The 111319-nt window shown below is 69.1% G+C and carries 108 protein-coding genes, 1 tRNA gene and 2 pseudogenes (2 of these 111 running past the window's edge); 63 read left to right on the top strand and 48 right to left on the bottom strand.

Annotation, left to right across the window (positions count from 1 at the left end; translation table 11 throughout):
- The 5 genes from serB to mtnA form a co-directional block, all read left to right on the top strand.
- On the top strand, positions 1–537 hold the 3' portion of the coding sequence (gene serB / locus MNOD_RS31660) for a phosphoserine phosphatase SerB (RefSeq protein WP_015933037.1). It extends 360 nt beyond the left edge of the window; 537 of the gene's 897 nt are visible here — the last part of the coding sequence; its start codon lies beyond the left edge, outside the window; its stop codon occupies positions 535–537.
- Entirely contained in the window at positions 538–1206 is a 669-nt protein-coding gene (locus MNOD_RS31655; RefSeq protein ID WP_015933036.1) for a DNA-3-methyladenine glycosylase I, read from the top strand.
- Positions 1203–1826, top strand: coding sequence for an HD domain-containing protein (locus MNOD_RS31650; protein WP_015933035.1), 624 nt, complete (start codon positions 1203–1205; stop codon positions 1824–1826). The genes MNOD_RS31655 and MNOD_RS31650 overlap by 4 nt, the downstream gene beginning before the upstream one ends.
- Positions 1827–1832: 6 nt before the next feature.
- Positions 1833–2345 (top strand): tyrosine phosphatase family protein, encoded by a 513-nt coding sequence (locus MNOD_RS31645; protein ID WP_015933034.1) that lies wholly within the window; start codon positions 1833–1835, stop codon positions 2343–2345.
- Between the two features lie 83 nt (positions 2346–2428).
- On the top strand, positions 2429–3523 hold the full coding sequence (gene mtnA, locus MNOD_RS31640) for an S-methyl-5-thioribose-1-phosphate isomerase (protein WP_015933033.1): 1095 nt from the start codon (positions 2429–2431) through the stop codon (positions 3521–3523).
- Between the two features lie 10 nt (positions 3524–3533).
- Here the strand turns inward: mtnA and MNOD_RS31635 are convergent, their stop codons facing one another.
- Both MNOD_RS31635 and MNOD_RS31630 read right to left on the bottom strand, forming a co-directional pair.
- Positions 3534–4805 (bottom strand): DUF5666 domain-containing protein, encoded by a 1272-nt coding sequence (locus tag MNOD_RS31635; protein ID WP_015933032.1) that lies wholly within the window; start codon positions 4803–4805, stop codon positions 3534–3536.
- 11 nt (positions 4806–4816) lie between these two features.
- Positions 4817–5659, bottom strand: coding sequence for a DUF6502 family protein (locus tag MNOD_RS31630; RefSeq protein ID WP_015933031.1), 843 nt, complete (start codon positions 5657–5659; stop codon positions 4817–4819).
- 134 nt (positions 5660–5793) lie between these two features.
- Here MNOD_RS31630 and MNOD_RS31625 point away from each other — a divergent pair, with 134 nt between their 5' ends.
- The 3 genes from MNOD_RS31625 to MNOD_RS31615 all read left to right on the top strand — a co-directional run bounded on the left by MNOD_RS31625 (position 5794) and on the right by MNOD_RS31615 (position 7112).
- Positions 5794–5940, top strand: coding sequence for a hypothetical protein (locus tag MNOD_RS31625; RefSeq protein ID WP_157091605.1), 147 nt, complete (start codon positions 5794–5796; stop codon positions 5938–5940).
- Positions 5941–5957: 17 nt separating this feature from the next.
- Positions 5958–6161 carry a hypothetical protein gene (locus MNOD_RS31620; RefSeq protein ID WP_015933029.1) on the top strand — a complete coding sequence of 68 codons (204 nt, stop codon included), beginning with the start codon at positions 5958–5960 and terminating at the stop codon, positions 6159–6161.
- A 213-nt stretch (positions 6162–6374) separates the two neighbouring features.
- On the top strand, positions 6375–7112 hold the full coding sequence (locus tag MNOD_RS31615) for an outer membrane protein (protein WP_043752619.1): 738 nt from the start codon (positions 6375–6377) through the stop codon (positions 7110–7112).
- A gap of 89 nt (positions 7113–7201) precedes the next feature.
- Here MNOD_RS31615 and MNOD_RS31610 read toward each other — a convergent pair whose 3' ends face one another.
- On the bottom strand, positions 7202–7573 hold the full coding sequence (locus MNOD_RS31610) for a hypothetical protein (RefSeq protein WP_015933027.1): 372 nt from the start codon (positions 7571–7573) through the stop codon (positions 7202–7204).
- A gap of 468 nt (positions 7574–8041) precedes the next feature.
- On the bottom strand, positions 8042–8749 hold the full coding sequence (locus MNOD_RS31605; protein ID WP_015933026.1) for a cell wall hydrolase: 708 nt from the start codon (positions 8747–8749) through the stop codon (positions 8042–8044).
- 359 nt (positions 8750–9108) lie between these two features.
- On the opposite strand from MNOD_RS31605, the gene MNOD_RS31600 reads away from it, so the two are divergent.
- From MNOD_RS31600 to MNOD_RS31585, 4 genes are all read left to right on the top strand, one after another.
- Positions 9109–9579 (top strand): hypothetical protein, encoded by a 471-nt coding sequence (locus MNOD_RS31600; protein WP_015933025.1) that lies wholly within the window; start codon positions 9109–9111, stop codon positions 9577–9579.
- On the top strand, positions 9576–10436 hold the full coding sequence (locus tag MNOD_RS31595; RefSeq protein WP_015933024.1) for a class I SAM-dependent methyltransferase: 861 nt from the start codon (positions 9576–9578) through the stop codon (positions 10434–10436). The genes MNOD_RS31600 and MNOD_RS31595 overlap by 4 nt, the downstream gene beginning before the upstream one ends.
- A gap of 552 nt (positions 10437–10988) precedes the next feature.
- Complete coding sequence (locus MNOD_RS31590) at positions 10989–11561, top strand: LysE family transporter (protein ID WP_015933023.1); 573 nt, start codon at positions 10989–10991, stop codon at positions 11559–11561.
- A gap of 3 nt (positions 11562–11564) precedes the next feature.
- A complete protein-coding gene (locus MNOD_RS31585; protein WP_015933022.1) occupies positions 11565–12449 on the top strand; it encodes a dihydrodipicolinate synthase family protein in 885 nt (294 codons plus the stop codon).
- A gap of 142 nt (positions 12450–12591) precedes the next feature.
- On the opposite strand, the gene MNOD_RS31580 is transcribed toward MNOD_RS31585, so the two are convergent.
- Positions 12592–13089 (bottom strand): peptide deformylase, encoded by a 498-nt coding sequence (locus tag MNOD_RS31580; RefSeq protein WP_015933021.1) that lies wholly within the window; start codon positions 13087–13089, stop codon positions 12592–12594.
- Between the two features lie 82 nt (positions 13090–13171).
- Positions 13172–13342: a hypothetical protein gene (locus MNOD_RS48390; protein ID WP_015933020.1), complete on the bottom strand. Its 171-nt coding sequence runs from the start codon at positions 13340–13342 to the stop codon at positions 13172–13174.
- Positions 13343–13463: 121 nt separating this feature from the next.
- Here MNOD_RS48390 and MNOD_RS31575 point away from each other — a divergent pair, with 121 nt between their 5' ends.
- Positions 13464–14639: a glycosyltransferase family 61 protein gene (locus MNOD_RS31575; protein WP_015933019.1), complete on the top strand. Its 1176-nt coding sequence runs from the start codon at positions 13464–13466 to the stop codon at positions 14637–14639.
- Positions 14640–14716: 77 nt separating this feature from the next.
- Here MNOD_RS31575 and MNOD_RS31570 read toward each other — a convergent pair whose 3' ends face one another.
- Both MNOD_RS31570 and panE read right to left on the bottom strand, forming a co-directional pair.
- Positions 14717–15232 (bottom strand): hypothetical protein, encoded by a 516-nt coding sequence (locus tag MNOD_RS31570; RefSeq protein ID WP_015933018.1) that lies wholly within the window; start codon positions 15230–15232, stop codon positions 14717–14719.
- A 129-nt stretch (positions 15233–15361) separates the two neighbouring features.
- Entirely contained in the window at positions 15362–16300 is a 939-nt protein-coding gene (gene panE / locus MNOD_RS31565) for a 2-dehydropantoate 2-reductase (protein ID WP_015933017.1), read from the bottom strand.
- Between the two features lie 137 nt (positions 16301–16437).
- Here panE and MNOD_RS31560 point away from each other — a divergent pair, with 137 nt between their 5' ends.
- Positions 16438–17754 (top strand): chloride channel protein, encoded by a 1317-nt coding sequence (locus tag MNOD_RS31560; RefSeq protein WP_015933016.1) that lies wholly within the window; start codon positions 16438–16440, stop codon positions 17752–17754.
- A gap of 42 nt (positions 17755–17796) precedes the next feature.
- Positions 17797–17870: transfer RNA gene (locus tag MNOD_RS31555), tRNA-Gly, on the top strand.
- 89 nt (positions 17871–17959) lie between these two features.
- On the opposite strand, the gene MNOD_RS31550 is transcribed toward MNOD_RS31555, so the two are convergent.
- The 3 genes from MNOD_RS31550 to MNOD_RS31540 are packed head-to-tail and all read right to left on the bottom strand — an operon-like array spanning position 17960 to position 19860.
- Complete coding sequence (locus MNOD_RS31550) at positions 17960–19183, bottom strand: site-specific integrase (RefSeq protein WP_015933015.1); 1224 nt, start codon at positions 19181–19183, stop codon at positions 17960–17962.
- Positions 19173–19427: a hypothetical protein gene (locus tag MNOD_RS31545; RefSeq protein WP_015933014.1), complete on the bottom strand. Its 255-nt coding sequence runs from the start codon at positions 19425–19427 to the stop codon at positions 19173–19175. The genes MNOD_RS31550 and MNOD_RS31545 overlap by 11 nt, the downstream gene beginning before the upstream one ends.
- Before the next feature lie 19 nt (positions 19428–19446).
- Positions 19447–19860, bottom strand: a complete 414-nt coding sequence (locus MNOD_RS31540; RefSeq protein WP_341874477.1) for a hypothetical protein — start codon at positions 19858–19860, stop codon at positions 19447–19449.
- Between the two features lie 285 nt (positions 19861–20145).
- On the opposite strand from MNOD_RS31540, the gene MNOD_RS49495 reads away from it, so the two are divergent.
- From MNOD_RS49495 to nusG, 6 genes are all read left to right on the top strand, one after another.
- Complete coding sequence (locus tag MNOD_RS49495) at positions 20146–20835, top strand: hypothetical protein (protein ID WP_244424600.1); 690 nt, start codon at positions 20146–20148, stop codon at positions 20833–20835.
- Positions 20832–21086, top strand: a complete 255-nt coding sequence (locus MNOD_RS31525; protein ID WP_015933010.1) for a hypothetical protein — start codon at positions 20832–20834, stop codon at positions 21084–21086. Before MNOD_RS49495 ends, MNOD_RS31525 begins: the two co-directional genes overlap by 4 nt.
- Before the next feature lie 57 nt (positions 21087–21143).
- On the top strand, positions 21144–21749 hold the full coding sequence (locus tag MNOD_RS41910) for a bifunctional DNA primase/polymerase (protein ID WP_015933009.1): 606 nt from the start codon (positions 21144–21146) through the stop codon (positions 21747–21749).
- Between the two features lie 504 nt (positions 21750–22253).
- Positions 22254–23327, top strand: a complete 1074-nt coding sequence (locus MNOD_RS31515; protein WP_244424599.1) for a virulence-associated E family protein — start codon at positions 22254–22256, stop codon at positions 23325–23327.
- Between the two features lie 139 nt (positions 23328–23466).
- Positions 23467–23715 carry a hypothetical protein gene (locus MNOD_RS31510; protein WP_015933008.1) on the top strand — a complete coding sequence of 83 codons (249 nt, stop codon included), beginning with the start codon at positions 23467–23469 and terminating at the stop codon, positions 23713–23715.
- A gap of 93 nt (positions 23716–23808) precedes the next feature.
- Entirely contained in the window at positions 23809–24324 is a 516-nt protein-coding gene (gene nusG, locus MNOD_RS31505) for a transcription termination/antitermination protein NusG (RefSeq protein ID WP_015933007.1), read from the top strand.
- 127 nt (positions 24325–24451) lie between these two features.
- Here nusG and MNOD_RS31500 read toward each other — a convergent pair whose 3' ends face one another.
- A complete protein-coding gene (locus tag MNOD_RS31500; RefSeq protein WP_015933006.1) occupies positions 24452–24868 on the bottom strand; it encodes a type II toxin-antitoxin system HicB family antitoxin in 417 nt (138 codons plus the stop codon).
- Positions 24868–25056, bottom strand: coding sequence for a type II toxin-antitoxin system HicA family toxin (locus MNOD_RS31495; RefSeq protein ID WP_015933005.1), 189 nt, complete (start codon positions 25054–25056; stop codon positions 24868–24870). The genes MNOD_RS31500 and MNOD_RS31495 overlap by 1 nt, the downstream gene beginning before the upstream one ends.
- Before the next feature lie 256 nt (positions 25057–25312).
- Here MNOD_RS31495 and MNOD_RS31490 point away from each other — a divergent pair, with 256 nt between their 5' ends.
- The 11 genes and pseudogenes from MNOD_RS31490 (at position 25313) to MNOD_RS31435 (ending at position 34110) form a co-directional block, all read left to right on the top strand.
- Complete coding sequence (locus MNOD_RS31490; protein ID WP_015933003.1) at positions 25313–25594, top strand: hypothetical protein; 282 nt, start codon at positions 25313–25315, stop codon at positions 25592–25594.
- Between the two features lie 144 nt (positions 25595–25738).
- A complete protein-coding gene (locus MNOD_RS31485; RefSeq protein WP_015933002.1) occupies positions 25739–26383 on the top strand; it encodes a hypothetical protein in 645 nt (214 codons plus the stop codon).
- Entirely contained in the window at positions 26280–27419 is a 1140-nt protein-coding gene (locus MNOD_RS31480; protein WP_244424598.1) for a phage head-tail joining protein, read from the top strand. The genes MNOD_RS31485 and MNOD_RS31480 overlap by 104 nt, the downstream gene beginning before the upstream one ends.
- Before the next feature lie 67 nt (positions 27420–27486).
- Positions 27487–29022, top strand: coding sequence for a phage portal protein (locus MNOD_RS31470; RefSeq protein WP_015933000.1), 1536 nt, complete (start codon positions 27487–27489; stop codon positions 29020–29022).
- A pseudogene (locus MNOD_RS50380) lies at positions 29019–29795 on the top strand (S49 family peptidase); the annotation flags it as partial. The gene MNOD_RS31470 and the pseudogene MNOD_RS50380, both read left to right, overlap by 4 nt.
- A gap of 97 nt (positions 29796–29892) precedes the next feature.
- Positions 29893–30474, top strand: a pseudogene (locus MNOD_RS50375) (major capsid protein); the annotation flags it as partial.
- Positions 30475–30593: 119 nt separating this feature from the next.
- On the top strand, positions 30594–30710 hold the full coding sequence (locus MNOD_RS50930; protein WP_482805317.1) for a major capsid protein: 117 nt from the start codon (positions 30594–30596) through the stop codon (positions 30708–30710).
- Positions 30711–30721: 11 nt separating this feature from the next.
- Positions 30722–31024 carry a hypothetical protein gene (locus tag MNOD_RS31450; protein WP_015932999.1) on the top strand — a complete coding sequence of 101 codons (303 nt, stop codon included), beginning with the start codon at positions 30722–30724 and terminating at the stop codon, positions 31022–31024.
- A complete protein-coding gene (locus tag MNOD_RS31445; RefSeq protein ID WP_015932998.1) occupies positions 31021–31377 on the top strand; it encodes a head-tail joining protein in 357 nt (118 codons plus the stop codon). The genes MNOD_RS31450 and MNOD_RS31445 overlap by 4 nt, the downstream gene beginning before the upstream one ends.
- A gap of 1337 nt (positions 31378–32714) precedes the next feature.
- Positions 32715–33149, top strand: coding sequence for a hypothetical protein (locus tag MNOD_RS31440; RefSeq protein ID WP_015932997.1), 435 nt, complete (start codon positions 32715–32717; stop codon positions 33147–33149).
- A gap of 19 nt (positions 33150–33168) precedes the next feature.
- The gene (locus MNOD_RS31435; RefSeq protein ID WP_015932996.1) at positions 33169–34110 is read left to right on the top strand and encodes a phage tail tube protein; all 942 of its coding nucleotides are present in this window, start codon (positions 33169–33171) and stop codon (positions 34108–34110) included.
- 87 nt (positions 34111–34197) lie between these two features.
- On the opposite strand, the gene MNOD_RS31430 is transcribed toward MNOD_RS31435, so the two are convergent.
- Positions 34198–34446: a hypothetical protein gene (locus MNOD_RS31430; RefSeq protein WP_015932995.1), complete on the bottom strand. Its 249-nt coding sequence runs from the start codon at positions 34444–34446 to the stop codon at positions 34198–34200.
- Positions 34447–34651: 205 nt separating this feature from the next.
- Positions 34652–35281, bottom strand: coding sequence for a phytanoyl-CoA dioxygenase family protein (locus MNOD_RS49485; protein WP_244424826.1), 630 nt, complete (start codon positions 35279–35281; stop codon positions 34652–34654).
- A gap of 877 nt (positions 35282–36158) precedes the next feature.
- Here MNOD_RS49485 and MNOD_RS31420 point away from each other — a divergent pair.
- The 10 genes from MNOD_RS31420 (at position 36159) to ampH (ending at position 45339) form a co-directional block, all read left to right on the top strand.
- Positions 36159–36590 (top strand): hypothetical protein, encoded by a 432-nt coding sequence (locus MNOD_RS31420; RefSeq protein ID WP_244424596.1) that lies wholly within the window; start codon positions 36159–36161, stop codon positions 36588–36590.
- 53 nt (positions 36591–36643) lie between these two features.
- The gene (locus tag MNOD_RS31415; protein WP_015932993.1) at positions 36644–36841 is read left to right on the top strand and encodes a DUF7697 family protein; all 198 of its coding nucleotides are present in this window, start codon (positions 36644–36646) and stop codon (positions 36839–36841) included.
- 458 nt (positions 36842–37299) lie between these two features.
- Positions 37300–38301, top strand: coding sequence for a phage tail length tape measure family protein (locus tag MNOD_RS49480; RefSeq protein ID WP_043749777.1), 1002 nt, complete (start codon positions 37300–37302; stop codon positions 38299–38301).
- Entirely contained in the window at positions 38238–40652 is a 2415-nt protein-coding gene (locus MNOD_RS31400) for a host specificity factor TipJ family phage tail protein (protein ID WP_050783440.1), read from the top strand. Before MNOD_RS49480 ends, MNOD_RS31400 begins: the two co-directional genes overlap by 64 nt.
- On the top strand, positions 40643–41200 hold the full coding sequence (locus tag MNOD_RS31395) for a hypothetical protein (RefSeq protein WP_210161789.1): 558 nt from the start codon (positions 40643–40645) through the stop codon (positions 41198–41200). The genes MNOD_RS31400 and MNOD_RS31395 overlap by 10 nt, the downstream gene beginning before the upstream one ends.
- 283 nt (positions 41201–41483) lie before the next feature.
- Entirely contained in the window at positions 41484–42107 is a 624-nt protein-coding gene (locus MNOD_RS41900; protein WP_157091603.1) for a hypothetical protein, read from the top strand.
- An 84-nt stretch (positions 42108–42191) separates the two neighbouring features.
- A complete protein-coding gene (locus MNOD_RS41895) occupies positions 42192–42929 on the top strand; it encodes a sialate O-acetylesterase (protein ID WP_015932989.1) in 738 nt (245 codons plus the stop codon).
- Between the two features lie 597 nt (positions 42930–43526).
- Complete coding sequence (locus MNOD_RS31385; RefSeq protein WP_043749772.1) at positions 43527–43829, top strand: hypothetical protein; 303 nt, start codon at positions 43527–43529, stop codon at positions 43827–43829.
- Entirely contained in the window at positions 43826–44137 is a 312-nt protein-coding gene (locus tag MNOD_RS31380) for a hypothetical protein (protein WP_015932987.1), read from the top strand. Before MNOD_RS31385 ends, MNOD_RS31380 begins: the two co-directional genes overlap by 4 nt.
- Positions 44138–44229: 92 nt before the next feature.
- Positions 44230–45339, top strand: a complete 1110-nt coding sequence (gene ampH / locus MNOD_RS31375; RefSeq protein ID WP_015932986.1) for a D-alanyl-D-alanine-carboxypeptidase/endopeptidase AmpH — start codon at positions 44230–44232, stop codon at positions 45337–45339.
- Between the two features lie 361 nt (positions 45340–45700).
- On the opposite strand, the gene MNOD_RS31370 is transcribed toward ampH, so the two are convergent.
- Together MNOD_RS31370 and MNOD_RS41890 are read right to left on the bottom strand one after the other, a co-directional pair.
- Positions 45701–46144 (bottom strand): hypothetical protein, encoded by a 444-nt coding sequence (locus MNOD_RS31370; RefSeq protein ID WP_015932985.1) that lies wholly within the window; start codon positions 46142–46144, stop codon positions 45701–45703.
- A 437-nt stretch (positions 46145–46581) separates the two neighbouring features.
- Entirely contained in the window at positions 46582–48801 is a 2220-nt protein-coding gene (locus MNOD_RS41890; RefSeq protein ID WP_015932984.1) for a sensor histidine kinase, read from the bottom strand.
- Between the two features lie 175 nt (positions 48802–48976).
- On the opposite strand from MNOD_RS41890, the gene MNOD_RS31360 reads away from it, so the two are divergent.
- Complete coding sequence (locus MNOD_RS31360; protein ID WP_015932983.1) at positions 48977–51394, top strand: AI-2E family transporter; 2418 nt, start codon at positions 48977–48979, stop codon at positions 51392–51394.
- A gap of 452 nt (positions 51395–51846) precedes the next feature.
- On the opposite strand, the gene MNOD_RS48385 is transcribed toward MNOD_RS31360, so the two are convergent.
- Entirely contained in the window at positions 51847–52023 is a 177-nt protein-coding gene (locus MNOD_RS48385) for a hypothetical protein (protein ID WP_198157559.1), read from the bottom strand.
- 459 nt (positions 52024–52482) lie between these two features.
- Between MNOD_RS48385 and MNOD_RS44420 the strand changes: the two genes are divergently transcribed.
- The 3 genes from MNOD_RS44420 to MNOD_RS31345 all read left to right on the top strand — a co-directional run bounded on the left by MNOD_RS44420 (position 52483) and on the right by MNOD_RS31345 (position 54530).
- Entirely contained in the window at positions 52483–52950 is a 468-nt protein-coding gene (locus MNOD_RS44420) for an NUDIX hydrolase (protein WP_015932981.1), read from the top strand.
- A gap of 332 nt (positions 52951–53282) precedes the next feature.
- Positions 53283–53510, top strand: coding sequence for a hypothetical protein (locus MNOD_RS31350; RefSeq protein ID WP_015932980.1), 228 nt, complete (start codon positions 53283–53285; stop codon positions 53508–53510).
- A gap of 681 nt (positions 53511–54191) precedes the next feature.
- The gene (locus tag MNOD_RS31345; protein ID WP_015932979.1) at positions 54192–54530 is read left to right on the top strand and encodes a hypothetical protein; all 339 of its coding nucleotides are present in this window, start codon (positions 54192–54194) and stop codon (positions 54528–54530) included.
- 733 nt (positions 54531–55263) lie between these two features.
- Here the strand turns inward: MNOD_RS31345 and MNOD_RS47310 are convergent.
- A complete protein-coding gene (locus tag MNOD_RS47310; RefSeq protein ID WP_157091602.1) occupies positions 55264–55635 on the bottom strand; it encodes a hypothetical protein in 372 nt (123 codons plus the stop codon).
- A 206-nt stretch (positions 55636–55841) separates the two neighbouring features.
- Here MNOD_RS47310 and MNOD_RS31340 point away from each other — a divergent pair, with 206 nt between their 5' ends.
- Positions 55842–56129, top strand: a complete 288-nt coding sequence (locus tag MNOD_RS31340; protein WP_015932976.1) for a DUF1330 domain-containing protein — start codon at positions 55842–55844, stop codon at positions 56127–56129.
- Between the two features lie 713 nt (positions 56130–56842).
- Here the strand turns inward: MNOD_RS31340 and MNOD_RS31335 are convergent.
- Together MNOD_RS31335 and MNOD_RS31330 are read right to left on the bottom strand one after the other, a co-directional pair.
- Positions 56843–58225, bottom strand: coding sequence for an IS1182-like element ISMno9 family transposase (locus MNOD_RS31335; protein WP_012631264.1), 1383 nt, complete (start codon positions 58223–58225; stop codon positions 56843–56845).
- A gap of 219 nt (positions 58226–58444) precedes the next feature.
- On the bottom strand, positions 58445–58849 hold the full coding sequence (locus tag MNOD_RS31330) for a winged helix-turn-helix transcriptional regulator (RefSeq protein ID WP_015932975.1): 405 nt from the start codon (positions 58847–58849) through the stop codon (positions 58445–58447).
- Positions 58850–58937: 88 nt separating this feature from the next.
- Between MNOD_RS31330 and MNOD_RS31325 the strand changes: the two genes are divergently transcribed.
- The 5 genes from MNOD_RS31325 (at position 58938) to MNOD_RS31305 (ending at position 61803) form a co-directional block, all read left to right on the top strand.
- Positions 58938–59555, top strand: a complete 618-nt coding sequence (locus MNOD_RS31325; RefSeq protein WP_015932974.1) for an FMN-dependent NADH-azoreductase — start codon at positions 58938–58940, stop codon at positions 59553–59555.
- A 42-nt stretch (positions 59556–59597) separates the two neighbouring features.
- Positions 59598–59999: a DoxX family protein gene (locus tag MNOD_RS31320; protein ID WP_015932973.1), complete on the top strand. Its 402-nt coding sequence runs from the start codon at positions 59598–59600 to the stop codon at positions 59997–59999.
- Positions 60000–60085: 86 nt separating this feature from the next.
- Positions 60086–60409 carry a hypothetical protein gene (locus MNOD_RS49475; protein WP_015932972.1) on the top strand — a complete coding sequence of 108 codons (324 nt, stop codon included), beginning with the start codon at positions 60086–60088 and terminating at the stop codon, positions 60407–60409.
- Complete coding sequence (locus MNOD_RS49470) at positions 60298–60618, top strand: TlpA disulfide reductase family protein (protein WP_244424825.1); 321 nt, start codon at positions 60298–60300, stop codon at positions 60616–60618. The genes MNOD_RS49475 and MNOD_RS49470 overlap by 112 nt, the downstream gene beginning before the upstream one ends.
- 150 nt (positions 60619–60768) lie before the next feature.
- Positions 60769–61803 carry an Atu2307/SP_0267 family LLM class monooxygenase gene (locus MNOD_RS31305; protein WP_015932970.1) on the top strand — a complete coding sequence of 345 codons (1035 nt, stop codon included), beginning with the start codon at positions 60769–60771 and terminating at the stop codon, positions 61801–61803.
- Positions 61804–62026: 223 nt separating this feature from the next.
- Here MNOD_RS31305 and MNOD_RS31300 read toward each other — a convergent pair whose 3' ends face one another.
- The 5 genes from MNOD_RS31300 to MNOD_RS47305 form a co-directional block, all read right to left on the bottom strand.
- Positions 62027–62224, bottom strand: a complete 198-nt coding sequence (locus tag MNOD_RS31300) for a hypothetical protein (RefSeq protein WP_015932969.1) — start codon at positions 62222–62224, stop codon at positions 62027–62029.
- A gap of 69 nt (positions 62225–62293) precedes the next feature.
- A complete protein-coding gene (locus MNOD_RS31295; protein WP_015932968.1) occupies positions 62294–63145 on the bottom strand; it encodes a CopD family protein in 852 nt (283 codons plus the stop codon).
- A 3-nt stretch (positions 63146–63148) separates the two neighbouring features.
- The gene (copC, locus tag MNOD_RS31290) at positions 63149–63508 is read right to left on the bottom strand and encodes a copper homeostasis periplasmic binding protein CopC (protein WP_015932967.1); all 360 of its coding nucleotides are present in this window, start codon (positions 63506–63508) and stop codon (positions 63149–63151) included.
- Between the two features lie 11 nt (positions 63509–63519).
- Positions 63520–64461: a hypothetical protein gene (locus MNOD_RS31285; protein WP_015932966.1), complete on the bottom strand. Its 942-nt coding sequence runs from the start codon at positions 64459–64461 to the stop codon at positions 63520–63522.
- A gap of 43 nt (positions 64462–64504) precedes the next feature.
- Entirely contained in the window at positions 64505–64900 is a 396-nt protein-coding gene (locus MNOD_RS47305; RefSeq protein ID WP_157091601.1) for a hypothetical protein, read from the bottom strand.
- An 842-nt stretch (positions 64901–65742) separates the two neighbouring features.
- Between MNOD_RS47305 and MNOD_RS49465 the strand changes: the two genes are divergently transcribed.
- Entirely contained in the window at positions 65743–66030 is a 288-nt protein-coding gene (locus MNOD_RS49465) for a hypothetical protein (RefSeq protein WP_015932965.1), read from the top strand.
- Between the two features lie 419 nt (positions 66031–66449).
- Here MNOD_RS49465 and MNOD_RS44400 read toward each other — a convergent pair whose 3' ends face one another.
- The 5 genes from MNOD_RS44400 to MNOD_RS31250 form a co-directional block, all read right to left on the bottom strand.
- Positions 66450–66647 (bottom strand): hypothetical protein, encoded by a 198-nt coding sequence (locus MNOD_RS44400; RefSeq protein ID WP_015932964.1) that lies wholly within the window; start codon positions 66645–66647, stop codon positions 66450–66452.
- A gap of 723 nt (positions 66648–67370) precedes the next feature.
- Complete coding sequence (rhmD, locus tag MNOD_RS31265; RefSeq protein ID WP_015932963.1) at positions 67371–68555, bottom strand: L-rhamnonate dehydratase; 1185 nt, start codon at positions 68553–68555, stop codon at positions 67371–67373.
- Between the two features lie 105 nt (positions 68556–68660).
- Positions 68661–69407, bottom strand: a complete 747-nt coding sequence (locus MNOD_RS31260) for an SDR family NAD(P)-dependent oxidoreductase (protein ID WP_015929521.1) — start codon at positions 69405–69407, stop codon at positions 68661–68663.
- A gap of 4 nt (positions 69408–69411) precedes the next feature.
- Positions 69412–70272: a 2,4-didehydro-3-deoxy-L-rhamnonate hydrolase gene (locus tag MNOD_RS31255; RefSeq protein ID WP_015932962.1), complete on the bottom strand. Its 861-nt coding sequence runs from the start codon at positions 70270–70272 to the stop codon at positions 69412–69414.
- A 159-nt stretch (positions 70273–70431) separates the two neighbouring features.
- Positions 70432–71751, bottom strand: a complete 1320-nt coding sequence (locus MNOD_RS31250) for an MFS transporter (RefSeq protein WP_015932961.1) — start codon at positions 71749–71751, stop codon at positions 70432–70434.
- A gap of 111 nt (positions 71752–71862) precedes the next feature.
- Between MNOD_RS31250 and MNOD_RS31245 the strand changes: the two genes are divergently transcribed.
- Positions 71863–72660, top strand: a complete 798-nt coding sequence (locus MNOD_RS31245; protein WP_043749756.1) for an IclR family transcriptional regulator — start codon at positions 71863–71865, stop codon at positions 72658–72660.
- A gap of 15 nt (positions 72661–72675) precedes the next feature.
- On the opposite strand, the gene MNOD_RS31240 is transcribed toward MNOD_RS31245, so the two are convergent.
- The 3 genes from MNOD_RS31240 to MNOD_RS44395 form a co-directional block, all read right to left on the bottom strand.
- Positions 72676–73728, bottom strand: a complete 1053-nt coding sequence (locus MNOD_RS31240; RefSeq protein ID WP_015932959.1) for an acyltransferase family protein — start codon at positions 73726–73728, stop codon at positions 72676–72678.
- A 55-nt stretch (positions 73729–73783) separates the two neighbouring features.
- Positions 73784–74821 carry an acyltransferase family protein gene (locus tag MNOD_RS41885; RefSeq protein WP_015932958.1) on the bottom strand — a complete coding sequence of 346 codons (1038 nt, stop codon included), beginning with the start codon at positions 74819–74821 and terminating at the stop codon, positions 73784–73786.
- A gap of 392 nt (positions 74822–75213) precedes the next feature.
- Positions 75214–76446, bottom strand: a complete 1233-nt coding sequence (locus tag MNOD_RS44395; RefSeq protein WP_198157558.1) for a GNAT family N-acetyltransferase — start codon at positions 76444–76446, stop codon at positions 75214–75216.
- Between the two features lie 253 nt (positions 76447–76699).
- Between MNOD_RS44395 and MNOD_RS31225 the strand changes: the two genes are divergently transcribed.
- The 4 genes from MNOD_RS31225 to MNOD_RS31210 all read left to right on the top strand — a co-directional run bounded on the left by MNOD_RS31225 (position 76700) and on the right by MNOD_RS31210 (position 82144).
- Complete coding sequence (locus tag MNOD_RS31225; RefSeq protein WP_015932956.1) at positions 76700–77848, top strand: FAD-dependent oxidoreductase; 1149 nt, start codon at positions 76700–76702, stop codon at positions 77846–77848.
- An 840-nt stretch (positions 77849–78688) separates the two neighbouring features.
- Positions 78689–80671 (top strand): hybrid sensor histidine kinase/response regulator, encoded by a 1983-nt coding sequence (locus MNOD_RS31220; protein WP_015932954.1) that lies wholly within the window; start codon positions 78689–78691, stop codon positions 80669–80671.
- Positions 80672–81117: 446 nt separating this feature from the next.
- Positions 81118–81309 (top strand): hypothetical protein, encoded by a 192-nt coding sequence (locus tag MNOD_RS31215; RefSeq protein WP_015932953.1) that lies wholly within the window; start codon positions 81118–81120, stop codon positions 81307–81309.
- 271 nt (positions 81310–81580) lie between these two features.
- Positions 81581–82144, top strand: a complete 564-nt coding sequence (locus tag MNOD_RS31210; protein WP_015932952.1) for a CYTH domain-containing protein — start codon at positions 81581–81583, stop codon at positions 82142–82144.
- A 132-nt stretch (positions 82145–82276) separates the two neighbouring features.
- On the opposite strand, the gene rpsA is transcribed toward MNOD_RS31210, so the two are convergent.
- From rpsA to MNOD_RS31165, 9 genes are all read right to left on the bottom strand, one after another.
- A complete protein-coding gene (gene rpsA, locus MNOD_RS31205; RefSeq protein WP_015932951.1) occupies positions 82277–83986 on the bottom strand; it encodes a 30S ribosomal protein S1 in 1710 nt (569 codons plus the stop codon).
- A 309-nt stretch (positions 83987–84295) separates the two neighbouring features.
- Complete coding sequence (locus MNOD_RS31200; protein WP_015932950.1) at positions 84296–85015, bottom strand: DUF1013 domain-containing protein; 720 nt, start codon at positions 85013–85015, stop codon at positions 84296–84298.
- Positions 85016–85296: 281 nt separating this feature from the next.
- Positions 85297–86241, bottom strand: coding sequence for a ribose-phosphate pyrophosphokinase (locus MNOD_RS31195; RefSeq protein ID WP_015932949.1), 945 nt, complete (start codon positions 86239–86241; stop codon positions 85297–85299).
- Positions 86242–86360: 119 nt separating this feature from the next.
- Positions 86361–86609 carry a DUF4170 domain-containing protein gene (locus MNOD_RS31190; RefSeq protein WP_015932948.1) on the bottom strand — a complete coding sequence of 83 codons (249 nt, stop codon included), beginning with the start codon at positions 86607–86609 and terminating at the stop codon, positions 86361–86363.
- A gap of 257 nt (positions 86610–86866) precedes the next feature.
- A complete protein-coding gene (locus MNOD_RS31185) occupies positions 86867–87268 on the bottom strand; it encodes a hypothetical protein (protein ID WP_015932947.1) in 402 nt (133 codons plus the stop codon).
- Positions 87269–87650: 382 nt separating this feature from the next.
- Entirely contained in the window at positions 87651–89966 is a 2316-nt protein-coding gene (locus MNOD_RS31180) for a xanthine dehydrogenase family protein molybdopterin-binding subunit (protein ID WP_015932946.1), read from the bottom strand.
- Complete coding sequence (locus MNOD_RS31175) at positions 89963–90442, bottom strand: (2Fe-2S)-binding protein (RefSeq protein WP_015932945.1); 480 nt, start codon at positions 90440–90442, stop codon at positions 89963–89965. Before MNOD_RS31175 ends, MNOD_RS31180 begins: the two co-directional genes overlap by 4 nt.
- A gap of 409 nt (positions 90443–90851) precedes the next feature.
- On the bottom strand, positions 90852–92366 hold the full coding sequence (gene xseA / locus MNOD_RS31170) for an exodeoxyribonuclease VII large subunit (protein WP_043749749.1): 1515 nt from the start codon (positions 92364–92366) through the stop codon (positions 90852–90854).
- 127 nt (positions 92367–92493) lie between these two features.
- A complete protein-coding gene (locus MNOD_RS31165; RefSeq protein WP_015932943.1) occupies positions 92494–101361 on the bottom strand; it encodes an apolipoprotein A-IV repeat region-like domain-containing protein in 8868 nt (2955 codons plus the stop codon).
- Positions 101362–101688: 327 nt separating this feature from the next.
- Here MNOD_RS31165 and MNOD_RS31160 point away from each other — a divergent pair, with 327 nt between their 5' ends.
- Entirely contained in the window at positions 101689–102015 is a 327-nt protein-coding gene (locus tag MNOD_RS31160; protein ID WP_043749746.1) for an Hpt domain-containing protein, read from the top strand.
- A gap of 165 nt (positions 102016–102180) precedes the next feature.
- The gene (locus MNOD_RS31155; protein ID WP_015932941.1) at positions 102181–102501 is read left to right on the top strand and encodes a 2Fe-2S iron-sulfur cluster-binding protein; all 321 of its coding nucleotides are present in this window, start codon (positions 102181–102183) and stop codon (positions 102499–102501) included.
- Positions 102502–102626: 125 nt separating this feature from the next.
- Here MNOD_RS31155 and MNOD_RS31150 read toward each other — a convergent pair whose 3' ends face one another.
- Genes MNOD_RS31150 through hemF form a run of 3 tightly spaced genes read right to left on the bottom strand, consistent with a single transcriptional unit; the run spans position 102627 to position 105644 of the window.
- Positions 102627–103802, bottom strand: a complete 1176-nt coding sequence (locus MNOD_RS31150) for a vWA domain-containing protein (RefSeq protein ID WP_015932940.1) — start codon at positions 103800–103802, stop codon at positions 102627–102629.
- Positions 103803–103833: 31 nt separating this feature from the next.
- The gene (locus MNOD_RS31145; RefSeq protein ID WP_015932939.1) at positions 103834–104742 is read right to left on the bottom strand and encodes a DMT family transporter; all 909 of its coding nucleotides are present in this window, start codon (positions 104740–104742) and stop codon (positions 103834–103836) included.
- Between the two features lie 2 nt (positions 104743–104744).
- A complete protein-coding gene (hemF, locus tag MNOD_RS31140; RefSeq protein WP_015932938.1) occupies positions 104745–105644 on the bottom strand; it encodes an oxygen-dependent coproporphyrinogen oxidase in 900 nt (299 codons plus the stop codon).
- Between the two features lie 177 nt (positions 105645–105821).
- Between hemF and purD the strand changes: the two genes are divergently transcribed.
- The 3 genes from purD (at position 105822) to MNOD_RS31125 (ending at position 109269) form a co-directional block, all read left to right on the top strand.
- Positions 105822–107093: a phosphoribosylamine--glycine ligase gene (gene purD / locus MNOD_RS31135; RefSeq protein WP_015932937.1), complete on the top strand. Its 1272-nt coding sequence runs from the start codon at positions 105822–105824 to the stop codon at positions 107091–107093.
- 152 nt (positions 107094–107245) lie between these two features.
- Positions 107246–108151 (top strand): alpha/beta fold hydrolase, encoded by a 906-nt coding sequence (locus MNOD_RS31130; protein WP_015932936.1) that lies wholly within the window; start codon positions 107246–107248, stop codon positions 108149–108151.
- 257 nt (positions 108152–108408) lie between these two features.
- The gene (locus MNOD_RS31125; RefSeq protein WP_015932935.1) at positions 108409–109269 is read left to right on the top strand and encodes a GNAT family N-acetyltransferase; all 861 of its coding nucleotides are present in this window, start codon (positions 108409–108411) and stop codon (positions 109267–109269) included.
- Positions 109270–109459: 190 nt separating this feature from the next.
- Here MNOD_RS31125 and MNOD_RS31120 read toward each other — a convergent pair whose 3' ends face one another.
- A complete protein-coding gene (locus MNOD_RS31120) occupies positions 109460–110299 on the bottom strand; it encodes a transglutaminase-like domain-containing protein (protein ID WP_043749743.1) in 840 nt (279 codons plus the stop codon).
- Positions 110300–110407: 108 nt separating this feature from the next.
- Positions 110408–111319, bottom strand: partial view of an Nramp family divalent metal transporter gene (locus MNOD_RS31115; protein WP_015932933.1) — the 3' portion only. It continues 423 nt past the right edge of the window; the window shows 912 of its 1335 coding nt (coding positions 424–1335); its start codon lies off the right edge, out of view — the gene reads right to left on this strand; its stop codon occupies positions 110408–110410.

Below are 111319 nucleotides of genomic sequence, written 5' to 3'. Positions count from 1 at the left end.
ATGCGCGGCGAGATCGCCTTCGAGCCGGCCCTGCGCGAGCGCGTGGCGCTCCTGAGGGGCCTGGCCGTCGAGGCCATCGCCGAGGTGATCGCGGCGCGCATCACCCCCACGCCCGGGGGGCGCACCCTGGTGCGGACCATGCGGGCGCACGGGGCCTACACGGTCCTGGTCTCCGGCGGGTTCACCCTGTTCACCGGCCCGGTCGCCGCACGGCTCGGCTTCGATGAGCACCGGGCGAACCGCCTCGTCATCACGGAGGGGCGCCTCGTCGGCACCGTCGAGGAACCGGTGGTCGGGCGCGACGCCAAGCGCGCGGCCCTGGTCGAGCTGCGCAGCCGGCTCGGCCTGTCGGCGGCGGAGACGCTGGCGGTGGGCGACGGCGCCAACGACCTCGCCATGCTGGGGGAGGCCGGCCTCGGCGTCGCCTTCCGGGCGAAGCCCGCGGTGGCGGAGGCCGCCCATGCCCGGGTGGAGCACGGGGACCTCACCGCCCTCCTCTACCTGCAGGGCTTCTCCGCCGCCGAGTTCGTGGACTGAATGACGGACGGACTGATCACCCACCCGGACGGGCGGGCCCGCTGCTGGTGGCCGGGCACCGACCCGCTCTACGTTGCCTATCACGACACGGAATGGGGCGTGCCGGAGCACGACGACCGGGCGCTCTTCGAGAAGCTGATCCTCGACGGGTTCCAGGCCGGGCTGTCCTGGATCACCATCCTGCGCCGCCGCGACGCCTTCCGGCGGGCCTTCGCGGGCTTCGATCCGCAGGCCATCGCCCGCTTCGGCGATCGAGAGGTCGAGGCGCTGATGCGGGATGCCGGCATCATCCGCAACCGCGCCAAGATCACCGGCACCATCCGCAGCGCCCGGGCCTATCTCACTATCCAGGAGCGCGGCCCCGGCTTCTCGGCCTTCCTGTGGGATTTCGTGGACGGGCGGCCCGTCCAGGGCACGGCGCGCGACCGCCGCGGGATCGCGACCGAGACCGCCGTCTCGCGCCGGATGTCGAAGGCGCTCAAGGCCGAAGGCTTCGGCTTCTGCGGCCCCACCATCGTGCATGCCTTCATGCAGGCGGTCGGCATGGTCAACGACCATCTGGTCGGCTGCTGCCGCCACGAAACCTGCGCCGCCCTGCCGGGCCCCGGCGGCCTCGGGATCCCGGCCGGAGGCCCGGGACCCGACAGGGCCCCCGGGGGCCCCGCATGACGGCCGCTCCCCGGGCTTGGCAGCGGATGCTGTCGGGCCGCCGCCTCGACCTCCTCGATCCCTCGCCGGTCGACGTGGAGATCGAGGACATCGCCCATGGGCTCGCCCGCGTGGCGCGCTGGAACGGCCAGACGGCCGGGCCGCACGTCTTCTCGGTCGCCCAGCACGCACTCCTCGTCGAGGCCCTGGGCGTCGGCCTCCTGCCGCAGGCGGGGCCGGCCGAACGCCTCGACCTCCTGCTGCACGACGCACCCGAATACGTGATCGGCGACATCATCTCCCCCTTCAAGGCGGCGATCGGCCATTCCTACAAGGTGGTGGAGCAGCGGCTGCTCGCGGCGATCCGCCTGCGCTTCGGTCTCCCCCCGGAGCCCGCCCCGGCGATGCAGCGCCTGATCAAGCGCGCCGACAAGCTCGCGGCCTTCCTCGAAGCCACGCGGCTCGCGGGCTTCTCGCGCGAGGAGGCGCTCAAGGTCTTCGGCCGGCCGGAACCCGTGCGGGTGCCGGTCGACGCCCTTCTCGACCCCTGGCCGACCGGGCAGGCGCAGGCGCGCTTCCTCGACCGCTTCCAGGCGCTCGTCGCCGAGCGCCACCCTGTGCCGGCCCTCTCCGGGAGCTGACCGATCATGCCGAAGCTCTACGTCTGCTCCCTGTCGCACCTACCCGAGACCGTCGCGGCCTGCGGCGCGAGCCACGTGGTCACGCTCATCAATGTCGGCACGCCCGTGGTGCGGCCGGCATCGATCGCGCCGGACAACCACCTGTTCATCGGCGTCAGCGACATCACCGCGCCGATGGTCGATCATGTCCTGCCGGAACGCACCCATGTGGAGCAGCTGATCGCCTTCGTGCGCGCCTGGGGGCGGGCGCAGCCCCTGGTGCTGCACTGCTATGCCGGCATCAGCCGCTCGACGGCGGCGGCCTATATCGCGGTCTGCGCGCTCAGGCCCGAGCGCGACGAGGCGGAGCTGGCGCAAGCGCTCCGCGCCGCCTCCCCTTCCGCCACGCCCAATGCGCGCCTCGTCGCGGTCGCGGACGAGATCCTGGGCCGGGACGGCCGCATGATCGCCGCCATCGCGGCGATCGGGCGCGGCGCCGACGCCTACGAGGGCACCCCCTTCAGCCTCGCCATCGACTGACCGCGATGCGTCGGATGTCCGGGACGGAGAAAGGGGCCGGGGAAAGGTGTCCACTTCTCCTGGACATCCTCTAAGATGGGCGCATGAAGATCGACGGCCGCCCCTATCGCACCATCTTTCCCGAGCCGGGCGGCGACGCCGTCTGCGTGATCGACCAGACCCGGCTCCCCTTCGCCTTCGAGATCCGCCGCCTCACCACCGCCGAGGAGGCCGCCGAGGCCATCCGCACCATGGTGGTGCGCGGAGCGCCCCTCATCGGCGTCACGGCGGCCTACGGGCTCGCGCTCGGCCTGCGCCGGGACCCCTCCGATGCGGGGCTGGAGCGCATCGCCGCCATGCTCGCCGCGACGCGGCCCACTGCCGTCAACCTGCGCTGGGCGCTGGAGCGGCTGAGCGGAATCCTGCGGCCGCTCCCGCCGGACACACGGGCCCCCCAAGCCTTCGCGGAAGCCGGCCGGATCGCCGAGGAGGACGTGGCGAACTGCCGTGCCATCGGCGAGCACGGCGCACGCCTCATCGCGCAGACCGCCGCCAAGGGCCGGCGGGTGAATGTGCTCACCCACTGCAATGCGGGCTGGCTCGCCACGGTCGACTGGGGGACGGCGCTGGCGCCGATCTACGTGGCGCATGATGCGGGGGTGCCCGTCCATGTCTTCGTGGACGAGACGCGGCCCCGCAACCAGGGCGCGGCACTCACCGCCTTCGAGCTCAACGCCCACGGCGTGCCGCACACGGTCGTCGCCGACAATGCGGGCGGGCACCTGATGCAGCACGGGGGCGTGGACCTCTGCATCGTCGGGTCCGACCGCACCACGTCGACGGGCGACGTCTGCAACAAGATCGGCACCTACCTGAAGGCGCTCGCGGCCTTCGACAACGGCGTGCCCTTCTACGCCGCGCTGCCCGTCTCCACGATCGACTGGACCCTGACCGACGGCGTCGCCGGAATTCCGATCGAGGAGCGGGACGGCCGCGAGGTGACCCACCTCACCGGCCGCACGGAGGACGGGGGCTTCGCCACGATCCAGGTGGTCTCGCCCGGAAGCCCGGTGGCGAATCCCGCCTTCGACGTGACGCCCGCGCGCCTCGTGACCGGCCTCATCACGGAACGCGGCGTCGCCGAGGCCACCGAAGAGGGCCTGCTGCGGCTCTACCCGGAGCGCCGGAAAGCGGCCTGAGGCCCGGCCCTCAGCGGCGCCCGCCGAAGCCTCCGCCGCCGGGCGGCCCGAAGCCGCCCGGGCCCCCGGGTGCGCCGAAGCCACCGGGCGGAGCGAAGCCGCCGGGTCCCGCCCCACCCGGCGCCGTGAAGCCGCCCGGCGGGGCGAGCCCCCCGGGCCTGCCTGGGCCGCCATGCGGCGCGAAGCCGCCCGCATCCCCGGGCATCCGGCGATCGAGCGGGACGCCGCCCCGGCCGAGGCCGCCGGGACTGCCCGGCTGGGCCGGCCCCTCGACACCGCGGCCACCCGGCCCGCGCCCGCCCGGCGCGTCGACGCCGCCCCGCCCGACGGGGTCGGCGGCGCCCGGCCCGCTCCGGCCACTCTCCGCCGGATCCCGGCGCAGGCGCAGGGACTCGACGGTCAGGCGGCCTTCCCGGCCGACCGCGGCATCGATCACGGCGAGGCCGCCGGAGCGCGGCAGCGCGGCAGCGCTGCCCGCCACCTCAAGGCCCGAGCCGAGGCGCAGGCGCCCGCCGTCGCGGGCCACGAAGGCTTCGATCGAGACGCGGCCCACCTCGGGCCCGAAGGGCCGGCCGGCCTCACGGCTCTCCGCGATGGCGAGACGCCGCCCGGCCACCTCGCCCTCGACCACGGCCCGGCGCCCGACGAGCGCGGGATCCAGGCCCGGCAGCGGCAGGGTGCCGATGCGCGGCGTGCCGCCGGGGGCCCGCCGCACCGGCCCGGCGACGAGGGCGGGACGGTCGCCCGCCGGATCGATCCGGCTCGCCGCGATGACGCCGTCCGGCCGGCGCAGGCCGCTCACCGCCACCCGCTCGCCGAGGCGCCAGCGGCGCGGCTCCGCGGCGCCCCGCGTGGCGACGGTCTGGCCCAGCACCGTGAGGCGGTCGCGCCCGACCGCCGTCACCGGCCCGACCACCTCGTGGAGGACGTCGATGCGCGCGGTGGACAGGCCGGATTCGTCCGCACGCGCCACGACCTGCACGACATGACCGAGCTTCAGCTCCACGACGCCGGCGGGCCGGCCGTCGATGGCCACGGCAACGTCCGGCGGATAGGCGATGCGCAGGCCGTTGACCACGATGCTGCCGAAGGCCCGGATCGTGCCGACGACGCCCGTGCCGCCGATGCCGCGGTCGCCCTCCTCGTCGGGCCCGGGCCGGATGCCGGTGCCGCCGATGCCCTGGTCGAGGATCTTGTCCCCGGCCGCGCCCGCCGGGCGGGCGAAGGCGAGCGCGCTCGCGCCGGAGAGCAGGCGCAGCAGGGCGCGGCGGCTCAGAGACACGGCGGGGGCCCTCACGGCGTCGGATTCGCGCGGGGCGGGGCCGGCGCCTCCTCGACATAGACGTAGAGGCCGAAGTTCCAGCGCGCCGCGCCGCCCGGATCGGTCTCGCAGGCGGCATGTGCCTCACGGTTCGCCTGCTGCAGCGCCTCCATGGCGATCTCGCGCGCCCGCGCCTCCAGGCGGCGGGCGAGGTCGGGCGAGAGACCATCGTAATGCACCGCGCGCTCCAGGAAGCGCGGCCTCTCCTCGAGGATGTTCGTCACTGCCGCCGCCACATGGTCGTGCAGATTGCGGCCGAAATAGTAGAGCTGCTGCTCGCCGCCGCCCCGCGGCACGAAGGCGGCCTCCGACAGCACGATCCGTTCCGCCTCGTCCACGAAGGCGATCCCGCGGTCGAGCCACTCGTCGAGCACGGCGCGCGGGCGAAGATCGCGGGTGACGGAGGCGACGAGGCTCTCGAAGGAGGGCTCCGTCTCGGAGGCGCGCGGCAGCGGTCGGGGGCGGCCCTGCTCGTCCGTGAATTCGGGCGCCGCGAGCCAGCGGGCGATGATGCGGCTCGTGCGCGACACCGCCACCGGCACGGCGCTCACCGGCGCCCCCGCCCCGCGCAGCCGGCGCACCTCCTTGCGGTGGATGCCCGTGAGCAGGCTCACCCGGCTGTCCGTCTGCTCCTTGCCCGGCAGCGCGAAGTCGTACTCGGCGACATTGACGTAGAGCTCGCGCAGGAGGTCGGTCAGCGCCGGAAAGGTGATTCCGCAGCGCACGAACAGCCGCACCAGCGGGCGCAGCAGGCGCGCGACGGGTGCCTGCAGACGGCTTGCATCCGGCGGGACGTGGGGAGAGGGCGCGGCCATCGGCTCGGTTCTAGCCGACCACGCGTGGGACACAATCCCACAAATCGGCTGCCCACGCCGGAATCCCGGTTGACGTGGGAAATTTGCCCACATACAAGGCCGCCGTGGTCAAGTTTCCCACGAAGGAGGCCATCATGGCTCGATCCCTTCCCCGGCCGTTCTCCCCGGTCCCGTCGCTCGCCATGGTCGGCCGCGGCCTCGTGGTCGCTCTCGCGCTGGCGATGCCGGTGGCCGCCGCCTCGGTGGCGGATCTGGTCCGTCCCGCCCTGTCGGCCCGCTGAACGCGACGAGGCGCGCGATGGCCGGCCCCCTCCGCAACCTCCCGGCGGACAGCGTCGTGTCGTTCCCGCCGCCGGAACTGTCCGGCCGCTGGCCGTCCGACCCCGCCGCGGATCCGGGCGACGGCGGCGAGAGAGTGGTGATGATCGGGCTGTGCCTGCTCATCGGCGGCGCTGTCCTGCTGGTGGCGATCCAGACGATGCTGATCCTGCGGACGCTGTAGCGGCGGCGGTCCCAAGCCCCGCGAAAACGCCCCGCGAGAACCCCCGAGATCGCGGATCCGGCGACGATCCGTGAAACCCGGCGAGCCCGTCACGGCCCGCCGGGCCGAGGCCGCACGGCCACCCCTGCCTCCCGGGCAGGCCCGCGGCTCTCTCCCGCCCGGATGGGGCGGCGGGAGGCCGCGTCCCCTCCTCAACCACGGCATGAATCCATGATGCGATCGATCCTCCGCCTCGGAGCGCTCGGCTGCGCCTGCCTCGGCCCGGCGGCGCTGGCCGCCGACCTGCCCCGGCACGCGGCCCCGCCCCCGCTGCCGGTCCCGCCGGTCTTCACCTGGACCGGCTTCTACGCCGGCGTGAACGCGGGCTACGGGTTCGGCTCGGGCAGCGACAGCTTCACCGATCCGACCTACGGCACGATCTCGACGGGCGGCGGCCGCGACGGCTTCGTCGGTGGTGGTCAGGTCGGTTACAATTACCAGTTCACGCCCGGATCGGGCTTCGTGGTCGGCGCGGAAGCCGACATCCAGGGCACCACCTTCGGACGCAGCCGCACCGGGCTCGTCGGCTCCGCGCCCTTCTACGACGTCGGCCCGAGCCTCGACTGGTTCGGCACGGTGAGGGGCCGGATCGGCTACGCGGTGGACCGGATCCTGGTCTACGGCACGGGCGGCTTCGCCTATGGGGGCGGCAGCCTGCCGTCCTTCGCCGCGTCCTATACCGGCCCCCTGCCCGGCACGACCCGCACCGGCTGGGCCGCGGGCGGCGGCGTCGAATACGCCATCACCGACCGGCTCAGCGCCCGGCTCGAGGGCCTGTACGTCAATCTCGACCGTGGGCACCGCGACACGATCTACGACGCCACCGCGGGCGCCTATTACGGCGTCGCCCCGGACAGCTCCGCCTTCGGCCTCGTCCGGGCCGGCCTGAACTACCGGTTCTCGACGTTCTGAGATCCCCCAGCCTCAGAGCGCCGAGACGGGCCGGAGATGCGCCCGCCTCCGGCCCGGCCCCGCCTTCGCGATGCGCGGCTTGGAGCGACTCAGGCCGCCAGATGCCGCGGCCCGCGCCGCGTCGGCGCGGTCCGGGACGGCGCAGGCCCCTGCAGGGCGATTTCGGCCTCCCGGCGCGAGGCCATCCGCACCAGCTGCGACCAGCGCATGGCGACCTCGTGGCACGCCACGAGGCGCCCGCGCGCATCGTACTTGCGCCAGCCGCAGCGGTCCTGCCCCGTCACGTCCGTCTCGTCGTAGGTCTCGTAGCGCGCGATCGGCTGGCCGGCCGCATCGTGCTCGGTGTGGAACCAGCAGACGCCGTCCGCCGGGCCGCCGCGGCTGCGGGAGCCCATGATCATCAGCCTGTGCGCGGCCGGGATGCGGAAGATGGTCTCGAACACGGGGGGCTGGAACAACATGACGGATGGCTTCCCCTCGGGCGGCTCTGCGCTGCAGGACCCGTCAGAACCGATCGCGAGGGCGTGATGGTGCGCCGCAGCAGCCGAGGCGTCAAGCGAGCGGCGGCGCACCGGAATAGCCGGCTCCGCACGGGGGTGACGGGCGCGCGGCCCGCACTCCCCTCCCGCCGGGAGGAAGCCTGGCCGCCGGCGAGCGCACTCCCGGCCGGCTGCACTTGGACCAATTGGCGAGACGCTCCGGCGTCCGGACGGTCCGCTCCGCCGCGCCGATTCTCATCGGGATTCACGGGAAGGAGCCTCGTGCATGCGACGCCAGGGCCCGCGGAGGTGGCGACCCGGGAGGGCTTCGGCCGGAGGCACGACGAACAACCGGCGGGTAGCGGAACTCGGCCGCGCGGGGGGCCTGAACATCCACCGGGCGCTCGCGGCAGCGTCTGCCGGATTCCTGCCAGTGCCGAGCGCAGATGGTCAGCCCGGCGTGCGGGCAGCGCCGGCGGCGGCGACGCGGCAGATGTTGCGGGCCGGCCCGAGCTCGGCGAGGGGCGTCTGCCCGGTCGTGCGGGCGACGCGGGTGACCGGGACCGGCGCGCGGCCCCGCGCCACATGCACAGGGGCCGGCAGCGCCTGCACGGGGGCCAGCGCCATCTGCGCGGGAGCCGGCAGCGCCTCGCGCTCGTGGCGCGAGCGCTTCTCGTAGAAGGCGTTGCCGCCCGCGAGCGCCACGTAGTGCATGTTCGAGTAGGGGAAGCGCAGGCCCGCGGTGTGGAAGAACTTCGCGTTGCCGACGCCCTCGTGGCGCTGGCCGGAGAGGATCGCGTCGGCGACCTGCTCGGCCTTCTCGCGCTCCTTCTCGCGCATTGGCTTGTGCAGCACGCCCGCCGCGAACTGCCGGTGCTGCCCGACGACGCCGCAGATCGAGTCGGGATAGGCGGGCGCTTCGAGCCGGTTGATCACCACGGTGCCGACGGCGAGCAGGCCCTCCTCGCTCGACCGGTTGGACTCGAAGTACATAGCCCGGGCCAGGCACTCGCGGTCGGCCAGCGTGACGGCGGCGAGCCGTTTCCCGTTCGGCAGCGAGCCGGTGCTCGCCACCGGGTCGAGGCCGGAATGCAGAACCCCGCAGCCCCCCAGATGCGGCGCGGAGACCAGGACCGCCAAGCCGGCGGCCAGAGACATCGATCGCGATCGCGGCATTCAACCCCCGGAGCTTGCGGTCACGCTTTCGGCCAAGCTCGATGGCAAATGTGGCAGAGGCTGGGCAAGATCCGGCCGAGTAGCCCTTCTTTTGCCTTGACAGGACCAGAGTTGATTCGCGCCGGCCCGAGCACAGGACTTCTCTTGCGCTGCGGCAGATCATTGTGCAGCGGCACAAATCCGGTGCCGTGCAGCCGTGATCGACACAAGCAATGGGCAAGTCCCGGCGCAGCTCCCGGTGCGGGCGGCCGGGGATGCCGGCGCCCCGGCTTGCGGCGGCGGCGAGCGGGGCGGTATGGCTCGGGCGACGGAGGTTCCGGCCTCGAGGGAGGTCCCGCGGCATGGACTCGGAAGGTGTGACGGCGGTCGAACCGGAGCGGGGCGTCCCCGCCCGCCCCGGCATCGGCTTCTCCGTGACGGCGGCAGGCCCGGACGCCATCGACCTCGTGGTGCGGTTCGGCCCGCGCGACTACCCGGTCCGCCTGAGCGCGGCCGAGGCGACGGATCTCGGCCTCGCGCTGATCGCCACCGCGTCGGTTGCGACGGACCGGGATCATCCGGTCGCGCCGGGGACCCGGGTCGAGAACTGCTTCTTTCCGGTCCTGCGCTGGACGGCGGGCAAGCTCGCGCCCGAGCGTCCGGCCCTCGCCCTCACGGTCGCGGAGAACACCGAGATCGCCTTCCAGTTCAGCCCCGAGGCGGCGGTCCGGTGCGGGCGCGACCTGATGCGCAGCGGGACGCGCCCGTTCCGTCAGCGGCTGCAGCGGGTCTGGGCCGCCCTCGGCCCGCGCCGGCAGGGCGTGGCCCGGTGAACGGGCCTCACGGCCGCCCCGGCGCGGCGGACCTTTCCGCCAGCGCGCGCGACGCCCCGGGCGCGAGGCCGGATCTCTTCGCCGTCCCGCGGCCGGTGACGGGTTTGGAGGAGTGCTTCTTCACCCACACCATCGACCTTCCCGGGCACGGCACGATCCAGGGCCAGTGGGACCTCAGGCCCGGCCTGCGGGACTATACCGGCCACGTGGAGGTGGCCGGGAAGACCGTCCTCGACGTCGGCTGCGCCAGCGGCTTCGTCAGCTTCGCCCTCGAGGCGATGGGCGCGGAGGTCATCGCCTTCGACCTCGCGCAGGGCCGGGACTGGGACATCCCGCTCTATGCCGGCTCCGAGCGGGAATTCATGGGCCGGCTCCTCGACCACCACCTCCAGCAGATCAGGAGCGCCTTCTGGTTCAGCCACGAGGCGCTGGGATCGCGCACGCGCCTCGCGCTCGGCACGGCCGACGCCATCCCGGAGGGCATCGGCCCCGTCGACATCGCCTTCCTGGGCATCGTCCTGTCGCATCTGCGCGACCCGCTCCGGGGCCTGCGCGGCGCGCTGCGCCTCACCCGCGAGACGGCCGTCGTCACGGAGGTGCTGCCGAAGCGCTACGGCTTCCTGAGATACGTTCCGGCCCGGCTCGGCCTGCCGATGTTGCTGGCGCCCCGGGCCGCGCGCCGGGACCAGATCCAGCCCTGGTGGATCCTGGGACCCGAGACCGTCCGCGAGTTCCTCCGGATGCTCGGCTTCGGGGAATCCGTCGTGACGTTCCACCATCAGCCCATGCTGGGGCAGCGGCGCCTCTGCTACACGGTGGTGGCGCGGCGCACGGAACCGACCAACCCCGATCTCTGATCGCTACGGCCTAAAGATGCTGACGCAGCGGGCGGATCAAGGCCGCCGGTGCGCGAAGCCGGCTCACGGACCGCTTGACCCGGGCCCCCGAACGGGGGCAGCATGCCCTTCCACCCACGTCGACATGAGGAGGTCAGCGCATGTACGCTCACGGCCGTCAACCTCAGGCGACCCGCACCGCCGATGGGGGCGAGGACACGCCGCCGGGCCAGATCCGACAGGGATAGTGGCTCCAGGGCGGTCCAGTCCGGCGCGTGGCCGAGACGGCATCCGAACCGCGCCGATCCTTCACGACACCGAAACCCTGGAACGTGGCCCCTGCTCAAGGCCCGTCGGTCGCCCGGCGGGCCTTCCCGCGTCGGACGGACCGCGTGAGGCCGCCACGCGCGGGCTACGCCGCCCGCAACCGGCATCTCGGCGGCTGAGCCTGGACTTGGTCCCGCCCATCGCCCAGGGTTGCGGACGATCCCGCCTTCGGGGAATGCCGACGTGGCCGCACTGACCGATTCCGCCCTCGTCCTCGGCGCCATCGCGGGCCTCTAGCTCGCCGCCATGATCGCGCCCGGTCCCGACTTCCTGCTGATCAGCCGCCTGTCGGTGACGCGCGGGCGGGCGGCGGCGCTGAGCGCCTCGCTCGGCGTCGCGCTGGGCGTCGGGGCCTGGGGAAGCGCCGGCTTCTTCGGCATCCACGCCCTCTTCACCGCCGCGCCCTGGCTCTACCTCGCGCTCAAGCTCGGCGGCGGCGCCTATCTGGTGGTGCTCGGGCTCCGCCTCCTGGCGGGCAGCCTGGGCCGGAGCGCCGCGCAGGACGAGGCTCCGCCGGCCGCTCCGCGCGGGCGCGCCTTCGGCCTCGGCCTCCTCACCAACCTCGCCAACCCGAAGGCGCCGCTCTTCGTGTCGAGCCTGTTCGCCGCGACGCTGCCGCCCGAGCCGCCGGTGGCGCTCGGCATCGCGGCGGTCGCGCTGATGGTCGGGATCGCCTTCGGCTGGTTCGCCGTCGTGGTCCACGTTCTCACCCTGCGGCGCGTGGCCGACGGATACCTGCGCCTGCGACGCTGGATCGACCGGGCCGCGGGCCTCGCCTTCATGGGCTTCGGCACCCGGCTGATGCTCGACAGGGCCTGACCGATGCGCGCGCTCCACGGCGTCTTTCCCTACCTCGTCTCGCCGATCGACGCGGAGGGGCGGGTGATGCGCGAGGTGCTGGCGCGCCTCGTCGAGCACCTGATCGCGGCAGGCGTCCACGGCCTGACGCCGCTCGGCTCGACCGGTGAATTCGCCTATCTCACCCCCGCCCAGAAGCTCGCCGTGGTCGAGACCGTGGTGGAGGCGGCGGCCGGGCGCGTGCCGGTGATCGCGGGGGTCGCCGCCACCACCACCGCCGAGGCCCTCGCCCTCGCCCGCGCCGCGATGGCGTGCGGGGCGGACGGCATCATGGCCACGCTCGAAGCCTATTTCCCGATTCCCGACGAAGGGATCGAGGCCTATTTCACGGCCGTCGCGGCGGCCGTCGACGGGCCGGTCGTGCTCTACACCAACCCGCATTTCCAGCGCGCCGACCTGTCGCTGCCGCTGATCCGCCGGCTCTCCCGGGTGCCGAACATCCGCTACATCAAGGACGCGTCGACCAATACCGGGCGCCTCCTCTCGATCCTCACCGAGACCGAGGGGCGAATGCAGGTCTTCGCCGCCTCCTCGCACATCCCGGCCTGCGTGATGCTGATCGGCGGCGTCGGCTGGATGGCGGGGCCCGCCTGCCTCGTGCCGCGCCAGAGCGTCGCGCTCTACGAGCGGGCGCGGGCCGGCGACTGGGCGGGCGCAATGGCCCTGCAGCGCGATCTCTGGGCGGTGAACCAGGCCTTCGCCCGCTACAACCTCGCCGCCTGCGTCAAGGCCGGGCTCGACCTGCAGGGATTCCCGGTCGGCGATCCCGTTCCGCCCCAGGCGGCGCTCGACCCCGAGGCCCGCGCCGAGCTGCGCCACATCCTCGACGCCGCGGGCGCCCTCACGTGAGTCTCATACCAACGGCCCGGGCTGCTGACGCAGCGGGCCGTTGAGCCATCTCGACTTGTCGACACCAAGCCAAAGGCTTTGTGACGAGGCTTGGCGAAAATCCGAGAGCGGAACCAACGGTCCTTTTCAACGACCGTTGGTATTACCCGCGCTGCACCTTCCCGAACCGCTTGAGCAGCCGCTCGCGCTTCAGGCGCGACAGACGCTCGGTCCAGAACACGCCGTCGAGCTGATCGATCTCGTGCTGCAGGCAGGCGGCGAGGAAGCCCTCGGCCGCGATCTGCCGCGGGGTGCCGTCGAGATCCTGGAAGCGCACCCGCACACGGGCCGGCCGCTCCACCTCCTCGTCGACGCCCGGCATCGCCACGCTGCCCTCCCGGTGGCGCGCCGTTTCGGAGGAGGCCCAGACCACCTCCGGGTTGACGTAGGTGGCGAGCGGCGCGTCGGGGCCGAGCCGGATCACCGTGACGCGAACGGGGAGGCCGGCATGCGGCGCCGTGAGGCCGATCGCGCCATGCGCGGCGAGCGTCTCAGCGAGGTCCGCCGCAACGGCGCTCACGCCCGGATCGGGCAGGGCGGCGGGCGGAGCCGGCTGGCGCAGGCGCGGGTCGGGGTAGCGCAAGAGGGACAGGATCGTCACAGGGGCAGGATCGTCACGGCGAGAGGAGGTCCAGGAGAGGGCGGATCCGGTTCTCCAGACGGACGGATGACACGTCGAAGGCTCAGCGCGTGCGCAGTTCGCCCGGCCACATCCCGGACCGCTCGGCCCCGACGATCAGCAGCACGATCGCGAGCGTCACCGCGAGGATCACCAGCATGGTGCGGCCCGGCACGCCTCGGCTGACCAGGAACATCACGAGGAGGAGCGAGACGATGGAGACGACGGCGGTCATGGCGGCTCTCCGGGGCGGGGGCGCTCACGTTGACGCGCCGACCGGCCCACCTCTAAGGGAAAAGCGATGAAGCGGGCAGCCCTCCGGCGCGAGGTCCGCGCTGCCCCGTGCGACCCGGTCCATGTCGCTGCAACGCCTCACGACACCCACCGGCCACGTCGTCGTCCGGGATGCCGATCCCCTCATCGGCATCGCGCGCGACGTGACCTACATCCCCTACCGGCCGGGCCTGGACGCGTCCTGGGGCGTGTTCGACCGGCACCGCCGCCATATCCCGGGCTCCTTCGATACCCGCGAGGATCCGGCAGTTCCCTGCTACCAGGGGGCGGCGTGGCCCTCCGACGTGGCGGAGGCGGCCAGGACCGCACCGTTCGACCGCTACATCTATTTCGGGAACTTCGCCCTTCACTATGGGCATTTCCTCGTCAACACGCTGCCGCGCTTCTGGCCCCTGGCGAGCGACCGGGAGCCGTGCCCGCCCATCCTGTGTCACGGTCCGGGGACCCGCGAGGATTGGGAGGCCTTCAAGGCCCAGGTCGAGATCCTGCGCAGGCTCGGCCTGACCGTCCATGACATCCACACCTTCGAGGAGCCCGTCCGCATCCGCGAGCTCGTCGTCCCGGCCAGCAGCCTCCAGGAGCAGCAATTCGTCCACTCCGTCTACGGGCGCCTGTGCGACCGCATCGCGCAAGGGACCTACGAGCCCGGCTGCGTCGGCAGCGAGGCGCGTCCCGTCTATCTCGCCAAGACGCGGCTGAAGAGCGGGGTCCGGCGGTTCCTCAACGAGGAGCAGGTGGTGGACCGGCTCGCCCGCGGCGGCGTCGACATCGTCTATCCGGAGGAACTGGACTTCGCCGCGCAGGTGCGCCTGTTCGCCTCCCGGCGCACGATCATCGGCTCGCTCGGCTCGGCCCTGCACACGGCGGTCTTCGCGCCGCCCGGCCGGCGGATCATCGTCCTCTGTCCGACGCCCGAATTCAGCGCGACCTACGCGCTGACGGATGCCCTCAGGCAGCACCAGGCCCACTACTACTATCCCGTCGGCACCAGCTTCGAGGCCTTCCAGTCGTCGTTCAACCTGGATTTCACGCTGCGCGATCCGGAGCAGGTGGCGGAGGCGATCCTGCGCAGGCTGGATTACGACGGCGATCTGGAACAGTACGACTACGCCTTCGAGCCGCTGAACTGGCATCTGTCGCCCGCGATCCCGCCGCTCCCGCGCGCGCCGCGCTCCATCGGTGTCGCGGCGTGGTGGAGGCGCCTCGTCCCGGACCGCCGCAGGGCGCGCGGGTCCTGACGTCTCGCCCCGACGCGCCTTGACCATGACCGGTGGTATCGGCCGCCCGGATGCGTCGGCGGCTCGGGCCGTTCGCATCACACCACGTGCAGGATCGCGTCCTTCACCACCCGGGCGACGATCTCGCAGGTGAGTTCGTTCGCCGCGCAATGGGTCACCTGCCGGTCGGCGAGGTCGTGGTCGAGTTGCGGATCGCAGGCGCTGGCGAGGAAATAGCCCGCATCCGTGATGCTCATCACGTAGACCGGCGAGGCGCGCCCGTTCTGCCGGTTGATCAGCATGAACTGGGTGTAGGCCTGCTCGAAATCCGGACGCCCCCGCAGGGAGGGGCCGCGCTCGACGAGGATCCCGTGCGGTGCGAGCTGGGCCGCGGCGGAGTCGAGCACCTCGGCGGCGATGCCCTTGAGGAGGGCGACGCGGCGGAGATCCTCCGCGGTGAGCGGCGGAGTGGGCGCCGGCTCGTCCGGCGGCTCCTCGGCGAGCTGGCGCTTGCGGCGCTGCTCCTCGAAGAACAGGCCGAAATCCGACAGCACCACCTGCGAGCAGCGCGGCGGCGGGATCACGGCATCGCCGACGGTCTCGGTCTCGGCCATGACGGCTCTCCCCTCGTCCACAACCCGCCCTAACGCGGTGGAGCTTAGAACGGATGCAATCTGCGGCAAGCCACCGCGCGGCGGCGCGCGACCGCGCCCGGCCCGCACCCTCGACGAGGCGGCCCCTCGTCAGGTCCCGGCCCGCGCCCGGCGGCCCTCGTAGGTCTTGAGATGGGCGTAGGCCATGTCGAGATGCCGGAAGGCGGCACCCGGTGCCGCCGCGCGCCCGCGCCGGATGAGGTCGCCGATGATGTGATCGGCCTCGATCGCTGCGCCCCGCTCGATGTCGCGCAGCATCGAGGCGGTCATGGTGGAGCCTTCGGCGGTCAGCGCGGCGCGGCTCGTCTCCAGGAACTTCTCGCGCGGCGGGAAGCCCGCATCCGAGGCGATGCGGCGGCACTCGTCGAGGAGGCCCTGCATCAGCGCCCGGCCGCCCGGCGCCGCCACGATGTCGCAGACCGCCCCCCGCATCAGGCAGGTCCCGCCCGCCAGGGTCGCGAGGAAGACCCACTTCTCCCACATCTCCAGCAGCACCTTCTCGCTGAGCCGCGCCGTGAAGGTGGCGCCCTGCATGAGCGCTGCGACGGCCTCGACCCGGGCCGAGCGCGCCCCGTCCCGCTCCCCGAAGGTGAGGCTGTGCATCTCGCTCATCTGCACGATCTCGCCGGCCGGACTGAGCGTCGCCGCGATGGCGCAGGAGCCGCCGAGCACGCGCTCCATCCCGAAGCGGGCGTCGAGGAGGTCGAGATGAGCCATGCCGTTGAGGATCGGCAGCACCATGGTCGAGGGCCCCACCGCCGGGGCGACGGCCGCGACGGCGCTGTCGAGGTCGTAGGCCTTGCAGCTCAGGAGCACGAGGTCGAAGGGGCCGTCGATCCGGTCGGCCGTCACGGTCGACGGCGCGGGGATGTGCACGTCCCGCACCGGGCTCTTCACCACGAGGCCGTGGGCGGCGAGCCGCTCGGCCCGGGCCGGGCGCACCAGGAAGGTCACGTCCCGCCCGGCCTCCGCGAGCCGTGCCCCGAAATAGCCGCCCGTCGCGCCCGCACCCACCACCAGAACCCGCATGGTCGTCCCCCTCCGGTTGATCGCGCACAGGGTATGCGACGCGCGCGGCAAACGGAGCTTCGCATCCCCCGCCCTTTCGTCCAAGGTGACGGACCCGGGGCAGGCCTGCGGGCGGATCATGGAGGGGGGGATGCGGCATGCGCGGTGAGGGATCGTGGCGGCGTGTCTCGGCCCCCTTGCGCCGCCGGATCCTCGATCCCGGCACGCGCCGCGGCCTCTTCCTGGTCGGGGGGCTCTGCGTCGGGGCGGCGGCGGTGCTGATGGCGCAGCTCGCGGATGCGGCGCAGGCCGCGTTCCGCGACCTCCTCGCCCTCTCGCCGCTCGCCGCGCTCGCGGTGACGCCGCTCGGCTTCGGGCTGGCGGTTCTGCTGGCGCGGCGGGTGTTCCCGAATTCCGAGGGCAGCGGCATCCCTCAGGTGATCGCGGCCCGCCAGATCGTCGAGCCGGAGCGGCGCGCGGTCCTCGTCTCGCTGCGGGTCGCGGTCGGCAAGATCGTCGTGATGACGCTCGGCCTCCTGTGCGGCGCCTCGGCGGGGCGCGAGGGGCCGACCGTGCAGGTGGGGGCGGCGATCATGGCGGCGGCGGGCCGCCGGGCGCCGGAGCACCAGCGCGGGCTCCTGCTCGCGGGCGGGGCGGCCGGGGTGGCGGCGGCGTTCAACACGCCGCTCGCCGGCATCGTGTTCGGGATCGAGGAGCTCAGCCGCTCCTTCGAGTCGAAGACGAGCGGCCTCGTGCTCGGCACGGTGATCGCGGCGGGCCTCACCTCCCTGGCGCTCCTCGGCAACTACGCCTATTTCGGCACCACGGCGGCGACGCTGCCGTTCGGGACGGGCTGGCTCGCCGTGCCGGTCTTCGGCATCGTCGGGGGGCTCTGCGGCGGGCTGTTCAGCCGCATCGTCATCGCGGTGGCCCGCGGCCTGCCGGGCCGGCCCGGGATCCTGATGCGCCGGCACCCGGTCGCCTTCGCGATGCTGTGCGGCCTCGGCGTCGCCCTGTGCGGGTTGGCCACCGGCGGCCACGTCCACGGCACCGGCTATGAGGAGGCGAAGGCGCTCCTGCACGGCACGGCGGACCCGTCGGCTTGGTTCGGCCCGGCGAAGTTCCTCGCCACCACGCTCTCCTCGATCAGCGGCATCCCGGGCGGGCTGTTCGCGCCCTCGCTGGCGGTCGGGGCGGGGCTCGGCGCCCATTTGTCGCCCTACTTCGCGCAGGCGCCGATCGGCGCCCTCGTCCTCATCGGCATGGTCGCCTACCTGGCGGGGGTGCTGCAGGCGCCGATCACCTCCTTCGTGATCGTGTCGGAGATGACGGAGGCGCACGCCCTCGTGATCCCGCTGATGCTCGCCGCGCTCCTCGCCGATGCGACCTCGAAGCTCATCTGCCCCGAGGGGCTCTACCACGCCCTCGCGGCGCCGATCGTCGCCCGCCTCGCTCCGCCCGGCCGTGCAGCCTGACCGCTTCTCATCCGCGAGGCATCATGCTATCGCGGCTCCCGCGCGGGTGTAGCTCAATGGTAGAGCAACAGCCTTCCAAGCTGATGACGAGGGTTCGATTCCCTTCACCCGCTCCAGCCCTTCTGCCTTTGGCGTCAGGGGCTTGGATTGCCCTACCGTTGACCTCGCATTCCCCACCTTCCCCGTCGCGTTCCCCAAGACCCGTTTAGGCCTTGTTCCTCGACGCCCGGTGAGCGAGCCGCAGCTCGGCCACCTTGCGCGATTTCCCGATGGTGCCGCGCACGTAGCGGGTTGTGGTCGATGACTGCGCGTGGGCGGCCGCGGACCGGATGTGGTCCAGCTCGGCCCCGGCGTCGTCCGCCTCGGAGATCCCGCCCGCACGGGCGTCCATGTTCCAGATGTGCTTCGGGATGCCGGCCGCGGTCGCTACGCGCCGCCACTCCCGGGTGTGGACGAATTCGGCATAGGGGCGCCCTGAGGCCGGATCGGTGATCAGCGGGCCGATGCGCCGGTCCGTGGGAATGAGGGCCAAGACCTTCATCACGATCGGGCACAGCGTGAGATCGTGCGCCGCGGTCTGCCCCGTCTTCGTCGTGTCCTTCACGAGCTGGAGGCGCTCGCCGAGGTCGCTCCAGACCAAGCCGTTCACCCAGCGCCGGCCATTGAGAACGATGCCGGTCGCAGCAGTGCCGTCCGGGATCGGCTCCCACTCCCCGATCACGTCCTTCTGGCGAAGCGTCGTCTCGAACTGCAGCGCCGTGCCGAGAGCCAGGGACACCTCTCCGAACTCGAGGGCCTTCGCCACGAAAGCCTCCACGTGCTCCAGTTCGAGCTTCGTCCTGCGGCGCGGCGCCTGCCGGAACTCGGCCTCCATCAGGATGGTCCGCAAGCGCTGGCACTCCGGCAGTTCGGCCGTCACGCCATACTTGAACAGCTCCCGCAGCATCTTGATGATCTTGCAGGCGCGATCGATCCGCTCCGGGCCGCCCGGCACCTTCGGCTGCTTCGCCCGGTCATACCAACGGCGGAAGTCTCCGATGCGGAGCGCGGCGAGATTGCGCTCGCCGAAGGCTGCCTCGATCAGCTTGAGGATGTGATCGTTGGTCCGCCGCGTGTTCCACTTCTGCCCGCTATACGGGCTGGCCTCGTCCACCTGATAGCAGCGCACCAGGCTCGCGATCGTGCCATCGAAGCGCTTGCGATCTTCACGCCGGCCAGAGGACCACTCCAGCATCTCCGCCTGGAAGCGCATGCAGGCGGCGGAGATGAGCGGCAGATCGTCCGCATTGTCGAGAGAATACGGAAGGCGAATCGTCTCTGGACGATAGCCCGCCTTCACGAGGTCGGCTCGCGCGACCCAATACAGCGTGTCAGGTCCGTTCTTGCGCTTGTGGCGCTTCAAGCCGGGCGCGGAAAAGTCAGAGGACATTGAGGTTCTCCAATCCATCGGGCGCCATCGCCTCGACGGTGGAAAGACCGTAGCGCCAATCGAAGAAGGCCTGCACGGCCCGCCATGGACGACCTCCCATCAGGGGGTCGATCTTCGGTAGGCCATCGCGCTCCAGGATCTTCGCCTTTGCGGCCCATTCGGCAGGCGTCTGGCTGAGTCGGCGCGCGATCTCTGCCTCGCACGGGAACAATCCCTGGTCGCGGTGAGAAGAGCGGCGCGTCACCCGTCACCCCTCCCCTCTGTTACGCCCAAGGCTCGTCAGCGCGAGCCCGATCAATACGGCTGCCCATCCTCAAGGCCCTCCGCCTCGTCGGTAGCCGCACCGCCCGCAGGTACGGCCGGCTCGCCAGCACCACCTCCGGCGCTCGCCAGGACGGGCGGCCCGCCCGCTCGCGGCGGTCCTCCTCGCGGTAGAGCGAGGCCAAGCGGTTGAGCGCGGACAGCAGCTTGAGCGCCCGGGCGAGGGGCCGCTGGAAGCGGAAGGCCATCCAGAGGTCGTAGACCTCGGCGCCGCACTGGAGGCGCCGGTTGTTCCAGGCCTGCCGGCATGCCGTGGAGCAGAAGCCGGGATGGCGCGCTGCAGCCCCGTAGGGCTGTCCGCACTCCAGGCAGGTCCGCTCACCCCGGAGCGGGGCAGTATCGCCGTCCTGGGCCACCGGAGTGCGTGCGTTTAAACGCAGCGGCGCGTTCACGGCGCACACAGCCAGTCGGGGATGTCGAGCGGGATCCACACCGCACGAGCGAAACCCACATAGATTCCGCGAACACCGTATGTGGGCGCGGGGAAGGAGGCGCACATGTTCGCGCTGCACCTCCCTGGGTGATGGCTTGAGGGGTTGCATCACGATGGCAGGCCAGCACCCGCGCGACCTCGTCCTCCCGGACGATTCCTTCCCCGTCGAGGGTCAGGAACAGGCGATGGTGTGGGTGTCGTTCCCCGCTTGCCAGAGAGGGAGGGCGCGGGCGAGGAGGCGGGCGTCGCGCTCGGGGTCGGGCGCCGCATCCCGAGGCGTCAGCGGGCGCGTCGCACGGACGAGGGCTGCGGCCGCATCGGCTTCGACGACCGCGCCGCCGGATCGACGAAGGAAGTCGAGAGCATAGGCCAGGAAGGCGTGCCGGCCGCCCTCGGTCGTCGGCACGGTGGCGAGCAGATCCGTCCACTCCTGCCGCTCGGCCAGGCCGGCATCGTCCTCCCGGCCTCCGCCGCCGCCTCGACGCTCCGGGCCGCCTGCTGCACGATCTCGGGCAAGCGTGCGCGCCCCCGCCCCAGAGGGCCTGAGGCCGAGAAGAAGCTGCGCGAGGACGAGCAGCTCTCGAAGCAATACAGGGCTTGGAAGCGCGCCAAGCTTCAGGCGCTCCTCGACGGGCCTCACGACGACGAGATCCGTGACCTTGATCGGTTCATGCGCCGGATGGGCCTCGCCGATGGGCCGACCCTGATCGCGCGCGTCGAGGCCGCGGCTTGGATCCGCGACATGTCCGCGGGCGACCGCGCCGACCTGCTCGGCCTGATCGGGCGCCGCATCGCCCTGATGCGGGAGCGGAACGGGCTTGAGCCTTTCAACGACGGCGTGCCCGGAGATCCGCCGCGTGCCTTCGAGCGGATCAAGAACCTGATGGGGTGCCGATGAGCAACGGCGGCAAGCTCGCGGTCGAGGTAGTGGAGTTCCGCCCCATGGACCGCAACACCCTGAAGGGGTTCGTGACGGTCCGCATCCCGGCGATGCGCCTGACCATCCGCGATTGCAGCGTCAATGAAAGTAACGGCCGGCGCTGGGTCGGCCTGCCGGCCAAGGCGCAGATCGGGCGTGACCAGGAGCTCGTCCGGCGGGACGGCAAGATCCAGTACGCGGCCGTGTTCGAGTTCGAAGGCGGTCGGTGACGCCTTCAGTGCGGCGGTGCTCCGGGCGCTCGATGCGCGTGAGGGGCGGGCCGCCGCGTGAACGCGAGCGCCACATATCCCACCGAGATGGTCGAGCACGCCCTCGCGTGGGCGCGGCGCGGCTTCGCGGTGTTCCCCTGCAATCCGAGCCCGACCGGGGAGGACAGCAAACGTCCCCTGGTGCCCCGGGACAAGGACGAGCAGGGCAAGCCGATCCCGAAGACGGGCGGGTTCTACAAGGCCACGCGCGACGAGGAGCAGATCCGCAGGCTGTGGCGGAGGTGGCCGAAGGCCATGATCGGCCTGCGCATGGGCCACGACGCCGGCACGTTCGCGCTCGACCCCGATGTGGTGAAGAAGCCTGGCGATGCGGATGGCCTCGCGGCTTGGCGGCAGCTCGCGGCCGAGCATGGCGACGTCCCCGCGACCCACACCCACGTCACGCCGAGCGGCGGGCGCCATCTCCTGTTCCGCTACCCCGAGGACCGGTCGATCACCAACGCGGAAGGCGACCTGCCCAAGGGGATCAACGTGCGCGGCGAGGGCGGCTATGTGGCTGCTCGATCTGGTCGAAGGCGGCAAGGCCCGGAAGGCGGCGGACCCGGAGCCGGCTCCGAAGCCGGAGGTCCGCGCCGGCAGGCGGCGGCGCGAGAGCGGCGGTGACCGAAGGGAGCGCTACGTCCAGGCGGCACTCGAGGCAGAATGCTCCGCCGTGGCGAGCACGCCTGTTCGCGGACGCAACAACCGGCTCAACCGGGCAGCCTTCCAGCTCGGCACGCTGGTGGGTGCAGGGGTGCTCGACGCGGCCGTGGCGACGGACCGGCTGATGGACGCCGCGATTGCCTGCGGCCTGGTGCGCGACAAGGGCCGGGACCGGGCCATGGCGACGATCGAGAGCGGGTTGACGGCCGGTGCCGCCAAGCCGCGGGAGATCCCCGAACCTCCGCCGCAACAGAAGAGCGGCCAACGCCGGGCGAAAGCCCGCAGCAAGGGCGATGAAGACGACCCGGACGGTGAGCCCGCCGGCCGGCCCTTCGCGGCCTCCGGGGGCGACTGGCTCGGCGCCTGCCTGCTCGATGACCGCGGCAACCCGCTGCCGAACCTCGCGAACGCCATGACGGCCCTCCGGTTGGCGCCGGAGATGAGCGAGGTCTTCGCTATGACGAGATGCTCTGCGCCACCGTGCTCACGCGCGGCGTGCCGGACCCCGGCGGCGGCATTGCGGCCCCGATTCCGATCCGGCCGGCGACGGACAACGATGTCAGCCGGGTGCAGGAATGGCTGCAGGTCTGCGGCCTGCCGCGGATGAGCAAGGACACGGCACATCAGGCCGTCGACCAGCGGGCGCACGAGCGCTCGTTCCATCCCGTCCGCGACTACCTGGACGGCCTGCGCTGGGACGCGCGGGAGCGGCTTGGCACATGGCTCTCGACCTATCTCGGGGCCGAGGCAACGCCCTACACCGCCGGCATCGGCACGATGTTCCTCGTCGCCATGGTGGCCCGCATCTACGAGCCCGGCTGCAAGGCCGATTACATGATGGTGCTGGAGGGCGAGCAGGGCGCGCGCAAGTCGACGGCCTGCGCCATCCTCGGCGGCCCGTGGTTCTCCGACAACCTGCCGGATGTCACGACGGGTAAGGACGTCGCCCAGCACCTTGCCGGGAAATGGCTCATCGAGATCGCCGAGATGAGCGCGATGTCCAAGGCGGAGGACGCTGCCCTGAAGGCGTTCATCAGCCGCCCCGTGGAGCGCTACCGGCCGAGCTATGGGCGCAAGGAGATCATCCAGCCGCGCCAGTGCGTCTTCATCGGCACCACGAACAAGGCGACGTACCTGCGCGACGAGACCGGAGGCCGGCGCTACTGGCCCGTCAAGGTCGGGTGCGTGGACACCGATGCCCTGGCGCGGGACCGCGACCAGCTCTTCGCCGAGGCGGTGGCTCACTACCGCGAGAAGACGCGCTGGTGGCCCGACGACGAGTTCGAGCGGCAGCACATCCAGCCCGAGCAGGAAGCCCGGTTCGAGGCGGATGCCTGGGAAGAGGCGATCACCGGCTTCCTCATCGGTCGAAGCCGGGTTTCGGTGACGGAGGTTGCCCGGGATTGCCTCGGATTCGATCTCCCGAAGATCGGAACCGCCGAGCAGAGGCGCATCGGCGCCGCCCTGAAGCGGCTCGGCTGGGTCTCAGTTCGCGACTGGAAGGGACGGGCCTTCGTGCCCAAGGGCCATGTCGCATGACGCACCATGACGCACTTTCCAACGAAGGGGCATGCGTGCGCGCACGCGCACGTGCGCTCACACCCCCGCGCATGCTGCCTCGTTAGGAAGTGCGTCATGGTGCGTCATGCGACATGGCCGGTAGGATCGGAGGAAGGCGATGAGCTATGACCTGCCTGCCCTTGCCGCACAGGCGACGGCGGGGCTCAACATCGAACCTGCCGTTGCGTCCGAGCTGCTTCGGCGCGTCGCCGCGATGTGCACGGGCAAGCAGCGAGGGGCCGAAGAAGGCCTGCTGCGCAGGCCGGACGACGAGCGTTGGGTGCGGGGCTACTCGGGCGGCTGCGGAGATTGCGGCGACCTGATCCACTCCTTGGCCGACATCGTTGCGGGTGAGCAGCGCCGATGAGCCACCTCGCCAAATCGAAGAAGCGCCGCCTGCGCGAGAAGCGCCGCCGGCAGGCCCGGGAACGCCTCTGGGAGCGCCTGTGAGCCTGTGCAGGTGGACGAGAGCCGGACATGGCACCTCGTCCGCACGGCGCCCAGCATGATGGGCCGCGCGCTCGACACACTGAAGGAGCAGGGAATCCCGACCGTGGTGCCAAGGACGGTTGCTGTCGGGCATCGGGAGGGCAGGCCCTACCTGCGCCGGGCCCAGATGTTCCACCGGACCGTGTTCGTGGGTGTCGAGGGAGCCGCCGACCTGGACGGCAAGGTGCCCACCGCCCGCGGGGTCACGCGAGTGCTGCGCAACCCGACGCGGGCCGACATGGCCCCGATGACGATCAGCGGGCCCGACATGGCCGCCTTCGTCGCAGCGATCGGGATCACCGAGAAGCGGAAGCCGGCCGGCATCGCGGCGGGCGACAGGGTCGTGGTCCAGGCGGGTCCGTTCGCCAGCTTCCCCGCCATGGTCGAGGAAGTGTTGCCGAACGAGCGGCTGAAGGTGGCAGTGCAGATCTTCGGGCGGGCGACGCCGTTCGAGTGCGGCCATGCCGACGTTCGGCCCATCGATTAGGTTGTGCGCCATCTGGTTTGAAGGCCGGCGCTTGTCTCCCCCTCAGGGGGTCGATGTTGAGCCCCGGGGGAGACGGGACAGCCGTTCTCCGCAGAATGGAGGCTTGTGGCCTCGCGCTGCCTTCAGATCAGGCCGCCTCGCGTACGACAAGATCCACCTCCCGCCCCAGCGCCGCCATGGCAGCCTCGATCTGGTCGAGGCGGGACGCATGGTCGAGCCGGAACAGGCGATCCACCGACTCGCGCTTCCAATCCAGGCGCCGCACCAGATCAGCGCGGGTGAGCCCCTGCCGGCGCAGCTCGCTGTAGAGGGCGGCCTTCAGGAGAGTGAGCAGCGGCAGCCGGACGACGTCCGCACCGTCCTCGAAGGGCGGCAGGTCCCGGCCATCGGCGATGCGGGCGGCCAAAGCCTCCTCGATCGCATCGACCGCATGCCGGCGGGCATCGGCCTCGTCCTCGCCGAATGTGGCGACCTCCGGCAGGGCCGGACAGATCACCATCAGGGTGTCGTCGTCGGGCTCCAGTTCGATGCGGTATCCGGCCATCACTTCAGGTCCAGCTGCTTGAGGATGCGGTTCACGAGCCCCTTGCCCAGTTCCTTGCGGCTCCCGTGCATCGGGATCTGAGAGACCTTGTCGCCCCGGCGCACCGTGACGTGGCCCGAGCTGCCCTTGTGGTTCTCGAAGGTGCAGCCCTTGGAGGCGAGGAGCTTGCGGAGTTCGTTCGCGTTCATGGGAGCTACCATATTCCACACTTCTGTGTAAGCCAACAGAAGTGTGGAAACTTCACGATAAGGAGCGGCCCGCTTGGGCCCATGCCGAGAGAGGCAGTAGCACCACATGTCCGGCATGATCGGCGGCACGCCCGTAAGCTCTGCGCGCACCCTCCTTGGTGGCCTCGTCGCTGCGGTCGTCGTAGTGGGGGTGATCGTCTGGGGTGGATCCGCGTTGGTGGGGTTGTGAGTTGCTGATCCCCGCGGGAGAGGGCCCATGCGGATCTCGATCGACGCGCGTGACCCCGGCTTCCGGACCTACGCTGAGGCGCGTGACCAGGGCATCACCTTCAACGTGACGCTCGATGGCGAGCGGGTACGGTCTGTCCACACCGCCGACGATCTGACCGGCGAGGTGATCGTGCCGGCTCGGGATGCGGGCGGCCACTTAATGTTCGATCCGTGCCAGCCCAGCAAGACCCTGCTGGAGACCCGCCGCGGCCGGGTCCGCATCGTCCGCCGGCACCGGCACTGGACGGACGACAGCAGCGTCATCTGAGCCGCCCGCTGGGCGTAGCGCCAGGGACCCTGGGCAGTCGGAATCGATACGGGTGGGCGGGGCCCCCAAGTTTCCTAGCGCCAGGGTCGTGAAACCCGTGAACGGTGAACCGTGAACGCAGGCCGTGAACGCTCCGCCGAGGCCATGACGCAGGCCGAGTTCGCCCGGCACCGGGGCGTCTCGAAGGCTGTCGTCACGAAGTGGAAGGCCCAGGGCCTGCTCACCCTGACGGACGACGGGCGGGTGAACGTCGAGGCCACCGAGTGGAACCTTGATCAGCGCCCGGCCAGGTACCGCGGCGGGGTGGCTCACAGGCCGATACGGGCGGTACCGATGAGTGAACGGCCAGCACCTACTGCGGCACCGAAGGCACCTCCCGCGGACCGCCCCCGGCCCGCCGGGCCGGACCAGAAGGACGAGGGCGAGGCCGGGGACCCGGATGATCCGAACCTCCCCCTGCCGCTCGCTATCCGGCGGAAGGAGAACTTCCTCGGCCTCCAGCGCAAGCGGGCCGTGGAAAAGGAGGACGGCAAGCTGGTCGACCGCGCGGCGGCCGAGAAGCTGTTCTTCGACACCGCCCGTGACCTGCGCGATGCCTGGCTGGCCTGGTTCGCCCGGGTCGCGATCACGATGGCTGACGAGCTCAAGGTCGATCCCCGCGCGCTGACCCAGATCCTGACCGCGCATGTCCATCAACACCTCGCCGAGCTCGGCGAGCCCACAGCAGACCTGGGCCGACACCGCCAGCCTCTCACGGAAGTGGCGTCAGGGGCAGAAAGATCGCCTTGAGGTCGGGATCTGGGCGTTCGGGCGCAATCGGGAGCGCTGGCTGGTGGAGCACCGGGTGCTGCCCGGGGCGACGAACCGGCCGGAGGTGTGGGCCGACCTCGAAGCCATGGTCGAGGAGACCTGGCCGCACGCGAGCGGCGCCGAGATGACGGTGCGGGACTGGGGCATCGACTCCAGCGGCTTCACCGCCGAGGTGTATGCCTTCGTGCGCCGGCAGGCCGGGCGCCCGGTCCATGCGGTGGATGGCCAGGACAGCTATGCCGGCGCCTTCCTGGGCGTGGGCGCGAAGGATTCCACGGCGGCCGGCCGGAAGCTGCGGCGCGGGCTGAAGACGGTCCGGATCGGGGCGTCCTTCGCCAAGCAGGAGATGATGGGCTGCCTCGCCCTGCAGCGCCCGCCGGAGGGCAAGCCGTTCCCGGCCGGGTTCGTGCACCTGCCGCGGGACGTGAGTGAGGATCAGGTCAAGCAGCTCACCGCTGAGGAACTCGTCACGCACGTCACGCGCGGCCGCACGCGCCGGGGGGTGGGTGCCGATCGGTGGGCGGCGCAACGAGGTGCTGGACTGCGCGAACTACGCCCGCGGGCTTGCCGCGATGCGGGGCTGGGACCGCTGGCGCGAGCCGCACTGGCGCGAACTCGAGGCGGCGCTCGGCATCGAGCGGCCCCGGCCGGACGAGGCGGTGGTGGCGCCCGAGGTCGCGGCGCGCACGCTCGCGGCCCGCAATCAGCAGCGGCGCGCCGTGCGGCGCAGCCGGGTCAACAACCGGCCGATGAGGTAGGTATGGCCGACACGCCGGAACAGCAGCTCGCGAAGCTGAGGGCCCAGCTCGCGAAGCTCGATCGGGCCATGGCGAGCGGCGTGCTCACCGTCGAGCAGGCCGACAACGCCGGGCGCATCACGTACCGCGGCTACGCCGAGATGCGGCAGGCCCGGGCGGACCTCGTGCGTCGGATCAGCGACCTGGAGGCGTCCGTCAGCGGCGCCGCGCCGCGCCGCACCCGCCATGTCGTGATGACGGGCCGCAGCGGGTGGTGAGCATGTCTCAGGCCCAGCCCGTCCGGTTCCGGATCAAGGGCACCGCCAGTACGTCACCCCGATCGCCATGGACCTCGACGGCGGGGCGGGCGGCGGCGCGCTCGAGGCGCCGGCCTACGACGTCGCGGGCGGGCGCGGCCGGCGCTCACGGTCCTGGCGGGTCGGCAGCTACGGCCCGAACACCGCCATCACCTATGCGCTCGACGAGCTGCGCCGGAAGAGCCGCGATCAGGCCCGGAAGAACCCCTACGCCGGCGCCGCGGTCGACCGGCTGGTGAGCAACATCGTCGGAATCGGCATCGTGCCCCGATCCACCGCGGCGCGGTCGACGGAAGGCTTGAGCGAGGAGGAGGCCAAGCGGGTCAAGGCGGAGGACGCGGCCTTCCGGACTCGGATCCAGGCCCTCTGGCTGGAATGGACCGATGTGGCCGACAGCGTCGGCGCGCACGACTTCTACGGCCTCACCGCCATTGCCGTACGCGGCATGGTCGAGGGGGGCGAGACCTTCACGCGCTTGCGCACGCGGCTCCTCACGGACGGGCTGCCAGTCCCGCTGCAGCTGCAGGTGCTGGAGGGCGATCACTGCCCGCACCTCAAGACCGAAATCGGGAACCGGATCCGGCAAGGCATCCGCTACGATGCCATCGGACGGCGCCAGAGCTACTTCCTCTACCGCGAGCATCCGGGCGACGGCGTCATGGTTCCCTCCGGCCTGGAGCTCGCCGAGGTGCCAGCGAGCGACGTGGCTCACCTCTACCGGGCAATGCGGCCCGGGCAGGATCGTGGCGAACCCTGGCTGGCTCGGGTGCTGCGCACGTTCTACGACCTCGACGCCTACCTCGCTGCCGAGCTGGTGCGGAAGAAGAACGCGGCGTGGCTCGTCGGCTTCATCAAGCGGGTGATGGAGGAGGCGGACAGTCCGGTCGGCTCCGGGCCGCTCGGCACGGACGGCGCCGACGACGAGGGCGCCGCCACGCTGGAGTTCGAGCCCGGGACGCTCCAGGCGCTTGCCGACGGCGAGGACGTCACCTTCTCGAACCCGCCGGACCTCGGGCCGAACTTCGAGATGTTCGTCCGCGAGGCCAAGCGCGGCGTCGCGGCGGCGTGCGGGCTGCTCTACGAGATCCTGAGCGGCGACTACAGCACGCTGAACGATCGCACGCTGCGCGCCGCGCTCAACGATTTCCGCCGGGCTGTCGAGGGCTGGCAGCACCATCAGGTGGTGTTTCAGTTCTGCCGTCCAGTCTGGAACCGCTGGATGGATCTGGCGGTGCTGTCGGGCGCCCTGAAGATCCCCGCGGGCATGCCACGTTCGGTCGCCTACTCGGTGAAGTGGATCCCGCCGGCCTGGCCGTACATCCATCCGGTGCAGGACGTCCAGGGCAAGTCCATGGAGGTTCAGGCCGGGTTCTCGTCCCGCTCCCAGAAGGTGGCCGAGGCCGGATACGACGCCGAGGCGATCGACGCCGAGAACAAGGTGGACAACGAGCGAGCCGACGCGGCGGGGCTCGCCTACACCAGCGACGGTCGCCGCGCCACGCAATCGGCCGCCGGGGATCCGCCGCCCGACGACGCTCCCCCCATACCGGAAGGGCAGTCATGATCAGCGCGCTCCATGCTCTGACGGCCGAGCCGTGGGCGATCCGTCCCGATTACCTCTACTTCCTGGCCAGCCTCGCGAGCCTGGATCGCGCCGGGCGCGCCGAGCGCCGCGCGGCCGAGGGCGAGGACTGGTTCCGGCTGGATCTCCAGGCGGCCGCGGGCCCGACCGCGCAGCGCCTGGAGGGGGCGCGCTACGCCATGCTCACCCGGGAGGGTGTCGCGGTCATTCCGGTCATCGGCCCGATCTTTCCGCGCGCCAACATGCTGACCGAGATGTCGGGCACCGGCACCTCGGCGGCGATGCTCGCGCGGGACTTGGCCCTCGCCCGCGACAGCACTGATGTCGGCGCCGTCATGCTGCTGGTGGATTCGCCCGGCGGCTCGCCGACCGGCATCAACGCCCTGGCCGACCAGCTCTACGCCATGCGCGGGCGCAAGCGCGTGGTCGCCCACGTGAGCGGCTCGGCCGCTTCGGCGGCCTACTGGATCGCCTCCGCGGCGGGCGAGCTCGTCACCGAGAAGACGGGCATGCTCGGCTCGATCGGCGTCGTCGCGGCCATCTCGAAGCAGGTCGAGCCGGACGCCTCCGGCAGCCTGTTGATCGAGATCGTCTCCTCGAACGCGCCGAACAAGCGCCCCGACCCGCAGACCGAGGACGGTGCCGGCCAGATCCGCGCGCTCCTCGACAGCATCGAGACCCAATTCATCGCCGATGTGGCCCGCGGCCGGAAGACGACCCCGGCCCGGGTGCGTTCCGACTTCGGGGCCGGCGGCATGAAGGTGGGAGCGGACGCCGTCGCCGCCGGCATGGCCGACCGCGTCCAGACCTCCGACTTCGAGCCTCGGGACCCGCGGCAAGCAGAAGCCGAAGGCGTTCGTGGTGCCGCACATCCCGCACGAGGACAGCGTGCTCGCCACCGACGTGCAGAATATGCTCGCGGCTTATGGCGGCGGGATCTCGCTGGAGACCGTGCTGGGCTTCGTGAACCGCAAGCTGATCACGATGCGCAAGAAGCACGCGATCACGCTGGAGCATTTGCGCATCACCGCGCTGCGCGGCCAGATCCTCGACTACGACGGCACGGTGCTCCTCGATCTCTTCGACGCCTTCGGCGTCACCGAGAAGGTCGTCGACTTCACGCTCGGCACGTCCTCGACCGACGTCGGTGCGAAGTGCGACGAGGTGGTCGGCTACATGGAGGACAACCTCCTCGGCGAGACCATGAGCGGCGTCCATGCGCTCGCCTCGCCGGAGTGGATGGCGCGATTCACCAGCCATGCTTCCGTCAAGGAAGCATTCAAGTACTTCACGGCGATCCAGAACCCCCTCCGCGACAGCGTTCGGAAGGGCTTTCCCTTCAAGGGGATCGTGTTCGAGGAGCATCGCGGTGCCGCCTCCTATGTGAAGGAAGACGGATCCATGAGCACGCCGGACCGGTTCATCCCAGCTGGCGACGTGCGGTTCTTCCCGCTGGGAACAAACGACACGTTCACGAACTACTGGGCGCCCCGGATTTCTGGAGCAGCGTCAATCAGGCTCCGCTCCTCGACAACCCCGACGCCGAGGTCTTCGTGGCTCCTCTGGAGCCGAAGAAGTTCGGCAAGGGCATGGACATCCACACGGAGTCCAACCCGCTCCCGCTCGTGGAGCGCCCGCAGCTTCTCGTGCGCGGCACCACCTCGAACTGACGGGGGCCACCATGCGGCTGCGCGAGAAGGACAGCAAGAACGGCGAGGTCGCCACCAAGGGGTGGGACGAGGCGCAGGCTGCGCTCCTCGCTGGCACCCACGTCTCGGCCGAGGACGAGGGCGGCGAGGGCGAGCGCGGGCCGGACCAGCCGGCGGCGCAGTCGCCCAAGCCCGGCAGCGAGCCATCGGGCGGCGACGACCTCGACGGCAAGACCCGGCCCGAGCTGGAGGCGTTCGCCGTCGAGCGCGGCGTCGACGTATCGGGCGCCGAGACCAGGGCCGACGTCATCGCGGCCTTGCGGGCCCGGCCGTGACCGCCTTCGCGCTCGGCGTCGACGCCCTGTTCGACGACCCGAACATGGGCGAGGATGCGCTCTGGCGGGCGGGCGGCGCCGCACCCGGGCTGCCCGTGCGCCTCATGCGATTGTCGCCCGAGGCCATCGTCGGCTTGGGCGACAGCCGCTTCGACCTGAATGCCATGCTGATCTCCGTGCGCCTGTCCGAGGTGGCGGAGCCCGCGCAGGGCGATCAGCTCGACCTCCTCGACGAGGAGGGCGCAATTACGCAGACGGTGGTCGTCACCGGCCTCGCGAAGATCGATGTGCGCCGGCTCGTGCGCACCTGCGAGGTCTCGCCGCTGGCACCTGATGACGAGGGTGGGCCGTGAGGTTCTCCGCCCAGGTCCTGGACCTCCGCCAGGCGCTTGCCGGCAGCGAGGTGCAGATCGCCCGCTCGGTCACGGCCGGGATGCGGCAGGTGACGGAGCGGCGATGCTTGCCATGGGTAAAGGCGGCGTGCTGGCCCGGTGAAATAGGATGTCACCGGTGAAGACCCCCCCTTTCCAACGGCCAAGTTTTCGCTAGGCTCCGGCCAAGCTGAGTTGCGGAGGGCCATTCCAATGAGCCTAGCAAGCATGCTGCGGGCGAGGATTGCCGACTGGCGCCAAGCGCAAGCGAGGCAGCCTGATCGAGTAGTAATCGCTGCACTCAGGCTGCTGAATGACGTTTCGGCCAGCCGCAGGCTCACGGGGCAAGAGCTGATCGCGATGGCGCGGGCGGCGCGGGCACGGACGAGCTGGCATTGACACAGCAGTGAGCCAGCGGCCGGGCCGACAGGTCCGGATCAACCCGGCCGCCAGCTGCAGCGACCAGTCCGCCGAGCCCTCGTGGCGGTCTGCCGGTCGCTGCCTTCGCCTGCTCAGATCCACACCGACACGAGCAGGCGGTCTCGGAAACTCAGGAGCAACGGCCTAACTAAGACGCTAGGGCGAACCAAGCCGTCGCTGTATTCAGCACGAGAATGCTGCTCGACTCGCGACAGGCTGCAGCGAAATAGTTGACGAAGTGTTGCCGGCAACGGGGCTGGGGTGTGTAAGTCGCAATGAGATGGTGGCCACTCGCGGATGCCGCATAATGCCTACGGTTGGCAGGGATGATAGTAACGGTCGTATGAGTTCTTGGATTGGTGAGGAGTTGAGGGCGCAATCGAGCATTTCGTTGCCAGATCTCGGCCTGCGAAACGGCCGCAATTATTCCGCATTTGGGTGTCATCTAGGTTCCATCCCTTGGAGTGGGATCATCCCAAAGCCTGCACTGCCGGCCGGAGCTTGCTTCCGTGCTGGCATTTCTTTTGTGCACGGTGACCGGCGATCTGGTGGCGCGGCATCTACGTCCACACCGCCAGCTCATCCTTGATGTCATCGCAGCGGCCGAGTGACGGCGGCTCGCCGATATCAAGCACTTAGGCGCGCCTCCCTCACGCGCCGCAGGATCCGCCAGGCGCCTCGCCGGGTCTGGATCGCCGCTGCTGCGTTACCTCGGAGAAATCGCCTCAGCAGTCCCGCGCCGGCGACTTTCCAATTTTGATTGCTAGGCGGCCGAACTGACAGCGCCGGGTTATACCTCGGCCGGGGCCCCGCCGATCCGTGTCGCGGGTTTTGCGCGCTAGTTCGGACGCCGCAGGTCCTATTCCATTCTGTTTGTGCACATCTGGGCGACTGAGACGATGCCGAGCACGCGCGAGCGCGTCCTCCAGGCCGTGGCCGAGCTGCTGAAGGCAGCCCTCCCGCAGGCCGCCCACTCCCGCAACGAGGTCAAACCGCAGACCATCCCGGCCGGTGGCTTCGTCAATGTGGATGACGGCGACCCGGGCGAGCCGGAGGTCACGCTCAACCCGACCATCTACATCTTCAGCCACGAGATCCCGGTCGAGGTGGCCGCGAACGGCACCCGCAGCGTGAGCGCCGAAGCGCGGCTCGATGCCATGCTGCAGGCGATCGGCACGGCCGTCGCGGCAGATCGGACGCTCGGTGGGCTGTGCGACTACCTGATGGTGTCGGCTGCCACCACCGAGCCGCTGACGGCGGACGGCGCTCCCGTCTCCCGTGCCGCCCTGATCGGCATCACTGCCGTCTACGGCACCCCCGATCCCCTGAACTGACCACCGCCAGGAGAGACCCATGGCACGCGCGCGTGGAGCCAACGCCATCATGGCGGCGGCCTTCGAGACTACCTATGGCACGCCGCCCGCCAGCGGCTACCGCAAGCTGCCCTTCGTCTCCTCGAACCTCGGCGAGGAACAAGGTCTGATTGCCAGCGATCTGCTCGGCTACGGCCGCGAGCCGCTGCCGCCCTCGAAGGACGTGATCAACAATGACGGCGATGTCGTCGTCCCGGTCGATCTGAAGAACTTCGGCAACTGGCTGAAGCTGTTCATGGGGCAGCCGACGTCGACCGCCGACAGCGGCACGACCACGCATGTGTTCACGTCGGGCGCGATCGACCTGCCCTCCATGACGGTCGAGGTCGGCCTGCCCGAGGTGCCGAGCTACGGCCAGAACTTCGGGGTGCGCGGCAACACGCTGCGGGTTCAGATGCAGCACTCCGGCCTGCTCACCGCGACCCTGGGCCTGATCGCCCAGGGCGAGACCAAGCTCACCGCCTCGGCCGCCGGCACCCTCGCCGAGGCGAGCATCGAGCGGTTCAGCCCGTTCCAGGGCACCGTCACCCGCGGCGGCGTGGCACTCGGCTCCGTTGTCTCGGCCGAGTTCACCTACTCGAACCAGCTGGAGAAGGTGGAGGCGATCCGCGGGGACGGGCGGATCGAGGACGCCGACCCGGGCATGGTGGCGATGACCGGCAGCCTCGTGGTGCGCTTCGCCAACACCGCCCTGCTGGATCAGGCCACCGCCGGCACACCGGTCGAGTTCACGTTCGGGTGGGTGACGGACGCCGCGCGCTCGCTCGTGTTCAAGGTCCACTCTGTCTTCTTGCCGCGGGCCAAGACCCCCGTGACCGGCCCGAACGGCGTGCAGGCGACCTTCAACTGGCAGGCGGCCAAGGATCCCACCCTCGGCCGCACGGTCACCGCCACCCTCATCAATAACGTGCCGAGCTACTGAGGACGGCACTGCCACCAAATTCCGAACACCGCTTTGGCGGTGAGACGTGGGCGGCCATGGCAGCCGTGACGTCCATGGATGTGGCGCTCACGTCAGATGCGCCAGCAGGATCGCCGTCCGAACGGCCACCCGCCGCCGTGCAACGGTGACGTCCTTTCGCTGCATCAGGTCTGCGGCTTGGCGGTAGGCAGCAACGGCCGCGTTGATGTCGAGGGCGAGGCCGTGCGCGATCTGGCGGGATCCAGGCGCGGGGTCGGCGAGGTAGCCCATCACGGCTGCGTCGACCTGCTCGTCGGTCAGGAGCCGGGTCGTGAGGAGGTCTGCAATTGTTGCCATGAGTGAGCACCTTCAGCTGAAGGATGTGGTAGAATGGAAAGCTGTAAATTTGCTCTATGTGCGGGTCTATTTATCGATACCGCTGAACGACTTGGGTTTGGTTTTCGTAAGACGGCAGGCATCTGATGCGATGCCGGTTTGGCAAGTAAATTGAGGCGCTGGGAGGCGCAACTTGCCGAGCGCCTGACGTGACAAAGAACTTTGACTACCGCTCAGCCGGCTTTCTGACATCATCGAAAATCGAAATGCCTGTGCGCACCTCCCAGTCGTTTCCTGTGCGCCCGAGCGAAGACAGAGCTCCGACGGCTCGATCGAGCGAGGTCCATGGAAGGAACGGGTTACGCTGACCGATCCCCCAGACTTCAACCCGCGTCGACGGACGGGCGCTCCGGCCGCGGGCGTGAAAGCCGAATGTGTCTGCCACCACAAGAGTGTTGGCAGGTACGGCAACAGGTACGGGCATCTGGAAGCCAAGATCTTCCAGTTCGGCCTCGCTAACTCGAAAAGAGCCCTGCCTCGTCTCAAAATCGTCTGAAGAAACCGCGGTCAGGCTCATTCGCCGCTCCCATTCGAGCCTCCGCGCCGTGAGCCGATGCGAGCCGGGAACGTAGGTAAACGGACCGCTGTGCTCCTCAACGTCCGTCAGGAAAAGCCAAGCCTTCACCGTCGGATGGAACGTGTCGGCGTGCAGAATTGTTTGTGGGTCATCTTCACCGTCAGACGCTTGCTGCAAAACTGCCTGCAGAAACATGCCTGGTTCCGAGTCCCGGCTGCCGACGTAACGGATGAGCCCTTGCCATGTCTCTGATCCATGAACCTGTTTCAAGCTCGGCATTTGCTCAAGCAGCTTGCTGCCGACCGTTACCTTGCGCAGAACTGTCCGCCCTTCGGCTTTTTCCCGTATGGGTCCCCTGTAAGCCTGGATCTCGTCGCGCAGTCTTGAAGGCATCGTCAGGCAGAAAGCGACGCTTGATCACGAAGCCGTCTCGGTCGAAAGCGGCGCGGTCCTCGACCGGCACTCTGGACGCGAGCCTTGCGCGACGAGATGCTGCGAGACGTGCCGCGAGTTCGACCCGTTTGCCGTGCAGCCCCCATCGGTTGAGCTGGCGGCTTCCGATCAGGGGATTGTGCTCGAACGACTTGGCAGCAGTCGCGAGTTGCAGAGGCCAAAGCGGTGCGGTTGCCAGGCGTGCCCACCTACGCATGTGCGTCTCCTCGCAAGCTCTCAGCGGTGTATGGGTGCTACCGATTCTGCCAGAAACAATAAGTCTGTTTGCCGGCCTGCGCAGAAGGGAGGTTTTACAGCAATTATGTCATATCTTTGACGCTTCACAGCGTTAACTTTTGTGTATGTTGGCGGCTGACAAGTATTCGCGGCACCGTTCCTATCCAGATGCCCGGCCGCGGTCAGCTAAGATGCTGCGGTGTTATGGTTTGAGAGTTCATTTGAGAATGCGCCTTCGGCAGAAACTCGGGCGTGGGCTCGGAGCCGAAGGTGGTCAAATGCGATGCTTTTTGAGATTGGCGAAGGTTCTCCAACCGAGCTTCCGCCGCTCGGAGCCGCGCTCGGGCGACTTTTAAACGGGCTCTACAAGTGAATCTGACAAGAAGTCTGTCAGCTTAGTTATTTCTTCTTCTGTAAGAAACTGATTTGCGCTGCCGATGGTTTTTTGCGCATCGCGGTGCTTTCAAAGTAAGACATGGCTGGAATTATGAAGGATATTCTCATGCTTAGACTTTCTCCCTCTTCCGAACCCTGCTGGCTCGACCTCCTGCCCGGCGTGCGCGTCCGGGTTCGGCCGGTCACGGTGGCGATGATGCTGGCCGCGCGCGAGGCGGTCAGCAAGGTCATCCGCAGCGACGATCGCGAGGATCTCGATCTGCGGACGAACATCGCCCTTGTCGGCGAGCTGGCCCGGCGCGCGATCATCGAGTGGGAGGGAGTCGGCGATGCCGATGGCGTGCCGGTTCCGGCAACGCCCGAGACCGTCGACCTGCTGATGACCGTCTGGGCCGCCTTCGATGAGTTCGACAGCCGCTATGTCATTCCGGCGCTGAAGCGGGACGCGGAAAAAAATGCATCCTCGAGCTCGCCTCCTGGCACTTCGGCGGGGGAGACGAATACTGCGCTGCCTGTGGTGTAACCTGTGCCGAGTGCCCTTACACGCTGCACGCCCCGGAAACCGATGAGGGCATCGTGGCTTGGTCGGTGATCCAGCGCTGCGGCGGGCAGATGCGCGTGGGCTTCGGCGGCGTCTATGCTCTCGACTTCGGGGCGATCCTGCTGATGGCCGATGCCATGGGCGCGGCCTTGCCGCTGCTTGCCGACCTGCTGCCTCGGGTCGAGCCGCTGATCGTGAAGGCCTACCGGAAGGAGAGCGGTGATGGCGAATAGCGTCGCGATCCGCCTCGCCGTCGAGGGCGGCGCCGAGGTCAGACGCGCCTCCGACGAGGCCGGCCGGGCGGGCCAGCAGGCGTTCCAGGGCGTCACCGCCGCGGCCGACGCTGCGGGCGCTGCCGCTGACCGCCAGGCCGCTCGGTACCAGCGTCTGGCCGAGGCCGCTCGGCAGGCGGAGGCGCAGGCGCGCGCTCAGGCGAGCGTGAATGCGCTGCTCGGCGTCAGCACGCCCCAGGTTGGCTCCGCGCGCGCCTCCGCCGCGGTGTTCGAGGAGCAGGCCCGGGCCGCCGAAGCGGCACACGCCCGCATTCGGGCCATCAGCGATGGCTGGCGCGATCTCGGCGCGACCGGCCGCGCCACCCTGACCCAGATCGAGGCCGACCGCGCCCGCGCCGAGGCGAATGCGCAGGCCTCCCGGCGGCTGGGCTCTCTCGGGGTGACGCCGCAGGCCGCCAATGAGAACGCGCCGCCTGCGGTCGGACGAGATCCGCAACCTGATGTTCCAGGACGGCGATATCGTCTCATCGGCCGCCTCCGGCATGAGCCCGGCCCTGATTGCGCTTCAGCAGGCCCCGCAGATCGCGCAGACCTTCGCCGGACCGGGTGGGGCGAGCGTGAAGGGTGCGCTGACGCAGGCCGGCGAGGCGGCGGCGGGATTGGCCACCCGGATCGGGCTGCTCGGGGGCGCGGTCGGTGTCACCTCCGTGGCGATCATCGCCGGGGGTGCGGCGCTGCTCTCCTACCAGAACCGGATGCGCGAGGTGGACCGCCTGCTGGCCGGCACTGGCCGGGCCTCGGGCGCGAGTGCGCAGCAGGTGAACGCCGCGGCCGTCGCCATCGCCGCCTCGGGTGAGGTGTCCGTGCGCGAGGCGCGCAGCATCGCGGCGACCCTCGCCGCCACGGGGCGGATCGGGGTCGAGATGTTCGTGGCCCTCGGGCGGTCTGCGAAGGACTTCGCGGCCACCACCGGCCAGGAGGTTGCGGACGCCACGCAGGAGCTGGCGCAGGCCTTTGCCGATCCGGCCAAAGGGGCTCAGACCCTCAACGAGAAGCTCGGCCTCCTGAACGCCCGCACCGAGGCGACCGTCCGCAACCTTGCGGAGCAGGGTGACCGCCTCGGCGCACAGCGCATGCTGTTCGAGGCCTACAGCGCCAGCCTGTCGCGCGCGGCGGATCTCACCTCGCATCTGGGCGACGCCACCAGCGCCTTCGGGCGCGTCGCGTCGAACCTCGCCTACGGCACGCGCCGGCTCGGCACGATCTACGGACACCTTGCTCGCCTGCTCGCCCAAGCAGGATCCGGCGGTTGTGACCATCCGCAACAACACGGGCGCGCCGGTCGCGGTCCGGTCGGCGGGGTACGGCCACGAGATCATCATAGGCGATCGCTCCGATGCGTGACGTCTCGGTCCTCGCCCTCGACAGTCTGTTCGATGTCGCCCGCCGGCACGAGCTGACGGTGGCGCCGGGCAGCAGCGTCGCGGAGATCGTCGCCGCGGCCTACCCGGGCCTCACGGATGGGATGCAGCGCCTGCTGCGCGTCACCATCGGCGACGAGGAGGTGCTGCCGGCCATCTGGCACCGGGTCCGCCCGAAGCCCGGCACGCAGCTGATCATCCGCCCTGTCCCGCAGGGCGACATCATGCGCAACGTGCTCACCATCGCGGTGACGGTCGGCGCGCTCGCCCTCGGGCAGTTCTACGGCCCCATGCTCGCCGGCTCGCTGCTGGGTCTGCCGGGCGCTGCGACCGGCACGCTGGCATCGCTCGCGTCGGCGGTCATCACCGGCACCACGCTGCTGGCCGGCACGCTCCTGATCAACGCACTCGTCCCGCCGCGCTCGGACGCCAAGGACAAGCCGACCTACAGCATCCAGGGGCTGCAGAACCAGCTGACGCCGGATGGCGTCGTGCCGCTCGTCCTCGGCAAGATCCGCTCCGCGCCGCCCTATGCCGCCACGCCTTACACGCAGGCGGTGGGCGACGAGCGCTATGTCGTGGCCTCGTTCCTGTGCGGCTACGGCCCGCTGGCTATGCGCAACTGGCGTATCGGCGAGACGCCGATCGAGCGGTTCACGGACGTGACCCTGGAGACCCGCCAGGGCTACGCCGCCGACGAGCGCCTGACCCTCTACCCGCAGCAGGTGATCGAGGAGGCGCTGTCGGTCGAGCTGAAGTCGGCCGCTGCGCCCACCGGTGGCCCGCAGATCCGCACCACTGCTTCGGACTGCACCGGCTGCGAGATCGACATCAGCGCGCCGTCCGGCGTCTTCGCCGTGAACAAGGACGGCGGCTACCAGACCTTCACGGTCTCCATCAACGTGCAGTACGCCAAGAGCGGCACGGACGATTGGGTCGCGGCGCCGCCGATCGTCATCAGTTCGAAGAAGTCGAGCGCCCTGACCCGCACGGTTCCGATCGCATTCCCCGAGCGCGGCCGGTACGACATCGAGCTGACCCGCACCACCCTCGACTGGGACGAGGCGGATCAGAGCAAAAAGGAGATCCAGCGCCACGGCCGCACGGTGTGGTCGGTCCTGCGCTCCTTCCGGCCGGAGTACCCGATCGACTTCGACAAGCCGCTCGCGCTCGCCGCCTGCCGGATCCGTGCCACCGGCCAGCTCAACGGCATGCTCGACGCGCTCAACTGCGACATGGCCTCGATCTGCCCGGATTGGGACGCGGCCTCGCAGACCTGGGTCGTGCGCGAGACCAACAACCCGGCCAGCCTGTTCCGCTACGTGCTCACCGGCCCGGCGATCACCTACCCGTTCACCCTGGACGAGGTCGCGGCCCTGGAGGATTGGCACGCCTTCTGTGCCGCCAAGGGGCTGACCTACAACCGGGTGCATGATTATGAGGCATCCGTCCTCGACGTGCTCGGCGACATCGCCGCGGCCGGCCGGGCGAGCCCGCAGGACAGCGGCACCGCCTGGGGCGTGGTGATCGACCGGGCGCTCGACACGGTCACGGCCCACATCTCGCCGCGCAACTCCTGGGGCTACCAGGGCGAGCGGCCCTACACGATCCTGCCGCACGCCTTCCGGGTGTCCTTCCTGGACGAGACCAACGGCTTCGCCAAGGCCGAGCGGATCATCCCGCTCCCGGGCCATACCGGGCCGATCACGGTCACCGAGAAGATCGACCTCCCGGGCGTAACCAACCCGGATCAGGTGTATCGGGAGGGGCGGCGCCGCGGCTACGAGCTGCAACTGCGCCGCGATACTCACACCGCGAACCAGGACTTCGAGGCGCTGCAGTGCTCGCGCGGCGACCGGGCTCAGCTCTTACACGACGTCCTCGACCGGACGATGGTGGCGGCCCGCGTCCAGGCCGTGACCACGATCGCCGGCCGCACGAACGTCACCCTGGACGAGCCGGTCACGATGGAGGCGGGCCAGACCTACGCCGTGCGCTTCCGGCGCGACGACGGCTCCAGCCTGCTGCGGACAATCCAGACGGCACCCGGTGAGACCAACACGGTTGTCCTGACCGGGGCCGGCACCGATCCGGCTGTTGGCAACCTCGCCTTCTTCGGCCCCAGCTCGCGCGAGTCCTTCGCCTGCACGGTCAAGGGCATCGAGGCGATGCAGGATCTCTCCGCTCGCCTCACCCTCATCGACCACGCTCCCGAGATCGAGGCGCTGGTCGATGCCGAGGTGCCGCCACCGTGGAGTGGCCGGGCGGGCGGCGAGGCGCAGGAGCCGGCCGGCGCGCCGCTGGTGGCGATCATCGACGCCGTGCTGTCCCAGGGCGCCTTGCGGCCGATGCGGCCACGCCGTCGAACCCGACCCCCGTGGTGGTGGTGATCCGCGCCAACCCGCAGGAGACCTTGCCCATCGCCTCGTTCGAGGTACGCCACCGCAAGATCGGGACGCCGACATGGCTCTTCGCGCCCGGAGCCGCGGCGGCTGGCGCCGTCGTGCTGCCGGGCTATCAGCGCGGTGACGAGCTCGAGCTGCAGGGCCGGGCGGTGTCCACGCTCGGCACGCCGGGCGACTGGAGTGCGTCGCTCACCCATGTGGTCGCCGCGACTGATCCGGATGCCCCGTCGCCGCCGCAGAACCTCTCCGCGACGTCGCCTTCCGCCGGCACGATCCGCGTGCAGGTCACCAGCGGCCCGAGCCCCCAGACTGCTGCCACGCAGATCTACATTGCTTCGGGCGCCTCCGCCCTGTTCGCAAGCGCCACGAAGCAGGGCGACCCGATCGCCAGCGGTCTGAACACACCGCTCCCCGTCTTCGAGATCACGGACCTGAGCCCCGGCCCGTACCGCATCTGGGCGACCGCCCTCGACAGCCTTGAGAACCCCATCGAGAGCGTCCCGGTCGGCCCCTTCGACATCACGGTGGCTTGACCGGTCAATCCTTCCATCCCCATCGACATGCAGGACGCCCTCCGGGTGCCCTCTCCAACCCTGGGACGCTTCCGCATGGCTGATGCCGGCATTCGCACGACCAAATCTGCCTCTGGACGACGGGAATGCCGCCTCCGAGATACTCGTTCACACCCAGATCACCGGTCAGCCGGGGCTGTCCGGGCTGCGGCGTCAGACGCTGGAGATCCTCGCCCAGCGCCTTAGCGGTCTCGCCGGCCTCGACCCCAGCATCGCCGCCGAGCTCTTCCGGCGGGTCACTGCCTTGGATGCCGAGATCGATGCCTTTCAGGCGTCCCTTGATCCGATCGCCGACATGTTCAAGGTTGACCCCGCTGGCGCTCTCGACATCGTGGACGAGAACGGTGTCCCGATCGCCCGCTTCAGCGAATATGGGCTACAGCTCAATGACGTCCTGAGCGGCCCGGCCGTCGAAACGGATCGCCTGCACGTCGAGAACGCTCTGGAGATCACAGAGCTGAACGCCTCGGGGTTCAGCCAGGGCGATACCGTCTTCACGGACGAGGCTGGCTTCGTGCTGTTCGTGATCCCGGGCAGCGGCGGCGCCGATACCGGCACCGGGGCAGGTGACGGTGACTTCCGCGCGGAGGAGATCGGGGCCGAGAATGCCCGCGCGCTCGGCATCGCCGCCCTGACCCGATCTCAGGTCAACGGCTATACGGCCTCCCTGTCTTTTGGGCTCAACCACCTGTTCGTCGACGGGCAGTCCCTTGGTCAGGGCTGGGAGGGTTGGCCGGTCAAGACGACGGCCGGGCGATCCGACGTCCTGATGATCGGGCAGTCGGTGCGCCCCGGTGGGGCCTATGACGATTCCAATCCAAGTCCTGTCGGCGATGCCGTGCTGCGCCCCGCTGTAGCCACGGCCTAAAACAACGACACAGGGGCAATCCTGTCTGCCGCGCAGCAAGCCGCTCTTTCTCCCGGCGTCGGCACGCTCGGAGAGGAGCCGGGCTTGGCCGCGTGCTTGTTCGCCCGCGATCTGCAACTGCAGCACTTCGCGCTCGCCAGCATGGATGATCGCAAGCTGGTGATCTCGAACTGCGCGGTCGGCGGCCGGACGATCGAGCAGCTTTCGAAGGGGGTCAGCCCGGAGCTGTTCAATCGCTTGCGCGTCATGTCCGCCGCTGGAAAAGCGGCCGCCCAAGCCGCCAATCTCACATATGGAATACCTGCGGTTCTATGGCTTCAAGGTGAATACAATTATGTCCCTGATTTCGGCGGCTCAATCAGCAAATCATCGTATAAGGCGAAACTCGCCCAGCTCATTTCGGATATAAAATCCGAACTTGTGCCGAACCAGAGCAAGCCGCCGGCACTCATCATGTACCAAACCGGAGGGCAGTATACCAGCGACGCCGCAGACCTGTCGATCGGTGACGCGCAGTGGGAACTATCGCAAGAAATGGCTGGGGTTTTTATCGCAACCCCGAGCTATCCCTTCACGGACAAGGGCGGTCATCTCACCCCGAACGGCTATCGGTGGATGGCCCTGTATTTCAGGAAGGTCCTGCACGAGGTGCTGACCCTCCGGAGGATCCTGGCGGCCGTTGAGCCCTCTGTCCATCGTGGCCAGGGGACGCACCATCCTCGCCAGCTTCCACGTCCCTGCGCCGCCTCTGCAGTTCCGAGCTTTCTGGGCGGGGACGACGCCTGTCGATCTCTCGACCAAGGGGTTCACTGTCATCGATAGCCTTGGCGTCGTTCCGATCAACAGCGTTGAGATCGCTGGAGACGCTGTCGTCAAGTTCACCTTGGGACGCTCACTGAGCGGCGTCGCGAACCTCTATTACGGTCGACAGGCGGAGGCATTCGGCGGGGGGAACCTCTGTGATAGCGACCCTCTGCAAGCGCCATTCAATTAGGAGTATGCGGCCGGTTCCGGAGATTATGCTGCGGATAACATAGCCTCACTTGTCGGCAAGCCCTATTCGCTCGCGAATTGGTGCATCGCCTTCAAGCAACCTGTCGCTCAAGTCTGACGGATCTGTCATGCCCCGCATCACCATCAGAGGCGCCGACGCCTCCGCCAGTGCCTCCCGCTACATTGCGCCCGTGCCGGACGGCCTGGAGTACCTGAATTTCTTTGGCTTCTCGTCTACGGCGGCGGGGAGGAACCTTGCGCCTGGCAAGCCAGGCGGGACGGTGATTGGGGCGCCGGAATTCACGGCCAGCCTCATGCGGATGAACGCGAACAATTACGTGAGGACGCAAGTCTCCGATAGCGACGCCGTCACATTGATGGTTGTTGCTGGACAGGACAGGCTTGCAAGTGGCGTCTACGGCTGCCGTGACCGAGAAGTACCAGCGCAATCTGGAGGCGCTGGTCGAGAAACTCGCCGTCACGGTCGAACGGAACACCGGCACGAACGCCGCCGTTACCGCAGCGCTGAAAAGCCGGACCGGCATCTTCGAACGGCTGCATGAGGCGGTCGAGCAGGCCAAGGTGGAAACGCGCAGCCTGATCACCGACCTGAAGCAGCACGGGGTCACCAACGACCAGTGGACCCGTGACAAGCTCGACGCGGCGGTTGGTCGAATCGAGACCATCCTTCAGCGCATTGAAGACCTCCGGCGGGAGGTGGGCCGGTGAACCCGTTCCGCTGGCTCTGGCCGCAGCAGGATGAGCCCCGGATCGAGCCGTCATGGGGCGTCCGCCTGCGGCTGGCTCGGGCCGAGCACCGGCATCGGCGGTTGAGCTGCGATCTCATCCGGGTGGCTCTGGACGAGTTCGACCGCACGGCCGCCGAGATGGGCCATCCGGTCGCGTTGAATCCAGAATGGTTGCAGCGGGTGCTCGCCGAGCTGACGCACCGCTATCTAGAGGCGCACGGACAGTCAATTCTTGATGATCGAAGAGATAAATCGATGACCTTGCGCTCCATTCAGCGCCAACCGTAGGCGTCAATCAACAGCGAATGTCGAAACTGAGTGCTCGAGCTGGATCGCGTGCGTGTTAAGCTTCAGCTCTGAACCGGAGCCGCGGCACCGTCATGCGATTCGCATTCATCGCACTCGTCTTTGCACTCGTGACCGCGACGGCCTCGCATGCAGCTGATGATCCGATCCTCTTGGCCGCAACCGACCTCACCGGAGAAATCATGTTCCGGGAGTCCGGGGCTCCCGGCATGGTCCTGGTGGTCGTGCGTGGCGACCAAGTGCTGATCCGCGGCTATGGCGAGACTGAGAAGGGCAAAGGAAACAAGCCGGACGGCGCGAGCCTCGTGCGGCTGAACTCCATCACGAAGGTGTTCACAGCAGAGGTTCTGGTATCGCTCGCGTCTGAAAGAAAGCTCGCCCTGACCGACCCCTTGCAGATTTTCGCCGCCGACGCGCGATTGCCAGACTTCAACGCCCGCCCCATCACATTGCTCGATCTGGCCACCCATTCGGCGGCGCTGCCGCGAGAGATGGGCGACGCGCCCGACGGCGTAAACCCTCGGGCTTGGCCGACATACGACGATCGCTGGACGTGGCTTCCCAGCTATCGACTGCCGTGGGAACCCGGTACCATCGCCTCCTACTCCAATGTCGGGTTCGACCTCTTGGCCGATGCCATCGGGAAAGCCGGCGGCCGCTCCTATCCCGATTTGCTGCGCAGCCACGTCACGGGGCAACTCGGCATGACGGATACCGGGTTCGCACCAACGCCCGAGCAATGCGCGCGGCTGATGATCGGCTCGGGTCTTGGAGGCCCTGCAACCTGCGTCGACACGCACGCGACGGACGGAAGCGGCGGCTTGTACAGCACGGGAAATGACATGGCGCGCTGGTTGCGCCACAACCTCGACAGCGCGAACCCAGTGCTGGCCCTCAGCCAGGCTGTCTACCGCCCACGCCAGTCGATGCCGGCCGCGATCGGCTTTGACGATGCCGCGCCGATGGCGGGTCTCGGGCTCGGCTGGGTCGCGGTGGCGGCACGAGGCATCGAGCCGATGCTCTTGATCAAGAGCGGTGGCGGTGCAGGATTTATGAGCTACGTCGCCTTCGCCCCCGGCCGCGACGTCGGCGTGTTCGTCGTCGTGAACCGCGTCGATTTTGCCATGTTCTCCTCCCTGACGGATGCTGCCAACAAGCTGATCGCAAACCTCGTGACGCGCTGATTCCGAGGTGGAGAGATTGCTAGAGGAAGGGTGAAATGCGCTTCTCGTAGTCCCTGAATTTCCATGACTGACAGTATTGTATCGAGCAATTTACAGGCGTGTCGCACAAGTTGGTGAAGCGCAGAGATGCGCCAGCCCCGGTCATTGCAGGAAGATGTAGGGGGCCCTCGTTCCACCGTAGCGGCCCCTTCATAGCCAAGCTGGTTTGGCTTCGACCCTGATGCGCCCTGCGCAGAACCAGCAAGCCCGCACGACGTCGCCGCAGCGGACTGTTTCGTTGCCAGGGACATTGTGCCCTCCTGCATCTGATCCGGGGGCGTTCTGAGCCCGGCTGCCCTCCCGCAGCCGGGCTTTTTTCGTCTCAGCCCTCCTGATCCGGCCACCGCACGTCCCGCCTCATGATCAGCGGCTTGCCCGCCTCAGCCGACCACTCGCAGGCCAAGACCCATCGCTCGCGCACGGCAGCGACGGCCTGCCCCTTTGTCTCCGCGGTTCCTGATTTCTCGAAACCAAGAGCGGACGGCGACTGCTTGAGGAGGATGCTCCAGGCCCATTGAGGCGCCCAGGTCGGCACGCTGATGGTCTTGTAGACCCGGGCGAACAGGTGGCCGTCGACAGACGCAACGAAATCGTGGCAGTCCTCAGGCCATGTGGGCCGCCACGTGAGAGGGTGCGCATGGTGAACCCGCATCTCGGCGGCGGATGCGATGCGCTCCACGTGCTTGATGGAGGGCACGCCGGCCTTGTCGGTTTGCCCGGCGTGCTGGACCCGAGCGAAGGCTTTGGCGTCTGCGCTGGTCATCATGGCTCAGTCACCCTCGCCAGCAGGATCGCGGTCCTCACCGCCTCCAGGCGATCTAACGCCCGAACGCCCGACGAGGATGCCCCGATAGCGCACCGGCTGCCGCTTCGCCGGAGGTCTCCGCAGTCCCGCCCCGGGCTACCTCGGCGCCAGGCCGGCCAGCGGTTCTGTGACAAATCCACTTTGCAGACTGGAGTGACCTTTCAACCCGGTTGCAACAGGTCGGTCTCACGCGCGAGGGCTGATGCAGCTTCACGGCGGGCGCAGAGGAGCCGGTCGAGAAGGGCATGAGGACCTGCGTGCGGTTTCCGCTCCCGCTCTGAGGTCCCGCAGCCCTTGTCGCTCGTGCTGCCGGGGCTCGCCGAAGGATGAAATTGTACAAATCGTCTGTTAAGACCAGCCAGGTTCGCGTCTTTACAGGGTCACAAGCTGCCGTTCCCTCAGCCCGCCCGTAGCAGAAACACCAGGATAAACCGGGCACCCGGCTCGGCAGCCCCGGCGGTCAGTTCGCCCCCGAGCTGTGCGGCGAGCCTGGTGATCACCCTCATGCCCAGGCTCTCGCGGCTCTTGGCCAAGTCGAACCCGGGCGGTAGGCCGCGCCCTGCGTCCGACACCTCCAGCCGGTAGCGGCCGTCCGGGAGGTTCGTCCCTAGCACCCGCACCTCGCCCTCCTCGCCTGCGGGATAGGCGTACTTGTAGGCGTTGGTCAGCAGCTCGTTGACAAACAGGCCGAGCGGGACGGCCAGATCCGCGCTCACGATCGCCGGTTCTGCGTGGCAGACGGTCGAGTGCCTGGGCGCGGTCGTCCCAACCGCCGAGCAGAGATCGCAGAGGAAGGGCCTCAGATCGATGTCACGTGTCCCGGCACCGCGCCAGAGCTGGTCGTGCACGCGAGCAACGGCATGCACCCGCTGCGACGCCTCCTCCAGAGCGCGGCGCGCCGCGCCTCCGAGTGGCCGGGCTTGCAGGGTGAGCAGGCCGGAGATGAGAGCGAGGCTGTTCTTCACCCGGTGACTGACCTCCAGCAACAGAGTGCGCTGAAGCTCGGACGCCTCACGCTGGTCCGTGATGTCAGTGCAGACGCCGATCCCCTTTTCAACCCGCCCCGCCCGGTCGCGGAGCGCCGAGATGCGGAGCATGAACCAGCGCCAGACTCCCTCGGCCCTGCGTATCCGGCATTCCATCTCAAAGGGCCGGTTGCTGCCCACGGTCTCCTGCCATGTCGCGGCTGCCCGGTCGCGGTCGTCGGGATGGAACACCTGCCGCCAGCCGTCGCCGAGCAGCGCTTCGGTCGGCAGGCCCGTGTAGGCGCCGTACTGCTCGTTGACATAGGTGTTCCACCCCGCGGGGTCAGTCTCGAAGACCAGTCCTGGGATCGCGTCGGCCACCGCTCGAACACGAGCCTCACCGGCCCGGGCCTCCGCCGCCGCCTGCCGTTCCAGCATCTCGGCGGTGACGTCCTCGACCTGGTGAATGATATGGCGGACCTCGCCGTCAGGGCCGAACACCGGACTGTTCAGAGGCGACCACCAGCGGACCTCGAACTCGCCGCTGGGGCGACGGATGTCGTACTGCTGTACCGGCATGCGGTCGGACGCCCGGTTCTTCAGGACCCGCTCAAGCGAGGCGCGCAGGTTGCGCGCGCCGGTTGCACCCGGGTCGGCCGGGTTGTCAGGAAACGCCTCGAACAATCCCTTACCCACCAGCTCCTGCCGTTGGGTCATTGTGGCCTCAAGGTAGGATTCGGAGGCTTCCTCGATGGTGAAGTCCGGCGCAAGGACCAGATGGGCGGTCCGCTGCGCCTCGTAAAGCTGCCGGTAGCGCTGCCGGGCCGCGTCGAGACCGTCGATCCGGCCGGCGGCCCACATCACCCCGGCCCCGAGAAGCACGGCCGTCACCGCGCAGACGGCGATCAGACGCAAGTCCGGCGGGACGTAGCCTGCGCGCGTGGCGATCATGGCCGCGGCCCCGATGCCGATCGGCACGATGACCGCAAGCGGTAGCAGGACGCGCGAGAGGCTGCCGCCGAGAGTGCCCAGCGTCAGGCGTCGTGGCCAGCCCCTGAGCGGCTCGGCGGCCAGCGCTCCTCCCGACAACACCACCAGCACGACAGCGGTGGGCAGGGAGAGCGCCGAGAACCCTGCCACTTCAAGGATCGATGCGTCGAAGAGATAAGCCAGCAGGGCCACGCTTGCGAGCACGAGGGCCACCGTTGCCGCCGCCACCGCCGGGAGCGCCATCCGGCGCCGCGCCTTCGCGGCGGTCGCGAACGCCATGAGGAGGAAGCATAGGGCCGTCACCTCAGCCATGCGACCGGGATGCGGATAAGGCCCCGGCTGGTTCGCCAGCCGATCGGAGAACAACCATCGGTCCAGGCCCAGGTCCAGCCCGGCATACGCGGCAAGGTTCAGCAGGGAGACCACGACGACTGCCGACGCCAGACCGACCGCAGCCCTGCGCCCGTCGGCATGTTTGACGCCCTGGAACAGCAAGGCACCCCCACAGAAGGCCATCGCCAGGGCCGTCATTGGCTGCGCCGCGGGAAAGCCAGGGACCACGGATTGCAGCGCCGTGATCTCTGCCCCCCATCCCAACAGAACGAGCAGACCGGCAAGGATGGCGAGGACGCCACAAGCTTGCGAGAAAAGGCGCAGGTTCATCGGGGGGCGGTTCTCCCCACAGTCACGGCCGGAACAATTCCGTTGGGGGGAAGTTCCTGGCAGCGTCGGCTGAGTCCGTGCCTGTTACGACGGCAACGCACCCGAGCCGTAGATCGGTTCAACTGCACTGGCGTCGAGTTGCTCTGCGGTTAACCCGAACCGAAGGCACCGCACGATGGCCGACCCGGCTCCGGCTCCACCCCCGCCAGCCCTACGGCCCGCGGGATCCCCCATCCTGACCGCCGGCGGCATCGTCCTGGCGATCGCAGGACTCTACTTCGGCCGGGATATCTTCGTCCCCTTCGCCTTGGCCATCCTCCTGAGCTTCGCCCTGACGCCACTGGTCAACTGGCTCAGGCGATGGCGGCTGCCGCGGATTGCAGCGGTTCTCGTCGCCGTGACCCTTGCCTTCATCCTGATCGCGGGCATCGCCTTTGTGGTCGGGCGCCAGCTCGTTCAGCTTGCCAACAACCTCCCGAGCTATCAAACCACCATCACCGACAAGATCCGCTCGTTGCAGGCCTCCGCTCCCGGCGGGGGAATCGTGGACAAGGTCACGACCACCATCAAGGACGTCGGCAAGGAGATCTCGGGCGAGCAGCCCGCCGACAACGCTCCGGCGCAGACACCCGGGTCCAGGCTCGGCAGCGGCACCGCGCAGGAGCCGGTCACCGTGAGGCTCGAAGCGCCGCGGGCCAAGCCACTTGAGATCATCCAAACCGTCGTCGGTCCGCTGCTGGCGCCGCTCGCCACAGCAGGCTTGGTCGTCATCTTCGTGATCTTCGTGCTGCTCGAGCGGGAGGACCTGCGCGACCGCTTCATCAAGCTGGCGGGAGCAGGCGACCTCCAGAAGAGCACTCAGGCCATCAACGATGCCGCCGCCCGGGTCAGCCGCTATCTGCTGATGCAGCTCGTGGTGAACCTGACCTACGGCATCCCGATCGGCATTGCCCTCTACTTCATTGGCGTGCCGAATGCCCTGCTGTGGGGCCTGCTGGCAGCGGTGCTGCGGTTCATCCCCTATCTCGGCCCCTTCCTGGCCGCCCTCTTCCCGATTGCCCTTGCGGTTGCGGTCGATCCCGGCTGGACGATGCTGTTCTGGGTGGTAGGGGTGTTCCTGGCAGCGGAGCTCATCAGCAACAACGTCATCGAGCCATGGCTCTATGGTTCCAGCACCGGGCTGTCGTCACTGGCCATCATCATGGCGGCGATCTTCTGGACCAGCCTGTGGGGGCCGGTCGGGTTGTTCCTCGCGACGCCTCTGACGGTGTGCCTCGTGGTCATCGGCCGCTACGTGCCGCAGCTCGAATTCCTCGGCGTTCTCCTCGGCAGCGATCCGGTGCTCGCACCGGAGGAGCGGCTCTACCAGCGCCTGCTGGCCGGCAATCTGGAGGAGGCAGTGGAGATGGCCGAGGACTACGTCGACGAGCACTCCTCGCGCGAGTTCAACGACAACGTGGCCATCCCCGCCCTCCGCTTGGCCGAGAACGACCGCCAGCGCAGCACCACCGACACCAACTACCGGCGGCTCGTCGCCGACACCGCGATCTGCGTCGTGCGCGAGATCGAGGACCATGTCCGGGAGAAAGCCTCCGCCGACGAGCCTGGCGAAGATCGCTTGCCGTCTGCCGCAGCGGAGCGGCCGCCGTCCGTCCTCTGCCTGGCGGGGCGCACCGAGCTCGACCGCGCGGCGGCCGAGATGATGGCGCAGGTGCTCGAGGAGCGGGGCATCGGCGCCCGGGTTCTGCCGCCGATCGCCGTCAGCCAGGGGGCCCTGGGACAGCTCGACCTCCAGGGCGTGGACGTGGTGTGCCTGTCCTACCTGCATCCGCAGCCGCAGGTCTATGCCCGGTACATCTGCCGTCGTCTCCGCCGCCGGGCGCCTCATGTGAAGCTCGTCGTCTGCTGCTGGAACCTGGCGCCCGGGACGGGGCAGGCAGATGACCTCAAAAAGCAGGTGGCGGCCGATGCGGTCTTCGTCTCGCTCGAGGCTTGTGTCGACCAGGTGAATGCGTGGGTCTGCCGCCCGGCACCGCCCGGCGAAACGCCCCCGGTCCTTCCCGACTCCGAGCAGGCGCAGCTTGCGGCGCTGCACGACCTTGGCTTGGCCTCCGCGAAGGGCCGTCAGTTTGATGAGGTGTCCAGGACGGTTGCGCAGGCGTTCGACACCCCGATCGCCCTCGTGTCCTTCGTGGACGAGGTGCATCGGCCCCAGCCGGATGCGGCAAGCCTGAACCTGGAAACCCAGGTCACCGAGCAGACTCCTCGTGAGGAAACGCTCGACGCCCACGTGATCGCGGCGAACGAGGTGCTGGTCTCCGAGGATGTGACCGAGGATCCCCGCTTCGCGGACGATCCGCTCGTGCTGGAGAAGGGCATCCGTTTCTACGCCGGGGCTCCGCTGCGGACCTCGGCGGGATTGGTGATCGGCACCCTTTGCGTCATCGACACCCGGCCCCGCGAGTTCCCGGAGCCAGACCGCCGGCGCCTCCAGGATATGGCCGATGAATTGATGAGCCGGATCGAGCGTCGCTCTGCGGAAGACTCGGGCAAGGCCCAAGCCGACCTCGTCACGGTCGCTGCCAGGACGTGAGGCAGCCCTCTGATGCGGCCCACATGACAGACACACCGCGCCGCCGAGGAATAGGTCTGAACCAGGTTGCCGGACGGATTAAGACCGGACTTGCGGAAGACGTGCACTGCTCACCAGGTTCGTCAAACTCCAAACTTCCTACAAGGCGTAAGGTCCGGATCAGGTCAGCCCCGGTCATTGCGGGCGAAGGCGTAGAGGGCTGCTGTCCGCCCATCGCTGCCCTTCCATAGCCAAGCTGGTTGGGTTTCGAGCCTGATCCACCCCGCGACTGGAGCCAGCAAGCCCACCCGGCCCCGCCGCGGCGGGCTTAGTCGTTCCCGTGCAGGCGCGGCGCGGGCCTCGCCAGCAGGATCGCGGTTCGCACCGCCTCCAGGCGATCTAGCGCCCAAACGCCGGACGAGGATGCCCTGGTAGACCAGCGGCGGTCATGCGCGCCTTGGTCGGTCTACCGCCTACTCGTGTTCGCTGAGCTTGAATGTAGCCTTGCCGGTGTCGAGCAGTTCGTTCGTCTGCTCCCGCTTGGGTGACACGTCATCGTCGTGGCCGATCAGGTGCAGCATCGCCACGCGCGCTTCGATTGCGGCCGCCTCAGCATCAAACTCAGCGGCCATTGCGTTGAGCGTGATCACGATCGGATCGTGCTGATTGCACATGGCGCGGGCCAAGCACCGGCACTGCTCTGCCTTTTCTCGGAAAAAAGCCACGCTTTGCATCGCACTTCACTGGACGAAAGGCGAAGACTGACGCATTCTCTCGTGAGAACCTATCGCGAATTGAACAATCCGCCACACAAAATCATACGAAGAGGCGCGGCATAAGCCTTAGGAGCCATATCACCATACCAGATGTTGCCGGTGCGATCGGTGCGGCTACCCTCGTTGTGGCAGCACAGCCGCGCTTCGGGCGCTCGTGGAACGCCAAGGCCGGCCGGGAGCGGTTCAAGGTGGTGTGAATGGGGGCCTGAGGGCTGCTGGAGCGGTCCGGCACTGTCACGGCTTGCCCCCCCGCGAATGGATCTCCACTTCAACGCCGACCGGGCTTCCCCGCCCGAGCCGGCGTCTTTTTGCACTCTCAGGGCAGTCTAAACCATGCCCCTTCCGGATTGGATTTTTCGCGTCGCGTACTACTACGGCTACCGTGCAGCCAGAATAGTTTGGAAATTTACTAAACCTCATCATTTGGGCGCAGTTGTGGCGCTTTGGTACAATGAGCAGGTTCTTCTTGTGCGGACGTCCTACCGTGGAACCTGGGATCTGCCTGGAGGAGGTGTTGAGGCACACGAAATTCCAGCTCAAGCAGCAATTCGCGAGATCTCAGAGGAGCTAGGCTTCAAAATTTTACCTGAACAAATACACCTGGCCCTGATTGTGGATCACTTCTGGGAGAACCGGCATGACAAGGTGCACATTTTTGAAACACATCTCTCAAATGTTCCGACTATTAAAATTGATAAGCGAGAAATAGTCGAGACGCGCTTTTTTAGCGCCGTTGAAGCTATGGCTTTAACTTTGCAGGCGGATCTTCGGAATTACTTTCGCACGAAGGCGCAGATTTAAAAGGTGGTATATCGCATTAATCTGAATTTCGCGATATGGGTTTAGGTCTAAGCGAGGCGGAGCCAGCCTCACCATCCTGCAGCTTATGCGAATGATGTGCTCGCGCTGGAGTGTCGCCCGCTCATCCGCTGCGCAGCTCTTAGCCTTCATCCGGCCACGGCACATCCCGTCCGACCACCTTGCAGTGCGCCGGCAGCGAATGTTGGCCACCAGCTTTCTCCTTAGGGCGTCGTCGCTCAGCTTTTAGCTCGTCGCCTTCAACTTCCTGGGTGAGTGCCATCCGCGACCGCCTAGGCTACGAAGCCGGCTCGGTTTGATTCGCGGGGCACAGGATGACCGGGACCTCATACTCCTTCGTGCCGTCGCCTGTGATGGTCGCTCCGCCTCCCGCTCTGCTGGTCAATGACGAGGTGCAGCGGGTGCTGCTCCGCTTCACCGGTCTGAGCACGCGTGCACAGGAGCAGGGTGATCCCGAGATGAGCGCCTGGATCGATCGGGTGGGCCTGCTGGCCGTCGCTGCGCGGCTCCGGGCTCAGGGCGGGGCGGATCCGATCCGGTAGCGCAGGTTTGGGCGCCGCGCCGGCGTGGTTGCCTGACGCCGGTCTGAACAAGCCCATCTCAGCCCGCCCGGCCCCGCCGCGGCGGGCTTTTTCGTTTCCGGCATTAAGCCTGGATCTGACCGCACCCGTAAGTTCTACTTGCACACTCTAGGTTGGGCTGGTGGCGCTCGTATTTCCTAAACCTCTAGATTTCTAAATATCTAACTTTAGAATACCAGCATCTTCTAAGGTCATAATTGTACAACCAGCATGATCGCTCATCGGCGATTCAGCCCAAGCCGGACGTGCGGACAGTCCCGGGGGCCTGCAAGGCGCGACTAACCGACTGATACACAAGGATAATTCGGTTCCGACAGACCAGCGGATCCAGCATTATTTCTCCAATCTTGCTTGCATCCGATGTATAGACACCACCATATACTGTGCTAACATTATGTCAGAGGCCCAACAGCAGGTGGTGTAGAGCCGACCGAAGGCACCCACTGACGCATCTCCTGCTGCGTCGGCTGGTGCTGAGGTCTGAATCTGCGCCGCTGCCCCCCTGCCCGCTCGGGCCGCGCCATCACCCGTTTGGGTATCTGCACCGAGGTCGCCTGTTATATCGATCGCCGTCTCCCGGCGCGCGTTCGCGCGCCATTTCGACAGCTTCCAGGGCTTCGACTTCCACGGGGGCGAACCGCTATGAGCGCCCCGCACGATCGTCGCGCATTCCTGCGCGGCTTGGTGAGCCTCCCGCTGATCGGGGGCAGCATCACCCTCATCGGCAACCCGACGGGTGTGGCCGAGCCCGCTTCGGACTTCCTCCTCGAGCAGGACAGCACGTGGGTCGAGGGGGAACGCCTTCGGATCGCGGAGGCGCGCCACGACACGCGGGCGATCAGCGATCTCTTTGGCCCAGCCTACGAGTGGCAGCTCCGGGAGTGCGAGGCAGCGCCCGAGGAGGTGCGCGCCCGCGTGGCGACCCGCGCAGCCGTGGCGCTGAGTGCGGTCGGGTGCGACTGGCGTGGAGGCCGGACATGAGCCCCCTCGCCTCTCTCCTGCACCTCTGGCGGAGCTTCGCCTCCCGAACGACCTGGATATGGACCAGGTCGGGCACCGGCTGCGCTGCACGGAATGCGGCCGGGGCGGGATAACCGTCTATCCCGACCACACGGGATGGATCCGGTACCTGCGGGTGACAGGATAGAAGGACCGGGAGCCCTGGTGGGCTCCCATGGTCAAGTAAGGCTTTAAGCTGAGGTAGGGGAAGCGGACCGGGACTAGGGGAAGCGATGGTGTTGCCCGGTCCGCCGGTGGTACGGGCTGTGCCGTGCGTGCGGTGGGACTGGCCCGTGCCACATCCTCCGTATCGCACGGAACGGGTCTTCCCCTCACTCACGTAGGTTGACCGTAGCCGAAGGTGACCATGGCTCGGGGTTGGCCAAATCGGATTTGGCTGGGTCAGACGTACAGACCTTCGGCCTGCATATTCATGAGCAGGCGGCGGGCGACGGAAAGCGCCGCCTGCGCCCGGTGTCGGGTCAACCTTTTGGCGGATTGGCTCTGCAGTAGGGTAGAGAAACGAGACTGGAAATGATGCCGCCCCAAGCCCGTGGCAAGCTATTGCGGTAAGTTCCTAGCCCGACTTCGTCAGCGACGGTCAGTGATCAGTTGCCTCGTTCATCATACGATAAAGCAACCCTCCCGAGATCGGCCTACAGCTGATCCAGAGGGTTAATTCCTCCCCGGAGAGGATCGGATGACCACCCCACATTCAACCGCCCAGGTTGAGCCTGGGCGTGGGACTCTGACGAACACGGGACGCAAGAACCCCAAGAACACAGCTAGGCGGGTAATTGAGAAGGCGGTCTCGCTGATGGCCATCACCGCTCCAGATGGCACGGTCAACATGATCAACCTTATTCACTACGACGCCTACACCGCCATCCCACCAGTCTAGCTCAACAGTAGTACAGACCTTCGACTTAAAGCTTGGCGAGCAGGCGCCTTCCGGCGTGCCGTAGTGCGCCGTGATCTTCTGCTGGTGCCAGTCGCGCAGCTCGCGCAGGGCCGTGAAGTAGCCGGCGGTCTCTTCGCGGGTCAGGTGATGCGGCTCGGTGCGCTCGCTCGAGAGGACGAGCGGCATGATCGAAGTTTGGCGGCCTGCTTCACGGGGCTTGACGACCCACGCGAGATCAGTCGCTGCCGATCATGAGTGAGCCCTATCACACCAACCCGAGCCCGCCCGGCCCCGCCGCGGCGGGCGTCGTCGTTATAGGGCGTGTCTGCAAAGGGTGCGCAGCGAGGGTCGGCGCACCCATCTGGAGGGCGTGCTGCAAATAGGAGAGCAAGATGGCCGCGTATCTCATCGCTCAGCACAAGATTACGGACCGTGCGGTTTTCGAGGAGTTCCGCAGCAAAGCCATCCCGCTCATCGAGAGCCGGGGTGGCCGATTTATCGTGCGATCGGAAAAGGTTGAAGTGCGCGAGGGCGACTGGGCGCCGGATATGGTTGTGGTGATCGAGTTCCCCGACCGGGAGAAGCTCAGACTGGCTCTCGACTCTCCCGAGTTCCAGAAGCTTCGTGAGCTGCGGCGCAAGAGCGGGAGCGGTGTGGTGCTTGTTGTTGAGGGTGAGTGAGGCGTCCCCAAGCCCAAGCTAACCTGCGTGGAGAAGGTGAGCTTCCCTGCGAGACTAGGGCGTCTCTGCACAGGGATTCAAGGGTAGGACTTTACAGAGACGCCCTGGTACTACAGGCGGGTTTGCCGAAACTCCCTTCGGGAGCCAGTCCTACCGGTCGCGCTCCGCCATCGGATCCCGAAGGGCACGGAAGCTTCGCTGTACGACCTCCGGCTGTAGTACTAGCCCTCGTCGGCCGGGCGGGCCGCTCGTGCGGACCGCCTGCGATAAGTCTTCGGCGGTGGCGCCGCGACATGGCTCGGCCCAGGGTCTCCAGCCACGCGGCCAATCCGGTCGGAAGCGGCACCTCGCCGCTGGCCCAGCGCTGCACCAGCCGGTCAATCGCTCTCCAGCGCCTCGGCCAAGCCCCGCTGCGACCAACGGACCAGGGCAAGGCATTCGCGGAAGCGATCGGGCGTCGTGGCCCTGTCCCTCAATCCAGCCGGGGATCATCCCTCAGCCATGCCCGCAGGGTGCGGACCCTCCGGGAAGCCGTCAAGGATCACCCCGTCACCAGCCCGCCCAGCCTGACCTAAGCGGTCCGACCACGCCCCTCTGCGGACGCTGAGCCGACGGCCGCTTCGCGCCGATTTCGTTGAAAAACTCGCGGGCGATCTGGATCGAGCACCGATCGGCTGAGCGAGCCGATCCAACATGAGGGGGATCCCGGCCGATCAGGCCGGGCTCAGCTGCTGTAGCGGGATCAGCTGGGCGAGCTTCCTGAGGTTCTGGGCCGCTGCGGCGAGGTGGAACTCGTCCCGGGCCCCGTTCGGACCCCGCAGCCGCAGCCGATCCAGCTTCAGGATTCGCTTGAGGTGGGCGAACAACATCTCGACCTTCTTGCGCTCGCGCCGCGAGGTGCGGCCCTCCTCCGAGGCGCAGATGTCGCGCGCCATCTGCCGGGCGCCTTCGTGGATCGAGCGCGGGATCTTGCGGGCGGGTGTGGTGGGGCAGCATCGTGGCTTCAGCGCGCAGGCGTCGCAGTCGCGCTTGCTGGCCCGGTAGCGCATCATGCCATCGTCGTCGACGAGCGGGAACGGCGTCCGATAGACCTTCTGGCGTGGCCGCAATGGGTGGCCGGCCGGGCAGGTGTAGGCATCGGCTGCAGGGTCGTAGGTGAAGGCTGACCGGCTGAAGGTGCCATCGCGGCGCTCGGACTTGTCGAAGACGGGGATGTGCGGCTCGATCCCGCGCTCGTGCACGAGCCAAGCGAGCTGCTCGGCCGACCCGTAGGCACTGTCGGCCGCAAGCCGGGCCGGCCACAGCCCGAAGCGGTCCTGCGCGCGCGCGATCATGGTGCGGGCTGCCCCGACCTCCGCCTGCCGGATGGCGCGGCTGGCCTCGACATCGACGATCACGGCGTGGTCGAGGTCGATCAGGTAGTTGGTGGCGTAGGCGAAGAAGGCATGGCCCTTCAGCGCGCCCGTCCACTGCGCCGCCGGGTCGGAGCGGGAGACGAACTTCGGCTGGACCTCGCTCGCTGCTCCCCAGGCGGCTTCGTCGAGGGTGTCGAGGTACTCGCGCACCGACCGGCGGATCCGGGCGAGATCGTTCCAGTCGACGGCCTCGGAGGCGTCTGCGGAGCGCTGCTTGTTGGCATCGGCCCGGATCAGGCTGGCATCGACCGCGAAGCCCTCGCCACCGACCAGCCCCTCCTCGATGCAGCGCTGCACGGTGGTCTCGAACACCTCGCGCAGCAGGTCGCTGTCACGGAAACGACCGTGTCGGTTCTTGGAGAAGGTCGAGTGGTCGGGCACCGCGCCATCCAACCCGAGCCGGCAGAACCAGCGGTAGGCGAGGTTGAGATGCACCTCCTCGCACAGACGGCGCTCGGAGCGGATGCCGAAGCAGTAGCCGACGAGCAGCATGCGAACCATCAGCTCGGGATCGACCGAAGGCCGACCCGTGGTGCTGTAGAAGGGACGCAGGTGCGCGCGTAGGCCCGACAGGTCGACGAAGCGGTCGATGGCGCGCAGGAGATGGTCGGCGGGTACGTGGGTATCGAGCGAGAACTCGTAAAACAGGGCGCCCTGCTCGACTTGCCGAGGTCCCATCATCTGCTTCGATCTCCGTCTTTCGACAGGAGTGAATCACCCCGCGACTACCGCCGCAACAGCGGAGTTTTTCAACAGAATCCGCCACAAGCCGACTTCGCCTTCGAGCGGAAAAAGGTCCGCTCGTGGTGCAGGAGCGAACCTGGATGCAGCAGGCACCAAGTCAGGTGGCCACAACATTCCCATCGCCGGAGCCCAAACATGTTGACCCGCCGACGTGGCTCAGGTCGGTGTCTGCTCGCAAGCCTCAAGGTTGCCAACCTCGGCATCGTAGCGGGCCTGCGCGGCATCGATCTGCGCCACGTGCCGGAAGGCCCACGCGCCGAGAGCCTGGACCGGCTCGGCGAGGGAGTGCCCCATCTCGGTGAGTTCGTAGTCCACCCGCGGCGGGATCGACGGCGTCACCGTCCGGCTCACGAGCCCGTCCCGCTCAAGGTTGCGCAGCGTCAGCGTCAGCATCCGCTGCGAGATGCCCTCGACCCCACGCTTCAGCTCGCTGAAACGGCGTGACCGCTCACGCAGGAGCATGATGACGAGCACGCTCCACTTGTCGCCGATGCGCGAGAGCACCTGCGAAACCTTCATGCACGCGGGAGAATGGCGCGAGACAGGGGCGGTTACTTCCATGTGACCTCGGTATCATTTTTGTGCCGTCTTGCGGCGTATGGGCAAGCTCATATCATAACCCGGTCACAAGAAGGAACCAGGTTCCGAGATGAAACTTTTGCACATCGACACCAGCATCCTCGGGGCCGGCTCGGTCTCGCGCGAGCTGTCCGCCCTGATCGTCGAGCGGCTCACCCGTGGCACGCAGGCCGAGGTCACCTACAGGGATCTCGCCGCCGAGAACCTGCCGCATCTCACGCCGGCGACCCTGCCGAGCGCCCACCCGCTCTCCGCCATGGCAGGCCCCCTCGACGCGACGGCGCAGGCCGCGCGTGCGGCGAGCGACCGGATGCTGGAGGAGTTCATCGGAGCCGACACGGTGGTGGTCGGCGCCCCGATGTACAACTTCACCATCCCGTCGCAGCTCAAGGCTTGGCTCGACCGTCTCGCGGTGCCCGGCAAGACCTTCCGCTATGGCGCGAATGGGCCGGAGGGCCTAGTGGGCGGCAAGCGCGTGATCGTGGCGGTGACCCGCGGCGGCTTCTACGGCCGGGAGAGCGGTGCCGTCTCGGCCGAGCACGCCGAGAGCTACCTGCGTACGATCCTCGCCTTCATGGGCATCACTGAGCCCGAGTTCGTCCTGGCCGAAGGTCTCGCGGCCGGCGACCACAACAAGGCCCAGGCGCTCACATCCGCCCGCGCCGCCGTCCAGCAACTCGCCGCCTGACCCGAGCCGGCACCTTCTCCTTTCCCTTCAAAGAGTTTTCCCTTGTCCCAGACCCTCGCCACTCCGGCCGCTCCCTCACGCGCCCTCAACATCCTCGCTTGGTCGCTGCAGGTTCTGCTCGCGCTCGTGTTCCTCGCCGCTGGCGGCACCAAGCTCGCCGGTGTCCCGATGATGGTGCAGGTCTACGACCTTATCGGCGTCGGCCAGTGGTTCCGCATCGTCACGGGCCTCGTCGAGGTCGCAGGTGCTGTCGCTCTGCTGGTCCCCGGCTACGCCGTCTTCGCCGCGGTCTGGCTGGGCTGCACCATGGTCGGCGCCGTTCTGGCCCACCTGCTGGTGCTGCCCACCCCCGCCGCCCCGGCCGTCCTGCTGCTCGTCCTCTGCGCGTCGGTGGCTTGGCTGCGCCGTGACCAGCTCTCAACGGTACTGGGCCGCAGCCGCTGAACGGCGGCCCATCGGCATCATGACGCCGGCGCCACCGTGCCGGCCCTCACCGTACGTGTGGCAGGTCCGAGGAACAGGAGACGCCGATGCCGAACCCTGACGCATGGCACCCGACGCGGTGGGCCATCGTGGCGGGTGGGGTCGGCCTGTTCGTGCCGGCCGCCGCGGCGACCGAGCTGCCGCTCCTGCGGGGCGACCGGAAGCAGTTCGTGCAGTTCGAGCCGCAGCCGGCCATGCGTCCCCTGCCGCTTCAGGACCTGCAAGGCAGGCTGCCCTTGGCCTACCTAAACGCGAGGCGCTGCTCCTGTACGTCTGGGCGACCTGGTGCCCGTCCTGCCCCGTCGAGCTGCCGGGGCTGGCCCGGGATCAGGCAAGGATCGCAAGCCTGGGAATCGGTGTCGCCACCGTGAGCATCGACACGCGGCCGGCGGAGGCCGTGACGGCATACCTGCACAAGTACGGGGCCACCGCCCTCCGGGCGTTCCACGACCCGGGCGCGGCGGTGCTCTCGGCGGAGCGGCCGGACGGGACAGCGTCGCCGTTCCAGCGCTGGTCGATGCCGCTCACCTTCGATCGACCGGACGGGCCGTGTGCGCGGCTACATCGCCGGCGGCATTGACTGGCACAAGCCCGAGAGCACCGCCTTCCTGCAGGCCCTGAGCGTGTGAGCTCCGGCCACAGCAGACCCGAACAGCAAGCCGGCTGAGGACCCCCCTCATACGGCCCGACGCGTCCTCCACCCTCGCTCGCGAGAGACAGAGATCCCACCATGGAACTTGGCATCGACAGCTTCGCGGCCACGCTCCCCGACCCGAAGACAGGCCGGACCGTCCCGGCGGCCGAACGGATGGAGCGCCTGCTCGCGGAGGTCGAGGTCGCCGATCGCGTCGGGCTCGACGTGTTCGGCATCGGCGAGCATCACCGCGAGGAGTTCCTCGACGCCGCGCCCGCCGTCATCCTCGCCGCCGCCGCGGCCCGCACCCGCCGCATCCGCCTGACGAGCGCCGTCACGGTGCTCAGCGCGGCCGATCCGGTCCGCGTCTTTCAGGAGTTCGCCACGCTCGACCTGATCGCCAAGGGCCGGGCCGAGATCGTGGTCGGCCGCGGCTCCTTCGGCGAGGCCTACCCGCTCTTCGGCTTCGCGGTCGAGGACTACGCCGACCTCTTTGCGGAGAAGCTCGGCCTGCTCCTGAAGCTTCGCGAGCAGACCCATGTCACCTGGCGCGGCCGCTTCCGCCCACCGCTGAACGGCCAGGGGGTCTATCCGCGTCCGCACCAGGCCAAGCTGCCCGTCTGGGTCGGCGTCGGGGGTACCCCGGCATCGTTCGCGCGCGCGGGCAGCTTGGGCCTGCCGCTGATGGTCGCCATCATCGGCGGGAGCTTTCAACGCTTTCGGCCCCTGGTCGACCTCTACCGGGAAGCCGGCCGCAAGGCGGGCCACGCGCCGGAGATGCTGAAGGTCGGCCTGCACGCCATCGGCTTCGTCGCCGACACCGACCGCGCTGCGGTGGAGGCGTTCTATCCGGGCTGGGCGCAGATGTTCAGGAAGATCGGGCAGGAGCGGGGCTGGTCGGGCGCGGCCCTCGACCAGCAGTTCGAGGCGATGTGCGGCCCCTACGGCGCCTACTTGGTCGGCGCGCCGGAAAGCGTGGCCGCGAAGGTGCGCGCGGCCAGCGAGGCGCTCGGGGGCGTGTCTCGCCTGACCTTTCAGATGAGCTCGGCGATGCAGGAGCCGGAGGCCATGCAGCGGTCCATCGAGCTGCTGGGCACCGAGGTCGCGCCTCGGCTGAGGCGGCAGCCTTGAGGGCGGCCCACGGTCGCTTCCCGCCCTGGAGCGGACCTTCGCGGCGACGGGGCGGTAGGTCCGGAAGGGGTCAGCTCCGGTCATTGCAGGCGAAAGGCGTAGAGAGCTGCTGTCCACCCATCGCGGCTCTTCCATAGCCAAGCTGATTGGGTTTCGAGCCTGATCCGCCCCGCGGCTGGAGCCAGCAAGCCCGCCCGGCTCCGCTGCGGCGGGCTTCTTCGTTTCAGCCCTTCTCATACGGCCAGGGCACGTCCTGCCCGACCACCTGATAGTGCTTCGGCAGCGGCTCGGATCCGCCCGTGCCCCAGCCGCTCTCAGCGTGGATCCGTGCGTAATGCACTAGGATGCCCCGGCGGACCTCTGGGGTGCGAGTTCTGCAGGCGGAGTACCGCAGATGGCGCGCGTACCAGTCCACGGACATGTCATCCGTTTCATCATCGGCGACCAGGATCGCCGTCCACGCGATACGCTTGGCCTGTTGTGGATCGTCTCAAGCGTGCGGGTTCATGGTGCCCAACACGCTCACATCGAGCAGCACCAGCAAGCCAATGATCTGCTCTGCTGCAATGGAGCCTATGAGAGGTCGCAAGCTCGACGCGCAATTCGTCTCGCGCACCCTCGGCAGGAAACAGTAGCGGTTGAGCGCCGCCAACCCGATCATGATCACGACGAGCGCGATCTTGAGGGCGAGGACGCGCACATAGGTGTCGGTGAAGTTCGGCGTCCTGCCGATCACGTGCCACGTGTTGATCGAACCGGTCAGAACGATGCCCGCGACCGCAAGCACCGCAACAGCCGAGAACCGCCGCAGAGCCGTTTCAGCAACCGGCAGATCAGAACGTCCGCGGTAGGAGGAGCGCACGATCTGGGCCAGCGGCACCAGACCGCCGAGCCAGAGCGCGGCGCAGAGAGCGTGCAGGGCAAGGTTCACGGACCCGAGGAATCCCCACGCCACGGCATGCCCACTCCACCCCTCGCAGACCAGCAGCACCGCTGCGGGAACGGCGATGAGGCTGGTTCTGAGAGCGAGAGCCGACAGGATCAGCGCGAGTGCCGTCCCGAGCCGAACCAGCCATACCACCCTGAAGCTGCTCTCGATCAGGATGATCCGAATCGTCGTCAGCACGTCGCCTGAGTCGTCCAGCGATGCCGCGAACCCGTAGAGCCACGTGAGAAGCCCGATGAGCGCCGCGGCCGAGAGAGCCACCGCCGGCCACCGCGACAGCGCGGCACGCCCGCCTCGGCCGGCGTAGAGGGGAAATACGGACGCGCCGAACAGCACGACGAGGGCGACGTAGTACACTGCCCTTGCCAGCGGGATCGCGGCCTGGACCGGGTCCATGGCTCAGGGCCTGATCTCGAAGGTGAAGCTGCCCTGCGTTCGGTGCGTGTCCACCGACACCACGTGCCACGTCACCCGGTAGATGCCCGGCGGAAGACGAGGAGCCAAGGCAACGCGCATCTCCGCGCCTTGGGCCTGCACGCGGCCAGTTGCGACGGAGCGCCCGTCCGCCGCGGTGACCTCCATGCCGGAGAAGTGAGGCTCAACGCCCTCGCTGAAGCTGAGGCGCACCTCGCTCGGGGGCACCGGAACGGTGCTGCCGACGCGAGGACTGGCCGTGACCAACTCGGCATGAGCCCACGCCGAACTGCCTGGCGCGCTCACACCGAGCGCTGCGAGCAGGAGAATGAGCCACCTCGGCATCGGCGTGCCTCCTAGAAGATCGGCCGCCCGATCGTGTCGGGGAAGATGTCATCGAGGTAGAAGTGGATCTGTCCGAGCACGCCAACGTGTCGGCCGCTCTGGCGGTTCACCGGGATCAGCACCTCAAGGCCGAACTGCACCTTCTGACCGGCCCAGATCACGCCGGGGTTGATCGTGCCGGTGGTAGGCAGACGAGCGAAGTTGTTGCTGACGGGGGTGACGAACGAGGCCTCCACCAGCGGGATCAGATGGTTCACGAAGTCGGGCAGGCCGAGATCGACGACGTTCGCCTTGAGGTACGGCAAGCTGTACTGAAGCGTGGCTCCCCAGACGATGGTGCGCGGGTTGTGCTCGATGTCGAAGGAGGGCAGCCCACTGTCCGGGTCGATGCCGCTGAACGTGATGGTCTTCGACACTCCCGGGATCGCGTAGCCGACCTGTCCTGTGACGGCGAAGGGCCGCGCCCAGGAGAGGCTGTCGGGCAGATCGCCAGCGCCTTTGCCGAACCAGAGCGACGGTGTGTAGACGTTGAAGGTCTCGGCTCCCACCCGGGTCGCGCCGGTCCCGCCCCACTCCACGCTGAGGCCAGCGGACAGGATGAACTCGTGCTCGGGATCGGTGATGGCTTGATACTTGAACGTGGTCTCCAGGTTCTGCCAGCCGCTACCGCCGGGCCGGATATGCGACCACGTCTCGCCGAACGAGACGCCGAGGTACTCGGTGAAGCGCTTCGAGTATTCGAACGAGAGATCGACCTCTCGTGCGTTGTCGCCGTTTTTGAAGATCGCGAAAGTCGGCAGCGAAAGTTCGTCCGCCACGAAGGGGTCGTCGACCGCAAGCGTGGCGGGGAAGAAGCGATTGCCGACAATTCCGTGGGCAAAGGCTGACGTGGTGCTGGCGAGCAGCAGAAGACCAGCCCCGACGCTGGCAAGCCGCTGGGAGGAGAGAGGCATGGGGAAGGTACCTGTCGGTTCGGTGAAGGCAGGGCGAGTGCGATCAGACGAAGCGTGGTGGGGCACGCTGTTGGACAGGTGATCGGGGGAGTGCGGTTGGAGGGCGGAGATCGGGTGGAGCCCTGATCCGGTCGGTTGCCTGCGCGTATTGGACGACGAGGAATGCGGCCGCACTGATCGGCAGCGTCGCAGGCGAGAGGGCGTCACAGGCAATGCAGCACAGGTCATCGTGCTCGGCACGGATCGGCTGCACGGGCTGCGACGCGGCAGGCTCGACCTGCGCTGGGCAGATGACGGTATTGGCTTCCAGTGTGGGCGCGACGACGACGTGGCTGGCTGTCGCGCTGAGCGCGAGGAGAAGCTGGAGCGCCAGCGCATACGCCAGGGCGAGGGCGAGCGTCGCTCGTGGAAAGCGCTTTGGAGGAGGAGCCAGCCGCATTTTGCTAGCCTTAGCCGTGTGTTGGAGCGACACAACACGGTTTGATAGAGATCGCTGTTGGACGGGAGACCCGTGTTCGAGCCGCAACACCGCTACAGGTCCGTCTTCATCTTCCCGCTTCGAGGTTTCCCGTTCCTCGCCTCCCCGCGGTTCTTATCGGAACCCAGAACCCGGTCCACGGCCCCGGTTCGCGCCCCTGTGCAGGCCAGGTACGGACGCTGTGACGGCCCGGTCAGGCCCTGTCTGGCTCGCCCCTCCGGCGATCCGGCGGGTGTGAGGACAGCATGCCGCGATGTCTCATCTCTGCGCGGATCGCCGCCCACTCCATCCTCTCGCTCGCCGAGGTGAGGATAAGGAGGCGGATCGCAGCTCGCAGGTCCTGCTGCTCTGCGAGGAGATGCTGTCTCTCCCGCTTGAGCGCTTGAGCTGCCTCTCGGATGGCTTGCGCATCGCGTGCGACACGGTCGGGCATGGCGCGTGATGCACCCGATCCACAGTCGCGTCGTTCAGCTGGGTTACTTCGCCCCGAGCATGCGCGCCTGCTACGGATGCGAACTGGGGTGAGATCTCACCGGCGAAGAGCCGCAGGGATGACCAGCGCCGAGGCCCCGACATCGTGGCAGAGATGGAACCATCGCAGGCTGCCGCGCGATATGCCTGCGGTTATGGACGTTCTTTCAACGCCGGCCGGGTTCCCCTTCCCGAGCCGGCGTCTCTTTGCCCGGCAGGAGCGAGCCGAGTCCTTGGAGCGCCATCCTCAAGCCCGGCCCGCCGCTCACCGCGAACTTTCCGCGCTCAGGCTCGTTCATTTCGAAAACCAGACTTGAGAGGAGATGTTCAAGATGAAGAAGCTGTTGATGGCATGCAGCCTTGTTCTCTCGTTTGCCGGTGCCGCTCAGGCGCAGGGGCTCATCGGCGGCGCAGAGGAAGGAGCTGCGCGAGGAAGTCGCGCGGCCGGTCCCGTCGGCGGTATCGTCGGCGGCGCGGTTGGCGCGGGCGTCGGTACGGTCAATGGGGCTCTTGGCGTTCGGCCGTATCGCCCTGTGCACTACGGGCACCGGTACTACCGTCACCGCCGCATGCACCAAGGGCCCAGGTACTACCGTCACCGCCGGTCCCACGCCTACTGAGGCTGCATCGCCCCGCTGGTCGTGGGAGGGGCCAAGAGCTGTGGTTGTCTGCCAACCATACTCTGAGGAATTAACTTCCAGCCCGCCCGGTCCTGCCGTGGCGGGCTCTTCTCCGTTTCCCGCATCTTACGGCGTACCGCAAGCAGGCTAACCTTGAGAGGATCGTGGCGGTGCACAGGCTCAAACCTCCGGTGCACCGCAAAGATTACTTACCGCTCGGAGCGACCGTGCTGCCGCTGACAGCATTGTCGCCCCTGTACCCGGCCGGTGCGTCGCGCGTCACGTTATTAAAACGCCCGCCTGCACGCATCGCGCCGAAGCGGCGATTGCGGGATCTCCGCGCTTCACTGAATGGCTGGTGAGAGAATCACTCTCGCGCGAAAAGGTCCGACAGCCGGGGCGCACGCCCCAGTGCGTCATCACTGACCTGGCTTGCTCGCGGGGGGCGGGTTGGCGGGAGCGCCGGAAGGAGCCGATGGGTTGGCCGGGGGCGGAGTGGGAGCCACGGTGTTGCCGGTCGGGGGGCTGGCCGTCCCGGTCGTGTCGGCCTTCTTCTCATCCTTGCAGGCGGCGAGCGCGAGCAGCGCGATGAGGGGCAGCACGGTGTGGATGTGCATGGGCGTCCTCCATCTGGTGAGCAGCCTCCCAGACAGCGGGTAACGCGATGTTGCGGAGCTAGTTTCCGACCAACCCCGAGCGGTGGCTTTCGGTGCCGATCGGCCGCTTGCATCTACCGCATGGCGCCAGCCGCCTCCGCGACCCTGTCCGAATCTCGCAAGCCGCGCCGATCATCGCCGCCCTGCCGTCCCGGCAGCCTTTGCGAGGGTTCCGGTGGCCGCCAGGGCGCCCACCTGTCAATATCTCAGACGCCGCGGCTCGCTCATGCGGGCCTCGCCAGCAGGATCACCGTCCTCGCCGACGTGCGCTGCTGACCTCTTTCAGCCACTCACATCACGCGCCCCGGGCTCAAGCCCGGGGCGCTCTTTTGCGTTTGGGCCGGCCCTCCTTGGCTCTCGCCGACGGCAAGGCGTGACGCCAGCAATGAGGAACCGAGTTCAGCTAGATCAACGACTTAATTGAGCCTTCCAAGCTGATGACGAGGGTTCGATTCCCTTACACCCGCTCCAGCCCATCATCGCCCATGAGCCCAGCCGCGGCTGGGTGCCGAGATCGGCCGCCGGACGGTCCTGCGCCACCTCGGGTTCACCGGCTGCTTCCACCGCGACCGGAGAACCGGAATTCATGGTCGGGGCGAGCAGCCTGGGCCGGTGGTATCAGTTGCCGCCGGCTGCGCCGATCCTGAGGGATGAACCACGGCTTCCACGCAGGTCAGTTCCGATTCAGTGCGTATAGGGCCGGTGAAGCGTGCATGCGGGGTTCAGTTCGACGCCGAAGCCGGGCTTGTCGAGCGCGGAGAGCTTCAGCCGTCCATTCTCCGGCACCGGCTCATTCACCAGCAGCGGGTGGAAGGCAGGCAGCACCCTGTCCGCCTTCGGCGCGCTCATGATGATCTCGTTGAACGGGCTGTTATGCCGCGTGCAGCAGAAATGGTAGCTGTACGGGCCGGAGCCGTGCGGCACCATTAGCGCCCCGTGCGCATCGGCCAGGGCCGAGATCTTGATCAGCTCGGTGATGCCCCCGCACCAGTTCACATCCGGCTGGATGATGTCGCAGCAGCCCATCTCCAGCAGCATGCGGAAGCCCCAGCGCGTCGCCTCGTGCTCGCCCGTGGTGACCAGCATGCCGCGCGGAATATTTCGGCGCAGCTCGGCATAGCCCCAGTAATCATCGGGGGAAAGGCATTCCTCGATCCACTTCAGGCCGAACTCGTGCGCCTTGTGCGCCAGCCGCGTGGCGTAGTTGAGGTCGAGGCTCATCCAGCAATCGTACATGAGCCAGAAATCGTCGCCGACCCTGTTGCGCATGTCCTCGAGCTTGGCGAGGTTCTGCTTCAGCCCCTCCTCGCCCTCCGCCGGTCCGTGCTGCAGGGGCAGCTTGCCGCCGATGAAGCCGAGCTGCTTGGCAAGGTCGGGCCGGGCACCGGTCGCGTAGAACACGAGCTCGTCGCGCACGGGGCCGCCGAGCAGCGCATGCACCGGCTCCTCCCGCCATTTCCCCAGCAGGTCCCACAGGGCCAGATCCACGGCCGAGATCGCGTTCACCACGATCCCGCGGCGGCCGTAATACTGGGTCGAGAAGTACATCTGATCCCAGGCCCGTTCGATGTCGGTGACGGGCCGGCCCTCGATGAAACGGGCCAGGTGCTTCTCGACGATGAAGGCGCCGATCTCACCGGCGGTGGTGATGGCGAAGCCCTTCGTGCCGTCGTCGGCCTCCACCTCCACCACGAGCGTGCCGAGCACATTGATGCCGAAGGAGCGCCGGCTCTGCCGATATTCCGGGTAGCGGGCCATGGGGGTCGCGATGTGATCGTCGATCCAGTGGCCGTCCTCGACATCGTGGTAGTCGCCTCCGCCGCCACGGACGACGCTGGCCCGGATGTGCTTGATCTTCGGTACGCTCATGGGTGGTCCTCCGTGGGACAGGCGTCGGGGCGGGCGCGGTCCTGCGCGCCCGTCATGCTGATGGGGCGGGATTCAAGGGACGGCCCGGGCGCAGCCGGGCCGGGGTCAGTAGGTGGCGCGCCCGCCCGAGAGGTCGAACACCGCCCCGGTGCTGAAGGAGGCTTCCTCGCTCGCCAGCCAGCAGATCAGCGCCGCGATCTCCTCGATGCTGCCGAAGCGGCCGAGCGGGATCTTCGACAGCATGAACTCGATATGCTGCTGCGTCATCTGGTCGAAGATGGCGGTGCGCACCGCCGCCGGGGTCACGCAGTTCACCCGGATCCCGGTCTGCGCCAGTTCCTTGCCGAGCGACTTGGTCAGCCCGATCACCCCCGCCTTCGAGGCGCTGTAGGCCGAGGCGTTCGGGTTGCCCTCCTTGCCGGCAATCGAAGCCACGTTGACGATCCGCCCGTAGCCGCCCGCCTCCATGGCCGGCACCGCCGCCCGGTTGCAGTAGAACAGCCCGTTCAGGTTGACCTCGATCACCCGCTGCCAGGCCTCGACCGGATAGTCCCGCACCGTGGCGTTGGGGCCGGTGATGCCGGCGCTGCACACCAGCACGTCGAGCCCGCCCAAAGCCGCCACGCTCGCCTGCATGGCCGCCGCCACCCGGGCCGGATCCGCAACGTCGAGGGCCTGCGTGTCGGCGGCCCCGCTCGCGGCCTTGGCTTGGCTGAGCGCCTCCGCGCTCAGGTCCCACAGGCTGACCGCGGCGCCCTCCGCGGCCAGCCGCGCCGCGACGCACAGCCCGATGCCGGAGGCGCCCCCGGTGACGATGGCCTTCCGGCCCTGGAAACGGTTGGCATAGGGCATCGGCTCAGTCCTCCCGGCGGCGCCAGGCCACCACCGCCTGGCGCTGCTCGCCGAGCTTTTCGATGCCCAGCCGCATCACGTCGCCGGGCTTCAGGAACACCGGCTGCGGCTTGATGCCCATGCCGACCCCCGGCGGCGTGCCGGTGGTGATGAGATCGCCCGGCAGCAGCGTCATGAAGCGGCTGACATAGGCCACGATCTCGGCGCAGCTGAAGATCATGGTGCGGGTGTTGCCGGTCTGCATGCGGCGGCCGTTGAGGTCGAGCCAGAGGTCGAGGGCCTGCGGGTCGCCCACCTCGTCGGCGGTGACCAGCCAGGGCCCGACCGGCCCGAAGGTGTCGCAGCCCTTGCCCTTGTCCCAGGTGCCGCCGCGCTCGATCTGGTATTCGCGCTCGCTGACGTCGTTGACCACGCAATAGCCGGCGACGTAGTCCAGCGCCTCGGCCCGTTCGACATAGGCCGCGCGCCGGCCGATCACGATGCCGAGTTCCACCTCCCAGTCGCTCTTCACGGAATCGCGCGGCAGCATCACCGGGTCGTGGGGCCCGCTGAGGGCGCTGATCGCCTTGGTGAAGACCACCGGCTCGGCGGGGATCGGCAGGTTGGATTCGGCGGCGTGGTCGGCGTAGTTGAGCCCGATGGCGATGAACTTGCCGATCCCCGCCAGCGGCACGCCGAGGCGCGGCGCGCCCTCGACGAGCGGGAGCGAGCGCGGATCGAGCGTGGCCAGCGCGGCGAGCGCGGCCGGCGCCAGCGTGTCGGGGCCGATCTCGGCGACATGGCCCGACAGGTCGCGGATGCCGCCGTCAGCGTCGAGCAGGCCGGGCCGTTCCTGGCCCGCAGGGCCGTAGCGCAACAGCTTCATGATCTCGTGTCTCCTTTGATGTCATACCAACGGTCACTTCCAATGACCGTTGGTTCCGCTCTCGCATTGTCGCCAAGCCTGTGGCTTGGTGCCGACAATGCGAGATGGGTCAACGGCCCGATGCATGAGCATGCGCGGCAGCATCTTGGGCCGGTGGTATCAAGACTTGGACGTCACGGGCGCCGCGGCCACGGGCGTGCTCCGGCTGAGCCCCAGGATCAGGGCCGCTCCCAGGAGGGTCGTGCAGGCGAGCACGTACAGGCCCGCCTGGGGAGAGCCGAAGCTCAGGTCGGCCCAGGCCTTGACGTTCGGGGCAACGAAGCCGCCGAGGGCGCCGAGGGCGTTGATCAGGGCGATGCCGCCCGCCGCGGCGACGCCGCCGAGATAGCCCGTCGGAAAGGTCCAGAACAGCGGCTGCACGGCGATGAAGCCGGCCGCGGCGAAGCAAAGCGCCGCCAGCGCGGTCAGGGGCGCGCTGCCGGCCGATATGGCGATGCCGAGGCCGGACACGGCGAGGGTCATGGCGCCCAGCGTCCGGTGATTGCCCTCCCGGTCGGCCAGCCGCGGCAGGAGATAGGCCGCGATCAGGGCGCAGATCCACGGAATGGCGGTCACCAGCCCGACCTCCAGCCCGACCTTCTTGCCCAGCAGCGCCGCGACCTGGGACGGCAGGTAGAAGATGACGCCGTAAACGCTCATCTGGATCAAGAAGTAGATCGCCAGGAAGTGCAGCATACGCGGCTTGGCGAGCAACGCCGCGACGCCGGAATGGCCATGCGCCGTCTTCAGCTTTTCCTCCTGGGCGATGGCCGCGGACAGGGCCTGCTTCTCGGCGGCGGGCAACCACCGCGCATCTGCGGGCTTGTCATCGAGGTAGAAATAGGCCCAGACGCCCACGACGCTGGCCAGCAGGCCCTCGACCATGAACATCCACTGCCAGCCGTGCAGGCCGCCCATGCCGTCCAGTTCCAGGAGGAGGCCGGAGAGCGGGCTGCCGAAGATGAAGGCGATCGGCGCGCCGAAGTAGAACAACCCCATGATCTGCCCGCGCGTGCGCTGGGGGAACCAATAGGTCAGATACAGGATCACGCCCGGGAAGAAGCCCGCCTCGGCCGCGCCGAGCAGCAGGCGCAGAGCATAGAAGGAGAGCTCGCCCGACGTGAACATCATGGCGGCCGAGATCAGGCCCCAGGTCACCATGATGCGGGCCATCCAGAGGCGAGCGCCCACGCGATGCATGATCAGGTTGCTGGGCACCTCGAACAGCGCATAAGTCAGGAAGAACAGGCCGGCGCCGAGCGCATAGGCGGCGTCCGAGATGCCGGCCGATGCCTGAAAAGCCTGCTTGGCGAAGCCGATATTGGCCCGGTCGAGGAACGCCAGGACGTACATGAGCAGAAGGAACGGGACGAGGCGCCTGCGCGTGAGCCGGAAGGCGCTGTCGAGGGGCGATCGGATGTCGGGCGGGGTAGCTATCACGTGTCTCCTCCCAGCCGGCCCCTCTGGAGCCTGCGTTTTTAATCCCATATATTGGGATCAAATCCTGTTATATGGGATCAAAATGCAATGACCATAAAGGCAGTGTCAACCATGAAGTCGGACGATCAGGCGCTCACTTCGAATGCCGGGCCCACGGCTCCGTCCGGAAGTCAGACGCTGCTGCGCGGCCTCGACATCCTGGAGGCCGTCGCCGCGGGTGCGACCGATCTGGCCGCCCTGTCATCGGCGCTCGGCACCACCCGCAGCACCACCCATCGTCTGGCATCGGCGCTGGTCGAGCGGCGCTACCTGAACTTCGTGCCGCGCGAGGGCTACAGCCTCGGCCCCAAGCTGCTGGAGCTGGGCTTCCGCGCCCAGAGCGCCCTGCCCATCGCGCAGGTGGCCCGGCCCTATCTTCAGCGGTTGTCCGAGGCTTGCGAGGATACGATTCACCTCGGCGTTCTCGATGGGAGATGGGCTCTCTACCTGGACAAGATCCCGGGACGGCGCCGCATCGAGATCAGCTCGCGCGTGGGCGAGCGTCATCCCGTATGGTCCACGGGTCTCGGCAAGGCGCTGATCCTGGACCTGGGCGAGGCACGCTGGCGCGAGTTCTACGAGATCGGCGAGGCACGGGGCGCGCACCGCCAGCGGGACCTGCAGGGCTGGCTGGCACGGATGCGCGACTATGCCGGTCGCGGCGTCGCCTTCGACCTTGAGGAGAACGAACCGTTGGTGCGCTGCGTTGCAGCCCCCATTCGGGATGCGAGCGGCTCCACGGTGGCGGCGTTCAGCGTCTCCAGCACCGTCCAATACATGGACGACAGCAAGATGGAGCGGTTGATCGGCGATGTGCAGGAGGTTGCCCGGGCCATCAGCACGGCGCTGGGCTGGTCCGGCGCGCGCTGAGGCGCAGCGCCTCGATCACGACAGGCCTGCCGAGGCCAGCCCATGGACGCGGGCGCCCGAACGCCCGGCCGCCAGGCGCCGGGCCACGAAGGCTCTTCGCGGTTGCTCGGCCAGCCTGCTCCACACAAGGAGGAGCATGACCGAGAGCCCGATCGTCAGGATGATCGCTCCGCCCACGTAAGGCAGCCGGTCGACCGCAGGCAGCGATGCGTAATGCTGATTCGTGAGGACGCAGATCGGCCAGTGGATCAAGTATATGATGTACGACAGGTCGCCGGCAGCCCTGTCGAGCGGGCTGGAATCCGAAAACAGGCAATTCATTGCGAATGGAAGTGCCAACCCGGCCAGAGCAACGTTGAGCAGGTGGTTGCGGAACAGGAATTCCGGACCGCTCAGCGGCCCACCGAACAAAGCCGACCGCGGGTCCGGCTGCAGCAGAGCCACACAGATCGCCACGACAGTAGCCAGTGCCGACAGAGACGCTGCGCGTGCCCCGGGGCGCCAAGCAGGCTTGAGATACACGAGCATGCCTGCGAGAAAAAACACCAAAAAATGGAGAAGATTCAAGCGCTGGATTCCAACATGCCCGCTCCCTCCCCACACAAGCAAAGTGACGAGGCCGAGAGCCCCTATTGCCATTGCCGCCGAGCCAGTCACGACCGGCGACGCGGCCATAAGGTAGCACAACAGGGGCGCAGCAAGGCTAAACTGAACGATGATGTCGAGCGGCCAAGCAGGAAGCAGCGCCGGATGCGCAAGGTAGCTATGGCCGATAACGACAGAATTTGGGATCAGATCAACCCATTTAGTAAAGGTGACGCCGACGACCAGGTATCCCAGTACATTGCAGACCCAAAAAACAGGCAAGATCCGCCACATCCGGCTTATGAGATACGTCCTGTAAGGCTTATCGCATAGTGAATAACGTTCGACCCAAGCCTTGCAGAGCCAGAAACCGCTGATCGTGAACAGAAGGCAGATGGCGCCGAGAGCAAGCGACAGGCGCGAGAAGTGCTGGATCACGACCAGCATGGTCAGCGCCAAGCGGAAGAGACCGGACGGCAGCATGTCAGCCCACCATACTCAAGCGTTGCGTTCCAGAGGAGCCTGTTCAAGCGCCGCCTCACATCGTTGTTTGAATGGAATTTCCGACTGCAAGATCGATTTTCTTATTCCCCGCCGCAAGACGACGTGCGACGAATGATTTTCTATACCTGTTAAGAGGGCGATCCCATAAGTAGACGAGCCCGAGCGCACCCAGGTACGACAACGCTATGGCAGCGACGACGTAAATCATTCGGTCCTGCGGATTCAAGCCGCCGAACTCACGACTGACGAGGGCGCAAATCGGCCAATGAAACAGGTAGACCACATAAGATAAATCGCCCGCCAGCCCGTCCAGTTGGCCAGCTCTCACGGAGACCGTGCTGAACGCAAACGGCAATCCGATCAACGCGAGCACGATGCTCAGATGCGGATTGTAAGCAAAGGCGGGCCCGGGATTCGCGCCGCCCAGGAGAAGGCCACGCAGGGACGGCGTCAGGATGATCCCGACGACGATGGCCAGGACGGCGACCGCAGACAGGATCGCGAGCCGGCGCCCGGGTCGCCAGGACGGTCGTTCGGCGACGAGCATGCCGATCACGAAGAAGCCGAGGAAATGGAGCAGGTTAAGATTGCTGACCTCGCCATTCGTCCTCGCGCAGAACGCTGCCAGACCGGCGAGACTGGCGACGCCCAGCGCCACAGTCGCGGGCAAGGGCGCAAGCCTCAAGGCGCTGTATAGAAACGGAGCAACGATGTAGAATTGAAGCTCAATGTCCAGAGACCAGGCTGGAACCAAGGTCTGCTGTTCCAGATGCGTATAACCATAGATCAGAACGTTTGGTATCCATGCGGCGCCGGTTGGGGCAGCGGCAATAAAAAGCCAAGCGATTAAATTGCACAGCAAGAAACTTGGCAGTATCCGCCAGGTTCTGCTGATCAAGAATGTCCTGTACGGATTGGCTGCATTAATGTAAGTTGTAGCCCAGATCCTCGCAATCCAAAATCCGCTCAACGCAAAGAACAAATAGACAGCCATGCGCCCCAGGCTGAAGCGCGAAAAATGATGAACCACGACCAAAGTCGAAAGTAGCAAGCGAAATGCGCCGGGCGGCATCGGGCACGTTGCTCCCATCCGTGGCTGGGTTTTTTGCTTGAATGTCTTCTGCGTAATCGTAGACGACAAGGCGCATTTTTGACAGAATATATTGGATTACCCCCAAATAGTCGGTCGATGATGCGCAAAGCCCTTTACCTGAACCTCCATTCGGCGCGCCTGCCCAGGGCGCGAGAGGCCGACATGTCGGGCCGTTGACCCGTCTCGGAATGCCCGATGCCAAGGAGGCTTGACGGACAAGCCTGGCGGCAATTCGAGGACCGACGGTCATGGTCAAGGCCGCCGGTCTTTGAGCCTTGTCCGGCGACGTGGATGCCGGCTCGTCGCAGACCAGCCTGCCAACCCAGAAACTAAAGAGCAGAATCCGGTCTCCATCGTGAACGGATACCGCCCTAGGACGAGCGCAATCCGGCTACGGATCTCCTCAGCATATGATAACCGGTCCGCAACAAAGATCGCGCATGGCGACGGGCCCGCTGCGCTGCAGAAAGCAGTCTGAGGCTGATCGACCACCCTGGACGGACGTCAACCACAATATCGATCACGTCCATGTGATCCCGCCACATGTCTGCCATGTACCCACTGTGATCAGGGTTGCACGAATCGGCAAAACAGACGCCCGGGTCGTTGAGAAGAGCGAGCGTCGTAAACTTCAAGAGGAGAATTCCGGGTGAATATTTACTGAGTTTCTCGTCATAGGCTGTCAGCCATGTAAATGCTGCGAGACCCGAATAGAGGAGGATCTGGCCAGCCACCAGCTGGCCGCCGAGCCGGATCGACCGACAAGCAACTAGGTCGTCTTCAGCCATGCCGCGTATGGCGGAGCGGACAAAACCCGCTTTCCCCGAGTCCAGAAGCACGGCACGGCCGCGATCGCTCCGCCGGCCCTTCCATCCAGCCTGTTCAACGGAGAGAATTTCATCGAGGGTGGACAAGATGTCTTCTCTCCTCCCGCGGCTACAGTCCTCCTGAACGTCGTCGATCTCTTTCAAGCGCCTCCATTTCTGATTCAGTTTCTTGCGGGTTTGCGAAGACAGTGTTTCGGCCAGGTATGCATCACCGCCAAGCTCCGACTGAAGCTTGGCGCGCCTGCGGCGCCCAAGCACCTCGTATGAGACCCTTTCCGTCGCGAAGGCATCCTCCAGAATCTTCATATGGTCGTCATCGGCATAGAGGTCGCCGAGCGAAAGAACAGGTGGGAGCTTGCTGTTTCTTATGAAAACAATGAATTTCCTGAGAACGTCCACACTGCAGGACTCATCGAGCACGGGCGACCCGACATAGCACATGGGATTGAGTGGCGACGCCAGGGTTCGGACAGGCGAGAACAAGCCGCGGCGGCGGACGACGAGAGGCCAAGCACCGACGAGTGCAGACGGAGCCACATCGGAGAATTTCCCCCAGGCGAGGAGAACGATGACCTGTTGACCACCCTCCGCTGCCGCAGCGACGATCGCCGGCTCGGCAAAGGCATGCGACCGAACTGCACGCGCCGCGAGATCTCGGAAGCTGCTGCGGACTGCCCAGAACCGAGCGGGATCAGCCTGCTCAACCTCGATGCAACTGCCAGCATTGAAGTTCAAGGAGGCGGTCACAGGCGAACGATGGCAATCTTCGATTCTCACCCCTGCTTTTGCCTCCCCCTCACGGCGGAAATGCTGCCGACTCACCGGACCACCCCTGTCGGCATCCACTAGTATTGGCATAAGCCTATTCCCGATCCGGGCAGCATGCGTCATAGAGACAGAAGCCAAATTTTTGAATGAAAGAAAATGCGATATGGGAGTAGTGCTTTTTCGCGTCGCTCCTATCACTTTTAGGGCAGCATACGCTACGCTTTTTGGGAAATGATCGCGACGCCAAATCGAGGCTTGATCCATGTTGAAGGCCGATGTTGCGATCCTCGGTGGCGGACTCGCGGGCTCGATTGCAGCGGCAATGCTGGGACGTGCCGGCTACTCTTCCATCGTTATCGACCCGCATGCTTCATATCCGCCAGACTTCCGATGCGAGAAGCTCGATGCGCATCAGATGCAGCTGCTGACATCGACCGGCCTGAGCGAGGCAATCTCTCATTGCTTTACTCATACGCCACAGCTTTGGCTTGCAAGACGCGGTCGTGTTGTTGATAAAATTTATCTCGATCAGTATGGATTCGAGTACGATACCTTTGTAAATGCAGTTCGGCAAGAGGCTCTAAAGTACTCCCAGCATGTTGTCGACAAGGCAACGGGAGTGTCTCTGTCAGACAGACGCCAGACCGTCGCGACACAGTCGGGAGAAGAAATCTCCTGTCGAGTGGCAATTGTGGCCAGCGGGCTGAATCCGACCTTGCACGAGTTTCTCGGCATCGAGCGCCGCATCGTCAGCCGCTGCCACTCCGTGACACTCGGGTTCGATATCCGTCGCACGGACGGCCAGGATTTCGCGTTCCCGGCGCTGAACTATGTCTCGGACAGGGCAGAGGACCGGATGGCCTATCTGAATTTGTTCAGAATCGACCGCCGGATGCGAGTCAATTTGTTCACTTATCATCATTTGCGGGAGCCCGGGCTGCACAGCTTCAAGCACGATCCCGTCGGAGCCCTGGAGGCCATCGCGCCGGGTCTCACCGAAATGATCGGGAGATTCGATGTCGTTGGCCCGGTCCGGATCCGGCCGACCGATCTGTACGTATCGCAGAACTACGTTCGTCCAGGATTGGTCCTGATCGGCGATGCCTTCGCGACCGCCTGTCCAGCCTCTGGAACCGGCACCCAAAAGGTGTTCACGGACGTCCACCGGCTGTGCAGTGTCTACGTCCCGCGCTGGCTGGCGATGGGAGCGATCGACGAGCGTGAGATATCGAATTTCTACGCGGACCGCATCAAGAAGAGATCGGACCGGTACTCCGCGCGAAAGGCTTACTCGCTTCGCGCGCTGTCGACCAGCAACAGCGTTGCTCGGCGGTTCCAGCGCTGGGCACGCCTCACGTTCCGCATCGGCAAAGGCATGCTGAGGGGATGGCGAAATCTGGCGGAGGCATGAGGTCGATGCGCTCGCGTCTGCGGCAGCCGGCAGGCCCGTCGCGCAGGCTTACCGCCGGACGAGCCTGCCGGAGGCCATCCGTCTCTGCCGGACGCGGATGGCGGCCCGATGCCCTCCGCGGTCCGGCGGCTGCGCCGCCTGAAATGCGCCGCCTGGAGGCGGCGAACACCCGTCTCTGCATCGGCTAGAGCGCTCCCCGCCGCAGTGGATGCCGGTTCGGCGCAAGGGAGCGCGACAAATCAAAGACTGAAGAGCCGTGCCCGGTTCAACCGAAACGGGCACGGCTCTCGTGACGGATCTCATCCTCCACGAGGACATGCTCACCGGGGCGATCCGCCGGGAGCCCTGACGCCGGCTCGAGGGCGGGAGAGGGCCGGTTCCGGACGCGCCACCTGACCAACCCCCGCAGGGCCTGGCGCCGCCCTGGCAGCCCGCGCTCCATGTCCCGCGACCGTCGCGACGCCCTGAACCCGCCCTCCCCCGCAGGCGCATCCGGCCGGATCGGCGGGCCCCTGCTGATCGCGGCTCGCGGCTGCAGGATGTGGCGGCGGCCTTCTGCCGAGGTCGGCGCCCTGCCGCGTCATCGAGCCGCTCCGAATTCGCCACCGGCCTCCGGTGGCTTTTGGAACATCCGGAACGGCCGAGTCTTTCGACCGGAGCGGGACGCGGAAGCGTCGGCCGCCGGCCATGCTGGCCGGCGCGTGTCCGACGCGCCGGTCCGCGCCGGCGCAACAATCGCCCCATTGCGCGGGCAGGATATGCAAGCATGGCCAACGGCAGCAAGAACCGCGACTGCTCTGCCCCCGTTGATCGTCATACCTCGCGCGAACGGATACCGTGATGGACGTGTTCGACACCGACCAGGCGAGCAAGGCGGCTCCCGCGAGCGAGGATCGTTACCGGCTTCTGGTCGAAGCTGTCACCGATTACGCCATCTACATGCTCGATCCGCAGGGCCGGGTCATGAGCTGGAACCGGGGGGCGCAGCGCTTCAAGGGCTACTCGGATACCGAGATCATCGGCCAGCACTTCTCCCGCTTCTACACCGACGAGGACAGGGCGTCGGGTCTCCCCGCCCGCGCGCTCCGGATCGCCGCGAGCGAGGGCCGCTTCGAGCAGGAGGGCTGGCGCGTCCGCAAGGACGGCACCCTGATGTGGGCCCATGTCGTCATCAATCCGATCCGGAGCGACGACGGCACGCTGATCGGCTACGCCAAGATCATGCGGGACCTCACCGAACGTCGGGCCGCCCAGGAGGCGCTGCGCCAGACCGAGGATCGTTACCGGCTTCTGGTCGAGGCTGTCACCGATTACGCCATCTACATGCTCGATCCGCAGGGCCGGGTCACGAGCTGGAACCGGGGGGCGCAGCGCTTCAAGGGCTACTCGGATACCGAGATCATCGGCCAGCACTTCTCCCGCTTCTACACCGACGAGGACAGGGCGTCGGGTCTCCCCGCCCGCGCGCTCCGGATCGCCGCGAGCGAGGGCCGCTTCGAGCAGGAGGGCTGGCGCGTCCGCAAGGACGGCACCCTGATGTGGGCCCATGTCGTCATCGATCCGATCCGGGGAGATCATGGCGAGCTCGTTGGCTTCGCCAAGATCACGCGCGACATCACGGAGCGGCGAAACGCCCAGCTGGAGCTCGAAGAAACGCGCGCCCGCTTCATCCAAGCCCAGAAGATGGAGGCCATCGGGCAGCTCACCGGGGGCGTGGCGCACGATTTCAACAACCTGCTCGCCGTCGTACTCGGCAATTTGAGTCTTGCGCGCAAGCGCCTCCCGCCGGATCGCAAGCTCAAGCAATTGATCGAGAACTCGATCCAGGCGGCGGAGCGCGGCGCGACGCTGACCAAGCGCATGCTCGCCTTCGCACGGCGGCAGGAGCTGACGACCGGCCCCTTGGACGTTCCGGAGCTCGTGCGCGGCATGGCGGACCTGCTTCAGCGCTCGATCGGACCGAACATCCAGGTCGGCACGCGGTTTCCGCTACAGCTTCCGCTCGCCTCCGCCGACCCCAACCAGCTGGAGCTTGCGCTGCTCAACCTGGCGGTGAACGCCCGGGACGCCATGCCACAGGGCGGTACGATCACGATCGCCGCCCAGGAGGAGCGGGTCGGGACCAGCGAGATCGCCGGGCTTGCTCCGGGCCGCTACGTCCAGCTGTCCGTGACCGATACGGGCGAGGGGATGGATGAGCGGACGCTCGCGCAGGCGGTCGAGCCGTTCTTCACGACGAAGGGCGTGGGCAAGGGCACGGGGCTCGGCCTCTCCATGGTCCATGGCTTCGCGGAACAGTCCGGTGGCCGTCTGCTGCTCAGGAGCACCAAGGGCCAGGGGACCACCGCTGAGCTGTGGCTGCCTGTCGCGGAAGCGAGCGGGACCAGGGGCGGGGAGCCGGATCCGGATGTGGCTCGATCGGCCGCGGCCTTGAGGCCGATGACGGTGCTGGTGGTGGACGACGACCCGCTCGTGCTGATGAACACGTCCGCGATGCTGGAAGACCTCGGCCACGAGGTGATGGAGGCCAGTTCGGGCGAGCAGGCTCTTCGCATCCTCCGTCGTTCGGGCACCATCGATCTCGTGATCACGGATCAGATGATGCCGGGCATGACCGGCCTGCAGCTCCTTGAGGCGATCAGGTCCGAGCATCCCAGGCTGCCGGTGATTCTCGCGAGCGGCTTTTCGGAGCTGCCCGACAGCGCGCTCACCGGCCTCGTGCGCCTGAGCAAGCCATTCGAGCAGGCGGAGCTCATGCGTGCGCTCGTGATGAGTCTCGAGCCCGAAGGCCAAGTCTTGCCGTTCCGTTCCAAGCAGGGGTGACGCCGACCATGGCCGCCCTCCGCCGGCCTCAAGGCATCGGCCTCCCGCGGCTTTTCACGAAACCGTTGCACGGCTTGCCTACAGGGCCCGCGCCGCCGCGGATGGCATTCGTCTTGCCCGCGGCGGCTGTCCCGAGGATCTGCATGGGCCGGCCGGTATGTTGATGTTCGTGTTGAGCGGTGTTGCGGTTGCGGTGATCGTCGTCTCGGCGAGCTTGGCCCAGAGCCGAGGCTGATCGCACGACCTTGTACCAATGGGCCTTCGGAGCGAGGATCTCACGGGCCGGGCCCGGCCTGCGCAACAAGCATTGCAGCCATCCAAACAAACCGGATTGCTGGATCGGCAGGACCGGCGCCCTTCATGGGAGTTCATTGGAAGCCCATGGGGCTCATCGGGAGCCGTCGGCAGCGCGGACCGCCCCAGCCCCCTGACCACGGAGGCTTTGCGTGAGACGGATCGTGCGGATCGGCATCCTGCTGGCGGCGATCTCGGCCGCGCCCGGCCCTGCCGTGGCGCAGGCCTACCGTACCTCCTGCCCGCCCCCGCTGAAGGAGGCGGCCGGCGCTTGCGTGAGGGAATGCCCGGCCGGCTACGAGGATCGCGGCCGGTTCTGCGCCTTCCGCAGCCTGGGCCGCTGACGGCCCCTCGGCCCGGACCGGCGCCTCCGAGGGGCTGAGCGGCCGCGGCCACGGAGAGCCAGGATGCCGACAAGGGAAAGTACCGGCTCAACGGGAGAGCGGAGCCTCTCTCCGGGCCAATGACCGCACGCCGCCCCGGCCGTCCGGGAGGACGCCCGGAAGCATTCGAGAGCGGTTTGAAAGCGCGCGGATCCGTGCCGGGGTGCCGCGCCGCGGGCGGTCATGATAAGCCGGCCGCAGCGCGGCGCCCTGGCGGGCAGCTGGAGGGCGGATGCGGTACGAGGTGGAGCGGAAGTTTCTCGTGGCCCATGACGGCTGGCTGACGGCCGCGACCGGCCGGCGCCGCCTCCGGGACGGTCTCATCAGCCAATCGAACGGCGGCAAGGTGCGGGTGCGCCTCGACGAGACGCGGGCCTGGCTGACGGTCAAGGGCCCGCGCCAGGGACTCGGCCGCTGCGAGTTCGAGTACGAGATCCCGCCGGCCGATGCGGAAGCCATGATGGCGACCATCTGCGAGGGCAACCTGATCGAGAAGATCCGCTACGGCGTGCCCCATGCCGGGCGGCTCTGGGAGGTCGACGTCTTCCAGGGCGACCTCGTGGGCCTGATCCTCGCGGAGGTGGAGCTGGAGCGGGCGGATGCGCCGCTCGTCCTGCCCGACTGGGCCGGGCCGGAAGTGTCCGGCGACCCGCGCTTCCGCCAGAGCACCCTGCTGCGGCTGCGCGCCGAGACCGGCCGCGCGCTCACGCTCGACGCGGTCCTCGGGCTCGCGGCCGAGGCTTGCCCGGTCCGGCCCCTCCGCGCGCGCCGGGCCGGCGGCCCGTCCGCAGCCTGACCCCTCGCGAGATCCCGGCCGCCCGTGGCGGCCCGCCATGAAAACGCGCCCATGAAAACGCCCGCGCCGGGAGACCGGCGCGGGCGCTGTCGTCACGGTGAAGAGCCGGGCCGGTCGGGCCCGGCTCCGGTGTTACTTCTTCTCGCCCGCGCGGGCCTTGAGGGCCGCGCCCAGGATGTCGCCGAGCGAGGCACCCGAATCGGTCGAGCCGTACTGGGCGATCGCCTCCTTCTCCTCGGCCATCTCCAGGGCCTTGATGGAGAGCTGCACGCGGCGCGCCTTGCGGTCGAACTGCGTGACGCGGGCATCCACCTTCTCGCCCGGGGCGAAGCGCTCGGGGCGCTGGTCGCCGCGGTCGCGGGCGATCTCGGCCCGGCGGATGAAGGTGGTCAGATCGGTGTCGACGATCTTCACCTCGATGCCGGAATCCTTGACCTCCAGCACCTCGCAGGTGACGACCTGACCCTTGCGGATCTCCCCCGCATCCGCGAAGGGGTCGCCGGCGAGCTGCTTGATGCCCAGCGAGATGCGCTCCTTCTCGACATCGACGTCGAGAACCTGGGCGCGCACCACGTCGCCCTTCTTGAACTCGTCGATGACCTGCTCGCCCGGACGGTTCCAGTCGAGGTCCGACAGGTGGACCATGCCGTCGACGTCGCCCTCGAGGCCGATGAACAGACCGAACTCGGTCTTGTTCTTGACCTCGCCCTCGACCTCGGAGCCCACCGGGTGCTTCTCGGCGAATGCCTCCCAGGGGTTCTGCAGGGTCTGCTTGAGGCCGAGCGAGATGCGGCGCTTGACCGGATCGACCTCCAGGATCTGCACCTCGACCTCCTGGGAGGTGGAGACGATCTTGCCCGGATGGACGTTCTTCTTGGTCCAGCTCATCTCCGAGACGTGGATCAGGCCCTCGATCCCCGGCTCCAGCTCCACGAAGGCGCCGTAATCGGTGATGTTGGTCACGCGGCCCTTGAGCTTGGCGTTGACCGGATAGCGGGCGGCGATGCCCTCCCACGGATCGGCCAGGAGCTGCTTGATGCCGAGCGAGATGCGGTGCGTCTCGTGGTTGATCTTGATGATCTTGACCTTGACCGTCTGGCCGATGTTGACGACCTCGGACGGGTGATTGACGCGGCGCCACGCCATGTCGGTGACGTGCAGCAGGCCGTCGATGCCGCCGAGGTCCACGAACGCACCGTACTCGGTGATGTTCTTGACCACGCCGTCGATGACCTGACCCTCTTCGAGGTTCGCCACCAGCTCGGAGCGCTGCTCGGCGCGGCTCTCCTCCAGGACGGTGCGGCGCGACACCACGATGTTGCCGCGGCGGCGGTCCATCTTGAGGATCTGGAACGGCTGCGGCGTGCCCATCAGCGGCGTCACGTCGCGCACCGGGCGGATGTCCACCTGCGAGCGCGGCAGGAAGGCCACGGCGCCGTCGAGGTCGACCGTGTAGCCGCCCTTGACTTGGTTGAAGATGGTGCCGGTGACGCGCTCGTTGTTCTCGAACGCCTTCTCGAGCTTGACCCAGCTCTCCTCGCGGCGGGCCTTGTCGCGGGAGATCACCGCCTCGCCGAGGGCGTTCTCGATGCGGTCGACATAGACCTCGACCTCATCGCCGACGTTGATCGGCTGGTCGCGGCCGGGGCCGGTGAACTCCTTGAGGGGGACGCGCCCCTCGGTCTTGGCGCCGATGTCGATGACGGCGACGTCCTTCTCGATCGCCACGACCCGGCCCTTGACCACGGAGCCTTCCGTGATCTCGTGCTGGCGGAACGACTCTTCGAGGAGGGCGGCGAAATCCTCGCGGCTCGACGCGGCGCCTTGCAAACCTGCGGACATTGAAACTCCTTGAGATCGCCCGGCCCCCGAGGGGTCCGGACGGCGCCGGCGGCTCGTGTGACGGGCCGCTCCCGTCCGCCGATGTCCCGGCGGCCTCGTGGCCGCCTGGAACGCGCGCTCCTCTTTAAAGAGAGCGTGCCGGCGCAGTCTCGACGGACAGGACCGTGTTCGTTCGCCGGATGAGGCCTGCGCAATGCGAAAGAGGGGCTGCCGCCCCTCTCAACCGCCGTCGCACGCGGCACTCGCCGGATCGTGGCGCCTTATCGCAAAAGCGCCGTCCGGGCAAGATGAAGGAGCAGAAAAGCCCCGTCAGAGATCGTCCTCGTCGTCCTCCTCGCCCCGCCGGAGGGGCTTGAGGCGGGCGAAGACCGAATCCGCGTCGAGCTTGTCGTCGCGGCCCGCGCGGTGCGGCTCGTCGTGCTCCGCCTCCTCATGCTCGGGCAGGACCGAGAGTTCCGGCGGCATCAGGGTCTGGCCGCCCTCGGCGGCCTCCACCACCGGCCGGTCCTTGGCGGCGCGCTGCACCTCGAAATCGAGGTCGATCTGCGTGCACAGGCCGAGGGTGACCGGATCCATCGGCTGCAGGGCGGCCGAATTCCAGTGCGTGCGGTCGCGGATCTGCTGGATCGTCGACTTGGTGGTACCGACGAGGCGCATGATCTGCGCGTCCTTGAGCTCCGGATGGTTGCGCAGGAGCCAGAGGATCGCGTTGGGGCGGTCCTGGCGGCGCGACAGCGGCGTGTAGCGCGGCCCCTTGCTGCGCTTGACCTCGGGCAGCTTCACCTTCGAGACCGCCACCTTCATGCGGTGGTTCGGGTTCTTCTGCGCCTTCTCGATCTCCTCGCGGGTGAGCTGGCCGGTCGAGACGGGGTCGAGCCCCTTGATGCCGCTCGCCACCTCGCCGTCCGCGATGCCCTTCACCTCGAGCGGGTGGAGCTTGCAGAAATCGGCGATCTGCTCGAAGGCCAGCGACGTGTTCTCGATGAGCCAGACGGCCGTCGCCTTGGGCATCAACGGTCCCTGGGACATGAAGCACCTCCTCGTGCGCTCCCGCTCACGGGAGACGCGAAGCCGCCGGGCGGTCGCCGGCGGGCCTGAATAACGATCCCTCGCACAGCAGGACCCGATGGGCGGCGCCGCGGCGGCACCGCCGACATCCCGGATCGCTCCGGAACGTCCCGTCTCACGCTGTGAGGGAGAAGATCGCAATATAGGCAGGTCGGCCTTCGGGCGCAAACCGGTTTTGGATGCGTGGGCCAAGCCCGTCCGCTTCCCCGCGCGGGCCGCGCGGCGCCCGGGGCTCCGGGGCCTCAGGCGAAGAGGCTCGAGACGCTCGATTCCTCGGCCGTGCGGCCGATGGCCTCGCCGAGGAGCGGCGCGATCGTGACCACCCGGATGTTGCGGGCGAGCTTCACGGCGGCGGTGGGCTGGATGGAATCGGTGATCACCAGTTCCTTCAGCTTCGAGGAGGCGATCCTTGAGACCGCCCCGCCCGAGAGCACCCCGTGCGTGATGTAGGCATAGACGTCCTTGGCGCCCTGGGCGAGGAGCGCCTCGGCGGCGTTCACCAGCGTGCCGCCGGAATCCACGATGTCGTCGACGAGGATGCAGGAGCGGCCCTCGACGTCGCCGATGATGTTCATCACCTCGGATTCGCCGGGCCGCTCGCGGCGCTTGTCGACGATGGCGAGGGGAGCGTCGATGCGCTTGGCCAGCGCCCGGGCGCGCACCACGCCGCCGACATCGGGCGACACCACCATCATGTCGGCCGGGTCGAGCCGCTCCTTGATGTCGCGCACCATCACGGGAGCGGCGAAGAGATTGTCGGTCGGGATGTCGAAGAAGCCCTGGATCTGGCCGGCATGCAGGTCGAGGGTCATCACCCGGTCGGCGCCGGCTTCCGTGATGAGGTTCGCGACGAGCTTCGCCGAGATCGGCGTGCGGCCCGAGGTGCGCCGGTCCTGACGGGCATAGCCGAAATACGGGATCACCGCGGTGATGCGCCGCGCCGAGGAGCGGCGCGCGGCGTCGATCATGATGAGCAGTTCCATCAGGTGATCGTTCGCCGGGAACGAGGTCGACTGGACGATGAAGACGTCCTCGCCGCGCACGTTCTCCTGGAGCTCGACGAAGATCTCCATGTCCGCGAAGCGGCGCACGGAGCACAGGGCGAGCGGCCGCTCCAGATAGGCCGCGATCGCCTCCGCGAGAGGCCGGCTCGCATTGCCCGCCACGATCTTGATCGAGGATTTCATCGGTGTTCCATGGTCCTGGCCGCCGCAAGGGTGCCGGGCCCGGCGCGACGCGCCCGGCTCTTACCAGCGGCAGCGGAGCGTCACAATGTTTTCATCGACGCGGGGCCCGGCAACGGGCTTTAGGGCTGCAGCAGCTTGTGCAGGTGGACGATGAAGTAGCGGGTGAGCGCGCTGTCGACGGTCTGCTGGGCCTTGGCCTTCCAGGCCATGGCGGCGCTGGCGTAGTCGGGGAAGATGCCGACGATGTCGAGCTTGGACAGGTCCCGGAAGGTGATGCCCTCGAGGCTCGTGAGCTCGCCGCCGAAGACGAGGTGGAGGAGCTGGGTCGGCTCGGAGGATTGCGACGGCTGGCTGCCTGTGGTGCTCATACGGTCGTCTCCCGCTGCCGGGCCGGGTCGAGGCCCGGCCCCGGGTTGCAAGCGGCGGGCCGGCCGTCAAGCCGGGAATCGCCCGCGCTGCACCAAAGACTCCGCGGATCGTGCGGTGCCGTGCCGGTCGATGCCCCTCTCCCGCGCGGGCGGGGACCTGCCCCGGGGACGGGCACGGCCTTGCCGAAGGCGCCGCCGGGTCCGCAAATTCTCAAAGACCTGGTGCGGCATCCGTTCCGCCGTGAACGGCTTCTGCACTAGCGGCTCGGGAGCTGTGCCTTCGCCCGGTTCAGGGCCTGCATGCAGCCGGCCTCGTCGCCCTTCCCGGCGAGGTCGCGCGCCCGGTTGAGGCTCGCGCGCGCCTCCATGGCCGCGCTGCCGGTGCCGGCCTCCGCAGCCGCCCTCGCCTCGCCCGAGCCGGGTTCCGGTCCCTTCGGCAGGGTGGAGGGCGGAACGTTCCTGGCCTGGGCCGCCTCGCCCTGCGCCTCGCGCCGGCTCGACACCTCCTTGCTCGCCGTCGAGGTCGAGATCACGTCCCGGGTCTGCTCGGAGAGCCGCGGCTCGAAGGCGGCGATCTCCTGCTCGCAGGAGGCGGCCGCGGCCGGCAGGGCGGCGAGCGCCCAGAGGAGGCCGGCGGCGAGGGGCAGGCGTGAGGTCATCGAGCGCGCTCCGAATGGCGGATGCCCGCTCAACCCGGGGATGCCGAGGCAGTTCCGACCGCCGCAGGGCCGTCGGCCGATCGCGGATTGCCTCGTCCGAAATCTGCTTGATGGCTTCGGCATGCGGATGTCGGCTTCGCTCAGGCGGACGGTTCTCCGCCCCTTTCCGCTCCCTCTTTACTTTCCCGGACGACTGCAGCGCCAGCGGAAGGAGATCCGGGAACCAGCACGGTGAGCTGCCGCGAAGCGGCTCCGGTTGCCTCCAGCGTGGCCGACAACGAGCCGATCCTCGATCGCCTCCGGACGCGTCAGCAGACAACAAGAGAAAAGAGAAAGGCCGCCCTGCTGGTGCAGGGCGGCCGGTCTTACGCGGTCCCGACGATCAGGCGCTGAGCTTGTCGCGCAGCGGCAATTGCCGGATGCGCCGGCCGGTGGCCGCGAAGACCGCGTTGACGATGGCCGGCGCCACGGGCGGAACGCCCGGCTCGCCGACGCCGCCGAGCGGCCGGCCGTAATCGGTTCCCGGCAGCAGATGGACGTCGATCACCTTCGGGGCCGCATCGATGCGGGTCAGCTCGTAGGTGTCGTAGTTGTCCTGCACCGCCCGGCCGTTCTTGAAGGTGATCTCGGCCGTGAGCGCGAGGCCCATGCCCATCACCACCGCGCCTTCGAGCTGGGCGCGGATGCGCTCCGGGTTCACCTGCGGCCCGCAATCGATGGCGATGTCGACCCGGTGCACGGTGATCTCGCCCTTCGGCCCGACCTCCACCTCGGCGGCAGCGGCCGTGTAGGTGACGAAGCTGTAATGGCCGGCGATCCCGAGCCCCCGGCCTTGTCCGACCTTGCGGCCCCAGCCGATGCCGTTCGCCGCCGCCTCGATCACCCGGCGCAGGCGGCCGGTGTCGATGGGATAGCGCGACGGATCCTCGCCGTAGTTCCAGGCATCGCCGATCTTGACCGGATCGATGATCCGGGGCGGGCCGATCAGGTCGAGCAGGTAGTCCTTCGGGTCGCGGCCGGCCGCATGGGCGAGTTCCGCCACGAAGGACTGGATCGCGAAGGCATGCGGGATGTTCGACACCGACCGGAACCAGCCGATGCGCACATGCGCCTCGGCGCTCGGGTTCTCCATCCGCATGTTCGGGATGGCGAAGGGCGTGTTGACGAGCCCCATGCCGAGTTCGACCGGGATCTCGTTCTCGGCACCATCCACGAAGATCGAGCCGATGGTCGGGGCGACGCTGCGGTGCAGCCACGCCACCGGCATGCCCTTCTGGTCGAGGCCCGCCTCCAGGTGCTCCACCGAGACCGTGTGGTAGTAGCCGTGGTGGAGGTCGTCCTCGCGGGTCCAGGTCAGCTTCACGGGCGCGCCGTCCATGGCCTTGGAGCAGAGCGCCGCCTCGACCGCGTAGTCGGGCTTGGACTTGCGCCCGAAGCCGCCGCCGAGCAGCGTCACGTTCACCGTGACCTTGTCGGCGCCGATGCCGAGGCGCTTGGCGATGCGGTCGCGGGTCGCCTGCGGCGCCTGGGTGCAGGCCCAGGCCTCGACCTGCCCGTCCTTGATCCGCACGGTGGCGGCCGGCGGCTCCATCGGGGCCTGGACGAGGTGGGGGATGTAGTACTCGGCCGTGACGCGCTTGGCCGCGCTCTTCATGGCCGCATCGACGTCGCCCTCCTGGCGCACGACCTTGCCGGGCTTGCGGGAGGCCTCCTCCAGCTGCGCCCGGTAGGCGTCCGAATCGTAAGCGGCGTGCGGGCCGTCGTCCCAGGTGATCGCGAGGGCCTCGCGGCCCTTGATCGCCGCCCAGGTGTTCTTCGCGATGACCGCGACGCCGCCCAGCGGCTGGAACTCCACCGGCGGGGCCGGCGGGTCGATCGGCACCACCTTGACCACGCCCGGCACCTTCAGGGCGGCCTCGGCGTCGAAGGACTTCACCTTGCCGCGGAAGACCGGCGGGCGGGCGACCACCGCGTACAGCATGCCGTCGAGGCGGGTGTCGAGGCCGTACCACGCCTTGCCGGTGGTGATGTCGTGGTTGTCGATGAGGCCGATCCGCCCCTTGCCGATGTAGCGGAAGGCGGCCGGGTCCTTCAGGCGGACCGCATCGCCCTTCGGCACCGGAAGCTTCGCAGCAGCGGCAGCCATCTCGCCGTAGCCCGCCTGCTTCGCCGACTTGGCGTGACGCAGGACATGGTTCTCGGCCGTCACCTCTGCGGCGGGCACGCCCCATTGCTGGGCCGCCGCCTGGATCAGCATCTGGCGGGCCGCCGCGCCGACCCGGCGCATCGGCACGAAATAGTGGCGCAGCGAGCGCGAGCCGTCCGTGTCCTGGTTGCCGAACCGCGCCTCGTCGCCCGGGGCCTGGGCGACCTTGACCTTGGCCCAGTCGGCGTCGAGCTCGTCGGCGACCACGAGGGCGATCGAGGTGCGCACCCCCTGCCCCATCTCGGAGCGGTGGCAGGTCACCGTCACGGTGCCGTCGGGCGCGATGGCGACGAACAGGGTCGGGTCGTCGCGCCAGCCATGCGGCATGGCGTCGGCGCCGAACGCCTTCGGCTCGTCCGCGGCCCGGACCGGGCTGCGCAGCGAGAGGGCGAGCACCAGGGCGCCCGCGCCGCCGATGAGCGCGCGGCGGCTGACATTGCTGAGCGCGGAGCCGGGCTCCGCCCGGGTGACGAGATCGGAATCCTGGATCACAGGCGCTCTCCCTGGCTGGCCTTCGGGGTCACGCCGGCCGCCTGCTTGATGGCGGCGCGGATGCGCGGATAGGTGCCGCAGCGGCAGAGATTGCCGCTCATGGCCTGGTCGATATCCGCATCGCTGGGCTGGGGCGTGTCCTTGAGGAGGGAGGCCGCCTGCATGATCTGCCCGGTCTGGCAGTAGCCGCACTGCGCCACGTTGAGGTCGCGCCACGCCACCTGCAGCGGGTGGTTGCCGTCGGGGGACAGTCCCTCGATGGTCACGACCGGCTGCCCCTCCGCCGCCGAGACCGGGGTCTGGCAGGCGCGCACGGCGGTGCCGCCGACATGGATGGTGCAGGCCCCGCAGGCCGCGATGCCGCAGCCGAACTTGGTGCCGGTCAGCCCCAGCTCGTCGCGCAGGTACCAGAGGAGCGGCATGTCGGGATCCCCGTCATAGGCCCGCTCCGCACCGTTCACGGTGAGTTTGATCATCATCGCCCTCCGGCTGTCGGGTGAGCGGCGCACCCCGCGGACACGCTTCCGGTCGCGGTGCGCGGCTGTCCTCGATCACAACGGTTCCAATCTGGCGGTCCTAAGCCGGGCCCTCCGGGGCCCGCAACTGCGCCGGGCGCGACCCCGGTCTGCACCGCCTGCGGGAACGAATCCCGTCGCCGCAAGATCTGGGTCGGGCGCGCGGTTCGGGAAGGGCTTTTCGGAGAAATCGGACCGATTCGCCCGCGAGACCGGGCCGGCCTTGGCCGTTTCTGCAGCGGAGCAGAGCGTTTACGGCCGATTCGGCTCTGCTGACGTCATCCCGACGACAGGCGCGCCGGCGGGGAGAGGAAGCCCCGCGGATGGGCCGGCGGGAACGGAGACCGCCGCGCCCGCGGCTCCGCGCTCATCAGTCGAACAGCGAGCCCTGCCGGGCCGGCCCCGCGGGCCCGCGCTTCGCCGCGGCGCGGCGGGGCGGGGCGCCCTCGACCACCGCTGCCACCTTGCCGTCCTGGAACTCGACCGTGATGCGGCCGGCGGCGCGCGCGGCCTCGGCCTCGGCCAGGGGGCGGCCCTCCGCATCGAGGACGAGGGCATAGCCGCGCGCCAGCACCGCCCGGTAGTTCAGGCTGTCGAACAGGGCGGCGGCGCCCGCGAAGCGGCTGCGGCGCCGCTCCAGGTCGCGGTCCTGCGCCTGCGCGAGGCGCTGGGCGAGGCCGTTCAGGCGCTCGCTCCGCACCGCGACGAGGCGTTCCAGCGCGTGGCGCGGCCGGTGGTCGATGGCCGCAAAGCGCTCGCGGGCGCGGGCGAGGCGCAGGGCCGGCGGGTGGCGGGCAAGGGCCTGGAGCAGGCGCGCGAGGCGCCGCTGCGCGGTCCGCGCGCCCTCGGCCAGCGCCGGGCGCAGCCGCGCCTCCGCGAGGTCGAGGCGCTGGCGCTTGACCGCGAGCAGCGCCTCCGGGCTCGGGATGACGCGCGCGAGCCCCCTGAGGTCGCTGCGCCGCCGCTCGATGGATCGCGCCAGCGCCGCCGCGTGGCGCCGCGCCAGACCGTCGAGATCCGCCAGGAGGTCGAGGCGCACCGGCACCGCCATCTCGGCGGCGCCGGTCGGGGTCGGGGCGCGGCGGTCGGCGGCGTGGTCGATCAGCGTCACGTCGGTCTCGTGGCCGACCGCGGAGATCAGCGGGATCGCGCTCTCGGCCGCGGCCCGGACCACGATCTCCTCGTTGAAGCTCCACAGATCCTCGATCGAGCCGCCGCCGCGGGCGACGATCAGCACGTCCGGCCGCGGGATCGGGCCGTCGGGAGCGAGCGCGCTGAAGCCCCGGATTGCCGCCGCCACCTCCTCGGCCGAGCCCTCCCCCTGTACCCGCACGGGCCAGACCAGGACGGGGCGCGGGAAGCGGTCCTCCAGCCGGTGGAGGATGTCGCGGATCACCGCGCCGGTCGGCGAGGTGACGACGCCCACCACCCGCGGCAGGTAGGGAAGCGGGCGCTTGCGGGCGGCGTCGAACAGGCCCTCGGCGGCGAGAAGCCGGCGGCGCTCCTCCAGGAGCGCCATCCAGGCGCCGGCGCCCGCGGGCTCCAGCGCCTCGATGATGATCTGATAGGCGGACTTGCCCGGGAAGGTGGTGATCCGCCCGGTGGCGACGACCTCCAGTCCCTCCTTCGGGCGGTGGCGCAGCCGGGCAAGCGTGCCCTTCCAGATCACCGCGTCGATCTTGGCGCCGCCGTCCTTGAGCGAGAAATAGGCGTGGCCCGAGCTGTGCGGGCCGCGATAGCCCGAGATCTCGCCCCGCAGCCGCACATGCCCGAACGCGTCCTCGAGCGTGCGCTTGAGCGCCGCGGCGAGCTCCGTGACCGACCATTCGGGCGCGTTGGCCGGCGCGGCGACGGCGAGGGACGCAGGAAGAGGCGAAGCGGACATGCCCGCGAGGCTAGCCGCATGCCCCGCCCCGCGGAAGGCCGGCCGGGGCGCCGCCTGTCGACGGCCCCCGGCCCGTGTCATGCGCGCATCAGGGCGATGCGGTACGCGAGGGGGGGTTCGGAGCGGTTTATGCCCCCTCGAACCGCCCGCTCGCATGAGCGAGCATCGTGTAGACCTTGCCGGTCTCGGAGGTCAGGTAGGCGTTCGCCCGGCGCGGATCCTTGTCGGCGCGGGACACCTCGCCGAGCAGGCGCTCGAATTCCCGCACATAGCGGTCGACGGTGCGCTGGAACTCCGGCTCGGCCTGGTAGCGGCGGCGGATCTCGTCGAAGGTCTGCTGGCCCTGCGCCGTGTAGAGATCGCGGGTGAACAGGTTCGACTCGCCCTGCCGGTAACGCTCCCAGAGGGTCACGGCGGCCTGATGATCAATCATCCGGGCGATGTTGCCGGAGATCGAGTCGATCGTGCCGAGCCCTTCGTCCGCGCCGCGCTTGGGGCCGCCCGCCTCGGCCGGAGCCTCGTCCTGCGAGGCGCGGCTGAGGAGGTCGGACAGCCAGCCGGTGCCGCCGGGCTTCGCCCTGCCCGCCGGGGCGGCCGGCGCGGGCGCAGCGGGGGCGGGCCGCATCGCGGGCCCCCGCGCCGCCGGGGTCGCAGCCGGAGCCGGCCGCGCGGGCGCCGGAGCGGCGGGCCGCCCGGCCTCGGCCACGCGCGACGCCTCCGCCGACCGGATCTCGGCCGACCGGATCTCGGCCGTCTTGGGCGCCGCCACGTCGACGGCGCGGCCGGACCGGGCGACCAGGGCCGAGAGCTCGTTGAGGGCCTTGATCTGGTCGGCCACCACCCGGCGCATCTCGCTCGTCGCGTCCTGCGTCTCCTGCGGGATCGCGGTCACGCCCTGCTGGAGGTCGGTCCGGATCTCGTCGAGGGTCCGGCGGATGTCGGCGGCCATGCCGCGCAGGGACTCGACCGTGCCCTGGAACCGGGTCGCGGCCTCGCCGAAGGCGCCCTGGAGCTCGCCCGAGGCGCCCTCGACCACCTTGCGCACGGCCTCGGCCGCCTGGGTGCCCTGCGCGTCCGCGCTGCCGCGCAGCCGCTCGAACGCCTCGGCCAGTGCTTCGCCGGCCGAGCGCGCACTCTCCGCCAGGGCCGAGCTCAGGGCCTGCGTGCGCGCTTCGACGCCGCGGAGCGTCTCCTCGACGCGCCCGCCGAGGCCCTCGGTCGAGGCCGTGAGCGCCGTGGCCCGCTCGTCGATGCGCGCGAGCAGCCCGTCGATCGCCGCCTGCCGCTCCGTCAGGGCGGCGGCCATGCGGCCCTCGACCCCTTCGAGCTGGCCCGCGGCCTCGGTCAGGGTCGCGAGGTGCTGGCGGGTGGACTCGCCCAGGGCCTTGCCGCGGGCGTCCAGGGCGGCGGCGAGGCTCGATGCCTGCCGCAGCGCCCCGGTCGCCGCGTCCTGCAGCGCCGCGACCCGGCCCGAGACGTGCTCGGAGGCCCGGCCCGTCTCCTCGGCGATCTCGGCGAGCGCCCCCTGGATCTGCTGGACCCGGCCCGCGAGCCCGTCCTCGATCGCGATCAGGTTGTCGCCCGCGCTGCCGATGAGTTCCTGCAGGCCGAGGCAGGCGCTCTCGACCCGCCCGAGCAGGGCGCCGAGGTCACCGCCGAGCCGCGCATTGACCTGCGTGAGGGCCTCCACCGCTCGGGCCGCCCCCTGGTCGGCCGCCGCGTCGAGGGAGGCGGCGGCGCGGGACACGGCCTCGGCGAGCTCCTGGCTGCGCCGGTGCAGGGTGTCGAGCACGGCGCCGACCCCCTGCTCCAGACTCTGCCCCAGGGCCTCTGAGCGTTCGCCCAGCGCCGAGACGAGGGCGGTGCCGGGACCGTCCACCAGGGCGCGCAGGGCGGCGACCTGCTGGTCGAGGCCGCCGACCACCGTGGCCCCGCTCGCCTCCAGGCTGGCGACGAGGGCGGTGCCGCGCGCGTCGATCGCCTCCTGCAGGGCGCGGGCGCTGTCCTCGAGGGTGCGGCCGAGGGCCTGCCCGCGGCCGTCGACGATCTCGGCGAGCGCCCCCACCCGCTCGTCGAGGCTGCGGGAGAGCGCCGCCCCCGGCCCGTCGAGGGCCTGGACGAGCTCCCGCGCGGTCTCGGCGAGGCTGCGGGAGAGCGTCGCGCTGCGCTGGTCGATGAGGGCGGCGAGCGCCGCCGCCCGGCGGTCGAAGCCGCTGGCGAGGCTGGCATTGCGCTCGTCGAGGGCCGCCTCGAGCGCTGCGCTCCGCTCGTCGAGGGCCTGGGTGAGCGCCGCCGTGCGGGCATCCACCAGGGCCGCGTAAGCGTCGCTGCGGTCGTCGAAGGCGTCGGCGAGCGCCTCGCCCCGGGCCGCGACCAGGGCCGCGAAGGCGCGCATGCGGCCGTCGATCCGCGCCGTGAAGGCGGCGCTGCGCTCGTCCACCGCCCCCGACAGGGCCTCGCTGCGCTCCTGCAGCAGCGCCGCGAGCGCCTGGGCCCGGGTCTCGACGGTCTCGGCGAAGGCGTCCGCCCCCGCCGCGACGGTGCCGTCGAGCGCGGCGATCTGCGCCTGCAGCCGCGCCGCGAGTGCCTCGCCGCGCTCGTCGAGCACGCGCCGGAACTCCTCGGTCCGGCCCTCGACGAGGCCCGCAAAAGCGGCATCGCGCTCGGCCATCGCCTCCGAGAACGCGGCGATGCGGGCCTGCAGCGTCGAGCCCAGCGCCCCGCTGCGGCTCTCGATCAGCCCGAGGAACTCCGCGGCGCGTCCGTCGAACAGGGAGACCAGGGCCTGCGTGCCCTGCTCCACCGCCTCCGACAGGGCGGCGACGCGCTCCTGCAGCGCCCGCGCGGCGGCGTCGCCCGCGCCCATTGCCTCGGTGAGCGCCTGCCCGCCCCGCTCCAGGGTGCCGGAGAGGGACTGCATCCGCTCGTCGAGGACGGAGGCGAGCGTCGTCGTGCGGGCGTGCATCTCGCGGGCGAGCGCCGTCTGGCGGGCGTCCAGCAGGGCGGCGATCGCCCGCTCGTTCTCCTCCAGCACCTCCCGCAGACCCGCCCCCCCGTCGAGGAGCTGCGCGAGGGCCGCGCGGCGCTCCTCCACGAGGCCGGAGAAGGCCTGGGCGCCCCGCTCGACCGCCGTGCCGAGGTCGTCGATGCGCGCCTGCAGGCTCTGGCCGAGAGACACGACGCGGTCGTCGACCGCGCGTGCGAAAGCCTCGGCGCGGCCGTCCACCAGGGCTGCGAGGGCGTTCGCCCGGGTCTCGACCGTTTCGGCGAAGGCCGCCCCCCGGCGCTCCACCAGGAGATCCAGGGCGGCGATGCGCCGGTCGAACAGGGTGGCGAGGTCGCGGGTGCGCTCGTCCACCGCCCCGGTCAGGTCGCCGACCTGCGCCTCCAGCTGCCGCACCAAGCCCTGACCCCGCTCGTCGAGGACGCTGCCGAGCGCGCCCGCCTGCCCGTCGAGGAGGCCGCGCATCGCCGCGGCGCGCTGATCGAGGATGTCGTGGAGAGCCCGGATGCGCTCGTCGAGGCTGGCGCGCAGGATCTCGGCCTGCCCGTCGAGCAGGGCGTGGATCATCGCGGCCTGCTCGTCCACGAGGCTGCCCAGCCGTTTCAGCCGGTCCTCGAAGGCGTGGTCGACGCTCGCGCCGCGCTCGGTGAACAGCTCGGCGAGCGCGGCCGTGCGGGCCACGACGCCCTCCTGCAGGCGGGTCCCGCCGGCCTCGAGGGTGCGGTCGGCCTCGGCCACCGCCTCCTGGAGGCGCCCGACGATGGTCTCGCCCCGGCGCTCCAGCAGCTCGGCGAGCGAGGCGCCGCCGCGGTCGAACAGCCGGGCAAGCTCCGTCACCCGCTGGCCGAGGGTCCCGAACATCGCCCGGCCGCGCTCGTCGAGCTCGGCCGCCATGGCGGCGGTGCGCTCCTCCACGAGGCGGTTCAGCATCTCGGCCCGGCCCTCGAAGGCCGCACGGATCGCCTCCGCATGGCCGGCGAGGTCGCGGCTCGCGGTCCCGCTCTGGGTCTCGACGAAGCTGACGAGCTCGCGGGTGCGGGCGGAGAGTTCTTCGTCGATGGCGCGGGTGCGCGTCTCGATCTGGCGCAGGATCTCCTGGGCCTGGCCGCCGAACGTGTCCTCGATGAGCCGGCTGCGCTCATCGAGGGCCGCGGCCACGCCATCGAGGCGCCGCAGCACGCGCTCGTCGAAGCGGCTGGCGCCCGCATCCATGCGTTCGGTCAGCTCCTCGGTGCGGCGGCCAAGCTCGCTGCCGATCTCGCCCGCCCGTGCCAGCAGCGCGTCGCTCATCGCCTGGCTCTGGGCCGTGATCGCCCGCACGAGCTCGTCGGCGCGGGCGTCGAGCGCCTGGGCGACCTCGCGCCCGCCCTCCGCCATGGCCCGGGCGATCTCGCCGGCCCGGACGATCAGCGCCTCGTTGAGCGCGGTGGCGCGGGCCCCGAGATGCTTGTCGACATGCCCGACGAGCGTATCGAAATTCGCGCTGATCTCGGCGCTGCGCCGGGCGGAGCGCTCCTCCAGGGCGCCGAGCTGGGTCTCGACGACATCGCGCGCCTCGCGGGTGCGCTCCGCGATGCTCTCGGCCACCGCCCGGCCCTGCACCGTGATGACGCGATCCATCTCCTCCAGGCGCGTCGCCACCGTCTGCGAGAACTCGCCCGTGTCGCGGGCGATGCGGTCGGCCAGGATGTCGCCCCGGGCGATGAGGTCCTGGAGGGCGGCGAGGCGGTTCGTCAGCGCCTCGTCGATGGCCTTCCCGCTCGTCTCGGCGGTGCTGGCCAGCGTCTCGCCGGTGCGCAGCAGCGCGTCGTTGACGCGTGCGCCCTGGCTGGTGACGGCGAGCACGATGTCGCGGCCGACTCCGGCGAGCCGGGTCTGCGTCTCGTCGGCATGCCGACCGATCAGGGAGACGAGCTCGCGGCCGTGACCGTCGAAGGCCGTCTCGACCTCGCCGATCCGCGTCGAGAGCACGCTTCCCACCTCCTCCGCCGAGCGGGCGATCGCCGCCGCCGCCTCCCGGGCCCGCTCCGCCAGAGCCTCGGCCGAGCGACGCAGAGCCTCGTCGGCCTCCGTCGTGCGCGCCGCGACGCGGCTGCCGGCCTCGTCCGCCGCGCCGACCAGGGCGGCCGTCGCCGCCGTCACGCGGGCATCGAGCCCGCCGGTCGCCGCCTCGGCGGCTCCGGACACCGCCGCGGCGAGCGCCTCCGCCCGGGACACGACCGCGTCGAGGGCGTGGCGCAGGGATTCGTCCGCCTCGGCCGTGTGGGCCATGACGCGGCCCTCGGCCTCCGCGGCCGCCTGCAGGAAGGCCTCCGCCACGCCCACGAGCCGCGCATCGACCGCGCCGGTCGCCGTTTCGGTCGAGCGGGTGATCGCCGCTGCCACATCCTCGGCCCGCTCCGCCAGGGCTTCGACCGAGCCGCGCAGGGCCTCGTCCGCCTCCGCCGCACGCGCGCCGACGCGGCCCTCGACCTCCTCGGCCGCCCGCAGGAAGGACTCTGCAAGACCCACAAGCCGCGCGTCGACCATGCCCGTGGCGGAATCCGCCGAGCGGGCTATCACCGCCGCTACGTCCTCGGCCCGCTCCGCCAGCGCTGCGACCGAGCGGCGCAGGGCCTCGTCCGTCGCGGCCGCGCGCGCACCGAGGTGACCCTCGACCTCCTCGGCCGCTCGCAGGAAGGACTCTGCGAGGCCCGCAAGCCGCGCGTCGACCGTGCCCGTGGCGGAATCCGCCGAGCGGGTAATCGTCACCGCCACGTCCTCGGCCCGCTCCGCCAAGGCTTCGACCGAGCGGCGCAGGGCTTCGTCGGCCTCCGCCGTGCGCGCGGTCAGGCGCGCCCCGACCTCGTCCGCCGCGCCGAGCAGCGCAGTGGTGGCTGCGGCCATGCGGCCGTCGAGGCTGCCCGTCGCGGCCTCGACCGCCTGCACGAAGGCCGAGGCGACGCTGCCGATGCGCGCATCGACCGTCCCGGTCGCCATCTCGGCCGAGCGGGCGATCGCGACCGCGGCATCCCGCGCCCGCAGGACGACGAACTCCACCGCCTCGCGCAGGGCGGTATCGGTCTCGGTCATCTGGGCGCCGATGCGGCCGCGCGCCTCCTCGGCCGCCTGCGAGAAGGTCGAGGCGACGCTGCCGATGCGTGCATCGACCGCGCCAGTCGCCGTCTCGGCCGACCGGGCGATCGCCGCCGCCACGTCCTCGGCGCGCTCGGCCAGCGCTGCGACCGAGCGGCGCAGGGCCTCGTCCGCCTCGCCCGTGCGGCTGTCGATCCGCGCGCAGGCCTCCTCGGCGGCCTGCAGGAAGGTCGTCGCGACGCCGGCCGTGCGGGCATCGAGGGCGCCCGTCGCGGTCTCGGTCGCGCGGACCACCGCGCTCGCCGCGGCCTCGATGCGCTCCAGGGCCTCGCGCATCTGCGCGCCGGTCTCGTCGATCCGGGCGTGGAGCAGGCGGGTGCCCTCCTGGGCGGCGCCGAGCAGGCGGGCCGCCGCGGCGCCGCTCGTGGTGCCGAAGGCGGAGGCAAGGTCCTCGGCGCTCTGGCGGACGATCTCGACGCTCTCGGCCGTGCGGGCGCCGACCGCCTCCGTGGCGGCCTCGGCCGTGCGGCGCAGCATCTCCGCCACCTCGGCGGCGCGGGCGCCGATCTCGGCCGTGGCGGATTCGGCGGCCTGGCGGAACAGGTCGGACGCCTCCGTGGTGCGGCTGCCGAGCTCCGTGCTGGTCGTCTCCAGGGTGCGGCGGAAGACCTGCGCGGCCTCGACCGTGCGGGTGCCGAGCGCTCCGCTGGCGGCCAAGGCCGCACGCCGCATCGTCTCGGCAGCCTCGGCCGCCCGGGCCTCGATCTCGCCGGATGTGGTGGCGAGCGCGCTGCGGAAAGCCTCGACCGCATCGGCGCCCGAGAGGGCGGCGGCCTGCGCGCCATCCTCCGCGGCGCGCCGGAAGGCTGCGACCGCCTCCGCCGTGCTCGCCCCGACCGTCTCGGCCGTTCCGCTGCCCGCCGCCCGGATCGCGTCCGCAGCCTCGGCGGTGCGCGCGCCCACCGCCTCCGTGGCGGCCTCGGCGGCGTGCCGGAAGGACTCGGCGGCCTCGGCCGCGCGGGCATCGATCTCGCGCGCGACCTCGGCGGCCGCCTGCCGCAGGGCGGCGATCGCCGCACCGGTGCGGCCGTCGAGCGCGTTCTGCAGGGTGTCGGATGCGGTCGCGAAGGCGGCGGTCGCCGTCGCCGTGCGCTCGGCCATCAGGCCCGCCACCCGCTCGCCGGTCTCGGCGAGGCCGCGCTCCAGAGCGCCGCCATGGACGACCAGCGCCTCCTCGACCCGGCCGATCGTCTCGTCGAGCCGGCCGGACAGGTCGGCGGCGCGCACGCCGATGGCCTGGGCGGCCTCCTCGACGAGGGCGGAGACCTCCTCGCGCAGCCGCGCCGCGCGGGTCGCGAAGGCATCGAGCACGCCGTCGCTCGCCTGGCTAAGCGCCCCCTCGGTGGCGCGGGCCCGCGCCTCCAGCGTCTCGACCACGCGGGCGCCCGCCCCCTCGATCTCCTCGCGCAGGGCCGTCGAGCGGTCGGTGATATGGGCGGCGAGCGCGTTGCCGGAGGCGGCGAAGCGCTGCGTGATGGTGTCGCCCGTCTCGGCGAAGCGCTCGGTGAGGTCGGAGCCGCGGGCGAGCAGGCGCTCCTCCAGCGCGGCCGCCGAACGCTCGAAGGTCTCGCGGACCTGGGCGCTCTCGCGGTTGAGCGTCTCGATCACGCCGGCGCCGGTCTGGCCGAGGACGCGGGCGACCTCGCCCGCACTGTCGGAGAGGGCCGTGGTGAGGAGGCCGCTCGTGTGCCCGATCGCCCGCGTGACCTCGTCGGTCCGCGCCTGCAGGGTCGCCGCCAGGGCGTCGCCGGCCTCGCCGAGGCCGGTCCTGATGCCCTCACCCGTGGCGGCGAGGCGCTGGAGGAGCCCGTCGCCCTCGCCGGAAACGGCCTGCGCCACCCGCTCGCCGGTCTCGGCGAGGGCCGTGGTGATCTCCTCGCCCTTGCGCCCGAGCGCCGTGGTGATCTCCTCACCGCGGCTGCCCAGGGAGGCGGTGACGCGCTCGCCGACCCCGTCGACGGCGGCGACGATCCGGGTCGCCGCGGTATCGAGTTCCTGGGTCAGGTTCTGGTGCGAGCCCTGGATCGCGCCGCGCACGCGCTCGGCATTGGCGACGATGGATTCGCGCTGGGCGACGAGCTCGTCGACGAGGGCGCGGATGCGGATCTCGTTGTCCGAATAGGCCCGCTCCAGGGTCGAGATCTCGCCGCGCACCAGGGTCTCGAGCTCGCCCGCGCGGGCGAGCGCCCGCTCGACGCCGTCGCCCACCGCCGCCACCTCGCGGCGGACGGCCTGCGACATCGTCAGCACGGCATCGGTCGAGAACGCCTCCGGCTCGGCGAGGCGGATCGCCACATCCCCAACCGCGCGGGCGACGAGGCGCATCTCCTGGGCCCGCACGGCCAGCATGGCGGCGATGAAGAACAGCAGCACGGGCGCCAGCACGGCCGCGGCGCCGACCGCCCCCTGGAGCCCCGAGAGGCCGGCGAGGAAGCCCCGGATGTCGCCGTTCGCTTGGGCCCAGGCGAGGCCCGCGAAGCCCGCAAGCCAGATCGCGGCGGCGAGGAAGGCCAGGAGATAGGGGGTGCGCGAGGGCTGCACGCGCAGGCTCTGGCGCATGGCGCCGATGCCGCGGCGGTCGTCATTGGCCACGAGGGAGCGGTCGGGCGGCAGCAGGCCGCCCTCGCGGCGGGCCTCGCGCTCCAGCTCCGGCATCACGCTGCCGTCGAAGGCGGGCTCGCCGGAGCGGCCGTTCGGACGGTGCGGGGTGGAGAGCGGGTCGGCGTCCTCGACATCGGGCAGGCGGGGCTCCACCCGGCTGCCCTCGGCGGACGGCGTCTGGTCCAGGTTCAAGGCCTGCTCAATCGCCGACAGCGCCGCTTCCGTCGGGTCCTTGAGCTTCTTTTCGGTTGCCATCGAACGCCTCGTTACGCCGTGAACGCCGGCGACGGATCCCGCGGGCGCTCGCCGCCCCCAGGGTGTCCCGCCCGCCCCCGGACCTGCCGGCCGGGACGCGAGGCCCCGCCATTTACCAATCGGACCTTAGACGCAAGGAGTACCAGCCCGATACCCGATCCGGTCGAACCGGTCCAAAAACCTTAACCGAATGGTTACCATAAGCGTGGCGGTTCGCGTTGTCCCGGGCTATCCCACGGGCGCGCAAGGATTCCCGCCGGCGGCGGGGATCGGCGCGGCATGGGAATCGCGCTGTGGATAGTCCGTGAGGATTACGGAGCCCGCGCCATGGACGCCCCCGAGATTCTTCTCGACCGCGCGCATCTTGCGCGCGAGACTTTTGGCGACACGGATCTCGCCCGCGAGGTGCTGACCCTGTTCCGCAGCCAGTGCGAGCGGTTTGGCCCCGCCCTGGCGGAGGCCGCACGGCCTGCCCGTGAGCGGGCCGACCTCGCCCACACGCTCAAGGGCTCGGCGGCCGGGGTAGGGGCGCGGCGCGTCGGCGCACTCGCGGCAGAGCTGGAGCGGGTTCTGCGCCGGGAGGACGAGGCCGCCGCCGCAGCCCTGCTGCCGCGCCTCGCGGCGGCCCTGCGCGAGACCCTGGCGGCGTTCTGACCCGCGTCGGGACGCCGCGGCGCAGTCCGCCCCCTGCGGCAACGGTGCCGCCGCGCGCGGGACCGGGTGGCGAACGGCGCGCTTGCATTCCGTCCCCCGTCCCGCCAATCAGGCGCTGCCGCGGGGCCGCAGACGGTCCGCGCGGCAGGAGGCTCGGAGCGCGCGATGGTCCAGATCACCTACGTCGATGCCGCAGGCACGCCCCGCACCGTCGAGGGCGCGGTCGGCTCGACCGTGATGGAGACCGCGATCCGCAACAACGTGCCGGGCATCGACGCCGAGTGCGGCGGCGCCTGCGCCTGCGCCACCTGCCACGTCTACGTGGATCCGGAATGGGCGGAGGCGGTGGGGCCCGCCGAGCCGATGGAGCAGGACATGCTCGACTTCGCCTCGGACGTGCGCCCGAACTCGCGCCTCTCCTGCCAGATCCGCCTCAAGCCGGAGCTCGATGGGCTCACGGTGACGACCCCGACCCGGCAGGGCTGACCGGTCGGTCTCCGAACCGGGTCGTCCGGACGGTATCAGGTCGCCACCGGCCGGGCCGCCCCTGAGGGATGAAACCGGCCGAATGAGTGCTCCCGCCCGTGGCAGCCGCCCAGGTCAGGTTCGATTTAGCGCACCAGCTCCCGCATCGCCCCGTCGATCCCCTCCAGGGTGAGGGGGAACATCCGGCCAGAGAAGATCTGCCGGATCATCGCGATCGACTGGGTGTAGGGCCAATGCGCCTCGGGCACCGGGTTGAGCCAGACCGCCTTCGGGAAATGGTCGAGGATGCGGGCGAGCCAGACCTGCCCCGCCTCCTCGTTCCAGTGCTCGACCGAGCCGCCCGGCATGGCGATCTCGTAGGGCGACATCGATGCGTCGCCGACGAAGACCACCCGGTAGTCGGACGGGTAGGTGCGGATCACGTCGAGGAGCGGCGTGCGCTCCGCATGGCGCCGCCGGTTCTCGGTCCACACCGTCTCGTAGGGGCAGTTGTGGAAGTAGAAATGCGCGAAGTGCTTGAACTCGGAGCGCGCCGCCGAGAACAGCTCCTCGGCCAGCTCCACGTGCCAGTCCATCGAGCCGCCGACATCGAGGAAGAGCAGCACCTTCACGGCGTTGCGGCGCTCGGGCCGCAGGCGCAGGTCGAGATAGCCGGATTTCGCCGTCTCCCGGATGGTGCCGTCGAGGTCGAGCTCCTCCGCCGCCCCCGTGCGGGCGAAGCGGCGCAGGCGGCGCAGGGCGAGCCGCATGGTGCGCGTGCCGAGCTCCTCCGATCCGTCCAGGTCCTTGAAGCTGCGCTGGTCCCAGACCTTCACGGCCCGGAAGTTGCGGTTGCCGTCCTGGCCGAGGCGGATGCCCTCCGGGTTGTAGCCGTAGGCGCCGAAGGGCGAGGTGCCGGCCGTGCCGATCCATTTCGAGCCGCCCTGGTGGCGGCCCTTCTGCTCGGCGAGCCGGGCCTTGAGGGTCTCGAACAGCTTGTCCCAGCCGAGCGCCTCGAGCTGACGCTTCTCCTCCTCGGACAGGTACTTCTCGGCGAGCTTGCGCAGCCATTCCTCGGGGATGGCCCGCGGCTCGACGGCCTCGCCGAGGGACTCGATACCCTTGAAGACCTGCCCGAAGACCCGGTCGAACTTGTCGAGGTTGCGCTCGTCCTTCACCAGCGCGGCCCGCGACAGGTAGTAGAAGTCCTCGACCCGCTGGCCCGCGAGGTCGCGGTCGAGGGCGTCGAGCAGGGTCAGGTACTCGCGCAGCGTGACCGGGACCTTGGCGGCGCGCAGCTCGGTGAAGAAGGTCAGCAGCATGCGCGATCAACGCGCCAGGCGGGCCGCGAGGTCAAGCCCCGCTCGGGCGCGCGAGGGGCCGGGCGGGATGCCGCGGGCGCGTCTCGCGGGCGAGGTTCCAGACGATGCCGCCGACGATCAGCCCCGCGCCGACGAACAGCCAGGGATCGAGGGGCTCGCCGTAGAGCTGCCAGCCGATCAGCGCGATGAGCGGCAGGCGCAGGAAGTCGAGGGGCACCACCAGGATCGCGTCGCCGCGCCGGTAGGCGCTGGTCAGGCACCAATGAGAGGAGAGGCCGGCGAGGCAGACCACCGCGAGCGCGATGCCGTGATGAAGGGCATCGAAGGCGGCGGCCGGGGCGGCGGGGAAGAGCCGGGCCGCCGCGAGGTTCATCGGCAGCTGCATGGCATTCATCCAGAACAGGATGGCGAGCGTGCTGTCGCTGCGCGTGAGCGCCTTGGTGGCGATGGCGGTGAGCGCGAAGGCGAGCGCGGCGCCGAGCACGAGCAGGCTCGCCGGCTGGAGCGCCGCGAAGCCCGGCCGCAGGATCGCCAGCACGCCGAGGAAGCCGAGCCCGACCGCGCCCGCGCGGCTGACGGTCAGCCGCTCGCGCAGGATCAGCACGGCGAGCAGCGTCACCCAGGCGGGCGTGGTGAATTCGAGCGCGAACACGACCCCGAGCGGCAGGAGCGTGACGCCGGCCGACCATGCGTAGTTGCCGGACCAATGGGCGGTGTTGCGCAGGAGGTGGAGCGGCAGCCGCGAGGGGGCGAGCGACCGGCCGCGGGCGAGGGCGACGAGCCCGACGATGACGACGCCCGCAGCCGCCCGCGCGCCCAGTATGTCGAACAGGCCGAGCGCGGGCGCGAGTTCGCGCACCGCGAGCGCGGTCGCCGAGAAGGACAGGAGCGCGCCCGCCATCCAGAGGACGACAGCGGCGAGGTCGGGGATCGGCCGCACCGTCAGGGCCAGCGCACCGTCGGCGGCATGGAGGAGAGGATCGAGTCGACGTTGCCGCCGGTCTTGAGCCCGAAGATGGTGCCGCGGTCGTAGAGCAGGTTGAACTCGACGTAGCGCCCGCGCTGCACCTGCTGCTCGTGCCGGTCGGCCTCGGTCCAGGGCGTGGCGAGGTTGCGCCGGACGATCTCCGGATAGACCGACAGGAACGCCTCGCCCACCTCGCGGGTGAGCGCGAGGTCTGCCTGCGGGTCGCCGGTCCAGTGGTAGTCGTAGAAGATGCCGCCGACGCCGCGCGGCTCGTTGCGGTGCTTGAGGTGGAAGTACTCGTCGCACCACGCCTTGTAGCGGGCGTAGTCGGCGCCCGGATGCCGCTCGCAGGCGGCCTTCAGCGCCGCATGGAACGCGACCGTGTCGGGATCGTCCTGGCGCCGCCGCCGGTCGAGCACCGGGGTGAGGTCGGCCCCTCCCCCGAACCACGCCTTCGTCGTCACGACGAAGCGGGTGTTCATGTGCACGGTCGGGACGTTGGGGTTCCAGGGATGCGCGATCAGCGAGATGCCGGTCGCGAAGAAGCGCGGATCCTCCGCGGCGCCCGGGATCTGGATGCGGAACTCGGGCGCGAACTCCCCGTGCACGGCCGAAACGTGCACGCCTGCCTTCTCGAACACCCGGCCCCGCAGCATCGCCATGATGCCCCCGCCGCCGGGCGCGCCCGAATGATCGGTGCGCTCCCAGGGCGTGCGCACGAAGCGCCCCGGCGCCGTGGCTTCCGGATCAAATGGGCCGGTGGCCTCCGCCTCCAGGGCCTCGAAGGCCGCGCAGATGCGGTCGCGCAGGCCTGAGAACCACCGGGTCGCCTCCTGCTTGAGGCCGTCGATGTCGAGGGACGCGTCGATGCTCATGCGGCGGGTCATCCCATACCGGCGGGCCGCGGCCAAGAGGTCGGAAGGAGGAGGTCGGAAGGAACAGGCCGGAAGGAACAGGCCAGAGGGCTTCGGGGGCCTGAGTCGGGCGCCGGGTTGAGATCGGCGCGTTCGATCGCCTACACGGGCCGGAGACAGCCTTCTCACGGACGGGCCATGCGCACCGACACCCTCACGATCCTGCTGATCGGCTCCGGCGGCCGCGAGCACGCGCTCGCCTGGAAGCTCGCGCAGAGTCCGGCCTGCCAGCGCCTCCTCGTCGCGCCCGGCAATCCCGGCACGGCGGCCCACGGCACCAACCATCCCGATCTCGACGTGGCCGATGCCGCCGCTGTGGTGGCCTTCTGCCGCCGGGAGGGCGTGGATTTCGTGGTGGTCGGGCCGGAGGCGCCGCTGGTGGCGGGCCTCGTCGACGCCCTCGCGGCAGCTGGCATCCCGGCCTTCGGGCCGACGGCCGCGGCGGCGCAGCTCGAGGGCTCGAAAGGCTTCACGAAGGAACTCTGCGCCGAGTTCGGCATCCCGACCGCCGGTTTCGCGCGCTTCTCCGCGGCCGAGCCGGCCCTCGCCTATCTGCGGGCGCGGGGCGCGCCGATCGTCGTCAAGGCGGACGGGCTCGCCGCCGGCAAGGGCGTCGTCGTGGCCGAGACGCTGCCGGAGGCCGAGGCCGCGGTCGCGAGCCTGCTCGCCGCCCCCGGCGCTGAGGTGGTGATCGAGGAGTATCTGGCGGGCGAGGAGGCGAGCTTCTTCGCGCTGTGCGACGGGACCCGGGCGGTGGCCTTCGGCACGGCGCAGGACCACAAGCGCGTCCATGACGGCGACCGGGGGCCGAATACCGGCGGCATGGGCGCCTACTCGCCCGCCCCGATCCTCACCCCGGCCCTCGAGGCGGAGGTGATGAAGCGGATCATCCAGCCGACCCTCGACGGCTTGCGGGCGCGCGGCACGCCCTTCCGGGGCATCCTCTATGCGGGGCTGATGCTCACGCCCGAGGGCCCCAAGCTCATCGAGTACAACGTGCGCTTCGGCGATCCCGAGTGCCAGGTGCTGATGCCGCGGCTCGCGGGCGACCTCGTGCCGGCGCTTCTGGCGGCGAGCGCGGGCGACCTGTCGGGCGTCGCGCCCGCATGGTCGCCGCAGGCGGCGCTCACCGTGGTGATGGCCGCGCCCGGCTATCCGGGCCCGGTCGCCCGCGGCTCCGAGATCCGCGGCATCGGGGCCGCGGAGGGGGCGGGCGCCCTGGTGTTCCAGGCCGGCACCCGGCGCGAGGGCGAGCGGCTCCTGGCCGATGGCGGCCGGGTGCTCGCCGTGACGGCGACGGGGGCCGGCATCGCCGAGGCGCAGACCCGTGCCTACGCGGCCGTCGCGCGGATCGACTGGCCGGAGGGGTTCTTCCGGCGCGACATCGGCTGGCGGGCGGTGGGGCGCTAAGCAGGTTTCGGAAAAGTGCCTTGCGGTTTTCCGACAAAAACCTGCGACACATCAAAAACCTAAGCAGACTTGGCGGGGCACGCCTCGCCAAGTCTGCTTAGGCGGCTGACCCGCCCTACATCCCGGGGGCAACCCGACGCGGAACCGCCCCCATGCCCGCCGACCTCTTTCCCGGCTTCGAGTCCCACTGGATCGACCTGCCCGACGGGCGCTTCTTCGCCCGCAGCGGCGGCCCGGCGGAGGGGCCGCCGCTGCTGCTGCTCCACGGCTTCCCGCAGACGCATGCCTGCTGGCACCGAATCGCCCCGGCGCTCGCGCGCACGCACCGGGTCGTCTGCCTGGATCTCAAGGGCTATGGCTGGTCGGCGGCGCCGAAGGGCGACGCCGCCCATGCGGCCTATTCCAAGCGCCGGATGGGCGAGGAGGCGGTGGCCGTGATGGAACGGCTCGGCCATGCGCATTTCGCGGTCGTCGGCCACGACCGCGGCGCCCGGATCGGCTACCGGCTCGCCCTCGACCAGCCCGGCCGGGTGGCGCGGCTCGCCCTGCTCGATATCCTGCCGACCCTGGTGCAGTGGCGGCGCATCGAGGCGGATCCGGGCACCTACCCGCATTGGCGCTTCCTCGCCGAGCCGGCGCCTGCGCCCGAGACCGCGATCGGCCGCGACCCGGACGGGTATTTCGAGGGGCTGCTGCGCGCCTGGACGGGGGACGGGACCCTCGATGCCTTCGCGCGCCCCGCCCTCGACCTCTACCGCCAGAGCTGGTCGGTGCCCGCGCGCATCCACGCCGCCTGCGAGGATTACCGGGCGGGCGCGGGACCGGACCGGGCGGCGGACGAGGCCGATCTCGCCGCTTGCCGCACCCTCGCCTGCCCGGCGCTCGTCCTCGCCGGCAGCGGCTTCGTGGGCCGCAACGGCATCGACGCGGTGCTCCAGGCCTGGCGGGAGACCTTCGCGCCGAAGGCCGAGGGCGCGGCGATCGCCTCGGGGCATTTCCTCGCGGAGGAGAACCCGGCGGAGACGCTGAGGGCGCTGGAGCGGTTCCTGACCGGGTAGCTCCGGCCTATGAGCCCTTGTATGGTAATCAAGTCCATCGCAGAAACTGACAAACCGAAACAAGCGGTCAAGCAATTGATCGTCAGGCGATGAGGGATCGTTACGACAGAGCAAAAGAATATGCATTCCCGCCCGGCAGAGCACCAGAAACAATAGTGGCGTTGCAAGATGCTTTGCCGTTTCATATCGCATCGATTGCGCGGTCGAGAGGATAGGCTGCTCCTCTGCGATTGGCATCCCACTGAACAGAGGCCATCATGATCACGCATATTCGGGCTGCAATGCCGTCGGACGCCAAGGCTTGCGGCCACATCCTCTACCACGCCTTTGAACATATCGCGGGCAGCCATGGCTTCCCGCCCGATTTTCCATCGATCGAACCCGCGCTCGGACTGGCCGAGGCCCTGATCTCCAACCCGTCGGTTTTCGGCGTCGTCGCTGAAGTGGACGGGCAAGTGGTCGGTTCCAACTTTCTGTCGGAGGGAGATACCATTCGCGGTGTTGGCCCGATTACCGTCGACCCGAAAGCGCAGGGCTCAGGCATCGGGCGGCGGCTGATGCAGGCCGTGGTCGATCGTGCGAACGGAGCAGCGGGCATCCGACTCCTTCAGGATGCCTTCAACATGCGCTCGTACGCCCTCTATGCCTCGCTCGGCTTCGAAGTCCGCGAGCCAGTACTTGTGATGGCCGGAAGGCCGGCGGGAAGTCCACCAGCGGACCTTGTCGTCCGCCCCATGACAGAGCGGGACCTCGATGCGTGCGATGCACTCTGCACCAGGGTCCACGACATATCTCGCTACCATGAGCTTACAGAAGCGGTACGCCTTCTGGCGCCGCTGGTCGCGGAGCGGGATGGCCGCATAACGGCCTATATGACGGCTCCGAGTTTCTGGATCGCCAACCACGGTGTCGCGGAATCCGAGAATGACATGCAGGCGCTCATCCTGGGAGCAGCAACCACAGCCGCATCCGTGTCGTTCCTGCTGCCAACGCGGCAAAAGGCACTCCTGAGCTGGTGCCTGGATCAGGGCCTGAAGGCGGTCAAGCCGATGACGCTCATGACGATGGGCAAATACCGGGAACCAGATCGGCCCTATATGCCGTCCGTTTTCTACTGAGCCTATAGAGTGGCGGACGCTATGATGGAATCAGGACCACCACTCTATCTCTTTGTCTGAGCATCGGATTTTTCCCGAAACCGGTTCTCACTTTCGGGTCCGATGCTCTATTCCCGCCGCAGGGCCTCGATCGGGTCGAGCTGCGCCGCGCGCCGCGCTGGATAGAAGCCGAAGAACACGCCGACGAGGGTCAGGCCGCCCGCACCAGCCCGCGGGCCTTGTCCTCCGACACCTCGTCCGTATGGACCTCGAAGGCGGCGAGCTGCGCCTGCCCGAAGCTCGTGGTGAGCGCGACGTCGGTGGCGTCGCGCCCGCGGGCCATCAGGATGCGCCCGATGCGCGGCCGGTTGTGGCGGGCGTCGAACGTGTACCAGCGCCCGTCGAGATACGCCTCGAACCAGGCCGAGAAATCCATCGGGTCGGGCAAAGGCGGCACGCCGATGTCGCCGAGATAGCCGGTGCAGTAGCGGGCCGGGATGTTCATGCAGCGGCAGAAGGCGATCGCCAGATGGGCGAAGTCCCGGCAGACGCCGCGGCGCTGCTCGAAGGCCTCGAAGGCGCTGCGGGTCGCGTCCGCCTGCAGGTAGTCGAAGCGGATGTGCCGGTGGACGAAGTCGACGATCGCCTGCACCCGCGCCCAGCCCTCGGGCGTTGCGCCGAATTGCGCCCAGGCGAAGCTGCCGAGCTTGTCGGTGTCGCAATAGCGGCTGCCGAGGAGGTAGGGCAGCACGTCGTCGGGCAGGTCCGCCACGGGAAGCTGGCGGGCGTCCGGGGCCTGCAGGTCCGGCAGGCCGGAATCCCGCACAATCATATCCGCCGCCAGGCTGATCCGCCCCGCCGGCGCGAGGATGCGGGTGCAGACATTGCCGAAGCCGTCGCGGAACTGCCGGGCCGGGACCGGCGGATCGACGGTGATCGTCTCGGGCGTCAGCAGGTCGGCTGCGCGGGAGGGATGCAGGCTCAGCATCAACACCATCGGCGTCGGCGCGAGCGTGTCGAAGGCGATCGAATAGCCTGCCCTGATCTTCATCGGATCGTCACGGTCGTAAGGAAGCGCGAAGACGTAAGTCCTTAGCACCCCGGCATGTTCCGGCCGAGTTGGACGCTGTCGCCTTACCGCCGCGTCACGCCCCCAGGGTCACGCTCCCAAGACGGTGTCGGCCAGAAGCTTGAGGTTGAGCGCCACGATCAGCGCGGCGATGGCCCAGGACAGGCCCTTGAGCCAGCCCGGGATGACGAGGGCGCCCATCTTCGCCGGATCCGAGACGAAGCGCACGAGCGGGATCACCGCGAAGGGGAGCTGCATCGAGAGCACGACCTGGCTCAGCACCAGGAGCTTGGCGGTGCCCTGGTCGCCGTAGAGGGCCGTGACCGCGACGACCGGCACGACCGCGACGGCGCGGGTGAGGAGGCGGCGCAGCCACGGGGCGAGGCGCAGCCGCAGGAATCCCTCCATGACGATCTGACCCGCGAGGGTCGCGGTGACCGTGGAGTTGAGGCCCGAGGCGAGCAGCGCCACCGCGAACAGGGTCGAGGCCAGGCCGACCCCGAGGAGCGGCGAGAGCAGCTCGTGGGCCTGCTCGATCTCCTCGACATCCGTGCGCCCGGCCGCGTGGAACACGCTCGCCGCCATGATCAGGATCGCCGCATTCACGAACAGCGCCAGCATGAGGGCGATGGTCGAATCGGTCACCGCGAAGCGCAGGGCCGCCCGGCGCCCGGCCTCGGTGCGCGGATAGGCCCGCGTCTGCACGATGGCGGAGTGGAGGTAGAGGTTGTGGGGCATCACGGTCGCGCCGAGGATGCCGATGGCGATGTAGAGGGCGGCCGGATCGGTGACGATGGTGGGGCTCGGCAGGAAGCCGGCGAGCACCGCCCGCACCGGCGGGGCGGCGAGCGCGATCTGCGCGCCGAAGCAGAGGAAGATGATCGCGAGGAGCGCGATCACGAAGGCTTCCAGCGCCCGGAAGCCCCGCTGCATCAGGACCAGGATCAGCAGCACGTCGAGGGCCGTCAGGATCACGCCCCAGAGGAGCGGCAGGCCGAAGAG

Source organism: Methylobacterium nodulans ORS 2060, from assembly GCF_000022085.1.
Taxonomy (GTDB): Bacteria; Pseudomonadota; Alphaproteobacteria; order Rhizobiales; family Beijerinckiaceae; genus Methylobacterium; species Methylobacterium nodulans.
This window is presented reverse-complemented; position numbering and strand designations above follow the sequence as displayed.

What these genes read in the sequence shown, in the direction of transcription:
- MNOD_RS31655 (WP_015933036.1), top strand. Translation starts at nt 538, where the DNA reads ATGACGGACGGACTGATCACCCACCCGGACGGGCGGGCCCGCTGCTGG.
- MNOD_RS31650 (WP_015933035.1), top strand. Translation starts at nt 1,203, where the DNA reads ATGACGGCCGCTCCCCGGGCTTGGCAGCGGATGCTGTCGGGCCGCCGC.
- MNOD_RS31645 (WP_015933034.1), top strand. Translation starts at nt 1,833, where the DNA reads ATGCCGAAGCTCTACGTCTGCTCCCTGTCGCACCTACCCGAGACCGTC.
- mtnA (WP_015933033.1), top strand. Translation starts at nt 2,429, where the DNA reads ATGAAGATCGACGGCCGCCCCTATCGCACCATCTTTCCCGAGCCGGGC.
- MNOD_RS31630 (WP_015933031.1), bottom strand. Translation starts at nt 5,659, where the DNA reads ATGGCCGCGCCCTCTCCCCACGTCCCGCCGGATGCAAGCCGTCTGCAG.
- MNOD_RS31625 (WP_157091605.1), top strand. Translation starts at nt 5,794, where the DNA reads ATGGCTCGATCCCTTCCCCGGCCGTTCTCCCCGGTCCCGTCGCTCGCC.
- MNOD_RS31620 (WP_015933029.1), top strand. Translation starts at nt 5,958, where the DNA reads ATGGCCGGCCCCCTCCGCAACCTCCCGGCGGACAGCGTCGTGTCGTTC.
- MNOD_RS31615 (WP_043752619.1), top strand. Translation starts at nt 6,375, where the DNA reads ATGCGATCGATCCTCCGCCTCGGAGCGCTCGGCTGCGCCTGCCTCGGC.
- MNOD_RS31610 (WP_015933027.1), bottom strand. Translation starts at nt 7,573, where the DNA reads ATGTTGTTCCAGCCCCCCGTGTTCGAGACCATCTTCCGCATCCCGGCC.
- MNOD_RS31605 (WP_015933026.1), bottom strand. Translation starts at nt 8,749, where the DNA reads ATGTCTCTGGCCGCCGGCTTGGCGGTCCTGGTCTCCGCGCCGCATCTG.
- MNOD_RS31600 (WP_015933025.1), top strand. Translation starts at nt 9,109, where the DNA reads ATGGACTCGGAAGGTGTGACGGCGGTCGAACCGGAGCGGGGCGTCCCC.
- MNOD_RS31590 (WP_015933023.1), top strand. Translation starts at nt 10,989, where the DNA reads ATGATCGCGCCCGGTCCCGACTTCCTGCTGATCAGCCGCCTGTCGGTG.
- MNOD_RS31585 (WP_015933022.1), top strand. Translation starts at nt 11,565, where the DNA reads ATGCGCGCGCTCCACGGCGTCTTTCCCTACCTCGTCTCGCCGATCGAC.
- MNOD_RS48390 (WP_015933020.1), bottom strand. Translation starts at nt 13,342, where the DNA reads ATGACCGCCGTCGTCTCCATCGTCTCGCTCCTCCTCGTGATGTTCCTG.
- MNOD_RS31575 (WP_015933019.1), top strand. Translation starts at nt 13,464, where the DNA reads ATGTCGCTGCAACGCCTCACGACACCCACCGGCCACGTCGTCGTCCGG.
- MNOD_RS31570 (WP_015933018.1), bottom strand. Translation starts at nt 15,232, where the DNA reads ATGGCCGAGACCGAGACCGTCGGCGATGCCGTGATCCCGCCGCCGCGC.
- panE (WP_015933017.1), bottom strand. Translation starts at nt 16,300, where the DNA reads ATGCGGGTTCTGGTGGTGGGTGCGGGCGCGACGGGCGGCTATTTCGGG.
- MNOD_RS31560 (WP_015933016.1), top strand. Translation starts at nt 16,438, where the DNA reads ATGCGCGGTGAGGGATCGTGGCGGCGTGTCTCGGCCCCCTTGCGCCGC.
- MNOD_RS31550 (WP_015933015.1), bottom strand. Translation starts at nt 19,183, where the DNA reads ATGTCCTCTGACTTTTCCGCGCCCGGCTTGAAGCGCCACAAGCGCAAG.
- MNOD_RS31525 (WP_015933010.1), top strand. Translation starts at nt 20,832, where the DNA reads ATGAGCAACGGCGGCAAGCTCGCGGTCGAGGTAGTGGAGTTCCGCCCC.
- MNOD_RS31515 (WP_244424599.1), top strand. Translation starts at nt 22,254, where the DNA reads ATGCTCTGCGCCACCGTGCTCACGCGCGGCGTGCCGGACCCCGGCGGC.
- MNOD_RS31510 (WP_015933008.1), top strand. Translation starts at nt 23,467, where the DNA reads ATGAGCTATGACCTGCCTGCCCTTGCCGCACAGGCGACGGCGGGGCTC.
- MNOD_RS31500 (WP_015933006.1), bottom strand. Translation starts at nt 24,868, where the DNA reads ATGGCCGGATACCGCATCGAACTGGAGCCCGACGACGACACCCTGATG.
- MNOD_RS31495 (WP_015933005.1), bottom strand. Translation starts at nt 25,056, where the DNA reads ATGAACGCGAACGAACTCCGCAAGCTCCTCGCCTCCAAGGGCTGCACC.
- MNOD_RS31490 (WP_015933003.1), top strand. Translation starts at nt 25,313, where the DNA reads ATGCGGATCTCGATCGACGCGCGTGACCCCGGCTTCCGGACCTACGCT.
- MNOD_RS31485 (WP_015933002.1), top strand. Translation starts at nt 25,739, where the DNA reads ATGACGCAGGCCGAGTTCGCCCGGCACCGGGGCGTCTCGAAGGCTGTC.
- MNOD_RS31480 (WP_244424598.1), top strand. Translation starts at nt 26,280, where the DNA reads ATGTCCATCAACACCTCGCCGAGCTCGGCGAGCCCACAGCAGACCTGG.
- MNOD_RS31470 (WP_015933000.1), top strand. Translation starts at nt 27,487, where the DNA reads ATGGACCTCGACGGCGGGGCGGGCGGCGGCGCGCTCGAGGCGCCGGCC.
- MNOD_RS31450 (WP_015932999.1), top strand. Translation starts at nt 30,722, where the DNA reads ATGCGGCTGCGCGAGAAGGACAGCAAGAACGGCGAGGTCGCCACCAAG.
- MNOD_RS31440 (WP_015932997.1), top strand. Translation starts at nt 32,715, where the DNA reads ATGCCGAGCACGCGCGAGCGCGTCCTCCAGGCCGTGGCCGAGCTGCTG.
- MNOD_RS31435 (WP_015932996.1), top strand. Translation starts at nt 33,169, where the DNA reads ATGGCACGCGCGCGTGGAGCCAACGCCATCATGGCGGCGGCCTTCGAG.
- MNOD_RS31430 (WP_015932995.1), bottom strand. Translation starts at nt 34,446, where the DNA reads ATGGCAACAATTGCAGACCTCCTCACGACCCGGCTCCTGACCGACGAG.
- MNOD_RS49485 (WP_244424826.1), bottom strand. Translation starts at nt 35,281, where the DNA reads ATGCCGAGCTTGAAACAGGTTCATGGATCAGAGACATGGCAAGGGCTC.
- MNOD_RS31420 (WP_244424596.1), top strand. Translation starts at nt 36,159, where the DNA reads ATGAAGGATATTCTCATGCTTAGACTTTCTCCCTCTTCCGAACCCTGC.
- MNOD_RS49480 (WP_043749777.1), top strand. Translation starts at nt 37,300, where the DNA reads ATGAGAACGCGCCGCCTGCGGTCGGACGAGATCCGCAACCTGATGTTC.
- MNOD_RS31400 (WP_050783440.1), top strand. Translation starts at nt 38,238, where the DNA reads ATGCGTGACGTCTCGGTCCTCGCCCTCGACAGTCTGTTCGATGTCGCC.
- ampH (WP_015932986.1), top strand. Translation starts at nt 44,230, where the DNA reads ATGCGATTCGCATTCATCGCACTCGTCTTTGCACTCGTGACCGCGACG.
- MNOD_RS31370 (WP_015932985.1), bottom strand. Translation starts at nt 46,144, where the DNA reads ATGATGACCAGCGCAGACGCCAAAGCCTTCGCTCGGGTCCAGCACGCC.
- MNOD_RS41890 (WP_015932984.1), bottom strand. Translation starts at nt 48,801, where the DNA reads ATGAACCTGCGCCTTTTCTCGCAAGCTTGTGGCGTCCTCGCCATCCTT.
- MNOD_RS31360 (WP_015932983.1), top strand. Translation starts at nt 48,977, where the DNA reads ATGGCCGACCCGGCTCCGGCTCCACCCCCGCCAGCCCTACGGCCCGCG.
- MNOD_RS44420 (WP_015932981.1), top strand. Translation starts at nt 52,483, where the DNA reads ATGCCCCTTCCGGATTGGATTTTTCGCGTCGCGTACTACTACGGCTAC.
- MNOD_RS31350 (WP_015932980.1), top strand. Translation starts at nt 53,283, where the DNA reads ATGACCGGGACCTCATACTCCTTCGTGCCGTCGCCTGTGATGGTCGCT.
- MNOD_RS31345 (WP_015932979.1), top strand. Translation starts at nt 54,192, where the DNA reads ATGAGCGCCCCGCACGATCGTCGCGCATTCCTGCGCGGCTTGGTGAGC.
- MNOD_RS47310 (WP_157091602.1), bottom strand. Translation starts at nt 55,635, where the DNA reads ATGCCGCTCGTCCTCTCGAGCGAGCGCACCGAGCCGCATCACCTGACC.
- MNOD_RS31340 (WP_015932976.1), top strand. Translation starts at nt 55,842, where the DNA reads ATGGCCGCGTATCTCATCGCTCAGCACAAGATTACGGACCGTGCGGTT.
- MNOD_RS31335 (WP_012631264.1), bottom strand. Translation starts at nt 58,225, where the DNA reads ATGATGGGACCTCGGCAAGTCGAGCAGGGCGCCCTGTTTTACGAGTTC.
- MNOD_RS31330 (WP_015932975.1), bottom strand. Translation starts at nt 58,849, where the DNA reads ATGGAAGTAACCGCCCCTGTCTCGCGCCATTCTCCCGCGTGCATGAAG.
- MNOD_RS31325 (WP_015932974.1), top strand. Translation starts at nt 58,938, where the DNA reads ATGAAACTTTTGCACATCGACACCAGCATCCTCGGGGCCGGCTCGGTC.
- MNOD_RS49475 (WP_015932972.1), top strand. Translation starts at nt 60,086, where the DNA reads ATGCCGAACCCTGACGCATGGCACCCGACGCGGTGGGCCATCGTGGCG.
- MNOD_RS31305 (WP_015932970.1), top strand. Translation starts at nt 60,769, where the DNA reads ATGGAACTTGGCATCGACAGCTTCGCGGCCACGCTCCCCGACCCGAAG.
- MNOD_RS31300 (WP_015932969.1), bottom strand. Translation starts at nt 62,224, where the DNA reads ATGTCCGTGGACTGGTACGCGCGCCATCTGCGGTACTCCGCCTGCAGA.
- MNOD_RS31295 (WP_015932968.1), bottom strand. Translation starts at nt 63,145, where the DNA reads ATGGACCCGGTCCAGGCCGCGATCCCGCTGGCAAGGGCAGTGTACTAC.
- copC (WP_015932967.1), bottom strand. Translation starts at nt 63,508, where the DNA reads ATGCCGAGGTGGCTCATTCTCCTGCTCGCAGCGCTCGGTGTGAGCGCG.
- MNOD_RS31285 (WP_015932966.1), bottom strand. Translation starts at nt 64,461, where the DNA reads ATGCCTCTCTCCTCCCAGCGGCTTGCCAGCGTCGGGGCTGGTCTTCTG.
- MNOD_RS47305 (WP_157091601.1), bottom strand. Translation starts at nt 64,900, where the DNA reads ATGCGGCTGGCTCCTCCTCCAAAGCGCTTTCCACGAGCGACGCTCGCC.
- MNOD_RS49465 (WP_015932965.1), top strand. Translation starts at nt 65,743, where the DNA reads ATGAAGAAGCTGTTGATGGCATGCAGCCTTGTTCTCTCGTTTGCCGGT.
- MNOD_RS44400 (WP_015932964.1), bottom strand. Translation starts at nt 66,647, where the DNA reads ATGCACATCCACACCGTGCTGCCCCTCATCGCGCTGCTCGCGCTCGCC.
- rhmD (WP_015932963.1), bottom strand. Translation starts at nt 68,555, where the DNA reads ATGAGCGTACCGAAGATCAAGCACATCCGGGCCAGCGTCGTCCGTGGC.
- MNOD_RS31260 (WP_015929521.1), bottom strand. Translation starts at nt 69,407, where the DNA reads ATGCCCTATGCCAACCGTTTCCAGGGCCGGAAGGCCATCGTCACCGGG.
- MNOD_RS31255 (WP_015932962.1), bottom strand. Translation starts at nt 70,272, where the DNA reads ATGAAGCTGTTGCGCTACGGCCCTGCGGGCCAGGAACGGCCCGGCCTG.
- MNOD_RS31245 (WP_043749756.1), top strand. Translation starts at nt 71,863, where the DNA reads ATGAAGTCGGACGATCAGGCGCTCACTTCGAATGCCGGGCCCACGGCT.
- MNOD_RS31240 (WP_015932959.1), bottom strand. Translation starts at nt 73,728, where the DNA reads ATGCTGCCGTCCGGTCTCTTCCGCTTGGCGCTGACCATGCTGGTCGTG.
- MNOD_RS41885 (WP_015932958.1), bottom strand. Translation starts at nt 74,821, where the DNA reads ATGCCGCCCGGCGCATTTCGCTTGCTACTTTCGACTTTGGTCGTGGTT.
- MNOD_RS31225 (WP_015932956.1), top strand. Translation starts at nt 76,700, where the DNA reads ATGTTGAAGGCCGATGTTGCGATCCTCGGTGGCGGACTCGCGGGCTCG.
- MNOD_RS31220 (WP_015932954.1), top strand. Translation starts at nt 78,689, where the DNA reads ATGGACGTGTTCGACACCGACCAGGCGAGCAAGGCGGCTCCCGCGAGC.
- MNOD_RS31210 (WP_015932952.1), top strand. Translation starts at nt 81,581, where the DNA reads ATGCGGTACGAGGTGGAGCGGAAGTTTCTCGTGGCCCATGACGGCTGG.
- rpsA (WP_015932951.1), bottom strand. Translation starts at nt 83,986, where the DNA reads ATGTCCGCAGGTTTGCAAGGCGCCGCGTCGAGCCGCGAGGATTTCGCC.
- MNOD_RS31200 (WP_015932950.1), bottom strand. Translation starts at nt 85,015, where the DNA reads ATGTCCCAGGGACCGTTGATGCCCAAGGCGACGGCCGTCTGGCTCATC.
- MNOD_RS31195 (WP_015932949.1), bottom strand. Translation starts at nt 86,241, where the DNA reads ATGAAATCCTCGATCAAGATCGTGGCGGGCAATGCGAGCCGGCCTCTC.
- MNOD_RS31190 (WP_015932948.1), bottom strand. Translation starts at nt 86,609, where the DNA reads ATGAGCACCACAGGCAGCCAGCCGTCGCAATCCTCCGAGCCGACCCAG.
- MNOD_RS31185 (WP_015932947.1), bottom strand. Translation starts at nt 87,268, where the DNA reads ATGACCTCACGCCTGCCCCTCGCCGCCGGCCTCCTCTGGGCGCTCGCC.
- MNOD_RS31175 (WP_015932945.1), bottom strand. Translation starts at nt 90,442, where the DNA reads ATGATCAAACTCACCGTGAACGGTGCGGAGCGGGCCTATGACGGGGAT.
- xseA (WP_043749749.1), bottom strand. Translation starts at nt 92,366, where the DNA reads ATGTCCGCTTCGCCTCTTCCTGCGTCCCTCGCCGTCGCCGCGCCGGCC.
- MNOD_RS31165 (WP_015932943.1), bottom strand. Translation starts at nt 101,361, where the DNA reads ATGGCAACCGAAAAGAAGCTCAAGGACCCGACGGAAGCGGCGCTGTCG.
- MNOD_RS31160 (WP_043749746.1), top strand. Translation starts at nt 101,689, where the DNA reads ATGGACGCCCCCGAGATTCTTCTCGACCGCGCGCATCTTGCGCGCGAG.
- MNOD_RS31155 (WP_015932941.1), top strand. Translation starts at nt 102,181, where the DNA reads ATGGTCCAGATCACCTACGTCGATGCCGCAGGCACGCCCCGCACCGTC.
- MNOD_RS31150 (WP_015932940.1), bottom strand. Translation starts at nt 103,802, where the DNA reads ATGCTGCTGACCTTCTTCACCGAGCTGCGCGCCGCCAAGGTCCCGGTC.
- hemF (WP_015932938.1), bottom strand. Translation starts at nt 105,644, where the DNA reads ATGAGCATCGACGCGTCCCTCGACATCGACGGCCTCAAGCAGGAGGCG.
- purD (WP_015932937.1), top strand. Translation starts at nt 105,822, where the DNA reads ATGCGCACCGACACCCTCACGATCCTGCTGATCGGCTCCGGCGGCCGC.
- MNOD_RS31130 (WP_015932936.1), top strand. Translation starts at nt 107,246, where the DNA reads ATGCCCGCCGACCTCTTTCCCGGCTTCGAGTCCCACTGGATCGACCTG.
- MNOD_RS31125 (WP_015932935.1), top strand. Translation starts at nt 108,409, where the DNA reads ATGATCACGCATATTCGGGCTGCAATGCCGTCGGACGCCAAGGCTTGC.
- MNOD_RS31120 (WP_043749743.1), bottom strand. Translation starts at nt 110,299, where the DNA reads ATGAAGATCAGGGCAGGCTATTCGATCGCCTTCGACACGCTCGCGCCG.